This window comes from Alkalimonas sp. NCh-2, from assembly GCF_039631345.1.
Lineage (GTDB): Bacteria > Pseudomonadota > Gammaproteobacteria > Enterobacterales > Alteromonadaceae > Alkalimonas > Alkalimonas mucilaginosa.
In genome coordinates this window covers 115343-230685 of the sequence record NZ_JBDIUV010000003.1, presented here as the reverse complement: position 1 = coordinate 230685, position 115343 = coordinate 115343, and the positions used below count along the sequence as shown (strand labels likewise).

Annotated in this window: 119 protein-coding genes, 1 pseudogene and 2 riboswitches; of the genes and pseudogenes, 90 read left to right on the top strand and 30 right to left on the bottom strand. The window is 49.4% G+C overall.

The genetic code is table 11. The annotated features are described in order from the left end of the window. Nucleotides 1–26: 26 nt before the first annotated feature. A riboswitch (TPP riboswitch) is annotated at nucleotides 27–147 on the bottom strand. A gap of 44 nt (nucleotides 148–191) precedes the next feature. Further along, entirely contained in the window at nucleotides 192–1613 is a 1422-nt protein-coding gene (gene sbcB, locus ABC502_RS10185; RefSeq protein ID WP_345915828.1) for an exodeoxyribonuclease I, read from the bottom strand. 235 nt (nucleotides 1614–1848) lie between these two features. Between sbcB and ABC502_RS10180 the strand changes: the two genes are divergently transcribed. Beyond that, nucleotides 1849–3018 carry a GNAT family N-acetyltransferase gene (locus tag ABC502_RS10180; RefSeq protein ID WP_345915827.1) on the top strand — a complete coding sequence of 390 codons (1170 nt, stop codon included), beginning with the start codon at nucleotides 1849–1851 and terminating at the stop codon, nucleotides 3016–3018. On the opposite strand, the gene ABC502_RS10175 is transcribed toward ABC502_RS10180, so the two are convergent. Next, nucleotides 3015–3611, bottom strand: coding sequence for a DUF938 domain-containing protein (locus tag ABC502_RS10175; protein WP_345915826.1), 597 nt, complete (start codon nucleotides 3609–3611; stop codon nucleotides 3015–3017). The genes ABC502_RS10180 and ABC502_RS10175 overlap by 4 nt on opposite strands. 126 nt (nucleotides 3612–3737) lie before the next feature. Between ABC502_RS10175 and ABC502_RS10170 the strand changes: the two genes are divergently transcribed. The 6 genes from ABC502_RS10170 to ABC502_RS10145 all read left to right on the top strand — a co-directional run bounded on the left by ABC502_RS10170 (nucleotide 3738) and on the right by ABC502_RS10145 (nucleotide 11189). After that, nucleotides 3738–4241, top strand: a complete 504-nt coding sequence (locus ABC502_RS10170; RefSeq protein ID WP_345915825.1) for a TspO/MBR family protein — start codon at nucleotides 3738–3740, stop codon at nucleotides 4239–4241. A gap of 12 nt (nucleotides 4242–4253) precedes the next feature. Then, nucleotides 4254–5021, top strand: coding sequence for a MipA/OmpV family protein (locus ABC502_RS10165; RefSeq protein WP_345915824.1), 768 nt, complete (start codon nucleotides 4254–4256; stop codon nucleotides 5019–5021). Between the two features lie 242 nt (nucleotides 5022–5263). Next, entirely contained in the window at nucleotides 5264–6271 is a 1008-nt protein-coding gene (locus tag ABC502_RS10160; protein ID WP_330088887.1) for an isoaspartyl peptidase/L-asparaginase, read from the top strand. 104 nt (nucleotides 6272–6375) lie between these two features. Next, the gene (locus ABC502_RS10155) at nucleotides 6376–6795 is read left to right on the top strand and encodes a CBS domain-containing protein (protein ID WP_330088886.1); all 420 of its coding nucleotides are present in this window, start codon (nucleotides 6376–6378) and stop codon (nucleotides 6793–6795) included. Between the two features lie 76 nt (nucleotides 6796–6871). After that, nucleotides 6872–10777: an ATP-dependent RNA helicase HrpA gene (gene hrpA / locus ABC502_RS10150; RefSeq protein WP_345915977.1), complete on the top strand. Its 3906-nt coding sequence runs from the start codon at nucleotides 6872–6874 to the stop codon at nucleotides 10775–10777. Between the two features lie 112 nt (nucleotides 10778–10889). Further along, on the top strand, nucleotides 10890–11189 hold the full coding sequence (locus ABC502_RS10145; RefSeq protein ID WP_330088885.1) for a PilZ domain-containing protein: 300 nt from the start codon (nucleotides 10890–10892) through the stop codon (nucleotides 11187–11189). Between the two features lie 63 nt (nucleotides 11190–11252). Here the strand turns inward: ABC502_RS10145 and ABC502_RS10140 are convergent, their stop codons facing one another. Then, a complete protein-coding gene (locus ABC502_RS10140) occupies nucleotides 11253–11822 on the bottom strand; it encodes a YceI family protein (protein WP_330088884.1) in 570 nt (189 codons plus the stop codon). Nucleotides 11823–11937: 115 nt separating this feature from the next. After that, nucleotides 11938–13143: a class I SAM-dependent methyltransferase gene (locus ABC502_RS10135; protein ID WP_330088883.1), complete on the bottom strand. Its 1206-nt coding sequence runs from the start codon at nucleotides 13141–13143 to the stop codon at nucleotides 11938–11940. 223 nt (nucleotides 13144–13366) lie between these two features. Here ABC502_RS10135 and ABC502_RS10130 point away from each other — a divergent pair, with 223 nt between their 5' ends. From ABC502_RS10130 to prpF, 5 genes are all read left to right on the top strand, one after another. Further along, nucleotides 13367–14050, top strand: coding sequence for a GntR family transcriptional regulator (locus tag ABC502_RS10130; RefSeq protein ID WP_330088882.1), 684 nt, complete (start codon nucleotides 13367–13369; stop codon nucleotides 14048–14050). After that, nucleotides 14047–14931, top strand: coding sequence for a methylisocitrate lyase (gene prpB, locus ABC502_RS10125; protein ID WP_345915820.1), 885 nt, complete (start codon nucleotides 14047–14049; stop codon nucleotides 14929–14931). Before ABC502_RS10130 ends, prpB begins: the two co-directional genes overlap by 4 nt. Before the next feature lie 200 nt (nucleotides 14932–15131). After that, nucleotides 15132–16256, top strand: a complete 1125-nt coding sequence (gene prpC / locus ABC502_RS10120) for a 2-methylcitrate synthase (protein ID WP_345915818.1) — start codon at nucleotides 15132–15134, stop codon at nucleotides 16254–16256. A gap of 262 nt (nucleotides 16257–16518) precedes the next feature. Next, a complete protein-coding gene (acnD, locus tag ABC502_RS10115) occupies nucleotides 16519–19107 on the top strand; it encodes a Fe/S-dependent 2-methylisocitrate dehydratase AcnD (protein ID WP_345915817.1) in 2589 nt (862 codons plus the stop codon). A 272-nt stretch (nucleotides 19108–19379) separates the two neighbouring features. Next, nucleotides 19380–20555 (top strand): 2-methylaconitate cis-trans isomerase PrpF, encoded by a 1176-nt coding sequence (gene prpF, locus ABC502_RS10110; protein WP_345915816.1) that lies wholly within the window; start codon nucleotides 19380–19382, stop codon nucleotides 20553–20555. Nucleotides 20556–20611: 56 nt separating this feature from the next. Here prpF and ABC502_RS10105 read toward each other — a convergent pair whose 3' ends face one another. Then, entirely contained in the window at nucleotides 20612–20878 is a 267-nt protein-coding gene (locus ABC502_RS10105) for a DUF2442 domain-containing protein (protein ID WP_345915815.1), read from the bottom strand. 54 nt (nucleotides 20879–20932) lie between these two features. After that, on the bottom strand, nucleotides 20933–21898 hold the full coding sequence (locus ABC502_RS10100) for an integron integrase (protein WP_345915814.1): 966 nt from the start codon (nucleotides 21896–21898) through the stop codon (nucleotides 20933–20935). A 240-nt stretch (nucleotides 21899–22138) separates the two neighbouring features. On the opposite strand from ABC502_RS10100, the gene ABC502_RS10095 reads away from it, so the two are divergent. The 14 genes from ABC502_RS10095 (at nucleotide 22139) to ABC502_RS10030 (ending at nucleotide 31207) form a co-directional block, all read left to right on the top strand. Beyond that, a complete protein-coding gene (locus ABC502_RS10095; protein ID WP_345915813.1) occupies nucleotides 22139–22441 on the top strand; it encodes a YrhB domain-containing protein in 303 nt (100 codons plus the stop codon). Between the two features lie 78 nt (nucleotides 22442–22519). Then, nucleotides 22520–22984, top strand: a complete 465-nt coding sequence (locus tag ABC502_RS10090) for a hypothetical protein (protein WP_345915812.1) — start codon at nucleotides 22520–22522, stop codon at nucleotides 22982–22984. An 88-nt stretch (nucleotides 22985–23072) separates the two neighbouring features. Next, nucleotides 23073–23615, top strand: a complete 543-nt coding sequence (locus tag ABC502_RS10085) for a hypothetical protein (protein ID WP_345915811.1) — start codon at nucleotides 23073–23075, stop codon at nucleotides 23613–23615. A 99-nt stretch (nucleotides 23616–23714) separates the two neighbouring features. Beyond that, the gene (locus ABC502_RS10080) at nucleotides 23715–24011 is read left to right on the top strand and encodes a hypothetical protein (RefSeq protein ID WP_345915810.1); all 297 of its coding nucleotides are present in this window, start codon (nucleotides 23715–23717) and stop codon (nucleotides 24009–24011) included. 518 nt (nucleotides 24012–24529) lie between these two features. Beyond that, on the top strand, nucleotides 24530–25402 hold the full coding sequence (locus tag ABC502_RS10075; RefSeq protein ID WP_345915809.1) for a DUF4145 domain-containing protein: 873 nt from the start codon (nucleotides 24530–24532) through the stop codon (nucleotides 25400–25402). Between the two features lie 90 nt (nucleotides 25403–25492). Further along, on the top strand, nucleotides 25493–25852 hold the full coding sequence (locus tag ABC502_RS10070) for a hypothetical protein (protein ID WP_345915808.1): 360 nt from the start codon (nucleotides 25493–25495) through the stop codon (nucleotides 25850–25852). A 334-nt stretch (nucleotides 25853–26186) separates the two neighbouring features. Continuing rightward, a complete protein-coding gene (locus ABC502_RS10065) occupies nucleotides 26187–26333 on the top strand; it encodes a hypothetical protein (protein WP_345915807.1) in 147 nt (48 codons plus the stop codon). A gap of 352 nt (nucleotides 26334–26685) precedes the next feature. Next, a complete protein-coding gene (locus ABC502_RS10060; protein WP_345915806.1) occupies nucleotides 26686–27138 on the top strand; it encodes a hypothetical protein in 453 nt (150 codons plus the stop codon). 110 nt (nucleotides 27139–27248) lie between these two features. Next, on the top strand, nucleotides 27249–27554 hold the full coding sequence (locus ABC502_RS10055) for a hypothetical protein (RefSeq protein ID WP_345915805.1): 306 nt from the start codon (nucleotides 27249–27251) through the stop codon (nucleotides 27552–27554). A 91-nt stretch (nucleotides 27555–27645) separates the two neighbouring features. Next, entirely contained in the window at nucleotides 27646–28089 is a 444-nt protein-coding gene (locus ABC502_RS10050; RefSeq protein WP_345915804.1) for a HEPN domain-containing protein, read from the top strand. Between the two features lie 476 nt (nucleotides 28090–28565). Next, nucleotides 28566–29003, top strand: a complete 438-nt coding sequence (locus ABC502_RS10045) for a hypothetical protein (protein ID WP_345915803.1) — start codon at nucleotides 28566–28568, stop codon at nucleotides 29001–29003. Nucleotides 29004–29090: 87 nt separating this feature from the next. Next, on the top strand, nucleotides 29091–29354 hold the full coding sequence (locus ABC502_RS10040) for a hypothetical protein (RefSeq protein ID WP_345915802.1): 264 nt from the start codon (nucleotides 29091–29093) through the stop codon (nucleotides 29352–29354). 132 nt (nucleotides 29355–29486) lie between these two features. Then, entirely contained in the window at nucleotides 29487–30275 is a 789-nt protein-coding gene (locus tag ABC502_RS10035) for a DUF2071 domain-containing protein (protein ID WP_345915801.1), read from the top strand. Nucleotides 30276–30373: 98 nt separating this feature from the next. Next, nucleotides 30374–31207, top strand: a complete 834-nt coding sequence (locus ABC502_RS10030; RefSeq protein WP_345915800.1) for a hypothetical protein — start codon at nucleotides 30374–30376, stop codon at nucleotides 31205–31207. Here ABC502_RS10030 and ABC502_RS10025 read toward each other — a convergent pair. Further along, nucleotides 31182–31493 (bottom strand): hypothetical protein, encoded by a 312-nt coding sequence (locus ABC502_RS10025; RefSeq protein WP_345915799.1) that lies wholly within the window; start codon nucleotides 31491–31493, stop codon nucleotides 31182–31184. The two genes, ABC502_RS10030 and ABC502_RS10025, sit on opposite strands and share 26 nt — an antisense overlap. A 196-nt stretch (nucleotides 31494–31689) precedes the next feature. Between ABC502_RS10025 and ABC502_RS10020 the strand changes: the two genes are divergently transcribed. From ABC502_RS10020 to ABC502_RS09835, 38 genes and pseudogenes are all read left to right on the top strand, one after another. Next, a complete protein-coding gene (locus ABC502_RS10020; RefSeq protein WP_345915798.1) occupies nucleotides 31690–32061 on the top strand; it encodes a nuclear transport factor 2 family protein in 372 nt (123 codons plus the stop codon). 89 nt (nucleotides 32062–32150) lie between these two features. Next, complete coding sequence (locus ABC502_RS10015; RefSeq protein ID WP_345915797.1) at nucleotides 32151–32549, top strand: hypothetical protein; 399 nt, start codon at nucleotides 32151–32153, stop codon at nucleotides 32547–32549. A 130-nt stretch (nucleotides 32550–32679) separates the two neighbouring features. Next, nucleotides 32680–33849 carry a serine hydrolase domain-containing protein gene (locus tag ABC502_RS10010; RefSeq protein ID WP_345915796.1) on the top strand — a complete coding sequence of 390 codons (1170 nt, stop codon included), beginning with the start codon at nucleotides 32680–32682 and terminating at the stop codon, nucleotides 33847–33849. Between the two features lie 492 nt (nucleotides 33850–34341). Then, complete coding sequence (locus ABC502_RS10005; RefSeq protein ID WP_119701426.1) at nucleotides 34342–34608, top strand: hypothetical protein; 267 nt, start codon at nucleotides 34342–34344, stop codon at nucleotides 34606–34608. Between the two features lie 10 nt (nucleotides 34609–34618). Next, entirely contained in the window at nucleotides 34619–34894 is a 276-nt protein-coding gene (locus ABC502_RS10000) for a C2HC-type zinc finger protein (protein ID WP_345915795.1), read from the top strand. Next, entirely contained in the window at nucleotides 34884–35117 is a 234-nt protein-coding gene (locus ABC502_RS09995) for an HNH endonuclease (RefSeq protein WP_345915794.1), read from the top strand. Before ABC502_RS10000 ends, ABC502_RS09995 begins: the two co-directional genes overlap by 11 nt. A gap of 90 nt (nucleotides 35118–35207) precedes the next feature. Next, nucleotides 35208–35489, top strand: a complete 282-nt coding sequence (locus ABC502_RS09990; RefSeq protein WP_345915793.1) for a hypothetical protein — start codon at nucleotides 35208–35210, stop codon at nucleotides 35487–35489. 123 nt (nucleotides 35490–35612) lie between these two features. After that, entirely contained in the window at nucleotides 35613–35867 is a 255-nt protein-coding gene (locus ABC502_RS09985) for a hypothetical protein (RefSeq protein ID WP_345915792.1), read from the top strand. A gap of 85 nt (nucleotides 35868–35952) precedes the next feature. Next, on the top strand, nucleotides 35953–36741 hold the full coding sequence (locus ABC502_RS09980; protein ID WP_345915791.1) for a trypsin-like serine protease: 789 nt from the start codon (nucleotides 35953–35955) through the stop codon (nucleotides 36739–36741). Nucleotides 36742–36873: 132 nt separating this feature from the next. Beyond that, entirely contained in the window at nucleotides 36874–37170 is a 297-nt protein-coding gene (locus tag ABC502_RS09975) for an antibiotic biosynthesis monooxygenase (protein ID WP_345915790.1), read from the top strand. A gap of 488 nt (nucleotides 37171–37658) precedes the next feature. Beyond that, complete coding sequence (locus ABC502_RS09970; protein ID WP_345915789.1) at nucleotides 37659–37919, top strand: hypothetical protein; 261 nt, start codon at nucleotides 37659–37661, stop codon at nucleotides 37917–37919. A 114-nt stretch (nucleotides 37920–38033) separates the two neighbouring features. Continuing rightward, entirely contained in the window at nucleotides 38034–38456 is a 423-nt protein-coding gene (locus tag ABC502_RS09965) for a hypothetical protein (protein WP_345915788.1), read from the top strand. 115 nt (nucleotides 38457–38571) lie between these two features. Next, nucleotides 38572–40383, top strand: coding sequence for a DUF4209 domain-containing protein (locus tag ABC502_RS09960; protein ID WP_345915787.1), 1812 nt, complete (start codon nucleotides 38572–38574; stop codon nucleotides 40381–40383). A gap of 85 nt (nucleotides 40384–40468) precedes the next feature. Continuing rightward, on the top strand, nucleotides 40469–41035 hold the full coding sequence (locus ABC502_RS09955) for a hypothetical protein (RefSeq protein WP_345915786.1): 567 nt from the start codon (nucleotides 40469–40471) through the stop codon (nucleotides 41033–41035). 105 nt (nucleotides 41036–41140) lie between these two features. Next, nucleotides 41141–41647: a hypothetical protein gene (locus ABC502_RS09950; protein WP_345915785.1), complete on the top strand. Its 507-nt coding sequence runs from the start codon at nucleotides 41141–41143 to the stop codon at nucleotides 41645–41647. A gap of 108 nt (nucleotides 41648–41755) precedes the next feature. Continuing rightward, nucleotides 41756–42775: a restriction endonuclease gene (locus ABC502_RS09945; protein WP_345915784.1), complete on the top strand. Its 1020-nt coding sequence runs from the start codon at nucleotides 41756–41758 to the stop codon at nucleotides 42773–42775. 183 nt (nucleotides 42776–42958) lie between these two features. After that, on the top strand, nucleotides 42959–44104 hold the full coding sequence (locus ABC502_RS09940) for a serine hydrolase domain-containing protein (RefSeq protein ID WP_345915783.1): 1146 nt from the start codon (nucleotides 42959–42961) through the stop codon (nucleotides 44102–44104). A 73-nt stretch (nucleotides 44105–44177) separates the two neighbouring features. Then, complete coding sequence (locus ABC502_RS09935) at nucleotides 44178–44447, top strand: type II toxin-antitoxin system prevent-host-death family antitoxin (RefSeq protein ID WP_345915782.1); 270 nt, start codon at nucleotides 44178–44180, stop codon at nucleotides 44445–44447. Further along, nucleotides 44448–44747, top strand: a complete 300-nt coding sequence (locus ABC502_RS09930; RefSeq protein WP_345915781.1) for a type II toxin-antitoxin system RelE/ParE family toxin — start codon at nucleotides 44448–44450, stop codon at nucleotides 44745–44747. A gap of 588 nt (nucleotides 44748–45335) precedes the next feature. Next, entirely contained in the window at nucleotides 45336–45512 is a 177-nt protein-coding gene (locus ABC502_RS09925) for a hypothetical protein (RefSeq protein ID WP_345915780.1), read from the top strand. Between the two features lie 253 nt (nucleotides 45513–45765). After that, on the top strand, nucleotides 45766–46209 hold the full coding sequence (locus ABC502_RS09920) for a hypothetical protein (protein ID WP_345915779.1): 444 nt from the start codon (nucleotides 45766–45768) through the stop codon (nucleotides 46207–46209). Between the two features lie 480 nt (nucleotides 46210–46689). After that, complete coding sequence (locus tag ABC502_RS09915) at nucleotides 46690–47496, top strand: alpha/beta hydrolase (RefSeq protein WP_345915778.1); 807 nt, start codon at nucleotides 46690–46692, stop codon at nucleotides 47494–47496. 68 nt (nucleotides 47497–47564) lie between these two features. Next, the gene (locus ABC502_RS09910) at nucleotides 47565–47966 is read left to right on the top strand and encodes a hypothetical protein (protein WP_345915777.1); all 402 of its coding nucleotides are present in this window, start codon (nucleotides 47565–47567) and stop codon (nucleotides 47964–47966) included. Nucleotides 47967–48047: 81 nt separating this feature from the next. Continuing rightward, nucleotides 48048–48425, top strand: coding sequence for a hypothetical protein (locus tag ABC502_RS09905; RefSeq protein ID WP_345915776.1), 378 nt, complete (start codon nucleotides 48048–48050; stop codon nucleotides 48423–48425). Nucleotides 48426–48565: 140 nt separating this feature from the next. Further along, complete coding sequence (locus tag ABC502_RS09900; RefSeq protein ID WP_345915775.1) at nucleotides 48566–49696, top strand: alpha/beta hydrolase-fold protein; 1131 nt, start codon at nucleotides 48566–48568, stop codon at nucleotides 49694–49696. A gap of 101 nt (nucleotides 49697–49797) precedes the next feature. Continuing rightward, complete coding sequence (locus tag ABC502_RS09895) at nucleotides 49798–50262, top strand: hypothetical protein (protein ID WP_345915774.1); 465 nt, start codon at nucleotides 49798–49800, stop codon at nucleotides 50260–50262. Nucleotides 50263–50368: 106 nt separating this feature from the next. Beyond that, complete coding sequence (locus ABC502_RS09890) at nucleotides 50369–50827, top strand: DUF6174 domain-containing protein (protein WP_345915773.1); 459 nt, start codon at nucleotides 50369–50371, stop codon at nucleotides 50825–50827. Between the two features lie 33 nt (nucleotides 50828–50860). After that, nucleotides 50861–51181: a HEAT repeat domain-containing protein gene (locus ABC502_RS09885; protein ID WP_345915772.1), complete on the top strand. Its 321-nt coding sequence runs from the start codon at nucleotides 50861–50863 to the stop codon at nucleotides 51179–51181. Nucleotides 51182–51291: 110 nt separating this feature from the next. Then, on the top strand, nucleotides 51292–51624 hold the full coding sequence (locus ABC502_RS09880) for a DUF4926 domain-containing protein (protein WP_345915771.1): 333 nt from the start codon (nucleotides 51292–51294) through the stop codon (nucleotides 51622–51624). A gap of 283 nt (nucleotides 51625–51907) precedes the next feature. After that, nucleotides 51908–52297: a DUF6404 family protein gene (locus tag ABC502_RS09875; protein WP_345915770.1), complete on the top strand. Its 390-nt coding sequence runs from the start codon at nucleotides 51908–51910 to the stop codon at nucleotides 52295–52297. Between the two features lie 44 nt (nucleotides 52298–52341). Continuing rightward, nucleotides 52342–52704, top strand: coding sequence for a hypothetical protein (locus ABC502_RS09870; RefSeq protein ID WP_345915769.1), 363 nt, complete (start codon nucleotides 52342–52344; stop codon nucleotides 52702–52704). A 147-nt stretch (nucleotides 52705–52851) separates the two neighbouring features. Beyond that, the gene (locus tag ABC502_RS09865; RefSeq protein ID WP_345915768.1) at nucleotides 52852–53337 is read left to right on the top strand and encodes a hypothetical protein; all 486 of its coding nucleotides are present in this window, start codon (nucleotides 52852–52854) and stop codon (nucleotides 53335–53337) included. 156 nt (nucleotides 53338–53493) lie between these two features. Continuing rightward, the gene (locus tag ABC502_RS09860) at nucleotides 53494–54660 is read left to right on the top strand and encodes a serine hydrolase domain-containing protein (RefSeq protein WP_345915767.1); all 1167 of its coding nucleotides are present in this window, start codon (nucleotides 53494–53496) and stop codon (nucleotides 54658–54660) included. Nucleotides 54661–54728: 68 nt separating this feature from the next. Then, nucleotides 54729–55004: pseudogene (locus tag ABC502_RS09855) on the top strand (DUF6508 domain-containing protein); the annotation flags it as partial. A gap of 11 nt (nucleotides 55005–55015) precedes the next feature. Further along, on the top strand, nucleotides 55016–55630 hold the full coding sequence (locus ABC502_RS09850) for a proteophosphoglycan 5 (protein ID WP_345915766.1): 615 nt from the start codon (nucleotides 55016–55018) through the stop codon (nucleotides 55628–55630). After that, a complete protein-coding gene (locus ABC502_RS09845) occupies nucleotides 55593–56180 on the top strand; it encodes a hypothetical protein (RefSeq protein WP_345915765.1) in 588 nt (195 codons plus the stop codon). The genes ABC502_RS09850 and ABC502_RS09845 overlap by 38 nt, the downstream gene beginning before the upstream one ends. Nucleotides 56181–56286: 106 nt before the next feature. Next, nucleotides 56287–56577: a hypothetical protein gene (locus ABC502_RS09840; RefSeq protein WP_330089379.1), complete on the top strand. Its 291-nt coding sequence runs from the start codon at nucleotides 56287–56289 to the stop codon at nucleotides 56575–56577. Between the two features lie 96 nt (nucleotides 56578–56673). Beyond that, the gene (locus tag ABC502_RS09835) at nucleotides 56674–57075 is read left to right on the top strand and encodes a hypothetical protein (protein ID WP_345915764.1); all 402 of its coding nucleotides are present in this window, start codon (nucleotides 56674–56676) and stop codon (nucleotides 57073–57075) included. A gap of 38 nt (nucleotides 57076–57113) precedes the next feature. Here the strand turns inward: ABC502_RS09835 and ABC502_RS09830 are convergent, their stop codons facing one another. After that, nucleotides 57114–58028: a LysR family transcriptional regulator gene (locus ABC502_RS09830; protein ID WP_345915976.1), complete on the bottom strand. Its 915-nt coding sequence runs from the start codon at nucleotides 58026–58028 to the stop codon at nucleotides 57114–57116. 94 nt (nucleotides 58029–58122) lie between these two features. Here ABC502_RS09830 and ABC502_RS09825 point away from each other — a divergent pair, with 94 nt between their 5' ends. The 6 genes from ABC502_RS09825 to ABC502_RS09800 all read left to right on the top strand — a co-directional run bounded on the left by ABC502_RS09825 (nucleotide 58123) and on the right by ABC502_RS09800 (nucleotide 63502). Beyond that, on the top strand, nucleotides 58123–58629 hold the full coding sequence (locus ABC502_RS09825) for a DMT family transporter (protein ID WP_345915763.1): 507 nt from the start codon (nucleotides 58123–58125) through the stop codon (nucleotides 58627–58629). A gap of 508 nt (nucleotides 58630–59137) precedes the next feature. Further along, complete coding sequence (locus ABC502_RS09820; protein WP_330089381.1) at nucleotides 59138–59356, top strand: DUF6500 family protein; 219 nt, start codon at nucleotides 59138–59140, stop codon at nucleotides 59354–59356. A 574-nt stretch (nucleotides 59357–59930) separates the two neighbouring features. After that, nucleotides 59931–60809: a class A beta-lactamase gene (bla, locus tag ABC502_RS09815; protein WP_345915762.1), complete on the top strand. Its 879-nt coding sequence runs from the start codon at nucleotides 59931–59933 to the stop codon at nucleotides 60807–60809. 106 nt (nucleotides 60810–60915) lie between these two features. Next, the gene (locus tag ABC502_RS09810) at nucleotides 60916–61413 is read left to right on the top strand and encodes an ATP-binding protein (protein ID WP_345915761.1); all 498 of its coding nucleotides are present in this window, start codon (nucleotides 60916–60918) and stop codon (nucleotides 61411–61413) included. A gap of 77 nt (nucleotides 61414–61490) precedes the next feature. Next, nucleotides 61491–62504, top strand: coding sequence for a BspA family leucine-rich repeat surface protein (locus ABC502_RS09805; protein ID WP_345915760.1), 1014 nt, complete (start codon nucleotides 61491–61493; stop codon nucleotides 62502–62504). 95 nt (nucleotides 62505–62599) lie between these two features. Further along, entirely contained in the window at nucleotides 62600–63502 is a 903-nt protein-coding gene (locus tag ABC502_RS09800; protein WP_330089383.1) for a LysR substrate-binding domain-containing protein, read from the top strand. A gap of 1 nt (nucleotide 63503) precedes the next feature. Here the strand turns inward: ABC502_RS09800 and rimO are convergent, their stop codons facing one another. Further along, nucleotides 63504–64820: a 30S ribosomal protein S12 methylthiotransferase RimO gene (gene rimO, locus ABC502_RS09795; protein ID WP_330089384.1), complete on the bottom strand. Its 1317-nt coding sequence runs from the start codon at nucleotides 64818–64820 to the stop codon at nucleotides 63504–63506. A gap of 198 nt (nucleotides 64821–65018) precedes the next feature. Between rimO and ABC502_RS09790 the strand changes: the two genes are divergently transcribed. The 3 genes from ABC502_RS09790 (at nucleotide 65019) to ABC502_RS09780 (ending at nucleotide 69767) form a co-directional block, all read left to right on the top strand. After that, the gene (locus ABC502_RS09790; RefSeq protein ID WP_330089385.1) at nucleotides 65019–66674 is read left to right on the top strand and encodes a response regulator; all 1656 of its coding nucleotides are present in this window, start codon (nucleotides 65019–65021) and stop codon (nucleotides 66672–66674) included. Between the two features lie 134 nt (nucleotides 66675–66808). After that, on the top strand, nucleotides 66809–67474 hold the full coding sequence (locus ABC502_RS09785; protein ID WP_330089386.1) for a TetR family transcriptional regulator: 666 nt from the start codon (nucleotides 66809–66811) through the stop codon (nucleotides 67472–67474). A 10-nt stretch (nucleotides 67475–67484) separates the two neighbouring features. Further along, nucleotides 67485–69767: an acyl-CoA dehydrogenase gene (locus ABC502_RS09780; RefSeq protein ID WP_330089387.1), complete on the top strand. Its 2283-nt coding sequence runs from the start codon at nucleotides 67485–67487 to the stop codon at nucleotides 69765–69767. 58 nt (nucleotides 69768–69825) lie between these two features. Here ABC502_RS09780 and ABC502_RS09775 read toward each other — a convergent pair whose 3' ends face one another. Then, on the bottom strand, nucleotides 69826–70866 hold the full coding sequence (locus ABC502_RS09775) for an amino acid dehydrogenase (RefSeq protein WP_330089323.1): 1041 nt from the start codon (nucleotides 70864–70866) through the stop codon (nucleotides 69826–69828). A gap of 237 nt (nucleotides 70867–71103) precedes the next feature. Here ABC502_RS09775 and ABC502_RS09770 point away from each other — a divergent pair, with 237 nt between their 5' ends. Further along, complete coding sequence (locus ABC502_RS09770) at nucleotides 71104–71526, top strand: DUF4826 family protein (RefSeq protein ID WP_330089322.1); 423 nt, start codon at nucleotides 71104–71106, stop codon at nucleotides 71524–71526. Between the two features lie 45 nt (nucleotides 71527–71571). Here ABC502_RS09770 and ABC502_RS09765 read toward each other — a convergent pair whose 3' ends face one another. The 5 genes from ABC502_RS09765 to ABC502_RS09745 are packed head-to-tail and all read right to left on the bottom strand — an operon-like array spanning nucleotide 71572 to nucleotide 76585. Then, nucleotides 71572–72726: a cupin domain-containing protein gene (locus tag ABC502_RS09765; protein WP_330089321.1), complete on the bottom strand. Its 1155-nt coding sequence runs from the start codon at nucleotides 72724–72726 to the stop codon at nucleotides 71572–71574. Nucleotides 72727–72745: 19 nt separating this feature from the next. Further along, nucleotides 72746–74116 (bottom strand): adenylosuccinate lyase, encoded by a 1371-nt coding sequence (gene purB / locus ABC502_RS09760; protein ID WP_345915759.1) that lies wholly within the window; start codon nucleotides 74114–74116, stop codon nucleotides 72746–72748. Nucleotides 74117–74149: 33 nt separating this feature from the next. After that, nucleotides 74150–74770: a high frequency lysogenization protein HflD gene (gene hflD, locus ABC502_RS09755; RefSeq protein WP_345915758.1), complete on the bottom strand. Its 621-nt coding sequence runs from the start codon at nucleotides 74768–74770 to the stop codon at nucleotides 74150–74152. A 3-nt stretch (nucleotides 74771–74773) separates the two neighbouring features. Beyond that, complete coding sequence (gene mnmA / locus ABC502_RS09750) at nucleotides 74774–75874, bottom strand: tRNA 2-thiouridine(34) synthase MnmA (RefSeq protein ID WP_345915757.1); 1101 nt, start codon at nucleotides 75872–75874, stop codon at nucleotides 74774–74776. 42 nt (nucleotides 75875–75916) lie between these two features. Beyond that, a complete protein-coding gene (locus ABC502_RS09745) occupies nucleotides 75917–76585 on the bottom strand; it encodes a pseudouridine synthase (RefSeq protein ID WP_345915756.1) in 669 nt (222 codons plus the stop codon). 330 nt (nucleotides 76586–76915) lie between these two features. On the opposite strand from ABC502_RS09745, the gene ABC502_RS09740 reads away from it, so the two are divergent. Then, a complete protein-coding gene (locus ABC502_RS09740) occupies nucleotides 76916–79141 on the top strand; it encodes an NADP-dependent isocitrate dehydrogenase (protein WP_345915755.1) in 2226 nt (741 codons plus the stop codon). 157 nt (nucleotides 79142–79298) lie between these two features. Here the strand turns inward: ABC502_RS09740 and cspD are convergent, their stop codons facing one another. Beyond that, nucleotides 79299–79523 carry a cold shock domain-containing protein CspD gene (cspD, locus tag ABC502_RS09735; protein ID WP_330089315.1) on the bottom strand — a complete coding sequence of 75 codons (225 nt, stop codon included), beginning with the start codon at nucleotides 79521–79523 and terminating at the stop codon, nucleotides 79299–79301. Nucleotides 79524–79714: 191 nt separating this feature from the next. Here cspD and clpS point away from each other — a divergent pair, with 191 nt between their 5' ends. Together clpS and clpA are read left to right on the top strand one after the other, a co-directional pair. Further along, nucleotides 79715–80035 (top strand): ATP-dependent Clp protease adapter ClpS, encoded by a 321-nt coding sequence (gene clpS / locus ABC502_RS09730; RefSeq protein ID WP_330089314.1) that lies wholly within the window; start codon nucleotides 79715–79717, stop codon nucleotides 80033–80035. A 51-nt stretch (nucleotides 80036–80086) separates the two neighbouring features. Continuing rightward, a complete protein-coding gene (gene clpA / locus ABC502_RS09725) occupies nucleotides 80087–82345 on the top strand; it encodes an ATP-dependent Clp protease ATP-binding subunit ClpA (RefSeq protein ID WP_345915754.1) in 2259 nt (752 codons plus the stop codon). A gap of 65 nt (nucleotides 82346–82410) precedes the next feature. On the opposite strand, the gene infA is transcribed toward clpA, so the two are convergent. The 4 genes from infA to trxB all read right to left on the bottom strand — a co-directional run bounded on the left by infA (nucleotide 82411) and on the right by trxB (nucleotide 85091). After that, nucleotides 82411–82629: a translation initiation factor IF-1 gene (gene infA, locus ABC502_RS09720; RefSeq protein WP_091341339.1), complete on the bottom strand. Its 219-nt coding sequence runs from the start codon at nucleotides 82627–82629 to the stop codon at nucleotides 82411–82413. An 88-nt stretch (nucleotides 82630–82717) separates the two neighbouring features. Next, nucleotides 82718–83416, bottom strand: a complete 699-nt coding sequence (locus ABC502_RS09715) for an arginyltransferase (RefSeq protein WP_330089312.1) — start codon at nucleotides 83414–83416, stop codon at nucleotides 82718–82720. After that, nucleotides 83409–84125 carry a leucyl/phenylalanyl-tRNA--protein transferase gene (aat, locus tag ABC502_RS09710; RefSeq protein WP_345915753.1) on the bottom strand — a complete coding sequence of 239 codons (717 nt, stop codon included), beginning with the start codon at nucleotides 84123–84125 and terminating at the stop codon, nucleotides 83409–83411. Before aat ends, ABC502_RS09715 begins: the two co-directional genes overlap by 8 nt. Before the next feature lie 12 nt (nucleotides 84126–84137). Continuing rightward, nucleotides 84138–85091, bottom strand: coding sequence for a thioredoxin-disulfide reductase (trxB, locus tag ABC502_RS09705; protein ID WP_330089310.1), 954 nt, complete (start codon nucleotides 85089–85091; stop codon nucleotides 84138–84140). Between the two features lie 197 nt (nucleotides 85092–85288). Between trxB and ABC502_RS09700 the strand changes: the two genes are divergently transcribed. Further along, nucleotides 85289–88543: a two-component regulator propeller domain-containing protein gene (locus ABC502_RS09700; RefSeq protein WP_345915751.1), complete on the top strand. Its 3255-nt coding sequence runs from the start codon at nucleotides 85289–85291 to the stop codon at nucleotides 88541–88543. 160 nt (nucleotides 88544–88703) lie between these two features. Continuing rightward, complete coding sequence (locus tag ABC502_RS09695) at nucleotides 88704–90332, top strand: S8 family serine peptidase (RefSeq protein ID WP_330089308.1); 1629 nt, start codon at nucleotides 88704–88706, stop codon at nucleotides 90330–90332. Nucleotides 90333–90408: 76 nt separating this feature from the next. On the opposite strand, the gene ABC502_RS09690 is transcribed toward ABC502_RS09695, so the two are convergent. Continuing rightward, nucleotides 90409–90756 (bottom strand): hypothetical protein, encoded by a 348-nt coding sequence (locus ABC502_RS09690; protein ID WP_345915750.1) that lies wholly within the window; start codon nucleotides 90754–90756, stop codon nucleotides 90409–90411. Between the two features lie 128 nt (nucleotides 90757–90884). Between ABC502_RS09690 and ABC502_RS09685 the strand changes: the two genes are divergently transcribed. After that, nucleotides 90885–91649 (top strand): Nif3-like dinuclear metal center hexameric protein, encoded by a 765-nt coding sequence (locus ABC502_RS09685; RefSeq protein WP_345915749.1) that lies wholly within the window; start codon nucleotides 90885–90887, stop codon nucleotides 91647–91649. On the opposite strand, the gene ABC502_RS09680 is transcribed toward ABC502_RS09685, so the two are convergent. After that, nucleotides 91646–92404, bottom strand: a complete 759-nt coding sequence (locus ABC502_RS09680) for an ElyC/SanA/YdcF family protein (protein ID WP_345915748.1) — start codon at nucleotides 92402–92404, stop codon at nucleotides 91646–91648. The genes ABC502_RS09685 and ABC502_RS09680 overlap by 4 nt on opposite strands. A 10-nt stretch (nucleotides 92405–92414) precedes the next feature. On the opposite strand from ABC502_RS09680, the gene ABC502_RS09675 reads away from it, so the two are divergent. Continuing rightward, a complete protein-coding gene (locus ABC502_RS09675; RefSeq protein ID WP_345915747.1) occupies nucleotides 92415–93182 on the top strand; it encodes a methyltransferase domain-containing protein in 768 nt (255 codons plus the stop codon). Nucleotides 93183–93184: 2 nt separating this feature from the next. On the opposite strand, the gene ABC502_RS09670 is transcribed toward ABC502_RS09675, so the two are convergent. Next, nucleotides 93185–96904, bottom strand: coding sequence for a translocation/assembly module TamB domain-containing protein (locus tag ABC502_RS09670; protein ID WP_345915746.1), 3720 nt, complete (start codon nucleotides 96902–96904; stop codon nucleotides 93185–93187). Beyond that, complete coding sequence (locus tag ABC502_RS09665) at nucleotides 96901–98640, bottom strand: autotransporter assembly complex family protein (RefSeq protein WP_345915745.1); 1740 nt, start codon at nucleotides 98638–98640, stop codon at nucleotides 96901–96903. The genes ABC502_RS09670 and ABC502_RS09665 overlap by 4 nt, the downstream gene beginning before the upstream one ends. Nucleotides 98641–98860: 220 nt before the next feature. After that, nucleotides 98861–99031, top strand: a riboswitch (Lysine riboswitch). Nucleotides 99032–99130: 99 nt separating this feature from the next. Between ABC502_RS09665 and lysC the strand changes: the two genes are divergently transcribed. Continuing rightward, a complete protein-coding gene (gene lysC / locus ABC502_RS09660) occupies nucleotides 99131–100477 on the top strand; it encodes a lysine-sensitive aspartokinase 3 (RefSeq protein ID WP_330089301.1) in 1347 nt (448 codons plus the stop codon). Between the two features lie 37 nt (nucleotides 100478–100514). Here lysC and ytfE read toward each other — a convergent pair whose 3' ends face one another. After that, the gene (gene ytfE / locus ABC502_RS09655; RefSeq protein WP_345915744.1) at nucleotides 100515–101195 is read right to left on the bottom strand and encodes an iron-sulfur cluster repair protein YtfE; all 681 of its coding nucleotides are present in this window, start codon (nucleotides 101193–101195) and stop codon (nucleotides 100515–100517) included. Nucleotides 101196–101356: 161 nt separating this feature from the next. Between ytfE and norR the strand changes: the two genes are divergently transcribed. The 3 genes from norR to moeB are packed head-to-tail and all read left to right on the top strand — an operon-like array spanning nucleotide 101357 to nucleotide 104164. Then, complete coding sequence (gene norR, locus ABC502_RS09650) at nucleotides 101357–102970, top strand: nitric oxide reductase transcriptional regulator NorR (protein WP_345915743.1); 1614 nt, start codon at nucleotides 101357–101359, stop codon at nucleotides 102968–102970. Continuing rightward, complete coding sequence (locus ABC502_RS09645) at nucleotides 102967–103392, top strand: YbaN family protein (RefSeq protein ID WP_345915742.1); 426 nt, start codon at nucleotides 102967–102969, stop codon at nucleotides 103390–103392. Before norR ends, ABC502_RS09645 begins: the two co-directional genes overlap by 4 nt. Then, a complete protein-coding gene (gene moeB, locus ABC502_RS09640; protein WP_345915741.1) occupies nucleotides 103376–104164 on the top strand; it encodes a molybdopterin-synthase adenylyltransferase MoeB in 789 nt (262 codons plus the stop codon). Before ABC502_RS09645 ends, moeB begins: the two co-directional genes overlap by 17 nt. Before the next feature lie 20 nt (nucleotides 104165–104184). Here moeB and ABC502_RS09635 read toward each other — a convergent pair whose 3' ends face one another. The 3 genes from ABC502_RS09635 to ABC502_RS09625 all read right to left on the bottom strand — a co-directional run bounded on the left by ABC502_RS09635 (nucleotide 104185) and on the right by ABC502_RS09625 (nucleotide 107175). Beyond that, nucleotides 104185–104583 (bottom strand): putative zinc-binding protein, encoded by a 399-nt coding sequence (locus ABC502_RS09635; protein WP_345915740.1) that lies wholly within the window; start codon nucleotides 104581–104583, stop codon nucleotides 104185–104187. Between the two features lie 122 nt (nucleotides 104584–104705). After that, the gene (locus tag ABC502_RS09630; RefSeq protein WP_345915739.1) at nucleotides 104706–105905 is read right to left on the bottom strand and encodes an NnrS family protein; all 1200 of its coding nucleotides are present in this window, start codon (nucleotides 105903–105905) and stop codon (nucleotides 104706–104708) included. Next, a complete protein-coding gene (locus ABC502_RS09625; RefSeq protein WP_345915738.1) occupies nucleotides 105892–107175 on the bottom strand; it encodes an MFS transporter in 1284 nt (427 codons plus the stop codon). The genes ABC502_RS09630 and ABC502_RS09625 overlap by 14 nt, the downstream gene beginning before the upstream one ends. Nucleotides 107176–107494: 319 nt before the next feature. Here ABC502_RS09625 and ABC502_RS09620 point away from each other — a divergent pair, with 319 nt between their 5' ends. The 5 genes from ABC502_RS09620 (at nucleotide 107495) to ABC502_RS09600 (ending at nucleotide 114308) form a co-directional block, all read left to right on the top strand. Further along, nucleotides 107495–108976, top strand: coding sequence for a NarK family nitrate/nitrite MFS transporter (locus ABC502_RS09620; protein WP_345915737.1), 1482 nt, complete (start codon nucleotides 107495–107497; stop codon nucleotides 108974–108976). 11 nt (nucleotides 108977–108987) lie between these two features. Continuing rightward, a complete protein-coding gene (locus ABC502_RS09615; protein WP_345915736.1) occupies nucleotides 108988–110718 on the top strand; it encodes a protein kinase in 1731 nt (576 codons plus the stop codon). Between the two features lie 761 nt (nucleotides 110719–111479). Then, nucleotides 111480–112301 (top strand): haloacid dehalogenase-like hydrolase, encoded by an 822-nt coding sequence (locus tag ABC502_RS09610; protein ID WP_345915735.1) that lies wholly within the window; start codon nucleotides 111480–111482, stop codon nucleotides 112299–112301. A gap of 317 nt (nucleotides 112302–112618) precedes the next feature. After that, on the top strand, nucleotides 112619–113596 hold the full coding sequence (locus ABC502_RS09605) for a transposase (protein ID WP_345915734.1): 978 nt from the start codon (nucleotides 112619–112621) through the stop codon (nucleotides 113594–113596). A 256-nt stretch (nucleotides 113597–113852) separates the two neighbouring features. Next, a complete protein-coding gene (locus ABC502_RS09600; RefSeq protein ID WP_345915733.1) occupies nucleotides 113853–114308 on the top strand; it encodes a hypothetical protein in 456 nt (151 codons plus the stop codon). Nucleotides 114309–114694: 386 nt separating this feature from the next. Here ABC502_RS09600 and ABC502_RS09595 read toward each other — a convergent pair whose 3' ends face one another. Both ABC502_RS09595 and ABC502_RS09590 read right to left on the bottom strand, forming a co-directional pair. Continuing rightward, entirely contained in the window at nucleotides 114695–114967 is a 273-nt protein-coding gene (locus tag ABC502_RS09595) for a Txe/YoeB family addiction module toxin (protein WP_345915732.1), read from the bottom strand. After that, complete coding sequence (locus ABC502_RS09590; protein WP_345915731.1) at nucleotides 114948–115220, bottom strand: type II toxin-antitoxin system Phd/YefM family antitoxin; 273 nt, start codon at nucleotides 115218–115220, stop codon at nucleotides 114948–114950. Before ABC502_RS09590 ends, ABC502_RS09595 begins: the two co-directional genes overlap by 20 nt. Nucleotides 115221–115343 lie beyond the last annotated feature (123 nt).

Below are 115343 nucleotides of genomic sequence, written 5' to 3'. Positions count from 1 at the left end.
GCAGCAGGGATCCCAACAAGCAGGATGGTGCAGTGCATCTTGTTCCCTTCGCAGGTATTAGCCTGAATCAGGTTCCACGGATCTCGCATCAGCGATCTCAGCTCCTTTGGTTGTAATACAACCAGTGGAGCACTCCGACAAGTTGGCTTCAGTATACGGACTTCATAATCGAAAGCAAGAGCCGCTCGTGCTCAGAGCTGCTCGGCATAATGGTACAGCGCTTTCAGGATACGCATTGCCCGCTCATCGTGTTGATGTTGCTGCGCCGCCAGCTCCAGTTGCTGATGAAAAGCCTCCAGTGTCAGTGGCGGATCATCCAGCCCATCGGTTAAGCGATCCACGCAATACTGTTGCCATTTGAGCATGTCCTGTTCATTCAAACTAGCGGGGTAGTTACGTGCCCGGTAGCGAAACAGCAGTTGATTCAAACGTTCGTCACTAAAAACTGGCGTCTGCACTTCCAACTGCTGCGGGCTGAGCTGGTGCAACGCCATCATTTTTTGCTTATCGCCATCGGCCAAAAATCCCTGATAGAGCTGATAATCCGGGTTGGTTTCTACTGGGAATGCTTCGGCTTGGGCAAACACCTGCTGTGCTTGTTGCTGCACCTCCGGGTTGGCCAGCAACCAATTTAAATGTGCCCGGCATTTGCTGCGATCAATACCCAGAGCATCGGCCCGCTGTTCCGATAAGGTTTTCGCCGGTGCCAGCACCGGGCATTTGTTCAGGTGAATTAGTTTCAGGCCCAGCCGCTCTTCGCCTTCGGCTAAATCAGCGCTTTTGGTATAAAGCTTCTCGCGCAATTGGTCGATATCAAGCGCCAGTAAAGGCGTTGGGTCGGCCTGCAGGTTCCAGACAATCAGTGCATTCTTGTTGGTTGGATGAAACGCCAATGGCACCACCCAACTGACACAGCCCTGACTGGCCGGGAATTTACCGGACACATGCACCAAAGGGGTTTGATTGGCCAGATTGATGTATTTGCTAAGGGCCTGTTTTTTTCGGTGCTCAAACAAGAACTGAAACAAACGCGGCTGTTTGTCACGCACAAGTTTTGCCAGCGCTATGGTGGCATAGACGTCGGACAGCGCATCGTGCGCCTGTTCATGGGCCAGCTGATTGGCTTTGGCCAAGTCTTCCAGTTTAAAGCTGGGCGTACCGTCGTCTTTTAACGGCCACTCAATACCCTCCGGGCGGAGTGCATAACAGGCCCGCACCACATCCAGCAAATCCCAGCGGCTGTTGCCCTGTTGCCACTCACGGCCATAAGGCTCATAAAAATTGCGGTACAGACTGTGACGGGTCACTTCATCATCAAAGCGAATGCTGTTGTAACCAAGCACGCAGCTATCCGGCTCACTGAAACGTTCCAGGATTTTACCGATAAACTCGGTTTCCGGCAGTCCGCGTTGTTGGCACAGCTGCGGGGTCAGGCCGGTGATCAGGGCTGCTTGTGGGTGCGGCAGGTAGTCGGGAGCCAACTGGCAATACCAGACATCCGGTTTGCCAACAATAGTGAGCTCGTCATCGGTGCGAATACCGGCAAACTGGGCCGGGCGGTCACGTTTGGGATCGGCACCCCAGGTTTCAAAATCGTAGAAATAAAAAGACATAAGCAATCATGGCTCTTGGCTGGCAGCTTTGGGCTGGCGATTTTTTTCTGCTGCTAGTGTAACAGCATGACAGACCGATAGACAAAAGCGGATGCAAAGCCAGACCTGTTTTTTGCTGCTTGACCGAAGCGCCAGACTGCGCCAGTATGGCAAAAATACTGCGCATTAAAGTTACGCATAACCTACTCGGGCTGGTCGTTACGCCAGCTGTGGCAGGCTTTGCAGAGGATAGCCAATGACCGCCAGTAGACGGATTGAATGGATCGACTCCTTGCAATCGGTATCAGCCGATAGCTGGAATGCTTTGTTTTCAACGGATTACCCCTTTACCCGGTATGATTTTTTGCAGGCGCTGGAAAGTGGCGGCAGTGTTGGGCCAGGTACTGGCTGGCAGGCCAGTCATCTGACCATCTGGCAAGGTGAGCAATTAGTTGCAGCCGTGCCGGCCTATCTGAAGCAACACTCCTATGGCGAATACCTGTTTGACTGGGCCATTGTTGAAGCCTATCAGCGCTATGGCCTGGATTTTTTCCCCAAGCTGGTGCTGGCCATTCCTTTTACCCCGGCCGAAGGGCCGCGTTTTGGTGTGTTAGCGGGTGAAGATGAGGCCGAGCTGATGACGCTGATGCTGGATGCCTTGCAGCAGCGCATGAAAAAACAGCGCCTGAGCAGCATTCAGTGTTTGTACCCCAATGAAGCGCAGCGCGAGCACCTAACGGCTGCCGGCTACTGGCCACGGCAGGATGTGCAGTTTGAATGGCGTAATTATGGTTACGCGTTTTTTGATGATTTTCTGGCAAGTTTAAGCTCACGCAAGCGCAAACAAATTCGTAAGGAGCGTCAGCGGGTGCAAGACGCCGGTGTTGCTCTTAGTGTGGTGCATGGCTGCGATGCCGATGCGGCGCTCTGGCAGCAATTGTATCACTTTTATCAACGCACCTACTTAAAGCGCTCTGGCCATGCCGGTTATCTGACCGAAGCTACCTTTCACGAATGGGGCCAGCAACTGGCCGATAGCATCGTGATTTTTGCCGCCTACCAGCAGCAGCAACTGATAGCCGCTTCCTTGTGTTTCCGCTCAGCGGACACCCTGTATGGCCGTTACTGGGGCTGTGAAGCCGAATGGGATTTTCTGCACTTTGAAGCCTGCTATTATGCCGGCATTGCCTATTGCATCGAGCAGGGTTTACAGCGCTTTGATGCTGGTGCTCAGGGTGAACACAAGCTGCAACGCGGCTTTGAGCCGGTTACGCGTTATGGTTGCTATCACTTTCGGGATAGCCCGCTAAAAGATGCGATAGGCCGCTATTTTGAAGGCGAAGAGGATATGCTGGCACTTTATCAACGCCAGGCGCAGGCGCGTTTACCATTTCGCCAGCCGGCACACTCAGAGCCTTTGTCTTAACGCTGAAAGTGCAGCAAGCGGTTATTGGCCGGCATCGCATGATCTGCTTGCAACACAAAACCGGCCTGAGCGGCCAATGCAAGCACGGCTTCCTGATCACGAATGCCCATGACAGGGTCGCGTAGTCGCAGGCTTTGATCAAAGGCCTGATTGCTGGCACTGGTAAATTGGCCCTGGTAATTAAAGGGGCCATAAATGCAGAGGCTGGCAGCTGGCAGGCAGAACTCATCCAGCCGGGCAAACAACCGCTGCACCACAGCCCAGCTCATAATGTGCAGCGTATTGGCACTAAAGATCGCATCCACTTTGGCATAAGGCCAGCTGTTTTCCCGAATATCCAGTGCAACTGCCGAAGGCAGATTAGGACGTTTCACCTGCTGCAAGCGCCGATTCAGATCCGGTAAATAGGCCGGTTGATCGCTGCACTGCCAATGCAAGTGCGGCAGCTCATGGGCAAAGTATTCGGCGTGTTGCCCGGTACCACTGCCAATCTCCAACACCTGCTGGCGATGGGCAAAGGCATGGCGCAGGATCTGTAGAATAGGCCCCTTGTTGTTTTCACAGGCCTGTGAAAAGGGTAAAGCTGTTTGCATAACGCACTCGCTATCGATTACCAGAGTCATAGCATAACGGAAAGCTGCAGTACGATGAAGTGATCGAACTGCGATTCTGAGCGTAACGCTATGATGAAACAATAACTTAAATACCATGGTGTGGTGATGGTCCGACAATCTCCTTACACAAAGTTACAGCAATGCAGTGGCTTGCTGGCTATCCTGCTGATTACTTTTTTGGCCGCAGCGCTGGGAAGCCTGGGCTCTATCAATGCGCCAGCGTTTTACCTGCAACTGGAGCTGCCGAGCTGGGCACCACCCGGCTGGTTATTTGGTCCTGTCTGGACGGTGCTGTACACCCTGATGGCGCTGGCTGCCTGGCTGGTTTGGCGCAGTGACCGTATCGCCATCACGGGTAGAGCATTGCAGTTGTATGGTATTCAGCTGGTGCTGAATGCGCTCTGGAGCTGGCTGTTTTTTGCCTGGTACCTGGGAGCAGCAGCACTGGCTGAGATTGTATTGCTTTGGCTGGCGATCCTGCTCACTCTGCTATGGTTTAAACGGCACAGCAATCTGGCGGCTCTGCTTTTGGTACCCTATTTGTGTTGGGTAAGTTTTGCAACGGTACTTACCTGGAGCATCTGGCAATTCAACCCGACTGTGCTGTAACGAGAGGCGTTTATGAGATACCGCTACACCCTTTGCACTACCTTCATCGCTGTGAGCTTGTTTTGGCAGCCATCTGCCAATGCTGATAACGAGACGGTCCGGCCTGAGCCGCGAGGTTTTATTTACGGAGTTGGCGTTGGAGTTAATCAGGAGCTGTATCAGGATTACCGCAGGCGGACAGTACCTATACCGGTGGTTGGCTACCGGGGCGATCGCTTATCGGTGTATGGGCCTTTTATCAGTTATGAGTTGCTGCAGCAGGACGGTTTGACACTAACGGCGCGGCTGGCCCCACGCTTTGCCGGTACCGATGCTTCAAAAAGCCCGGTCTTTGAAGGCATGCAAAAACGCAAAACCTCAATGGATGCGGGTGTTGGCCTGCGGTATGACTGGCAGAATATCCGGCTGGAAACATCCTGGCTGCACGATGTGCTTGGTAACTCCGATGGCTATGAAGTGCGCAATCGCATTGGTTACCAGCATCGCTTTGGCCCGGTTTTTGTTGAGCCGCATCTCAGTTTGGATTACAGCAACGCCCGGCTGGTGAATTATTACTATGGCGTCCGGCCGGAGGAAGTTACCAGCAACCGGCCGGCTTACCAGGCGGGCAGTGCCTGGAACCCCGGGGCTGGTGTGTCGGTAGCCACTCCCATTTTTTGGGGAGGCATGACCCGGTTAGGTCTGGATCATCGCTGGTACGATGATGCGATAGCCGACAGCCCATTGACGGATCGGCGCCGCGGTTTTCAGTTGTTTTTTAGTTTCAGCCGCTTTTTTTAATGATTGTGTTGCTGTTTTGCTTGGCTGACAGACAAAAAAAAGCGCCGGCAAGCGGCGCTAAAAATGTCAGCAGACAAGGTTGGTGTCTGGGTGTTACAAGGAACAAAGCCATGGTAGCGCTTTGGTGCATGCAAGAAGTTGATCTACCGCAAATCAGTTGCCGACAACCGCACAAATTTGTCAGCCTGGGCCAGATAGGTTACAAGTAAAGCACAAGATCCCATTTCAACAGGACATCCAAGATGCGCAAGACATTGTTAGCCGCTGTAACTACCGGATTAGTTGCCACAGTTGCAGTCGGGGCAGAATCTCCGATTGGTTTAGTGATCCACGGTGGGGCCGGCACCATAGAGCGGGCGAACTTATCGCCCGAGCAGGAACAAGCCTATCATGACGGCCTGCGACTGGCGCTGGAGCAGGGCTATGCTATTTTGCAAGCCGGTGGCTCCAGCCTAGATGCTGCCATCAAGGCGGTCACTATTTTAGAAGACAATCCGTTATTCAATGCTGGCAAAGGGGCTGTCTATACCTGGGATGAACGCCACGAACTGGATGCGTCCATTATGGATGGGGCCACCTTGAATGCCGGTGCGGTGGCTGGGGTCAGTACCGTCAAGAACCCTATTTTGCTGGCACACAAGGTGATGACGGAGTCGGTGCATGTGATGTTATCCGGCGCCGGTGCCGAGCAGTTTGCTGCAGAGAAGGGCCTGGAGCAGGTCGATAACAGTTACTTTAACACCGAGTTTCGCCATGAAGCGCTCAAGCGCATGAAAGCGGCTGAAGGCGCGGTGCCGCACCAGGCTAACGTGGTGCGTGATCCGAACTGGCAAATGGGCACGGTTGGCGCTGTGGCTATTGATCGCCAGGGCAATCTGGCCGCGGCGACCTCGACCGGTGGCATGACCGGCAAACGTTATGGCCGGATCGGCGACTCGCCCATTATTGGTGCTGGCAACTACGCCGACAACAGCAGCTGCGCCGTTTCTGCCACCGGTCATGGTGAGTACTTTATTCGTTATCAAGTCGCTTCCGATATCTGTGCCCGGGTGAAGTATCAGGGCGTTTCGGCTAAAACCGCAGCTGATGCGGTAATTCAGGATGTATTGCTGCCAGTCGGTGGCACCGGTGGTGTTATTGTGGTGGATGCCAAAGGAGAGCTTAGCTGGTCTTTTAATACCCCCGGCATGTACCGCGGCAAGATTGGCAGCAATCAACCGGCCTTGACGGCTATTTTTGCCGACGAGTAACTGGCTAAAAAGTCAGCAGTCAGTGGTTTTTTGCTGACTAAAATCCGGCAGTTTTGCCAGTTTCAGCTAGGCTTAAAGCAAGCAATATGTCTTCAGGAGGAAACATGGACTTACTGAAAGTAGGCGATTACATGAACAACCATCCGGTAACCTTTACCGCAGATATGACGGTGGAGCTGGCAGCCGATCGGCTCACCATCAGCAATCAGACCGGTGGCCCTGTGGTGGACGAACACAATAAAGTGATTGGCTTTTTATCCGAGCAGGATTGCCTGGCTTTGATGCTAAAATCCACCTACCACGACCAGCAGGTGGCGCATGTGCGCGATATTATGCAAACCGAGGTGTTGTCGGTCAAAGCGTACGATGGCATCATCGATTTGGCGCAAACCATGCTAAAGCTAAAACCCAAGTTGTATCCGGTGGTGGACGACAACAACCAGTTGCTTGGGATCATCAGCCGCAGCCATGTGCTGGCCGCCATCGATAAGGAAATGAATTCCCATTATCGCAAAGCCGTTTGATTGCAGCGCTTTGCGCTTCTTGCTAGCATAACGCCCTTATTCTGCTGAGGGCGTTTTTTTGTCTGAACCCAAGTCCATACCGAATCCACAGTCGCTCCACGAGTTGCAGCGACAGCTTTGTCTCGCCATGCAAAGAGATCAGTTCCGTTTGCAAAAGCGCCTGCATGGCCTGAAAAAAATCAGCGATGAGGCAAAGCGTAATAAAGCTCTCGCCACGATAGCACAGGATCTTGAGCGCTCGGTTGCCCTGCGCCAGCAACGAGCCAGCCAGGCCTTGCAACTGAACTATCCGGCCGAGCTGCCGGTGGTGGCAAAAAAAGACGACATCAAAGCGGCCATTGCTAAGCACCAGTTGGTGGTGATTGCCGGTGAAACCGGCTCGGGCAAGACCACCCAGTTGCCGAAAATTTGCCTGGAGCTGGGGCGCGGTGTTGCCGGCATGATTGGCCACACCCAACCACGGCGTTTGGCTGCACGCAGCGTTAGCAATCGCATTGCTGAAGAGCTGGGGGTAGAGCCTGGTAAAGAAGTCGGTTTTAAAATTCGTTTTGGCGATCATACTTCCGAGCAGACCCGGATTAAACTGATGACCGATGGGGTGCTGTTGGCAGAAATGCAGCAGGACCGTTTCTTAAATCAGTACGATACGCTGATTATTGATGAGGCGCACGAACGCAGCCTGAACATCGATTTTTTGCTGGGGTACCTGAAACAGTTGTTGCCAAAACGGCCGGATTTGAAGGTGATTATTACGTCGGCCACCATCGATCCGCAGCGTTTCTCCAAACACTTTAACGATGCGCCGGTGATTGAAGTCTCGGGCCGCACCTATCCGGTGGAAGTGCGTTACCGGCCTTTCGATGAAACGGCCGAGCAGAACGATAAAGATCGCGATCAGCTGCAAAACCTGTTCGATGCGGTGGAGGAGCTGTACCGCGAGCCGCCGGGCGATATTCTGGTGTTTTTAAATGGCGAGCGGGAAATTCGTGATATCGCCGATGCGCTGGAAAAGCTGAAATTGCCGCATACCGAAATCCTGCCGCTGTATTCGCGTTTAAGCGCCAGCGAACAAAACCGGGTGTTTCAATCGCACCCGGGCCGGCGCATTGTGCTGGCCACCAATGTGGCCGAAACCTCGTTAACGGTGCCGGGGATCCGCTATGTGATTGATCCCGGTACCGCCCGTATTTCCCGTTACAGTTACCGCTCTAAAGTGCAGCAGCTGCCGATTGAGCCAATCAGCCAGGCCAGCGCCAATCAGCGCAAGGGCCGTTGTGGTCGGGTTGCGGCTGGTATTTGCATTCGGCTCTACAGCGAAGAGGACTTTTTAAACCGGCCGGAGTACACGGATCCGGAGATCCTGCGCACCAACTTAGCGTCGGTTATTTTGCAGATGTTGTCCTTACGCCTTGGCAGCATCGAGGCCTTCCCGTTTTTGCAGCGGCCCGACAGCCGTTTTGTCACCGATGGCATCAAATTGCTGGAAGAGCTGGGGGCGGTTGAAACCAAACGCAAAGCCGGTCAGTTGCAAATGACCGAGCTTGGCCGTCAGTTGGCACGGTTGCCGATTGATCCCCGGCTTGGCCGCATGCTGCTCGAAGCGCCAAAACAGCAGGCGCTGAGTGAAGTGGTGGTGATCGTAGCAGCGCTTTCGATTCAGGACCCGCGTGAGCGGCCGCTGGATAAACAGCAAAAAGCCGATGAGCTGCACAGCCGCTTTGCCGATCAGGACTCGGACTTTGTCAGTTACCTCAAGCTCTGGCAGTACCTGCAACAGCAGCAGGAGGAATTGAGCAACAATCAGTTTCGCAAACTGTGCAAAACCGAGTTGCTGAACTACCTGCGGGTGCGGGAGTGGCAGGACCTGGTGTATCAGCTGACGCAACTGATGCAGGAGCTTGGTTTTCGCGCCAATCAGGCCACAGCAGGCTATGCCGAAATTCACCGCAGTCTGCTTAGTGGTTTGCTCGGCCAGATTGGCTGCAAAGATGCTGAAGCCGATTATCTGGGGCCGCGGCAAACCCGTTTTTACGCCTTTCCAGGCAGTCATTTATTTAAGCGCAAACCCAAATGGGTGATGGCGTCCGAATGGGTGGAAACCTCCAAACTCTATGCCCGCAGCCTGGCAAAAATAGAGCCGGACTGGGTGGAGCCGCTGGCCGAACACCTGGTTAGCCGCAGCTACAGCGAGCCGCACTGGCAGAAGAAGCGCGGGGCTGTTATTGCTTTTGAGCAAGTCAGTTTGTATGGCGTGATCATTGTCGGCAAACGGCCAGTGCTGTACAGCAACATCGATGCTGCGACCTGCCACCAGATCTTTATTCGTGAAGCCCTGGTGCATGAAGAGCTGGGACAGCAGGAAGCTTTTTTGGCGCACAATCGCAAGCTGCTGGATGAAGTGATCGCGCTGGAAGATAAAAGCCGGCGCCGTGATATTCTGGTGGATGAAGAAGATTTGGTGCAGTTTTACGCCAGTCGGGTGCCGCTGGAAGCCAATAACCGCGTTGATTTCAGTAAATGGTGGCAGCAAAAACGCAAAGATGACAAACGCTTTTTGCACTTTGACCCCGAAGCCTTGAAAAAACGCGCTGCCGATGACATCGGCGAAGGACAGTTCCCGGATGTATGGAGCCAGGGCAATCTGAAGCTGCCGCTAAGCTATCACTTTGCACCGGGCGAGCCGGACGATGGGGTTAGTCTGGTGATCCCGCTGGCGCTGCTGAATCAAATCAAGGATCAAGGCTTTGACTGGCTGATCCCGGGCCTGTTGCATGAGTTGCTGGTGGCGCTCATTAAATCCTTGCCGAAAAATTACCGCCGCCAATTTGTACCGGCACCCAATTACGCCGATGCTCTGTTGCAGGTGCTGCAACCTGGTCAGGGCAAGCTGCTGGAGGCGGTGACCGCACAGTTACGGCGGATGTCCGGCACCACCATCCCGGAGGATGCCTGGGACCTGGCCAGTTTGCCGGCTCATTTGCAGATGAATTTTAAAGTGGTTGATGCCAGCGGCAAGCTGATGGTGCAGGGACGTTCGCTGGCCTTGTTAAAACAGCAATTGCAGGGCGATGTGCAGCAAACCTTGAGCGAGGTGGCAGAGCCGGATATCGAGCAGCAACAGCTGACCGACTGGAGCTTTGGTCAGTTGCCCAGTGAGTATGTGCAGCTGCAGGCGGGTTACGAGATCAAGGCCTATCCGGCGCTGGTGGATGAGGGCGACTCAGTCGCCATTAAGCTGCTGGACCATGCCGCTTTGGCCAGGCAAACCAGCTTGCTTGGTCTACGCCGCTTGATATTGCTGAATATTCCGTCGCCGGTGAAATACCTGCAAGAGTCATTGCCGAACAAGGCCAAGCTTGGGCTTTATTTTAATCCTTTTGGCAAGGTGCTGGAGCTGATAGACGACTGTATTGCGGCGGCGGTGGATGCCATGCTGGCAGAGCAGGACTTTCCACACAACCAGGCGCAATTTACAACCATCAAAGAGCAGGTGCGGGCCGAGCTGAACGAGCGGGTGTTGGCCATCGCCTTGCAGGTGGAGCAAATTTTGTCGCTCGGTCACCAGATCCAAAAGCGCTTAAAGGGCAAGGTGGATTTAGCCCATGTTCAGGCGCAGGGGGAAGTCAAACAGCATCTGGCTAGCTTGCTGTTTAAAGGCTTTGTCAGCCAGCATGGCGCAGCCAGATTGGCGGATATACTGCGCTATTTAAAAGCGATGGAAAAACGACTGGAGAAACTACCGATAGATCCGCACCGTGACCGGTTGATGATGCACGATTACCAGCGCGCCGAAGAAGCTTATCAGGCCTTGCTGGGCCATTACAAAACCCTTGCTGTGTTGCCTGAGCCTGTGGCGGAGATCCGCTGGATGATAGAGGAGTTAAAAGTATCACTGTTCGCGCAAACCCTGGGCACGGCGTATCCAATTTCGCTCAAGCGGGTGCTCAACGCCATCAGTGACGCGAAGTCGTCGGCAGCCTGACGCCTAAATCTACCACCGTTTTCAATCCTGCCTTTACAGGCATGGGGGAAAGCTATATAACTAGTACGTCAGGTACAAACACATTAAGCAAGGACAAGCTGGGGGAGTAGTGATGTTAAACCAAAGTGATAAGCGCCATTTTTACCGTATGATGGTTAATGCCGATGTGCAACTGCTGATCAATGATCCGGAAGCAGGCCGAACCATTGATGGTATTTGCCGGGATTTAAGCGCTTCCGGCATGTCGGTCGATATTAATGAACCACTGGAAATGGGTACCATAATTCGAGTGCGTTTAGAATCAGCCAACAACAGCATACCGCCACTGGATGCGACCGCTAAAGTGATGCGCTGTGGCCAGGAAAGCGGGGATGGTTACCAGCTGGGACTGGCTTTTATCGATATGAATTAGCGTGTAACCAGGCAGCCAGGTATGATCCGGGCTGCACTGTTGTTGCGCTCGTTTTATTCGCAGTTACTTTTCAAACCGTACGGTAAAGGTCACAGGCACCATCGGGTTGATATTTTGCAGCCCGGCCAGATCGCGCAGCCGGTTTAAACCTTCCGTTAAACCAAATTGATCCCCGTTCACCATAATAGGCGCCTGGGTGTTTACTTGCAGGCTGTTTTCAGCCAACCGGGTAACCAGCACTTCGCTTTGCACCCGCTGTGTTTGACCAACGATGGTCAGTTGCAAGGGTACCCGCACCGTTTTGCTGCTGCCAATGGCTAAGTCGGCGATGGCATCCGGGCTGACAGTACCGGTAGCGGTAATCAGTGGGTAATCATCCAGTTTCAACAAATATTGCCACATGCGATCATCGCGGATTGGGATATGGGTTTGCAGGCTTGAGACGGCAATCTCGATCTGCAAGCTGCCATCAGCTTGCCAGCTGCCGCTAAGCTGCGAGAATTGATGGACTTCAGCGGCCACATCATTTTTTAACGAAACAAAATCCAACCGCGACGTACTGTTATCCAGCTGCCAGTTGGCACTGGCGCCAAGGCTGGTCGCAAGCAGCAAAGAGCAAAGCATTGTTTTCATGCAAATACCTATCTGTGTATGAACGGAAAAACTGTTGGCAGCATACCAAAAGGCTATGGCAACAAACACCCGCCGTTTGTGTGGAATTAGCGGGTGTTGGTGTTCAGTTACGCAGTTAAGGCAGGTAGCAGATCAATCCTTTTAAGTAATGACCTTCCGGGTAGAAGCTGGCGACCGGGTGATCGGCATCTTGCTGCATCCGCTCCACAAACAGGCAGTCGCGGCCGGCGTCCAGCGCTGCATCGGCCACCACTTTCTGGAACAAGCTGTCTTCCATCAGGCCAGAGCAGGAGAAGGTCAGCAGCAAGCCGCCTGGTTTTACCAATTGCATTGCCACCCGGTTGATGTCTTTGTAACCACGACAGGCGCCCATCAACTGGCCTTTGTTGTCGGCAAATTTCGGCGGGTCCAGAATCAGCAGATCAAACTGCTTGCCTTCTTCTTTGTACTGGCGCAGCAGCTTAAACACATCCTGTTTCACATGGCTGGCTTGCTCTGGCTGCAGGCCATTTAATGCTAATTGACGCTCAGACAAGGCGAGGGCGCTTTCAGAGGCATCGACGTTGATTACCTCTGTGGCACCACCAAGCAGAGCTGCTACACCAAAAGTACCGGTGTAGCTAAAGCAGTTCAGCACGGTTTTGCCGGCCGCCAGTTGGCGCAGGCGCAGGCGATTGGCACGCTGATCGAGGTAAAAACCGGTTTTATGGCCCTCGGCCACATCCACCAATATCTGCATGCCATGCTCACGAATGGTCACTTCGGTGCTTGCCAGTGGCTGATGCAGCCAGCCGGATTTGAGTTCCAGCCCTTCTTTTTTGCGCACCTCAACATCGGAGCGATCGTAGATGCTGCAACTGGGGTAGAGCGCTTTGAGCGCAGCCAGCAGATGCTTGCGATTGGCCTCGGCACCAGCCGACAGCAACTGACAGACCAGCACATCGGCAAAACGGTCAATAATAATGCCTGGCAGGTCATCGGACTCGGCCGCCACCAGCCGGTAGCCAGTGGTATCCTGACCGGCAAACCAGAGGCTTCTCAGGCCCTGCGCTCGCTGAATGCGTTTTTCAAAAAATGCCTGGTCAATGGCTTCACTCTGTTGCTCTGTCCAGACCCGTAAGCGGATTTGCGACTTTGGCGAATAGGCCGCCCGGCACAGCCATTTCTGATCAAAACTGACCACATCGACGGTATCACCGGCATTGGGGGTGCCTTTGACTGCATGCACGGCTTTGGAAAAGATCCACGGATGACGGCGTTTTAATGCTTTTTCCCGGCCAGCAGCCAGGGTGACGATGGGGTAGGTTTTTGCATTGGACATGGTGCGGTTCGCCAAAGAGTAAAGGGCGGTTATTGTACTTGAAACGGATGGCGGGATCATCTGTCAGCAGCAGAAAGCTGAAACTGGCATGATCTGGCTACAACTTTGGTGTTATTGTCGACAATCTTTGTGTTGCTTTGCTTGACAATCGGTCCAATAGCCACTAAAACTGCATTATCGTTTTTATCTGTCGACAATTTAGCGCGAGTGGTGTGGCAATTTGATGACAATGCAAAGTCCAATCTGGCGGATGCCGGTGACAGCAGCCGACCGTGTGCTGCTGGAAATACAGCGTGCCATTGTGGAAGGGGATATCCCGGCCGGCAGCAAAATAAGCGAGCCTGAACTGGCGCGGCGCTTTGATTTAAGCCGGGCACCACTGCGCGAAGCCCTGGCGCGACTGGAGCGCTGCCATCTGATTGAGCGCATCCCCAATGCCGGTGCCAGGGTCGTGACGCTATCGAAAGAAGGGCTGATTTCGCTCTATCAATTGCGTGAAGAGCTGGAAGGCCTGGCCTGCCGCCTTGCCGCCGAGCAAATGACCGATGCCGAAATTGCCGAAGTGCGCGCCTTGCTCGACCAGCACCTCAGCACACAGCGGGTGCGCGAAGGGGAAAGCTACTACCAGGAAGCGGGCGATCTGGATTTTCATTACCGCATTATTCTTGGCAGCAAAAATCCATACTTAATCAACATTTTATGTGATGAGCTATACTTTCTGGTCCGGATGTACCGGGTGCAGTTAGGCATGAACGGGCCGCGGGTGTCGCGGGCCTTTGATGAACACAAAGCCATCATCCATGCCATTGCCAACCGCGATGGTGAACTGGCCGATTTACTGATGCGCCGCCACATAGGCGCGTCACGGCGAAACATTGAATTGCAACTAACGGGGAATCAAGCATGAGCACTCATTTTAGCGCCGGAGCCCGGCTGCGTCAGGCCATTGTCGACCATCAACCTTTGCAACTGGTCGGCACCATCAATGCCTACACCGCCATGATGGCCGAGCGGGTGGGTCATAAAGCCTTGTATTTATCCGGTGCCGGTGTCGCCAATGCCTCCTTTGGCTTGCCGGATTTGGGCATGACTTCCCTGAACGATGTCTGTGAAGACATCCGCCGCATCACCGGCGCGACCGAAGTGCCACTCCTGGTCGATGCCGATACCGGCTGGGGCGGCGCTTTTAACATTGCCCGTACCGTGAAAGAAATGACCCGTGCCGGCGCTGCTGGTTTTCATATTGAAGATCAGGTGGCGCAAAAGCGCTGTGGCCACCGGCCGAACAAAGAAATCGTGTCGCTGGACGAAATGGTCGACCGGGTCAAAGCCGCGGTCGATGCCCGTACTGATGAACACTTCTTTATTATGGCGCGCACCGATGCGTTAGCGCAGCAAGGCGTGGATGCGGCCATTGAGCGGGCCCTGGCCTGCCAGGCCGCCGGTGCCGATGCCATCTTTGCCGAAGCCGTGCATACGCTGGAGCAGTACCAGGCCTTTACCAAGGCGCTGGATGTGCCGGTGCTGGCCAACATTACCGAGTTTGGCCAAACGCCCTTGTTCAACAAAGACGAGCTGGCCAGTGTTGGCGTGGCCATGGTGCTGTATCCACTGAGTGCCTTTAGGGCCATGAACAAGGCAGCATTAAAAGTGTACGAGAACATTTTGCAGCAGGGCGATCAGAAAGCGGTGATCGACGACATGCAAACCCGGATGGAGCTGTACGATTTTCTGAATTACCACAGCTTTGAAGAAAAGCTGGATCAGTTGTTTAGCCAGAAGAAGTAGTTGCCGGGTTATTGGCCGTCTGCCAATCTCTGTTGTGCTCGCCATAGCAACTCCTTCGCGCGAGCGCTCAGTCAGACATCCTCTGGCTGTGCCAACAGAATTGCCAGCCGGCCTTGTCGAGCTATCTTGACTAGCTTAGATAGTGCAGCAACTAAAAAAGCAGAACCTTATTAAATCAACAGAACAAGAGGACAACAATCATGGTCGATAAAGCTTTAGGTGGCGCAGGTCTGCGCGGACAAGTCGCAGGACAAACCGCACTTTGTACAGTCGGTCAATCCGGCTCTGGTTTAACCTACTATGGCTACGATATCTCTGAGCTGGCTGCTGTGGCCGAGTTTGAGGAAGTGGCGTACCTGCTGGCCCATGGCGAGTTGCCAAATGCAGGCCAACTGGCCGAATACAAAGCCCGGTTGAAGCAACTGCGTAAGCTGCCACAGGCATTAAAAGACGTGCTGGAGCGCATTCCGGCCAGCGCCCACCCGATGGATGTGATGCGTACCGGCTGCTCTATGCTGGGCAACCTGGAAACCGAAGCGGACTTTGGCGAGGCCGATCAGCACATCGAGCGGATGCTGGCGTTGTTCCCAGCCATCGTGGTGTACTGGTACCGCTTCAGCCACGATGGCGTGCGGGTAGAAACCGACACCGACGACGACTCCATCGGCGCTCACTTCCTGCATATGCTGCACGATAAAAAGCCAAGCCCGCTGCATGAAAAAGTGATGCATGCCTCGTTGATTCTGTACGCCGAGCACGAGTTCAATGCCTCGACCTTTACCGCTCGTGTTTGTGCCTCGACCTTGTCGGACATTCATTCCTGCGTCACCGGCGCCATTGGCTCTTTGCGCGGCCCACTGCACGGCGGTGCCAACGAAGCGGCGATGGAACTGATTGAAACCATGCGAAATCCGGACGAAGCCGAGCAAACCCTGCTGGGCATGCTGGAGCGCAAAGAAAAAATCATGGGCTTTGGCCATGCGGTCTACCGTGAAAAAGATCCGCGCAATGCCATCATCAAGCAGTGGTCGGAAAAACTGGCGGCTGAGTTTGGCGACAGCCGTCTGTACGATGTGTCGGTGCGCTGCGAAGAAGTGATGTGGCGTGAGAAGAAATTGTTCTGCAACGCCGATTTCTTCCATGCCTCGGCCTATCATTTTATGGGCATCCCGACCAAGCTGTTTACCCCGATTTTTGTGATGTCACGGGTCAGCGGCTGGACGGCGCATGTAAAAGAGCAACGTGCCAACAACCGTATTATTCGCCCAAGCGCCGATTACACCGGCCCGGCACCACGGCCGGTACCGCCGATTGCTGAGCGTTAACTAAAGGCAATAAACATTGAAGCAAACCACAGCGAAGGGGAAGGACCAGGACAAGGACAGCCCCTTCGCTGGCTAGTGCCCGTCCAGAAAGGCGGGTACTAGCGCAGCGCAGGGATGCGCTGCCATTTTCATTGCGTGATAACGCATTGAAAATGTGAGACAAATGAAAATCGCAATTTTCATTTGTCGTTCCAGAATAAGGGCAGGAGCCCGTTTCTGGATGAAAACTAGCTAATTTCACCCACTACGACCGGGCATGCTGATGAATACCAATTACCGTAAACCACTGCCAGGCACCCAACTGGACTACTTCGACGCCCGAGCGGCGGTTGAAGCCATTCAGCCCGGTGCCTACGATACCCTGCCATACACCTCGCGGGTGTTGGCAGAAAACCTGGTGCGCCGCTGCGATCCGGCCATGCTGACCGATGCGCTGCGCCAGTTGATTGAACGGAAAAAAGAGCTGGATTTCCCCTGGTTTCCGGCCCGGGTGGTCTGCCACGATATCTTAGGTCAGACTGCGCTGGTCGATTTGGCCGGCCTGCGCGATGCCATTGCCGAGCAAGGCGGCGATCCGGCCAAAGTAAACCCTGTGGTGCCAACCCAGTTGATCGTCGATCACTCGCTGGCCGTCGAGCACGCCGGTTTTGATAAAGACGCTTTTGCCAAAAACCGCGCCATTGAAGATCGGCGCAACGACGATCGCTTCCACTTTATCAACTGGACCAAAAAAGCCTTTAAAAACGTCGATGTAATTCCGCCAGGCAACGGCATTATGCACCAGATCAATCTGGAGCGGATGTCGCCGGTGGTGCACGCCAAAGACGGCGTGGCTTTCCCGGATACGCTGGTCGGTACCGACAGCCATACTCCTCATGTCGATGCGCTTGGCGTCATTGCCATTGGTGTGGGTGGTCTCGAAGCCGAAAGCGTGATGCTGGGCCGGGCCTCCTGGATGCGGCTGCCGGATATTATTGGCGTCGAGCTGGTGGGCAAAGCCCAGCCTGGCGTGATGGCGACCGATCTGGTGCTGGCACTGACCGAGTTTTTGCGCAAAGAAAAAGTGGTCTCCAGCTACCTGGAATTCTTTGGCGAAGGGGCCGACAGTCTGAGTCTGGGCGACAGGGCTACCATTTCCAATATGACGCCGGAGTACGGTGCTACCGCGGCGATGTTCTCCATCGATCAGCAAACGCTGGATTACCTGACGCTGACCGGCCGTGAGCCGGAGCAAGTCAAGCTGGTCGAAACCTACGCCAAAGCCACAGGCCTTTGGTCCGACAGTTTAAAAACCGCTCAGTACGAGCGGGTGCTGCGCTTTGATTTATCCAGCGTCGGCCGCACCATGGCCGGGCCTTCCAACCCGCATGCCCGTTTGAACACCAGCGATCTGGCGGCGCGTGGCATTGCAGCTAGCTATCAGCTGGAAGAAGGCAAGATGCCGGATGGCGCTGTGATTATTGCCGCCATTACCAGCTGCACCAACACCAGCAACCCGCGCAATGTGATTGCCGCCGGCTTGCTGGCCCGCAATGCGAACCAAAAAGGCTTAAGCCGCAAGCCCTGGGTTAAAACCTCGCTGGCTCCTGGCTCCAAAGCGGTGCAGCTGTACTTAGAAGAAGCCGGCTTGCTACCCGAGCTGGAGCAGCAGGGCTTTGGCATTGTTGGCTTTGCCTGCACCACCTGCAACGGCATGAGTGGCGCTTTAGATCCTGTGATCCAGCAAGAAGTGATCGAGCGCGATCTGTACGCCACCGCCGTGCTGTCGGGCAACCGCAACTTCGATGGCCGGATTCACCCTTACGCCAAGCAGGCGTTTTTGGCATCACCACCTCTGGTAGTAGCTTACGCCATTGCCGGTACCATTCGGTTTGATATTGAAAAAGACGTGCTGGGCCATGACAGCGAAGGCAAGCCGGTGACGCTAAAAGACATCTGGCCAAGCGATGCCGAGATTGATGCTGCGGTCAAAGCGGCGGTCAAACCCGAGCAGTTCCGCAAAGTCTATGAGCCGATGTTTGATGTGAGTGTCGATTACGGCGAGCAAATCAGCCCCTTGTACGACTGGCGGCCGCAAAGTACCTACATTCGCCGCCCACCGTATTGGGAAGGGGCGCTGGCAGGTGAGCGCAGCTTATCCGGCATGCGGCCTTTGGCGGTGCTGGGCGATAACATCACCACCGATCATTTGTCGCCATCGAACGCCATTATGCTCGACAGCGCTGCTGGTGAGTACCTGGCCAAGATGGGGGTGCCGGAGGAGGACTTTAACTCTTACGCCACCCACCGCGGCGATCACCTGACCGCTCAGCGTGCGACCTTTGCCAACCCCAAGTTGTTTAACGAAATGGTAGTGGAAGACGGCAAGGTGAAGCAGGGCTCACTGGCGCGGATTGAGCCGGAAGGCAAAGTCACCCGGATGTGGGAAGCCATTGAGACCTACATGGAGCGTAAGCAGCCGCTGATCATCATTGCCGGTGCCGATTACGGCCAGGGCTCGTCGCGTGACTGGGCTGCCAAAGGTGTGCGGTTGGCTGGGGTGGAAGCCATTGCTGCCGAAGGCTTTGAGCGCATTCACCGTACCAATTTGATTGGTATGGGCGTGCTGCCGCTGGAGTTTGAGCCAGGCACGACCCGCAACACCCTTGAAATTGACGGCACCGAGACCTTTGATGTGCGCGGTGAGCGCACGCCAGGGGCGACGCTAACGCTGGTGATCCACCGCACCAATGGCGACAGGGTTGACGTACCGGTGCGTTGCCGGTTGGATACCGCTGAAGAAGTGTCGATTTACGAGGCCGGTGGGGTGTTGCAGCGTTTTGCTAAGGACTTTTTGGAAGGAACTGCGTAACAGTATACCGGGGCCTTGGTTGGGCTCCGGTTGCAATGCCACGAAAAGCTCGCCACAGCAACTCAGTCGCTGCAGGCGCGCTCCTTCAGACATTCTGTGTCGACTTTTCATGGCATTCCAACCTACGTGAACAGTCCAGTGTTTCGTTAGATCAACTGTGAGTACAAATGATGACAGCGCCACAAATTAAAATTCCAGCCACCTACATGCGTGGCGCTAGTTCCCTCTACCGCTGAGGTTCCGCCCGGTAGTTCAGTTTTATGGAGACAACCATGTTTCAACCACAGATCCGTATACCAGCCACCTATATGCGTGGCGGAACCTCGAAAGGGGTATTTTTTAAGCTGGACGATTTGCCAGAGCAGGCGAGGGTGCCTGGCCCGGCGCGGGATGCACTGCTGCTGCGCGTGATTGGCAGCCCGGACCCGTACGGCAAACACACCGATGGCATGGGTGGGGCCACCTCCAGCACCAGCAAAACGGTGATTTTAAGCAAAAGCAGCCAGCCGGAGCATGATGTCGATTATCTGTTTGGTCAGGTCGCCATCGACAAGGCCTTTGTCGACTGGAGCGGCAACTGCGGCAACTTAACGGCAGCGGTTGGCTCTTTTGCCATCAGCAATGGCTTGGTCGATGCCAGCCGTATTCCGCACAATGGTCTGTGCACGGTGCGGATTTGGCAAGCCAATATTGGCAAAACCATTATTGCCCATGTGCCAATCACCAACGGTGAGGTGCAGGAAACCGGCGACTTTGAACTCGATGGGGTGACCTTTCCGGCGGCAGAAGTGGTGATCGACTTTATGGATCCGGCCGATGCCACCGGCGCTATGTTCCCAACTGGCAATCTGGTTGATACGTTGGACGTCCCCGGGGTAGGCAGTTTCCCCGCCACCTTTATCAACGCCGGCATCCCGACCATCTTTTTAAATGCCGCCGATCTGGGCTTTGATGGCACCGAGTTGCAAGATGCCATTAATGGCAGCGCTGAAATATTACAGCGCTTTGAAACCATTCGGGCTTATGGCGCACGGCAGATGGGGCTTATCAGCGATATAGCCGAAGCCGCCAGCCGCCAGCATACGCCGAAAATTGCCTTTGTTGCGCCGCCAAAAAGCTACAGCGCATCCAGTGGCAAGGCGGTAGCAGCTGCGGATATCGATTTGCTAGTACGGGCGCTTTCTATGGGCAAACTGCACCATGCCATGATGGGCACCGCGGCTGTTGCCATTGGCACGGCCGCTGCGATACCAGGCACTTTGGTCAACCTGGCTGCCGGGGGCGGTAAGCTCGATGCAGTGCGCTTTGGCCATCCCTCCGGGACGCTTAGGGTAGGGGCCGCAGCCGAGCAGCAAAACGGTGATTGGGTGGTGACCAAAGCCAGCATGAGTCGAAGCGCCCGGGTGCTGATGGAAGGCTGGGTGCGGGTGCCTGGGGATTGTTTTTAAAACAGAGCATTCAAATAACTAAAGGCGCTACGGCGCCTTTTTGAGTTATAAAAAGATCAGCTGTTTGCAGTCAGCTTTGGCTGAGCATCCGTCCGTTGGCACTTGCTATAGACAAATTCCGGATCAAGATCGACACCACACTGCCATTCGATGGTGTCAAAGGATACGAATACTTGCTGAAATGCGCCAAGCTCGTTAAGACGTTTGAACACACCAAAGTCAAGGTAGGGTTGCATATCCAAGGTACCATGCTCGCCATTGGAAAACTCGACAGAAAGCTGGAAGTTTTCAAGTGGCGTAACCTTTTTGACCGATGGCTGCATGCTTATTCCTCTAACTTCAGTGGCTGAATTATAGCGAACTTTGGCTGTTTTAAGCTACAGCAACTGCGACAACGGGCTTTTCACGCCGCTGGCACCACGATTGAGCACATGGGTATAAATTTGAGTGGTGCGTACATCGGTATGGCCCAGCTGCTCTTGCACGGTACGGATATCGGCACCGGATTCTAGCAAGTGGGTGGCGAATGAATGGCGTAGGGTGTGGCAGGTGACATTTTTACGAATTTCCGCTTTGCGGGCGGCGATTTTGATTTCACGCCGTACACAGGATTCATCCAGATGATGCCGACGAATGCTTTTTGATTCTGGATCCAGGCTGAGTTCTATCGACGGAAACAAGTAATGCCAGCCTAGCTGCTTGGGAGCGCTCGGGTTTTTGCGTGCTAGTGCAAAGGGAAGCCAGACCCCGGCATACACAGGGTTCGCCAGATCTGCCTGAAAATACTGCATCACATGCTGAGTTTGTTGCTTCAAGCTTGTAACCAATTCGGGCGCAAGTGTAACCCGGCGGTTTTTGTTGCCTTTCCCCTGCCAGACCATCACCGACAGGTAATCGTAATCAATGTCCTGCACCCGCAGCCGAACAGCTTCCATTAAACGCAAACCACTGCCATACATCAGTTGCGCAATTAATTTGTACTTTGGATCGATCAATCGTAAAAGTGCAGCAACCTCAGGCCGGGTTAGCACCACCGGAAGCTTAGGGCTCACCTGAGAGCGGTTAAACTGAAGGTTAAGCGACAGTGGCTTTTGCAGTACCTTGCTGTACAAAAAACTAAGTGCATTTAAAGCCGTTGCCTGTGTACGAGGCGCTACATGGCGCTGATTGGCTAAATAGTTTAAAAACAGCTCGACATCAGCATCACCCAGCTTGGCAGGGTGCTGTTTTTTACTAAACAGGATGTAAAAGCGGATCCAATAAATGTAAGTATCCACCGTTCGCCTGGCATAACGACGAACCGTCATAAACTCTGCTACGTGATCAAGAAATGGTGAAGCCATTGCACGAACCTCAAAAACAAGCATGTATAAATAAACAGTGGTCAGTAAATTTATTGTAAGCAAGTCGCTTGCAGGGGATATCCCTGCTTTTTGCAAAAAAAATTTACACCTTCGTTATGAAGTTGTTGATTTGGCGCAGGTAGTTCGCTAGATTGATGAAATCGAAAAAAGATAGAAGGGAAAATCCCGCGGGGAAAGAAGGGATTTTCCAAACTACTAAGCTGTTAAGCAGTCATAGCCATGATCACTAGAGAGCAAGCTGAAGAGTTGGTATCCAGGCAGGTATGTGGCCCACATGAATGGTTACCCACTGATGATGAGATTGTACTCGTCCATAGTGCAACTATTGAAAAGCACTGGGGCTGGGTGTTTTTTTACACATCCAAAAAATGGATCGAAACCCAGGACACACAATATGCCTTGGCTGGAAGTGCGCCCGTTATAGTGGAGCGCGATACGGCGAAATTAATACAAACCGGCACAGCTCATAGTCCAGAGCATTACATCGAACGCTATGAGCTGACAGGTAATCCGCATGCTTAACAAACGCAGGCACTGGGACAAAATTCCGCTGCGCTACAATTTTGCCCGTGCTGCGGGCGTTAGCTTTCAGGAGAGCCTATGGATTGGTTGACGTTTTGGGCTGAGGCAATAAAAGCGCTAAGTTGGCCCGTTTCTATTGTTATAGTGGCCGCAATATTTAAAAAGGAACTCCCAGCCATGCTTCGAAATATAAAGCGGATTAAGGCTGGAGGTGTTGAGATTGAAAGGCTAGAAAAAGTTGCGGAAGCAGTCGAGAGTAAGCTGGATGAAGGTGATGACAATGAGGAAGGCGATCAACCTGAAGATTCCGTTCAGCTGACCCAAACCGAGCAAAAAGTCTTATCTGCAATTATTGAAAGCCGTTTTGCTATGCGCTCCGTTACAGGTGTCTCGAAGGAAACAGGCCTAAACAGGGCCACTGTCAATCGGACATACTCGGAACTTATTGCTAAGGGTTTACTTGAGCAAACACGGAATAGTGAGGGCAAGTTACGCTGGTATCCCACAAATTTGGGGCGTAAGTTGCTGGCCCACACAAGCTAACAATCACAGGCACTGCGACGGCTTTTCCGTTGCGGCTTCGCCTTCACTACAAAGCCGCGCGTGCTGCGGGCGTTAGCTGGATGAAAGTATGGCCATCGACTACATAGGTACCTTTTTTACAGACGAAGGCTTCGACTTCACTGGGCTACTGAATGCAGACTTTTTTGAGCCAATTCGCATTCTTTTCCGCGCAGAGCATTATGTTTCAGCTACCAAGCTTTTAGTAGTTGCGATCGATTCTGTCGCTTACGTCGAATTCGGCGATGGAGAGCGCAATCCATTTGTGGCCTGGCTGTACCGGTATGCGAACCTCGGTCCTATCGGAGTTACCCCTGAAGAGCTTTGGGAGCAACGGAACTCATTGCTTCATATGAGTAACCTCGACTCAAGAAAGGTTAAGAAAGGAGAAATCAGGCGGCTTGTTGCTTATGTCGGTGGGTCACCTTTAGATGCACCGCGAAGCAGTGAGACCATGGGCTACTTCAATCTACAACACTTGATAGTAGAGTTTGGACATGCCTGTGGCAGGTGGTGCGACACATATGATAAAGATCGAGCTAAGATTGATCAGTTCGTAGAGAGATACGATCTAATCGCATCAGATGCACGAATGATGAAGGTCCATGTATGAGTTCACCAGCTAACAATGCCAAGCACAGCGACAACTTTTTCGTTGCGGCTTCGCCTTACTAAAAAGCTGCGCGTGTTGGCAGCGTTATGCAGGCCGTACATGAATAGAGCTTTAAGTATCTCATTACTGGTTCAACTGCTATTGATCGCGGGATTCCTGGGGCTCGCATGGCAAGCGGATCAAGTAATGGATAAATCCGGTATCGGGGATGTAGAAGCTTGGCGTCGCTTTAGTGCTTTCGCCGGTATCGCTTTCTATGGCTTCGCATTTTTATGGTTGGCCACGATTATTCTGTCGCTTGCTGGTCGAGTCTTCCGAACATCAAAGGCCCAGCTTGCGATTGGGTTGCCGCCGTTAGCTCTGGCTACGGGCTGGTGCCTTTCGTGGGTGATCTAGCAATGCATAACAATCGCAGGCACAGCGACGGCTTTTTCATTGCGGCGGCGCCTCCATTGCAAAGCCGCGCGTGCTGCGGGCGTTAAGTGTCTATGAGATCAGAGCACGAAATTAAGTTAATGCTACATGCCCAAAGTGCGCTACTTGGTGAGGTGGCGCCATCATTTAGGGCAGTATCTTTCGAACTATCTCCCGACGGAGAAGACTTAGTTGCACGCTTTATTTTCGATGGTGAGCCAAGTGCCGATGCTAAAGAAGTCGCGAGTGTTGCACTTACCAATCTGCTCTCAAATTACCCCAAGAATCATCGGAGTTATAAGGAAGAAATGCTAGCCGTTCCATATCCCGAAGAAATGGAGCATCTATCTTTGTTAGTGTATTTAAGGAACGAGGACGAGTGGAATTCATGGTCAAAGTTATACAAAAACACTTAACAAACAAAGTCAAAGCGACGCGTACCGCGCGCTTGCTTTGAGCGTTAGCTATTTTGTCGCATATCCTCGAATAAGGTTCTAAAAATGACAAAAATCAGAAGTTATTGCAGAAACTGTGAGCAAGTGACAAACCACAGTGTACTGGCTGAAAAAACTGAATCCTCTCGGGGGGATTATGACTTTGATCAGGCTTACCAAATCGTCGAATGCCTTGGGTGTGATACAAAGTCATTTAGAGATGTTTTCGAAGAGGTTGAGCACGCTTATCAAGTTTCTGAGGATGAATGGGAGGTTCCAACAACAATTACGGTCTATCCAAGGTTTATAAACGGGCATCGCAGCCTGAATGGTGACTACTATTTGCCCAGCTTGGTAGGCAGAATTTATAAAGAAGTATTACTAGCGCTCCAAGAAGATGCACTAATTCTCGCTGGTTTAGGGCTTAGGGGGACAGTTGAAGCTGTATGCAATGATCTAAACATTAGCGGCAGAAACTTAGAGGCTCGCATATCAAAGTTGGCAGCTGCTGGATACATCTCAAGAAGAGATGCTGAACGGCTTCATGGCATTAGGTTCATGGGGAATGATGCTGCGCATGAAATAAAAAAACCAAAATCTGAACAACTTTCCGTCGCACTTAAAATTGTGGAACATTTGTTATCTAGCGTGTATATCCTCGAACAAGAGGTTCAAGGAAAAATTGAAACGCTAATAACGGAACTCCCAGGTTTTGTATGCATTATCAAAGAGAAAGTTAAACATTTATCGAAGGGAGATGAGCTCCCAATTATAGGGCTTCTTGGTCGAGATATTAGGCGTGTTAAGGACTCTCTTCCAAACTTAGAACCTGAATTAATTTTAAAAATTGATGGCGGAGAAATCCCATTTCTTACGAAAGGGAAAGTCGACAAATATGAAAATTCAAAGCATGACCTTCAGCATTATGTCGTGCAATGAGCTAACAAATTACTGCACCGGAAAAATAACTCGCTCGCGCTCGTCATTTTCTGGTGAGTAAAGCGTTAAATGCTGATCGGAGCAGCACAGATGACAAAATTGAATCGAAGTGCGGATTGTGGTAATTCACCCAAAAACAAGATGGTGGAAGACATAGGTATCGCGTTAGAACGGCGTGACGCTGAGTTTGTTTCCTCTATCCTTGATTATGAAGCTGTATGGGGTTATACCGGCAGCATAACGACTACGGCGGAGAAAATTCTTAATACTCTTAGTGGCTTGGATAAACCGGCTGCCTTGACCATAGATCACGTAATGTCCCACGGAAAAGTCGGTGCTGTGAATGGCTTTTCCGAACGCGGCAAAGGTAAGCAGCGCTTTTGCCACATCATCGAGTTTACGTCGACGAAATGCAGTCGAGTCAAGCGGATTGAGTCGTATGGTGGTTGAGGCAGAGTGCGCATCTAACAAGCACATTATGTCGCCACTACGTGGCTCGGACGGCTTACGTTTCGCTCGTTCCTCGCTACATTTCAGCCGCCGCATATGTGTGCGTTAGCAGCTTTCGGGGTGTTTAGGGGCGTAACGGTTTTTTGTAATGGCATTGCTCGCGTTTCGTTTTTTAAGCGGGTAAGCCAAAAGGTTAAGCCCGCCAGTTTGTGGGGTAGTTGCTGGCGGCGAGAGCGGTAGCGTTGTTCCTTTGGCTTATTGGCTCCGCTTGTTGCAAGTTTTAAGGTTCCAGTTATGTCGTTGTATCGCACTTGGCTGGTAAGGTTTTTAATTTATGAGTGCAGTGGTTTCGGTCAGCATCGCGTGGCGGCAAAGCCGCGAAAGTGAGGTGTTTGCTGCTAACGCATTGCTCACCGGAAAATTACTCGCTGGCGCTCCCAATTTTCCGGTGAGCAATGCGTTAGCAGCTTTCAAAATGTAAAGGTTAGTACGTGTTTTAATTCTGGCTTTGCTCGCGTCTGGTTTTCTTAGCGGCAAAGCCAAAACGTAAAGCCCGCCAGTTCGTAGGTTAGTCGCTGGCGGCGTGGGCGGTAGCGTTGTTCCTTTGGTTCATTTGCTCCGCTTGCAGCAAGTTTTAAGGTTCCAGCCTTTTCGCTGTATCGCACTTGGCTGGTTAGGTTTTTAATTTGTGGGTGCAGTAGCTTCGGTAAGCATCGAATGGCGGCAAAGCCGCGAAAGTTTGGTGTTTGCTGCTAACAAGTTACTGCACCGGAAAAATAACTCGCTGGCGCTCGTCATTTTCCGGTGAGCAATGCGTTAGAGCATAATAATTCATGAACATAACCATAAAAGAAATTATATTAGTGACTATGACAGGCTGTATTCCTGCATTGCTAATTCAGCACAATGAAGGCTTTGACAAGCTCAAAGAGTTTGTGTCTGGCGCTACGGTACCAAATTATTTGTTCTACTATTTCTTATCATTTTTCTTGCTGCACCTATTGTTAACTTCTTTTTGTTGGCTATACGGTTATCGGTTTAGTCCTGATAAGCAAAGAGAAGCGAAGCAAAAAATCATATATATCGGTGAAGTTGGTGATAGCACTTTGGGCATTTATCGTCTTGCGTCAGGTCTTTTATTTGCAATTCCAATAATATGGAAATGGGTAGAACCTGATACATTGACCAATCTCCAGTTTTTTGGTTTAACCTCTTATGCCATATTGTTTTTGGTAGGTGTGATATCAATTTCAAACATTAATTCATGGGCTAGAAAAAAGCTCTAACAAGCGGCTGCACCGGACAAATTTCCGCTGTCACTTTTTGTGCAAAAAGATGCACAAAAGCCGCCATCAAAAATTTGCTCGGTGAGCCGAGCGTTATGTGACTCGATAAGATGAAACTACCGACAAGAATTGAAGTAATTATAGGGTTTGTATTTATCTCCGTTGGTGTTTTGACGCTGAGTTTACTTCCATCGTTTGCAACATCCGGCTGGTATGCGATTTTTTTTGGTGTAGGCTATTTTCTTTTTCCTGGGCCTCAACTTAGAGCAAGGTATAAATACACAGAGGAAACAAAAGAGCGTTGGCGGGAGAGTGCCAAAGCTTCAAGTTCAAAAAGCTTAAGTTGGTGGGCATCGCCATTTCCGTGGGCTTTATTAATCTGTTTTGTGGTGCTTGCTTTTGCAATCGTCACATAACAAGCAAATATTATCGCCAGCAAAAAGCGCTGGCTGCGACGTCAACCCGCTGCGCGGCTTTCCGCGCTAAATTTGGGCGTTAGGAAATCATATGCAAGATTTAAGGTTACATTTAGCCCAGATACATGCAAGCCAGCTTCAAGCAGCTTTTGAACGTTGTTGGAATACCCCATCAAGGGATTTTGATCTTTTAACTGATGTCAGTTTAGGTATTCCAGCTTTAATATGCGCATCACAATCTGTTGAAATTGGACTAAAAGCGATCCTAAGACAATGTGGTATAGAACCAAAACGTGAGCATGATTTAGCTGTACTCTTAGCAAAATTACCTCCGGACATTTATTCTCAAATAAAAGCAGAAACCTCAAAGAGTTTCCCTGATTTTGACGTTCAGTTAGAAAATGCGAAAAAGGCTTTTGTTGATTGGCGATATTTTTATGAGGCCGAAAAAGATATGCACATCAACATTCTTTTTGTTGGCGCTCTGGGGGCCGCAGTACAAAAAACTATTGGGCTTAGGTGGGTTGTTTCCTAACAATCGCCATCAAAAACGCGCCCTTTGGGCGCTCGACTCGCAACAAGTTGCTCGCGTTTGTGGCGGGCGTTAGCCGGCTGTCGAGAGGTTGTGGTTTCAAAATCTGTTTTACTTTTCGGCATTGCTTGCGTTAAGTTGTATCTTAGTTGTTAATTTATTCCGTCGGGCTCACCAGTTTGTTGGCAAGGTGCAATCTCTGATGGTGCGGTAGCGTTGTTCCTTTTGGCACTTTTGCTCCGCTTGCAATAGGTTTTTAAGTTCCAGTCATTTCGCTGTATCGCACTTGGCTGGTTACGTTTTTAATTTTGCACAGGGTTGCCGTTGTTCGGCATCGCTTGGCGGCAGTGCCGCGTAGGTTGTGTGTTTGTCGCCGCTAACAATGCGCACCATTCGCTCCCTTCGGTCGCTGGGACGCCACCCGCGTTGCGGTCGTCGCCCGTGTGCTAAGCGTTATATGACAAACTAGGTTCGCCAGTATGCTACCAAGTAATGAGAATTTTCGGGATGCCGTCCTACTAGAGTTTAGGTTTCTGGAAAACGATTTCCGCCTAAAAAATGCCTCGAGCGACCAAGAAAGCGAACAATTTATTGTTTGTTACAAAAGCGATACTGTTCAAGTTATCGTTGAAGGGATAAATTGGGGGGAGAACGCCCGAGTTGCAGTTGGTAGTTGTATAGGCTTCCAGAATTTCGATCTCTACGATTTAGTGAAAGCTAAAACTGGTGAATATCCAGCAACAGAGAGCATCTCTACTCTTAACCAAATAGCGCAATTGCCGCTGTTGGCTACGTTGTTAAAAGAACATGGTGAGCAGGTTTTAAATGGTGATTTCACAATATTTCCGGCAATAACGGAAATTGTAAAGGCAAGAGTAGCCAGCTTCGATGATGGTATTGAGCGAATTGTCATATAACAATCGCCATCAAAAACGCGCCCGTTGGGCGCTCGACTCGCAACAAGTTGCTCGCGTTTGTGGCGGGCGTTAGGTAAGGAATAGGTCGTGGAAATCATTATCGAAGGACCAATGTTTTACGCTCAGGAGGACGAAGACCTGTTCTTTTCCTGTATTTATGGTCTTCCTGGTTTTGAGCACGTTCAGGGGCAAGGAACTCTGTTGAAAATTGAAATTTCGGAGCCTGTTACCGATGAAGCAATCGTGAAGCTAGTAATTTTATGTCGGCGGTGGTCCATCGACATAGCTCCGTTGCTTGGCCTACGGCGAAAATCAAATCAGGCCCTTCCGCTCTGGGAGGCGGGATTCTAATGCCATCGTCACAAGTAAACCTAACAATCACATTATGTCGCCACTGCGTGGCTGGGACGGCTTACACTACGCTCGTTCCTCGCTACGTTTCAGCCGCCCCATATGTGTGGCGTTAAATTTCAAGGAAACATCGTGCAAGAGTCGAGGAAGCTAGAAGACTATCTGGTACAGAGGCCGAAGCCGAAGGGTATAGACGTGCTCTGTGGTCTGAAGCATTTCGCTATCATAACCTACGCTGTTCCAGCGGATAGGTTCAAAGGGATATTCCCAGACCGATTTCGACTCGATGTTGTAGAAATAGACGGCCAAGATATGGGGTTAATATCAGTAGTGCCTTTTATTGATGTTGATTTCACTTCAGCCGTGTTCCCCTTCCCGAAATTCACAATGGGGCAAACAAACTATCGTATTTATATAATCGATACTGAAACTGGTGAGCGTTGCGTATGGTTCCTTGGCACAACGCTTGATTCGTGGACTTTGATGGTTCCTAGATACCTATGGAATTTGCCATGGCATGCAGGAAGGATAAGCTTTGATTGCTCCCTGAACGAATCAACCGGATTGTATGAAAAGTACCGGATGGAAACATCATCCAGTTGGGCTGAGGCTTCAGTTGAATTGATACAATCAGAATCTGACGAACTAGATTTTCCTGGATTCCCTGATGTTGAGTCAGCATTAGTTTATCTTACACACCCTCTTGCTGGCTTTTATTATCGAAGAGACAACAAGCTAGGTACATATCGGGTGTGGCACAAAGAGCTGGAGGTTAAACCAGCCAAACTAAAGTCGGCTAATTTCAGGCTTTTGTCTGATTTGGGTATAGTTAAAGAACTAGAGCAAAGCGCCCCTTATAGCGTGTTAATAGAGCCAATAAATGAATTTACCATCTATTTGCCACCTACCGTTATAGGGTGAAAATTTAACAAGGCCAGGCACGGCGACGTCTTTTTCGTTGCGGCTTCGCCTTCACTACAAAGCCGCGCGTGCTGGCGGCGTTATGCCTAAGGACGACTATGCAGATTGTTGGAGCCGGAGATAAAACTTATATATTGCTTAGTGGAATTGAGGTTCCTACAGATATTAGTCTATCTGAAAACGTGAAGCTCATTCCTGCGAATACGTCGCACCTTGATTTTAATACTGCTGTATCCATTTGCTCTCGGCCTGATGATATAGCAGTTGTTGCAGCTTTTATACCGCGGATTACAGCTCAATTTGAAATCGTTGCCTCCACACCAAAAGAACTGGCAGCTCATGCCTGGAATTCATCTTGGGACGCCTTGCTTCTTAGTGCGATTTTCCATACAGAAGTAAGCTTTAATCTTCAGTCCGACACTGAAGCAAGTTCAATATCTTCTCAAACAAATCTGAGAGCTACGAATCTTCACTTTCAAGGTTTAACTCAAGCATCTCCAAAGAAATTGAGCGATGAGGAAGTGTCTTGGATTAATACGCATTTCAGCGATGCCAGAGCTCTACTAGATAAAGAAAAATTTCAAACAGCAGTTCATTGCTTAGCATCTTACCGTTGGCACTCTATGCCAAGAATAAAAATGGCAGTGCTTTGGGCTGGAATAGAGGGAATGTTCGGTGCAAGCACTGAAATTAGATTTCGATTAAGCCTTTGCATAGCTCGCTTTCTTCACCCAGATAATGCCGATACTAGAAAACAAAAATTTGAGTTGGTAAAAAAACTTTATAACTCAAGATCATCTGCCGTGCATGGTGCAAAAGTTAAAGGTGACATTAAGCAGTCAGTTGAGGCCTCTGCGGAGCTTCTAAAGGAACTTATACATCAGAGCATCATTGATAGGGCTATGCCTAATGAAGAAGATCTTGTTCCTTAATACATGGCATAACAAAACCAGCCAGAGGGACAGTCAAAACGCTACGCGCTTTTCCTGCCCCTGCTGGTGGCGTTAGCTTTTTAGGGAGTGTAGAGTAAATGGATAATTTTTCGTTTTTAAACGCACAATTTTTTGTATTGGTAGTAATAGTTGCACTTCTTGTCATACAAATGTTGGCGTTCAAGAAAGGATATTTTGTAAAGGTAGAATATTCAAAGCCACGTAAACTTTTCTGGGCGATTTTCATTTCGTCAATTGTGGCAGTAAATAGCTTTGTCTTTGGCAATCTGTATTTCTTGCTATTAGCAGTGGCGCTTGGTGTATATCTATATTTTTTTAAACAGTATTATGTATTTAAACGCAATCAAAGCTAACAAGGCGCATCATTCGCTCCCTTCGGTCGCTGGGATGCCAACCGCGATGCGGTCGTCACCCATGTGCTTTGCGTTAGGCATGCAGCATAGACATCGGAGTCAAATCGAATGGATGATAATGTAGCTTTGGTTCAACGTCAGTTGGACGCATACAACGCTAAGGATTTAGACGGTTGGCTCAGCACTTATGCTGACGACGCCAAACAGTTCAACTTACACGGTGAATGTCTGGCTACCGGTCATGAAGAAATGCGCAAACGCATAGCTGTCCGATTTGAGGAACCAGATTTAAATGCTCGTCTTTTAAGTCGCATTGCTATGGAAAATATCGTAGTCGATCACGAAGTGATTACTCGTAACTTTCCAGAGGGCAGAGGCGAGATTGAAATGCTGTGTGTTTATGAAATAGCGAGCGGCTTAATCCAAAAAGCGTCTTTTTCAGTTGGCCAACCAAAAGTGTATGGTTCAAAAAATGCCTAACAATTTGCTAAATTTCGTTCCGGCCACAAACGGCGTGGCCTCCACGGGACTGCCTACGCTGCGCTGCGGCAGCCCATTAGCAACGCGTTATGCATCAATTGGAAAATAATCACATGAAGCTACCAATCGAATATCGCTGGTTAAAAGCGCATGGATTTAAAGGCTTTCTTCCTTGGTGGTTTATCGAAGATCTTGGACAGGAAGGTTTGAGAATTGAGTATCAAAAGGAAACTGGTGAAGATTTTTATCCGTTTGCAAGGCGGCAAGACTGTGATGATGTGGCAGGCTTCAAGTTGGTGAACGGAGAAATACAAAAGGAAGTCGTATCCGTGCACTTAACTTGGGCCGGAAAGAGAGAAGTTGAAGGCTTTCCTGCTAAAGCTGAATATAGCGATATTTTCGCGTGGCTTGCTCAGGAGGTGCTTCCAGAAACTGCCGACTGGGTTACCGAAGAAGACTTGGCAGACCTTGAAGAAGAAAATACATAACAATCGGCTCCACGCAGACGTCCAAACCTACGCAGTTTTTGTGGTTTCGCTGCGCTACACTTTAACACAAAAACAGCTCCGGCTTGGCCGCTGGTGAGCCGGGCGTTAGCCAATACAAGGATAGGTAATTGTGAAAACAACTTGGGTAAGACTTAAATTTCGCATGGCTTTTGCCGGTATATTGACGCTACTAGTAGCTTTACCGCTGGCGGCGGCAGAGTCTTTGCAGCATTGGGAGCAAAAGCTCAAGCAATCCGCGTTTTCCGGAACGGTGCTTGTTGCAAACTCAGATGCCATTATTTTTCATCAAAGCTTTGGTTTGGCAGACAGAGAAAATCAACGCGCTTTTGATGAGCACACCGTTTTTGATATTGGCTCAGTGACCAAACAATTTACCGCAACGGCCATTATGTTGCTGGTAGAGCAAGGGAAGCTATCCCTCTCCGATACCATCAATAACTTCTTTCCCAATGTGCCTGTTGATAAGAAGAATATTACGATCCATCATTTACTAAGCAACTCATCTGGATTGCCGGTAAACCCACCACGCCTAAGGGGATATGAAATTGTAGACATTGACGCTTATATCGCTCAAGTACTTAAACTGAAGTTAGTCTCCACCCCAGGCGAAGCCTATCATTATTCGAATATTGGCTTTAGCTTGTTGGCTCAGCTGATTGAAATTGCCTCAGGTCAAGATTGGGAGACTTACATTCAGCAACATATCCTGTTGCCGGCGGGATTAACAGAAACAGGGTATCGTCTGTTATTAGATGTACCGCAAGAACGACTTGCGATAAATTACGGCGCTGACCAAAACTGGTTTCAATGGCTGTTTAGGATAGAGGCGGCAAGTCGAAGTGTGGGCGATCCGTTGCAACACCTACGTGAAAAAACCGGTAGGCGCTGGGGTGAAGGCTCCGGGTACTTTCTATCTACTGCTCAAGACATGCATGCGTGGTACCAGGTTCTTCGTTCAGGACAGATTTTAAGTAAAGAGTCGTGGTCACAAATGCTTCATCCACACATTGCAGAAGACCCTAGTGAAATCCATTACTACGGTTACGGCTGGGTTATTTCAAACCCACCTGAAGAGTTTCCAAGTATTTGGCACGATGGCTCGAATGGCTACTCCTTTACAACTTTCCACTATTACCCGGACATTGACTTGTTCATACTGACTGCATCAAATGATTATGATAATTATCCTCACACTTTGATGAGGGAAATGAAGGTATCGATGCAGCAAATGGTGGCTAACAAATCAATACAACCGACCACTAACGTGTCGGCTGATTGAAGCGTTAACTGGCAATAAAATTACCCATCTTTTTTTGTTGAATTTTAAGTCATTGATTTATATTAATAATAAATCGAGTTGAAAATAAAAGGTTATTTTGAGAAATTTGATGTAATTACTTTTATTAACAATAGGTTACTGATACAGTTTCATAGTTCACTGCCGCACAGGCAGCTTAGAAAGTGATTTGAAAGTGTATCGTATCGTTATTACCGTTCACTGCTGCACAGGCAGCTTAGAAAGTGATTTGAAAGTGTATCGTATCGTTATTACCGTTCACTGCTGCACAGGCAGCTTAAAAAATGGGTAATTTTGGCATTTGGGATCGGCCAGTTAACAAAGCGTTCAAGAGGGATTCGCAACGCGTAGCACTTTCGTTATGCTTTGATTTTATTAGTTTTCAGTGCAATGCGGTGAGTTGGCAGTTGCGTTGCTCACCCCTTAACGCGGCGTTACATGCATCAAATTAAAATAACCAGTCGAGGTTGAGTTATGGCAAATGAAGTTGAAGTTGAAATTAAGATCCTCAAAGAAGGCGATGAGATTATAGGCCTTTGGGAGAACAGAATACTAGTAAGACATAAAGATGGGAGTGCGGAGTTCTTTATTCTAGATATAGATGAAAATGGCTATCCTCGACTGAGCAATAAAACATGGAAAATAACGAAAGGTGACGGTGAGATTCATATCAGCAAAAAGGTAGAAAAGGAAAAGAAAGGATCTAAAGGTAGTAATCCGCCAAAAGTAATTACATTTTAAGGCGGTCGTTATGGCATGTTCTAAGTGTGGTAAAACTGGGCATAATGCTAGGTCTTGTCCAAATGGCCCGAGTGAAGAAAAGTCTATTGTAGGTGGACGAGATCGCATGATCATTGCGATTGACAACACAGATGAAGAAAGTCTACATGAAATAGCCGCGGCAGTTATGAAGGCGAAGCGGAAAATTGCTCCAAATGCCCGTGGAACGATAGTTATTGGCGATGAGAGATCACTTCCTCATAAGGTACTTCAGCTTTTAGAAAATAAAGAGGCGGATGATGAGTAAGAAAAGACCGCCGGGTCATGTCAAAGCTCAGAAAGAAGTTAAAGAACGAGAAGGCTATATGTGTTTACGCTGTGGTGGTGTTTACAAAGATGCTCATGGGCATCACCTGCTTTACTATAGCGAGGGAGGTCCTGCTAACTATCACACCATGGCAACGAAATGTCCTGAATGCCACAGAAAGTATCATGCTAAAAAAGCAAACATAGACATAATTCGCTTCTAGCATGTAACAAGTTGCTGCACGCGGAAAAATTACTCGCTACGCTCCCAATTTTCCGGTGAGCAAAGCGTTATACATTTAGGAGAGTTTAAAGTGTTTTCTGCTGAGCCAAATCAAAATATTGTCGTTGCAGCTATCTGGTTCTCGATTGGGCTTGCTGTTGCTTCATCTGCAATTATTGTCCTGTTTGGTAAAGCACCATTCTTGTCGCCTGCATTACTAATGATGTCAGCACTGCTGTTTATGTTAAGCGCACAACGGACTCAACGTTATGCCATAGAGCCAGCTAAATTTAAAAAACGCATGCAATTTGTGGCTTTTTCTACAGCAATTCTTAGCAGTCTTTCAATTGTGTTTAATTCGGTGGTGCAGTAAATGTATAACAAGGCGCTATTGTCGCCACTATCGTGGCTGGGACGGCTTACGCTGCGCTCCAGCCGCCCCAAAGCTTTGCGTTAGATGTAACTCAAGCAAGACCCCTTTACATAGGTATAAACTGTGAAATTTCAAAAACCATTTTTTGTTAAACTACCCGACGACTTTTCAGTTGAAGTTTTTAGTTATAACAAAGAAAAAATATTGATTGAGCCCAGTGGAATTCATATGACATATGATCACTCGAATGTATATATACAATATGCAGGTGAGGATGCCGATAAATCTTATGCAAGAATAGAAGTCCCTACTGATCCAAAATTCCTTCGTAAACTTTCTCGCCAGATCAATAAAATGGCAAAAGAAATGGAAAGCTAGAAGTCATCTAACAAGCAAAGGCAGCGGACGCTTAAAGCGCCGCTGCTTTGGTCGTTAGCTACCCTTCAATGAACATGGATGCAATATGAAAATTTGGCCTTTCTTTTTCTTGATATTATTTTCTCTCGGCGCCAATGCTGTTATAAAAAGGCATGATGTTCCTCCCGAAAATTATGTTGTAGAAAATGCCCCTGAATACCTTATTGATATGCCGCATGAGGGGCATGGCGTTCTAATCGACCCGCAATGGGTTTTGACGGTCGCACATACTATTTTTTATGATTATGTTGGTAAACATTTAATAATCGGCTCACAGACCTACCAGATTGAAATGGTTCATGTGCACCCTGATTACATCGAGCCAGGCAAACATCTATTGGAGGGTGATTTAGCACCTTTAATGAGCTTTTTTAAGTCAAGAAGTGATATTGCTCTAATTAAATTAACCTCACCTGTTAACGATGTAAAACCAATCAGCATATATACGGGTGAAAATGAAGTCGGCGAGATAATTACGGTATATGGTCGCGGTGCGACAGGTAACGGGTTAGCAGGCGAGGACCTTAATACAAAGTCTCTTCGTGTACTGCACCACTTTCAAAATATTGTTGAAAGCGCAGAAGGCAACTGGATAACATTCACATTCGATGAACCAGAAAAAGCATTAGCACTCGAAGGTATGCATGGCTCAGGAGATAGTGGAGGGGCCTCCGTTATATTTAAAGAAGGCACTCCATTTCTAGTAGGTTTATCAAGTTGGCAATTGGGGCATGGCGAAATCTCTACTTTTAAAGCTGGTCTGTATGGTACTACTGCTTATCAAGTGAGAGTGTCAAGTTATCTTGACTGGATATCAAGTGTGTTGGGTAGCTAACAAGTCGCTCAAATCCGTTCCGGCCGCAAAAAGCGCGGCCTCCACCGGACTCGCTATCGCTCGCCGTTTAGCGAAGCGTTATGTGCCTAATAGTTTTCAACGTCTACATTAGTTATATTACAAGGAAATCATATGTTTAGAGTCATATATGAGTGGCGAGTGCCAACTAATAAAATGGACGATTTTCAAAAGGTTTGGAGTTCTACAACTGACTCTATTCATCATACAGTCGAGGGTGCTCTCGGCAGTTTCATGCTTCATTCCTTTGATAAACCTGAAAAGGTACTAACGATTGCTAAGTGGCGCTCTCGACAAGATTGGGAGTTATTTTGGGAAAATAGTAATCCTGAAAAAATGCAGAAAATGCGTGAAATCGCTGAACGAATTTCGGTGGAATCGTTCGACGAAATAGAAGATCGGAGTAAATAATGACCCCGGCACATAACAAACAATTCAAGCAGACCCTCAACGCGTGGCACTTTTGTTTTGCGTTGAGTTTGGTGATTACGGTGTTGTGCGGGAAGTTGGCAGTAGCGTTTCGGGCTACTTAATTGGGCGTTAAGGCTGTCTATATGAAAAAGCTCATCTGTGCCATTTTCTTCGTAACAAGTGCAGTTGCTTTAGTCTTATTCTTTAGCGTGGACAGTTGTTTGGATGCGGGTGGTTCTTCGAGCAAATTCGGTTTTGTTTGCACCGGTGTTGGTAGTGACTTTATACCGTTATACCAGCGTGTAGCCCCGTTGTTTTGGTTGTCGGTATTTATCATATCGAGTACCGTAGCATTTTGTGTACATAAGGTGTTGCCAAGTGCAAAGCCTTAACAAGGCGCTATTGTCGCCGCTACCGCGGCTGGGACGGCTTACGCTTCGCTCCAGCCGCCCCAAAGCTTTGCGTTAAAACTCATAGGATCGAAGCCCATGACCGAAGATATAACAACAAGTGTTGAGAAGAAAATGGAATGGTATGAGCACCTCGCTTGTGGGTGGCCTCTTATATTAATTTTTATTGGCGGCGCGCTAGGTGGCTTGTGCGGTGGAGCTGCATATGCTGTTAATGCCAAAGTGTTTGGAAGAGATATATCAAACACAAAAAAATATGTTTATGCAATTCTAATTGGAGTAAGTGCATTTCTTACATATTTCGTTGCAGTTGTGATTCTGGCAATGATATTCCCATGATTGTTTGCAGAGTGAAAGTTTTAACAAGGCCAGCCACAATCGCCCCTTCTGGGCTGGACCTATGCACTGCGTGCTCCGGCCTGTGCTGGCGGCGTTAGCAATATGGAGGTAAGTTTGGATCAGGATTACATGCTGCAGGTTGGAAAAGAAATCGGAATAGTAAAAGATAATCCGCGCCTGCTCGTGATCGTATCCCATTCATTTGTCGAGATGATGGTAAAAACTTTGTTAGATCATCACTTACCAGAGGCTAAACTCAAGAATCACTATCAGCGACTAGAAATGCTTAAAAAAGAGTCAATTATTGATGAATTCCAATTTGAGCTATATGACTGGTTCCGTGAGTTAAGAAATAATGCTGTCCATACTCCAATATTTCGCCTAAAAGATTCAGATTTTTATGTATTACATGGTCTGGTAAAAAAGGAACAACTTGGTGTTGATAATTTTCACAGCTTTTCGTTAACGCTAATCGCCGAACTTTGGAATAAAAACTTAGATGCTCTAGGAGATGCGTATCTTAGTAAATATCGCTAACAAGTTACTTAATTTCGTTCCGGCCACAAAAAGCGTGGCCTCCACGGGACTGCCTAAGCCGCGCTGCGGCAGCACATTTGTTATGCATTAGCTACAATCTACACACGGAGGTTATATGTCCATTCAAGAAATTGAAGTAACACTGGAGGAATTGCAATCACTAGATCAAGTTCAAATACTCAGGTCATGCAGAAAACCTTTGTATTATGAATTAGAGTCATCTTTGAGAAGTGTTGAAGGCTCTAATGCCGCAAAACTGTTATCTGCCGCTTGCTCGATGCACCTAAAGCCTGAAAATCCGAAAGCGCCATTTTCACCTAAGTTTATAATGCAAGACCGCAGAGGTCTTATTGCCAATGATTTTTCTAAAGAGTCTTTGAATGCGATTTCTCAATTTTGCGACTCTGTGACAATACCAGAGTTACAAGCACGGTTAGCAGATATTTCTTGGGTTACTAAAGCTGGAAGTGTTGATCATGCTTATATGGCAATAGAGGCATATCTTGAATCAGCAAAACAATTATTAGCACTAGGTGAATCATGGATATACCCAGCAGAGAGAATAGAGCGTGCCTTAAGGCTAAGCTGCATGTTCAAAAGAGACACACAACGACCTGATTTGTTTGAAAAATTAGCAGGCTTTATTAAATCTGAGATAGATAGTAAAAAATTAGATAATCCACCTTTTTATGCATTGCGTTTATTGACGTTATCATATGAATGTGGCGTTGGTGATGATGACTGGATTCTTAATACAGCGGAGGAAATTGCTCAGACTCGTTTTGAATTAGGTGATACTAGAACAGCGATAAGTGGATGGGAGTGCGCACTAAACTCTGCCAACTCAACTCGAAATAAAAGTAAACAGCAAGAAATCTGGAGAGAAATAGCAACTTGCCACGTCAAAGACTCAGAGCTTCAAGATGGTGGACTGATAGCTGCAGGATGCATACTTAAAGCAATTGATGCGTTGTCTAAAGTCCCCAACACTAGACAAGAAAGACTTGAATTATATGAAACAATGAGAGATCACCAGATTGAATCTCTACATCAACTTCATGAGTTTTCAACACCAGCACAGGACATTAGTGAAATTGTTCATCAAGCAAAAATTCACGTCCAAGGTAAAGATTTCTTCGATATGCTTTTTAGGCTTGGTGTTCTGGTTTCAAGACCTACAGATATTAACAAGCTGAGAGAGCAAGCAGTCGAACAGATGCAAAGTAGCATTGCATGGATGTTTGGTGGAACGCACATAGATCACGAAGGTATCACAGTTGCAACGGTTCCTGCTGGTATGGGACTAAATGAAAGTCAAGATGGTCCTGTCACTTGGGCTACAATGATGAGAAACATTGGAATTGATCATCAATTAGCTGTCCAGGGACAGATAAGACCTGCCCTAAATGAGCTAATGACTCAGCACCACGTTTCTGAATATGCTCTAGAATCGATTTTAAAAAATAGTCCGTTCATACCATACGGGCACGAATATTTTTATATTAAAGGGATTATGTTCGGCCTTGAAGGGGACTTCCTAAGTGCGTGTCATATTCTTATTCCACAGATTGAAAATTCACTTAGGTACGTGGCAAGAAGTCAAGGAGAGGAACCAACAACATTGCACGGTGATGGTTCTCAAGAAAGAAGTGGCCTGAAATATTTATTAGATCATCCAGTTATTCTTGAAGTTTTAGGTCAAGACATTGTCGGAAATCTTCAAGCGATTTTAATAGATAAGATATATGGGGACTTAAGAAACCAAATGTCTCATGGCTATATGCCGGCTGGTCACTTTTATGGTGTTGCACCGGTTTTTCTTTGGTGGTTAGTTTTACACATTTTAATGTTGCCTTTAGGTAGTCACTGGAAAAAGTACTACAAACCAGAAAATGTAGCTAACAAAGCCATTAAGCCGGATTCGTAACAGTTGGCTCGGTTCCGCTTCGCTACACATTTTAGCCAACTGTTACTCACCGCTTTTGGCGGCGTTAGGGCTTTGAGGAGACCAAATGTACTACCGATTATTTGCCATTTTGATTTTTTTGACTGGTTGTACTTCACAGGTTTGGCAGGCTCCAAGCTACGATGAACACATCACAGGCTTCTATGGTGTAGCTGACGAAGACTTGCTCATTGTCACTGGTAAGAAATATAGCTATATCTTTGAAGCAAGTGATAAATTTAAAAATATTTTAGCGTTAAGCCGGTCAATGGATTTTACGCCTGTTTACAGCACATTTAAGCTTGATAAAGAAAACAATGTCGCTGGTGAGTTTACCTTGGTAGCTGTACAACCGTCGAATGTCACTGAGCTTCGGGCACTTGGATTCGTTGATCGAAAGTACCGTCCTGGAAATATGGAGATCATATTCCCGATGACAGGAAAGCGATATGTTGTAGATGGGGATTATCCTTTTGAACAATTGGCAGGCCACCATTATGTACTGGTTGAAATGCCTGTTGGTGGTGCTGATAAAGCAGGAAAAATAATAGCAACCCCTGCTGCGATAGTTGTCGATGCAGTTGTTGCAATTCCTGTCATGTCAATTTTTGCAATCGGCGCATTAATTAATTAGCGAATTTTTGATGCACCTAACAAACGCCACCAAAACGCGCCCGTTGGGCGCTCGACTCGCAACAAGTTGCTCGCGTTTGTGGCGGGCGTTAGGTACCTTTGAAGAATGATTCGAATTTGTTTTGCTTTACTAGTTTTATTGGTATCTGCTTGTGCTCCCAAAGATAATGGCGGCATTGTCTTATCTGTTTCTGATGGTGAGTATCAGGCGTTGACTTGGAGTGATTATTACGAAGCTGGGAAAGAATCGTTCACTCTCGAGCTATTGGATTTAAAGCAAGGTTCCGTGTGGGCACCAGGAGCAGCGTGTGGATTAGAGAGTGACTCTAATGATTTAGACGGGATTCAGGTATATCTTTTCCATGAAATGAAAGAATCAAGCACACTAAAGTTAATTGTTCGACACATTAAAGATGGACAGCCTAAATCAGAGAGTCTATTAAAAAATGGAATCGAGTTAGACTCGAGAATCAGCTTTGATGTAACTTGGCACAGCGGTATCGTAGACATTACATTCGATGATACCACGGAAAAAATAGATACAGATTTTCGCAACTTGAAGCCTTTTTGTTCGGTAAGCTCTGGAACCGCAAAGTTTGTAATCGGTAACTAACAAGTTGCTTAATTCCGTTCCGGCCACAAAAAGCGTGGCCTCCACTGGACTGCCTTCGCTGCGCTGCGGCAGCCAATTAGCAAAGCGTTAGGACGAAAGGACGTGACTATGAGATTCACGCTAGATCACCTTAGCGATACAGAATTCGAGGAGTTTTGTTTCGATCTTCTGAAAAGTCTTGATTTTGTCAATCTCAGCTGGAGAAAGGGAACAGGCCTCGCTTCTAGCCCGTCTGATCAAGGAAGAGACATTCAAGGGTTGCTGCTTAGAAATGATATAGACGGAAGCCAGCACCATGAGCAGTGGTTTGTAGAGTGTAAGCACTATGTAAAGGGTGTGCCGCCCGAGAAAATTCAAGGGGCAATTTCATGGGCGAATGCAAAGCGTCCAGACGTTCTGCTGATTATTGTCTCTAATTTTCTTTCGAACCCGACCAAAAGTCACATTGAAGAACACCAGAAGGAAAATAAGCCGCCGTACCGGATAAAGGTGTGGGAACTGAAAGACCTAGACAGTCTCACTTCTGGAAAAAATGACCTTCGACGTAAGTATAGGCTGCCTTCTGAGTTAAATTTTCTATCAGTCCTAAATAATTATCATATCGCCTACGCCATGAAGCCACAGCTTAATACCATCGAGTATTTTATTGAGCTGATGGACTCACTGAATGCCGAGAAACGCGACGAAGCCTTTGCGATGACGTACTTTGATATAGTGCGGCCACGATTTCTCGAACCAATCTCCGGTGATGAAACGATGGGGGATTTGAAGCTTGATCGGGATGATTACCGGGCTTTTCGGGATAAGTGCTTGAGTATGACTTCGGACGCCTCGCCCACCTTTGTTCATATGACGGTAACCTCAGGATTGTCGTGGCTATTTAATATGGCGGACAAGTCAGCTCTTAAAGAAATGGAGGATACACAAAAATTCCTAATCGAGCGTTTAGAGGAAGAAATCGCGGAAGAGACTGATGGAGACAAAAAAGCAATGCTCGAAAATATGCTTGAATTGCCGCAGCGGTCACTTCGTGAACTTCCTGGCAGGGTCGAGCGTTTATACGACATTTACACCTATGTATGTGAGGAGCTTGTGAGAAAGTTATTGGCGGAAAAACCGAATATTTGATCTCAGCGACTCTTAGACTAGGGGATGTTGCTGTTTAAGTTAGCAGATGGAGTGCAGGCATCGGCCTCATACCTTGACCTAGGTTTCGATATCGAGGTCCTAACAAGTTGCTGCACGCGGAAAAATTACTCGCTGCGCTCTAAATTTTCCGGTGAGCAAAGCGTTAGGTAACTTATAAATACCATGAACCGTCTAACCATTTTTTTATTTGCCTTAGCACTTTCAAGTTGTAGTGCGGTATCTGACCATCGCAATGTGTTTTCAATTGTTCAGTCAGATAAAGAGGTAATCGCTAGTTTGGCTTATGAACTTCATCAAGAACATATGGCGGGCACTTTTGATGGGCTTGTTCTAGTTTCTCAGAATGACGTTGTTTTATTTAAGAGTGCTTATGGCTTTGCTGACAGGGATGGTTCTGTGAAAAATAGTGCTGCAGCTATTTTTGATATGGGGTCAATTGCAAAAACATTTACAGCAGCCGCAGTGCTACAACTTGTCCAGAATAAAAAGTTGCAACTTTCCGATACTATTGGGGCTTTTTATCCAATAGCGCCTGATGAATTGAAGTCGATTACAATTATGCAGCTCTTGGGGCACACGAGTGGCCTGGATAACTTTCACAATGAGTCTGACTTTGAGTTAATGGATAAATCTACGGCTGAGAAAAGAATCTTAGCTATGCCGCTAATTGCAAAGCCGGGTGAGAAAATCGCATATTCCAACGCGGCCTACACGTTGTTGGCGGCTATCGTCGAGAAAGTGAGTGATAAATCATTTCAGGATTATGTCCACGACAACTTATTGACTCCATTAAATTTAAGTAACACCGGTTTCTATAAAGATCAACGAGTATCTTCAAGCCACCTCGCTCGTGGCTACGGGGGAGATGACCAAGGCCGTACCACTTTTGAAAAAGGCTTAAGCTGGGCGCTCATTGGGGCCGGTGGTATGGTTACGTCAATTGATGATTTGGCTATTTGGTCTGATGCACTTAAAAACGGAGCGATGTTCCTCGTCGGGGCGTCAAACTTAGCTTTTTCTAAAGCAAATGAACGGTGGTTGCTGGGGAGTTTAGCGCAGGTCGAAATTAGTGGTGAACCCATCGTTCAGATGGGCGGAAGTACTGACTATGGTTACACCGCTCTGATTCAATTTGTTCCGAATCGAAATCTCTTGATCGTTTTGTTGTTAAATGCACATGACAGTAAATATAAAAATACCACGCACCATCGTCTAAGCAGAAATCATATACTGCCAATATTGCTTGGTGAGGGCGTAGAGTTACCTAACAATTCAATGCAGCCGACCGCTAACGTGTCGGCTGAGTGAAGCGTTATGTTTCTTGACCGCACCTGTTAACTGGTGCTATTAATAGCACTAAATTGTTGGCTAGGTAACCACTATGCAAGTGAAATTTTCCGAGGATGTCATTCCTCTATCAGACCTGAAGATCAATCCCGGAAAGGTGGTTGGTCGAGCACAGGACACGCATCGCCCAATCCTGCTTACAAGCCGTGGCCGCGGCGTAGCGGTTGTGCAGGGGCTCGAGGATTATGAGAGAAGCGCAGAGGAGTTGCGGTTTGTAAAGGCGGTGGTGCGGGGGCTTATGGATGTTCGCGAGGGCAACACCGTATCGTTGGAAGACGCTAGGAAAACATTGGGTATCAAGTAAATGGAGTTACGCATCGCACAGTCCGCTCTTGAGGACTTGCAGGCTATTCAGGAGTATTACAAAGAGCAGGATGTGCCACATATCGGTGATGATTTCGGGGCTGCTATCCTGGAGCACTGTGAAATGCTTCAAACCCACTCTGATGCTGGCCGAATTGTTCCTGAATTCAACATGGATCATATTCGCGAATTGATTCACGCGCCGTTTCGAGTTGTCTATCTCAGGCAGGCTAAAGAGGTTGTGCTCATACGAGTCTGGCGGAGTGAGAGGCAGCTCGAATTACCAGCAAACGAAACATAACCAAGCCATGCACCGGATGCCAACCCTTCGCTTCGCTGCGGCTTTGTCACCGGTGATGGTGGTGTTAGGCTACTAATCAGGAAGATAATGATGTCACTTTGGGTTTTAGTTTTGCTTTCATTTGTTCATATTGGTGTAGGAGGAGCAGTTGGTTTTGGTTTGATTTTCGCGGCTTGTGCTGAACGTGGGGCTACACTGTCGAAGTTAAGTAATGATGTTTGTGTAGCTTTATGGTTTGCATATGTTATCTCGTTGTTTTTAAGTGCTTTCTCCGTTATTTGCTTTTACCTAATAAATAGTGGGGGCTCTTACTATTGGTGGTATGCGATGCCATGGGTGTTATTGCTTATACTTATAACTTATTGGAGAGCGTCACTCGTAAAAATAGCCTAGTACATATGAGCCTACCCGGAGTCAATAGCTAAAACCGCTCTTTTGGGCGCGTGAGCAGCCAGGCCTTTGTCCATCAGCAAGATAGACTGCTTTATCTGTCTTGGCATAACAAACAAATTTTATCGCCAGTAAAAAGCGCTGGCTGCGACGCGCAAACCCTAATAAGCAAGTATCATTAAGGATTAATTTATTGATATGAAAAGCATTATATTTTTCGGTATTGGTGCTGGATTAGGATCCGCAATTTATCAGGCATTTGTTCACGGGATTAGCGAAACAGATTGGTATAGAGCTGTAATAGTTGCTTTGTTCACAATGCTGTTTTATGGCCTTTATGCTGGCTTTAAACGTTGGGCTTCAAAAGAAGATTAACTAGGCGGCAAGGGTTTGTTTTAACAGATGTAGATGAACGAATTTGCTAGAAGTTGCATCGAATTGAAGCAACTGCAACCTGGCAATTGTCGTCAATTAATGATCTTTTCCACAACAATGGCAAACACCCCATGCAACCTCCACTGATGTGCTGACTGATTTGAGCCTTTAGTAAATACTCTGGAATGGTGGCTAACAAATCAATACAGCCGACTACTAAGGTGTCGGCTGATTAATCGTTGGATATAATTTAATGATTGCCAAAACATCTGCGCAGTCCCCCCATCAATATCGTAGCAAAGTCTTCGTTGTCACGTTTGCTCTGCTGGCGTTCGCCAACGCTTTGTCCACAACTATTGGGTGGTTCTACAGCGTTGACGTTAAGGGGTGGTGGCCACTGAGCTTGGGCGTCGGCCTTTTAGTTTCGTTAGTTTATGCTGCCTTGCTTTGCCTGCTCAAGTCATTGACTTTTATGCGCGCGGTCTTGATCAGTACGGCTCTGGCGGTCGCTCATGTTGTTCATGCTGGCCTGTACTACCTTTATCCGCCGAACTGGCTCGCCGTCAACAACGCTCAGGCGGTGCTGACTTCTATCCAGGCAGTCGTGTTCAGCGACTATACCTTCTATGCGCTATATGGTTTGTTTCTTGGTCTTGCGGTCGTTTTAGCTCATGTATCACGTTCGTCGCACGGCTAACCAGTTGCAAGGGGGGGCACCAAAATGTTGCGCATTTTGGTGCCTTCTGCAGAGCAGCGAAGCTGGTTACGTCCAGCGTTAGTCGGCTGTAGAGACGTTATAGTTTCAAAATCTATTTTACTTTTCAGCTCTGCTTGCGTTAAGTTGTATCTCGGCTGTTAAATTATTCCGTTAGGTTCGCTAGTTTGTTGGTCAGGTGCAATCTCTGATGGGGCGGTAGCGTTGTTGCTTTTAGTACTTTTGCTCCGCTGGCTTTAATGTTTTTAAGTTCCAGCTATTTCTCAGTATCGCACCTCGCTGGTTTATTTATTAATTTGCACATGGGTGCTGTTGGTTGGCATCGCGTGACGGCAGTGCCGCGAGGGTAGTGTGGTTGTCGCCGCTAACAAGGCGCACCATTCCTTCCCTTCGGTCGCTGGGGAGCCAACCGCTGCGCGGTCGTCGCCCATGTGCTTTGCGTTATGTGTTTCAGGAGTAATTTTGAAGTTAATCTCATTAATTGATATCGCATTATCTTTTACTGTTTCTGCTCAGCCGGCACTTATCAATGTCCATGAGTTTGAGCTTGAGTATGAAATAGCAGGTAATGGAAAGCATATAGTTCTTTTGGAGGCTGGTGGCAGTGCAGGTATGTCTGACTGGGAGCCAGTTTTTGATCAAATAGCTGAGCACGCCACAGTTATTCGTTATTCTAGAGTTGGAAATGGCAACTCCACAGCGATTAAGAGACATTTTACATCGCGTGACTACGCAGACTACGCCAGCGAGCTTTTAGTGGCATTGGATGTTAACCAGCCGGTAATTTTAGTTGCTCATTCGTATGGCGGTAACGTTGCGAGAGATTTTGCCGCAGCTTATCCAAGACAAATACAAGCACTGTTAATGTTAGACCCGTCCTCCGAGCATGACGTTGATATAGTGCGCGCCATTGATTTAGATAAAGGTAATCGAGAAATTGCGCAGATCAAACTGGATGACATGGCCGATGGTATGTCGAACCAATATCTGGACTTCTGGAGTAAAAGGCCACTACCTGACTATCCACAGATCCAAGATATGCCCGTAACGGTGATTGCTTCTGTAAAAAAAGTGGAGAGCCCGTCCAATTTGTTTTTCACCGATCAGGGCAGGCAAATGTGGGGTGAGTTGTGGCATGGATGGGCTAGTGCTTTTCCACAGGGGAGAGCTGTGCTAACTGAGAAAAGCGGTCACTATGTTCAGTTTGATGAACCAGAATTGGTAGTAAATGAGCTTTTAGAATTGATACAAAAACTGGGTAAACATTAACAAGCAAAGTCAACCGTCGCCTAACAGCTGCGTGGTTGCTTTGGGCGTTATATGTCACAAGGATAGACATGAGAATAATCACACTGTGTTTTGCCGTGCTTCTTTCTTGTGCCGTCACTGCAAATCAGCAAGCATTTGAAATATGGTCTGAAAATATGACGCAATGCACTCTGGGGTTTGATGCTGAACCAAAAGTACATTGGGATGGTAAGTCAGCGTTGCCTATAAGTTTTAAACAAATTCAAGCCATTTTTAGCTCTTGGGCAGAGAACAACCTTACTGCGACAGAGGTCGCCCATGTTACAAGTTATGAGTTAGCGTCTGTTGCTGCCAAAGGCTTAGAAATGAATCACTGGGTGTTTAAAATAAAATATGTTGTTTTCGAAAGCGATGTACCCTCAGTGAGTTTCAACCGGAAAATCGCAGTAGACTTAACTGGGCAAATAATCGAGGCAGAGTGTGGCAGATAACAAGCGCTACCTAAACGCCGCTTCGCGGCTCGACTCGCAACAAGTTGCTCGCATTTGTTGCGGGCGTTAATCGAGGTAAAAATGGAATATCAGAAGGAAACAATCGTATATTCAGCTGTATTATCGGTTACTGCGCTTCTTTTCATATTGTTACCAGTCATAAAAGGTAATCTTGCTATTGGCGCTATAAGCATAGCGATTACTTTAGCAATTTATTTCTTGGTAGGCTTTGTTGGGTTCTGGCTTGGTCAAAAAATATCGGGTCAAAAACTTGTATTAAAGTCGGTATATTGGGCTGCGCCGTTCTGCTTTGTAGTGCCTTTTCAAATTTCAAAGTTTACTGGTTTAAACGAAGCGTTTCCTGGCGCACATTTTCTTTTAGTAGTTGCCTTTGCATCTCTAGTTGGCTTTCGTATGAATCAGGTAACCATCGATAAAGATAAGAAGTCTCAGAGCTAAAAAGCAAATTTTATCGCCGGCAAGCAGTGCTGGCTGCGATGTCAAACCGCTGCGCTGCTTTTCGCATTAAATTTGGGCGCTAGCGCTACAATCGTTCCGCATTCTAATTGCGGGTAGCGTTTTAAAATTAAGGAAGAACAATGAAAAAGATAGTATATGGATTACTGCTACTCATACTGGGAAGCCACTGCAGTAGTTGGGCTGAAGCCCGCCTGCCTGTATTACAAGAACGGGTGATTGACAGTGCTGTGCTTGACGAAAAGCGTGAGCTGATGATTTATCTGCCAGCCGGCTATCAAAATAGTCAGGACCGTTATCCGGTATTATACCTGACCGATGGCGACATTCAGGGCCCACATACGGCTGGAACGGTAGATTATTTAGCAAAATTCGAGCAGATGCCGCCGATGATTGTGGTTGGCATAGTTAACCCGCGGGAAACTCGCGTTAGAGACCTGACTATAACTGCTTCTGATAAACAAAACCCTAACCAACAGGAAAATGCAGACAGATTTTTAGCTTTTGTTGAGAGCGAAGTAATTCCTTTTGTGAAACAACAGTACCGTACCCTGGATTATCAAGTACTGTCAGGTACGTCGCATGGTGGTCAGTTTGCTATCAATGCCTTGGTAAAACGTCCAGGCTTGTTTGATAGTGTTATCGCCATCAGTCCGTCTTTATATTGGAATAACCAGCAGTTGCTTGAGTTAGCTGAGCAAGCTTTAAAAAGCGATCAGTTGGAAGGGTACTTGTATGTGTCGATAGCCAATGAAGAAGCAACCATGACAGAGCCGTATCAACGTTTTGTTGAATTGCTGGCTCGTTATCCAACTGACAGATTGGTCGTTGGGTCCCAGACTTTTAGCGACGAAACTCACAATACTACCGTTTTGCAAGGGCAGTACTTCGGTCTAAAGCATTTGTTTTCAGGTTGGTCCATTCCTGAAACGCCTCAAACCCTAGCGGATTTGCAAGCTATCTTTGAGCGACGTTCGAAGCTACTGAATATTCCCATGGTTATTCCTGAGGACAGAGCTGCTGGCTATGGTCAGTGGTTGCAATTCTTAAACCGGCAAGATGATGCGTTGGCGCTGTTGCAGTGGAGTCGAGAAACTTATCCTCAATCGTTGAACGCTCACATCTCCTTGATAAGGGCTTATTTACATTTTAGTTTGGCGGAAGATGCTAGAGCAGCACTTGAAGTTGCATTAAAGACGTTAAATGAACTCAGTCCTGAACAAAAGGCACAGCTTGAGGCTTTGTTCACTTAGTATGCTTGAGTTCAGCTGTGCTAACAAACGCCAGCACCACGCGCCTTTGGCGCTCGACTCGCAACAAGTTGCTCGCGTTTTTGGCGGGCGTTGGTGAGCTAATGAAAAACATCGTTGTATGGTTCTTGTTATTGTTTTCGTATCCAGTAACTGCTGCTTGGGGTGCATTTTATGTTGTCACACTTAAAAATATTGAAGATAAAGAGTTTACGTTTTATGTTAAGTCTATTGATCGTCAACATGTTGTGTTCTGTCTTTCAGATGAAAATATAGGGAATGATCGTGATTTAGGCTTTTTTAAATCTGCATGGCTTGTAAAATCTTTACTTGAATTGGGATCTGAAGACCTGAACTTTGAGCAACACTTGGGTAAAGTAACTAATAGTCCCCATATTGAGTCATCATCCCTGATCTCCACTGATATTAAAGAGGATAGTGATTGCAAGATAAGCATTAACGTAGATATCAGAGAGATAAACCGCTCATATATTTATGTTGGATATGATGAGCCATTAATAGACGGTGGGTTGCGATATATAATCATATTGAGTTCATTTGTGAAATGACACATAAAAATTTGCTAAATTTCGTTCCGGCCACAAAAGGTGCAGCATCCACGACACTGCCTACACTTCGCTGCGGCAGCCAACTAGCAAAGCGTTAGAGCTCATTATGAATCTTTTTGATCTGCGGAATCCATTTGTGGTTCTTATTGTTTTGGGTAGCTTGATTATCCTGATTTATTCATCTTGGGGTATTTATGCGGTTTCTGAGAGAAGCAGGGAGCTTAATCAATATGAGCAGTACCGTGATTATTGGCAATCTTTGAATCTTCGAGACTACGCTTATGTTATCGAAGAAGGATGTATGTTTGGTTCAATAACATCAGCTACAGTTAGCAGCGGCGAACACAATTTCGTAAAATATGAGAATCAACTTTTTGGTGGAAGTACGACAATCGATGATTTATTTGACCAGGCAGAGCAAGCAATCAAGGAGTCGCACAAACTGGAGCTAAGATTTAATAAAGACTTTAGATTTCCAGAGAAAATGCGTGTCGATTGGTCAAAAGATATTATAGATGATGAGTGTTTTTATGAGGTTACGGAATTCAGGCCAAATGAGCTCTAACAAACGCCTTAAGCATCGCGGCCTTCGGCAAGCATGAAATCATCAAATCTCAGTCGATGGATAAAAGCAATTATCAACACCGATGCTATGACATTTGAAGACGCGTACTGGGGCACCAGGCCTTCCGCCAGCGAAGCGGTGCCAGAGATAATTAAATTGTTGGATAAGCATAAAGACCCATATACACGCAGCAAATTGATAGAGCTCCTTGGTGAGTGTGAGGATAAATCGGTAATTCCATTTCTTGTAAATGAATTGCAGAATCCAGATGAAGGCATCAGAAACTGGGCAAAGGGCTCAATCGAAGCTCTAGAAAGAGGCGAGAAATGGCAAAAGAATCTGAAATACTTATGAACCATTCACCTAACAAGGCCATTAAAAATCGCGCGTTGCACGCGCTGGACTTGCAACAAGTTGCTCGACTGTTTAGCGGGCGTCATCAGGTCTATGTGTAAGTAGAGCTCATGGCATATACCAAGTGTTCTAGATGCGGTGAAGAGTTTCATTTGAGAATAGCCTCAGATGATTCACTCAAAGAGCTCAGGTTTAAAGAACAGCGAAATGAAGTGCTATGTTTGGGCTGCTTCAAAAGCATCAAAGAGTATGATGTTGTAAAAGTAATTTCAGAAAATTCAAGTGTCCCTGAGGCAAGAGTTGGAGACTTAGGCGCGGTTGTTTTGGTTCACGGTGATGGCGCTGCCTTCGAAGTAGAGTGTGTCCTCGATAATGGTAGTACCAAATGGATAGGCACATTCAAAAAAGGGCAAGTGAAATGGCTGCAATCACCTACCAATTAACACACATAACAAATTTGCCCAGCCGACGTTTTGGTCTTCGCTCCTTTTTGTGCGTAACCTACGGCCATTTCTGCACAAAAATCCATTACAACCAAAACGCGGCTGACAAAGGCATTAAAAGGCGGTAAAACTTGAAGCTGGGACTATTCCCTGGAGTGGATGGAACCGGAATCTTGTTTGGGCGGCTTGTGCCGAATATCCAAGATTTGGAGGTGTTGGTCTTACCATTGCCAAATGAAGGGCCGCAGGACCTATCCTGATTAGGCAAGTCTAAGGAGTTAAGGTGTCATTTGAAAAGAGAAAGGAGGCTGCGATGCAGGAGCTTAAAGAGTCCGGCATCTGGAAGTCGAATAGCATACCACCGGCATTGATCATGCTCTGGAAGCTGGGTGTCAGGGCTAGACCTCCCCATTACAACAGCTTTCTGAAGAACGCACTTTTAATGGGGCTATGGTTTGCTGCTGCGTGGGGAGCCCTAATGTGGCTTTTCCAATGGCGGTCCGTGGGTTTACCCGCATCTGGCGCCATAGCCTCCGCGTTAGTCGCAGGCATCTTCTTCGGCGTTGCTATGGCCGTGTACTACAAGTCGTCTGCTCGGAAGCATCAGCTTTCTAATTGGTTAGATTTACCCTCGAAAGAAGGGGATGCCAAACCAAGCCAAGCTGGCGGATAATTTAAAGCGCTGTTCGCGGCGTTAGGCAAAAATAAGGACATTAGATGGATTTTCTAAATCGTCACGTTTGGCTAAAAAGAGCACTGATGCTCTTAGCTATTTTAGTAGCAACACCATTTGCCGGTTACCTGCTGCTTTTTGTAGAGGTAGCAGGTTTGGAGATGGCATTCTCATGCTTGCTGCTCGCACTTAAACCTTTTTTTACCTGGGTGCGGTATCAGTGGGAAATAATCACATCAACGTTTCAGGCTATTGCGAATAACTTTCATAAGCACCTTGCCAGTCGTCCAACAGTTTATTTTTCACATGCTGCTGGTAGCGCAGCATTTTTTGCCATTACGGGTGTTATGTTTTTATCGGTTGCTGTTTGGTTGCCGTTATTCATGGTTGCTGCGCAGTATGTCTAACAATACGCGATTGTCGCTGTTATCGCGGCTGGGACGGCAGCCACCGGGACAGGCAAAAGCCTGTCTTGTATAGATATTCATTACTCGCGGCTCTCCATCTGCGGTGGTCTCGAAAACTACAATCATCTAAATTTAAAAGGAATTAGAATGAAGCCGCATCACTATCTTGCCATTGGCCTGCGTATTTTCGCAATTTTACTTTTCGTTTATGTGTTCAGGCAGTCAATGCAGCAGTTTACTCTTTTAACTTCAGGCAGCCTACATGTGGCAAATATTCTGATAATGCCCCTATTAGTGACGCTGTTATCGCTTATCGCAGCAATAGCGTGTTGGCTGTTTCCAATTACAATCGCAAAAAATGTTATTAAACCAGAGTTAGATAAAGAAATTCAGCCTCTAAATTATACCTCGTTTCTGACAGTAGTTATTTTAGCTATTGGCCTGTTTTTAACTTTTAAAGCTATCTCAGATATCGTGTACTGGTTAACTTATTTAAATATTGTTCCAAGTGGCGCGCATGATTCTGAAGCAAAAGCTCTGATGTTGGCGACAGTTGTTGAAACTGTTGTAGCATTTGCATTAATTGGCAGGGCGAGAACTATCGCACATTATTTATTAAGGATTACGAAATGATGCTTTACAGCAGCCACCGCTAAAGCGTCGGCTGATTGTAGCGTTAGTAAACACACTGGAATGTTTGGTTACAAATTCTGGTTTTCTTTTAAGCATGCTGTGCGTTAAGTTGGCACAACAGAGCTCAAGCATTCACCTGAAACAGGGAAGGTACTTTTGAAAGCAACAATGGGTAGGTTTAAACTTTTCTCTGCAATTGCTACTGTATTCACGCTATTCGCCGTTTTACCAGCATTAGCTGCAGAGCCATTGCTGCATTGGCAGCAGAAACTCGAGCAATCCACGTTTTCCGGAACGGTATTGGTGGCAAACTCAGATGCCATTATTTTTCAACAAAGCTTTGGCTTCGCGGACAGAGAAAATCAGCGCGCTTTTGATGAGCACACCGTGTTTGATATTGGCTCAGTGACCAAGCAATTTACCGCAACGGCCATTATGTTGTTGGTAGAGCAAGGGAAGTTATCCCTCTCCGATACCATAGATAACTTCTTTCCCAATGTGCCTGCTGATAAAAAAAATATTACGATCCATCATTTACTTACCAATTCATCTGGATTGCCGAGTGAACTTCCTCGGGGCAGATACCATGATGTTATAGATGTTGATGTTCATATTTCTCAACTACTTAAACAGAAATTAGTCGCCCCTCCAGGCGAAGCCTATCATTATGCCAATAGTGGCTTTCGCTTGTTGGCACAGCTGATTGAGATTGTCTCAGGCCTAAACTGGGAGGCTTATATTCGGCAACATATCCTGTTGCCGGCTGGCTTAACAGAAACTGGGTATCGTCTGCTGGATGTACCGCAAGAGCGACTTGCCATAAATTACGGCGCAGACCAAAACTGGCTGCAATGGCTGTTCAGGATAGAGGCGGCAAGTCGAAGTGTGGGCGATCCGTTGCAACATCTACGTGACGAACCCGGAAGACGACGGTTTGAAGGCAGCGGTGGCTTGCTATCCACTGCACAAGATATGCACGCGTGGTACCAGGCTCTTCGATCAAGACAGATTTTAAGTGAGGATTCGTGGGCGCAAATGCTTCATCCACATATTGCTGAAACCCCTAGCAAGATAGATTACTACGGTTACGGCTGGGTTATTTCAAACCCACCTGAAGAGTTTACAACTATTTGGCATGATGGCTCAAATGGCTACTCCTTTACAACTTTCCACTATTATCCTGACATTGAGTTGTTCATACTGACGGCATCAAATGATCGTGATAATTATCCTCACACTTTGATGAGGGAAATGAAGATATCGATGCAGCAAATGGTGGCTAACAAATCAATACAGCCGACCACTAACGTGTCGGCTGATTGAAGCGTTAGCCCTTAATAGGAATATCATGTGAAATATTTTCAAAAAGGTAAGAAGACAGAAATGGTGCCTTCACTATGCCATGGCCAGAGTGTGAGGAAAACGTAAAAAAGTTTTTTAAGCTAGCGTCCCAAGAGCTATGGTGCGACTACGGGGATAGTCCAAAAGAAGCACAAAAGATGATCGAAGATAAAAAATTAATCGCATCTTCTGGTCTTGATGAAATCAGGACTATGCTGACCTTCTGTGTTCGTGGTGAACGGTTTTGTGGTGGCCACATGGGCGCTATGATTCGTGAGGGTAAGATAGTATTAATTCTCAAGCGGTTAAATGAATTATTAAAATAGGGAAATATTTTATGTCACTAATTGAAATGAACATACCTTCACCAAAAAATCTGCGCGGAGGCTGGGCTGCTTTAGCAGCCGTTTATGCAGCAAGAGGCTGGGGCAGTGATGTTTACGCAACAGAAAATCAATGGTGCTACCATGATGGTGGTGGCAATTGGATTTGTTTGCGTTTTAAAAATCAGGAGCAGTGCATTCTGATTGGACATGATCACGAGTACACAGAAACCTATTATGGTAAGGCGGCAGAGTATTTTGGTGAGCAAGAGACCAATATTTTAGAGGGTGCGCCTGACTGGTGGTCTTTTGATTTAAGTTTACCACTATTCGGAGAATGGATTGGATTTGTTTATGGGTGGGATGGAGAAAAATGGCAAAGAGTGAATTACAGCGTCAATGATGGTTATGAAGATATTGACCTGCTTGAAGTCTGCTCTATAAACGCGACTGAACTTTTAAGCGAGTATGCTTCAGATGCTCCTGGTTTAGGTGGTCAACCACCTTCAGCACAAGCGCTTGCTGCACTGGTGGCTGCTGATGGCGAAATAACCCCCGCGCTTCTTGAGGCTGTTGTTCCTGGCTGGGATATTGAAGCTGGCGTGGCTGCTGCAAGAAAATTCATCTAGCCGCCTGAGTGATTTACTTATGAGATCTCCAACTATTTTCGTAATTTTATTTTTTTTCACATTTGCTGTAAAAGCTGAATGTGATTCGCTGTTGATCAATGGATTAAACAATGATCTAAAACTATCTTATGAAAAGTTTGATCAAACCCCAGGTAATGGCTGGCGGGTGTTAACTGCTAATAAATGCTTTAGAGAAGCCGCAATTCTGATAGACAAATATATTCTTGAAAACAATGCAAACCAAATATCACTTAAATGGCATTTGTTGCAAATGTATGCTTTTTCAAATCAAAATGATAAGGCACTTGAACTTGTCTCAGACGTTCTGCTGACCGAAGACCAACAAAGTAATTCCCCGTTTCTCTGGAATGATTATGTGCTGGCGACCGCAGGTTTTTTAGAAAACGATCTGCTCAAATTAAAGCTTTATAGAGATAACCTTGCCAAATATGGTAAAGGTTTTAAACCTAATGAAATGAACTTGGCAACTCTGGACAGGTTAATTGAAAACTTTGGTCAAAGATACCAAATTGCGTACATCGGCGGCTAGGTGCTAACAGAGTCACCACCAAAATGCCGCTTCGCGGCCCAACCCTCCAACTCGGAGGCACTTTGTGGGGAGTCACTATGTTTATGTTTTTTAAGGAGTAGATGGTTTGGTTGAGTATTTTGGATTTTTAGCTCCCGTTTTGGTTGCTTTAGGATTATATCTCTACTTGCTCCTTGAAGAGTATCGGAAGAAAATTCGATTCCTAGAGGTCAAAATAGATGCTCTTATCAAGCACACTGGTATTGAGTTTGACGATACTACTCTCGTCCCAGTTGAAGTGAGTAAGGCTATAAAAGCAGGTCATAGGCTAAAAGCAATCAGGCTTTATCGTAAAATCACTGGTGCAAGTTTAAAAGAAGCCTCTGAGATAGTTGATGCTTTGGTTAAAAACACATAATAAGGCGTTGTCACCGCTTGCGCGGCTGGGGCGCCTTACGCTGCGCTGCAGCCGTGCCAAAGCTTTGCGTTACGTAGCTTATAAAGGATTTTGGTTGTGAAAAATGAAAAAATTGGTAGGTATGCTGCCATTGTCGCTGTTTTGTTATTGTTAATATTACCAATTGGCCTTGCTAGTACCGCATTCTCAATGTATTCGGACTTTCAAGCAATATCGCTTTTTGAGACAAAAGAAACACAGGTGACTTCAGATGAACGCTCAATAGGCAGTATGCTTACAATCTTGGGAATAGGCTTAATTGTTCCTGGAATCGCTTTATTAATTATAGCCATTGCCGGGCTGCAGTATCGAACCAGATGGATTTTTTGGTTCTCTATAATGGTTTCAGGTTTTGCTATATTTATCTTTCCAATAGGAACATTTCTTAGTGCTGCATTACTTACCACTCTTTTCTTAACGAGGAACAAATCTAGCTCAGCTGAAACAGTAAGTCATTGAGTATTCTGCGTGCGGTCGTGGTCAGTCTTGCCTCATGCTCAATAAGTGCTAGTTGCTGGCATCTCAATGATCGTTTGCCTAAGCCAATTATGGCCGGCATCGCTCTCCCGTCGGCAGTGCCATACCATGTTGAACGCAAAAGGATCAATTGGAAAGGGCGGTGCGAAGAGTTGCAGCGGTGAGTCCTGTTGAAATAGATCGAAGCTGCGTCGAGCGGCTGTCAAGATCAAATCTGTGTTGGCCACCACACGACTGGCTACGCCCCAATGAGGCAGGGTTATTGCAACCCGACGGTTGACACCTGCTTGCAGCAGTGCGTTTTCTATCTCATTGCTTTCGCTGCCTTGCATGCTGACGAGTACGTGGGGACGCGAGAGCCACTCTGTTTTCTCAAGGCGGCCCGTTTGGGGCAGGGTGTTTTTATCTGCAGCGCTGACGAAGTGCTCGATGAAGAGCGTATGGGTGCGTAGATCATCCGAAAGAGGTGACTGAAATACGCCAAACGCCATATCGATCTCCCCATCAGAAACTCCTGCCAACATCGCGGCACGGCTGCCTTGAGAAACTTGCAGCTCGATCCCAGGAGCCTCTGAACGCAATCGCCGAACCAAACCAGGAAGCACCACACGGGCTCCATAGTCTGACATCGCAAGCCGAAATACCCGTTTTGCCTGGGAGGCGTCGAAAGCAGGCAGGTCAATGAGTGCGCCGAGCTGATGCAGTGCTTCTGTTAAGAGCGGTAGCAATTCGCTGGCGCGGGAAGTGAGCTCCAGCTTGCCTGTTCGTCGCACCAGCAGAGGGTCGTCAAAGATGGCTCGCAAACTGGCGAGTGAATGGCTGACGGCTGGTTGGCTTTTATGTAAGCGCTGTGCCGCCCGTGACACATGCTTTTCTACCAATAGCGCATGCAGGGTAACCAGTAAGTTGAGATCGATACGCCTTAAATTATTCATAGTTCGAATATAAAAAAATAAAAAATAGAATTTCAATTCTTGATATGGATTATACAAGATACAAGGCTCTTTCCTATGCATCAGGAGTTTTTTCATGAATTCATCTTTCTCACTAGTAGCGCTTGCGGCTTTGGCAGTGATTGCAGGTGCTTTGGTACCTCTTCAAGCCGGCAGCAACGCAGAATTGGGCCGGGCATTGGGCCACCCCATTTGGGCGACACTGATCTCACTGCTTATCAGTATGCTCGTCGTGATACCCATCTTGTTTGCTATACAGACACCTTTTCCTGCCCTAGGGGCCATCAAGCACCTACCGGTTTGGGCATGGCTGGGAGGTGTGGCCGGAGCCATCTACATTTCGTCTGCGTTGATACTGGTACCTCGTGTCGGGGCGACCAGCTTCATTGTGTGTGTTATCGCAGGGCAATTGATCAGCTCACTGTTAGTGGACTATCACGGCTGGCTGAATTTACCCGTCAGAGAGATAAGCATTGGGCGTGTGTTAGGGGTTATACTGGTGCTGGCGGGGGTGGTCACGGTGCAGTGGTTCTCACCAACTGTTGTGGTGTCACAACAGAGCGCTGCACAGGTAGCGACGTGAGGAAGCTTTGAAGTGGGGGAGCCCAGATTCCTGGTAAAGGGCGGCAGCACGATACGAATGGACTGGAAGCCAAACGAGCGTGGCTTTATTAAGGTGTATTTTCACTGTCTGTCAGACTAGCTTGATCTAGACTTTCAAGGAAATATACCCGGATGAATTCCTGTTCGAGGGTAAAAGAGCCATCGTAATTCCACTAGATGCTTTTTGAAATCAGGCCGCTGCGGCATTGCTTGCAGATGGCATTGAAGTACCACCGGCTAAAGCATCTCCCGTTACTTGGCGCTTAAAGTGGAAAAACATGTAACAAAGCCATTAAACTCGCTCGCTGCGGTACGCGCTTTTGCCCACTTTGCGAGCATGCTCTGTACACGATAAGCAAGGAGCTGTGGGGCTACATGCTTCCAAGTAGCGCGTTTATTGCGCTAGCTGGCTGCAAACCTCTATCACGTTGCTGGTCCTCGTGTTAAATTTGGACTTGATGTGAGCAACCTGGTAGAGGGCTACAGCATTGCGAAAAGAGCTTAGGGAAAAGATGGTCGAAGTTTGTGATCTGAAAATTGAGCAAAAGGGCGCGACGGTAGGCCTGTCGTTTTATGCATTTTTTAAGAACAAAAACGATCAACCGGAGCTTCTGATGGAAGCGGCCCGGTGGTGGATAGAAACACACAAGCTGGATCACTTTGAAAAAGCGGTAAAGATCAAAGAAATGGTTCTGGCCGGTGTATAGCTTAGTCAAGCTAGCGTCTCTGAAGGTAATGGTTTTATTTTGGCCGCAGGGACCTTTAACTGCGGTGGTAGGTCAGGACGTTGGTGAAGGTTGATGAGATACAGTTGTGACATTGAGTTTCTAGAGCGGCGGTTGAAGTTGCTCAAATGGCTTAACTATGGTTTTCTTATCCCTTGTCTAATAGCTTTATATTACAAACCTTCAATTTTCGTTGTAAATAACTCTCTTACAACAGGTCTAATGATCTGTGCAGTTATTCTGGCTGTCTTGAGGCTAATCTATCAGTATTACGGTAATGCTTTATATAAGCATTGTAGTGATATGCTCATTGTAACTAAAACTGGACTTGAATTCTGTAACCACGACTCAGGTTATAAATTTCAGCGAAACTACGAAGATATTGTGTCAGTGAAGTACACTAGGCTCTTTGGTGCACCAAAAGTGAAAATCCGATTTATAAATAATGAGTTGTACAACTTTATTTGGTTCAAGGACGCTCACGGTCTTTACACTGAGCTAAAAAATAATGTGCTGCGTGGCGTGACGGAGTTCAAAAAATAGGGCCTGAAAATCTATGAAAAAACATCCAATGGCAGCAGTGCTTGTTTTTCTTGTTGCATGGCTGCCTCCCGTTGCACTCAGTGAAATTAATGATCCTGTGGTTGCTGCTTTAGATAAGATTGCCGAATCACTGGATGCCCGGGTGGGCTTTTCTGCTTACGATTTGGAGACGGGGCAGCGCTGGGCATATCAGGCTGATCAGAGATTTCCACTGCTGAGCACCTTTAAAACTCTGGCATGTGCCGAGTTATTGCACCGAGCCGACAAAGGGGAGCTGCAACTAAGCAGGGAAGTTTTCTTTTCGAGCGCAGATTTAGTCACCTACTCTCCGGTAACTGCAGAGTTTGCCGACCGTCAGGCCATGACGCTTTTTGAGTTGTGTGAAGCAACACTGACCACAAGCGACAACACGGCTGCAAATTTGATTCTGCAGGTTCTGGGTGGGCCTGAATCGGTGACGAGGTTCGTTAAACTGCTGGGAGATGATACAACACGTCTTGACCGGTGGGAAACAGAGCTTAATGAGGCGCGGCCAGGTGACGTCAGGGATACAACAACACCAAATGCGATGGTGAGTACTATGCAGGGATTGCTGTTAGGCGACCTGTTATCTGTAGAGTCTAAGGCGCAGCTTCGCAATTGGCTGGAGAGAAATCGGGTGGCTGATGGGCTTTTCCGGGCGGCTGTGCCCAAAGGCTGGGTTGTCGCAGATAGAACCGGCTCCGGCGAGTTCGGTTCAAGGTCAATCACTGCTATAATATGGCCACCAGAGCGCCAGCCTATCGTTGTTGCACTTTATATCACAGAGACAGGATCTTCCCTTTCAGAGCGAAATCAAGCGATTGCAGATGTCGGTGCAGCACTGGTCATGGCCATTCATCAGGGAAATTAAGCCATTGCAGGTAATGAAATACTGATCTCTAGTGGCACAGGCAAGGCAACACCAGCACCACGCTGGGGCGGCTCTTTGCGACATGGGATACCGAGCGGAGTAGGTTATGAATATTGGGAAACTAACGTTTTTCTGTGGGAAAATGGGCGCAGGAAAAACCACCAAGTCCCGAGAAGTGTCTTGTCACCAAAACGCGGTATTGCTTGTAGAAGATGAGTGGCTCGCATCAGCTTATCCAGATAGTATCAAGACCTTAGACGATTATATTGAATACTCTGGCCGGCTTAAGCCTCAAATGAAAGTATTGGTACAATCAATCCTGACATCTGGAGCAAATGTGGTTATGGACTTTCCAGCCAATACCTTGGCACAACGGGCATGGTTTAAAAGCATATTTTCTGAAATTCAGGCGCCACATGAGCTGATTTACATCGATCAGCCGAATGAGGTTTGTTTGAGGCAAATAGCAAAAAGGCTGGTAGAACAACCGCAAAGAGCAGCAACGGATACGGCAGCGATGTTTGAGCTGGTGACAAAGTACTTTGTTGCACCCACAGCGGATGAAGGCTTCACTACCACTACCATAACACCGGCAGAGCGGTAATTGCAGAGTTTAGCCAACATGACCTGTACCCCAAGCTGCAAATACTCTGGAAAAGACAGCAAAGCGAGAAATTAAACATGCATAGCACCACCAATAATTTCTGTTTGAAAGGCCGCATTTGGGCAATTGCTGGTGGCGTAGGTCTTATAGGTTCTGCACTGCTCTGGCTGAATTGGCCCTGGTGGTCTCAATCGCACTATTTAACCGTCACTGAAGCCCAATTGCGCGCAGCGGTTGCTGATGGCAGTTTTGCCATTCAATCGGCAGGCATTGTTTATACCTTTGGCGATTCTGAATACAACCTGGATACGTCACAGGTAACCGATATGTCTTCCCTGTTTTATGCGCCTCAGGCCAGGGAGTTTAATGAGGATATCGGTTATTGGGATCTATCAAATGTCACGGATACCAGTTGGATGTTTCGTTCAGCTACGGCATTTAATCAACCCATAGGCCGCTGGGATCTTTCTAATGTCAGGGATATGAGAGGCATGTTCTTTGATGCTCGCTCCTTCAATCAACCCATTGGTCGTTGGAATCTTGCTAAGGTCACTGATATGAGTGAGATGTTCACTTTTGCTGAGCGCTTTAACCAACCACTAGCACGATGGCGGGTTTCCGAGGTGACCACCATGAATGGTATGTTTGCCAGGGCTGCCGCTTTTAATCAGCCTATAGGCCGCTGGGATGTCTCCAATGTCACCGATATGATTAATATGTTTGGTAATGCGACTTCTTTTAATCAGCCTATAGGTGGCTGGGATGTTTCTGGTGTACGCAAGATGGTGTATATGTTTGAAGGCGCCCGTTCATTCAATCAACCACTTGGCGACTGGAATGTTGCTAATGTTTATAACATGGCTCAGATGTTTGCAAGAGCGGCCTCCTTCAATCAGCCCATAGGCCAGTGGCAGGTTTCTCAGGTGAGGAATATGGATAGTATGTTCGATGGTGCTGACGCCTTTTATCAAGATTTAAGCCGTTGGAACTTGCCGGAAATATTTCGCCAGCCGAGTCACTTTGTACGGCAGGATTACCCAATGGAGTGGCGGCCGAGCTGGGGGAATGAACTTTCTCCAACCACATATTAATTTGGACGTCTAGATGTTGATATGTCTACCCTCGCCGATTATGATGACGCTTGCAAATGAAACTAATGGCCAGTACAGGTTGAAGACACTTCATTATGATTGAGTTAAAACATTTAAAAGCTATCGAAGCATTGCGGGAAACGGGCTCGGTGAGCGAGGCGGCCAGTTTGCTTTGCCTGACGCAGTCGGCGTTATCGCATCAGTTGAAAGAGCTGGAGCATCGGTTGGAGCAAGCTTTATTTGAACGCAAAACAGATCCTTTGCAGTTTTTGCCGGCCGGTACTTTGCTGTTGCAACTAGCTGAGCAGGTACTACCTGCTGTACGTGCTGCGGAGCAAACCCTGAAGCAGGGCAAGAGCAACCTAAAGGCGGCGATCCGGTTTTGTGTGGAATGCCACGCCTGTTATCACTGGCTTTTACCCTCGATCAAAGCATTTTTGCAGCAAGAAACCGATGTAGAGCTGGATTTATCGGCCAGCATTCAGCATCAGGCCATTGAAGCTTTACTGCAAGAGGAACTGGATCTGGTGGTCACCAGTGATCAGCGCCTGTTGCAGCATGTGCATTATCATTATCTGTATCCGATGGAGCTGCGCTTGCTGGTGAGTCCTGAACATCCGCTGGCCAGCCAGAGCTGGCTGAAACCCGAACAACTGTTGCAGGAAACCCTGCTGAGCTACCCGGTGCCACCACAGCGTCAGGATGTGTTCCGGTTTTTCCTGCAGGGGCACAATTTTCAGGGCAGGGTAAAGCCCATTGCCCAAGGCAGTCAGATGATTCAGCAGGTGGCTGCCAACCAGGGGGTGGCCGTATTACCAGGCTGGATGGCAGAGCCTTATGTGCAACAGGGCTTGATTGCATCACTGGCGCTGGGGGAAGAAGGGCTATGGCGACCTATGTATCTGGCCTGGCGGCAACAGGATAGGCTGGAGCCTGCTTATCAGCGCCTGGCCGAGCTGTTGCAGCAGCAGTTGCCGCAACAGGCTACACCAGGCTGAATTATGCCAGGCGCTCGGCCCATAAATCGTAAGCATCGGTGCGGGTGACCAGCACCTGCACCAACATGCCAGGAGCTAGCCCGCTGCTGTCATCCAGATAGACAACACCATCAATTTCTGGGGCATCAGCGGCGCTGCGGCCTATAGCGCCATCAGCTGTCACTTCATCGATAAGAATAGTCAGTTGCTGGCCCACTTTACGCTCTAACCGTGCGGCACTGATGGCTTGCTGCGTTTGCATGAAGCGGTGATAACGCTCTTCTTTTACTTCTTCCGGTACCGGCTCTGCCAGCTCATTGGCTTTGGCGCCTTCCACCGGGCTGTATTTAAAGCAACCAACCCGATCCAGTTGTGCTTCTTGCAACCAGTCCAGCAACAACTGGAAGTCTTCTTCTGTCTCGCCAGGGAAACCCACGATGAAAGTGGAGCGAATGGTTAACTCCGGGCAGATAGCCCGCCATTTTTTAATGCGCTCCAGCGTACGCTCAGCCTGGCCTGGCCGTTTCATTAGCTTTAAAATACGTGGGCTGGCATGCTGAAATGGAATATCCAGATAAGGCAGTAGCTTACCTTCTGCCATTAGTGGGATCACCTGGTCCACATGTGGGTAAGGGTAGACATAGTGTAGCCGTACCCAGATGCCCATCCCGGTCAGCGCCTGGCATAGTGCCAGCATGTCCGTTTTTACTGGTTGTCCATTCCAGAACCCGGTGCGGTGTTTAACATCAACCCCATAAGCACTGGTATCCTGAGATATTACCAGCAATTCTTTCACGCCGGCATTTTTCAGCCGTTGTGCTTCATCCAGTACTTCGCCAATGGGACGACTGACCAGATCTCCGCGCATCGATGGGATAATGCAAAAGGTGCAACGGTGGTTGCAGCCTTCGGAGATTTTCAAATAGGCGTAATGGCGTGGGGTCAGCTTAACTCCCTGATCAGGCACCAGCATGGTAAAAGGATCATACTTCGGCTTGGGGATAATGCTGTGAACCTGCTGCAGTACGTTCTCATAAGCGTGGGGTCCGGTAATACCCAACACATTAGGATGTACCTGGCGGATTTCATCTTCGCGAGCACCCAGGCAGCCCGTCACGATCACCTTGCCATTTTCTGCCAAGGCTTCCCCTATGGTGTCCAGAGACTCCTGCACGGCGCTGTCGATAAAGCCGCAGGTATTGACGATCACCAGTTCCGCATCGTCGTAGGTCGGAACGATCTGATACCCATCGCTTTTTAGTTGCGTCAGAATACGCTCTGAATCCACCAGATTCTTTGGGCATCCTAAACTAACAAATCCGACTTTAGGCTGTGACATACTGGAACACCGTGCTGATAAAAGGGCGCGTATTTTACTTGAATGTCCAGCTAAACACCAGCTATGTTACGGATGTGGTTCAGTCAGTATTGTCTGGCAATTCCAGACCATTTTGCATGGCGGTCATTTTGTCGGACGCTATACTCATTGAATAAATTAAGATTTAGCTGCCTCAGCAAACTGAAAGGATCCTGGTGTATGGATAAAGCGGACTTAAGCAACCTTGATGCGTTGAAGGTATTGATAGTGGATGACCAATACCTGGTGCATAACTTGCTAAAAGAAGCCTTCGATGAATTGGGGATCCGGCAGATTAAATACGCTGAAAATGCCTACTATGCCTTACGCCTTTGTGAGCAGCATCGCTTTCATATTGTGATTTGTGCTTTTAATGTCAAAAGCGATAAAGACGGTTTTCACCTGCTCGAAGAAATGAAATTTAAAGGCTATGTGTCGAAGCGTACGGTGCTTATTTTTCTAAGTGCAGAAACGGATGAAAGCCTGGTCAATAGCATTGTGGAGTTGCAGCCAGATGATTTCTGGGTAAAACCGCTGGACAGAGGCCGGGTAAAACTTCGCTTGCCTCAGGTATTGAACATTAAGCGTACTCTGTTTGATGTGTACGAAGCCATTGATGTAAAAAATTACAGCAAAGCCATTTATCTGGTTGAGAGACATTTGCTGAATCCAAAGTTAGTCCGTTTTCATTTGCAGCTGCAAAGAATGAAAGGGGAGGCATTGCTGAAGTTGCAGGAGTACGAAGAAGCAGAGCGCTTTTATGTGGCCTTGATGCAAAAGCATCAGATGTCCTGGGTTCACCTGGGGTACGTCAATGCTCTGTTAAAACAAGATAAAATGGCTCAGATAGAGGCATTGTTAAGCGAGATGACGGATAGGGTGGACACCCGTTTTGCCACTTATGATTTATTGGCACAGTATTATATTGAGCGGCAGGACTTTGATCGCGCCTACGATGAAATAAAGAAAGCGGTGGCGATAGCGCCGCGAAATATTGAACGCAACAAGAAAGTATGGGATTTGGCCCGGTTGACACACGATTTTGAAGGGCAGTACCTGGCGACTCAGGCGATGGCAAAGCATGCAAAAAACTCGCTGCATGATTCACCGGTACTGGCTTTAAATGTGATCCGCGCCGGTTTGGATTTAGCACAAACGCTGAATAACGAGCGCTCAAAAAAAATATTGCAACAAACCGACCGCCAGATCCAGGCATTGGAAAAAGACTACAAAGATGCAGCTTTATTCAAAGAGCAGCTTACTATTGCCAAAGCTCGTTTGCTGCTGGCCAATGACGAGCGAAAAAAAGCGGAACATCTGATTGATTTGCATGTGTCCGTACGGCCTATTGTTTCACTGGATGATAACCTGGATAAAGCCAAAGTGTTCCATGAACTAGGACGACGTGAAGAAGCCGCACTGATTATGGATGCGGTGAAAAAACAAATTTCATCCGATAACCTGTCTGGGCTGGTAGTAAAAAAATACGTGGAACAGGAGTGCGACGAACAGGAACGGGTGCATTTTACGCCAAAACAACTGCAGAATATGGCGGTTGAATTTTTTAAGAAAAAGAAGTTTAGCGCCGCGCTTTCAGCCCTGGAGCAAGCGATGGAGTTAACACCAAACAATCATAAGATCCCCATCAGTGTGCTGAAGGTGCTGGTTGTGATGTGCGATGACAGCGGCTTATCGGCAAGCCAGAAAGAGTTGGCACTGCACATGGTCAGAGTGCTGGAAAAACATCCTCTGACGGATGAAGAATTGCAAACCGTTGCCGGCTACAAAGACCGCCTGAGTGCTGTATTGGCTGAGGCCATTTTGTCTATCCATTAAAAGCGCACCGCTTTGGCCCTGCAGTGCAGGGCGCTCTGACAGTACTGCAGGGTTTATTTAACTCATCGGATTAGTGCTTGACAGTTTTTTGATTCAAACGTACATTTCAAACAAGCGTTTGAAATGGAGTCCGCATGAGCCGAGAACAGACTCAACAGAAAATCCTGGATGCAGCCGAAAGCCTGTTTGCTGAGAGTGGCTTTAACGATACCTCACTGCGTCAGATCACCAGCAATGCTGAAGTGAACTTAGCCGCAGTAAACTACCACTTTGGCTCTAAAAAAGCTTTGATTCAGGCGGTGTTGCAACGCTATCTGCAAGTTGTGATGCCAAGGTTGGAACTGCAGTTTGAACTGCTGCTGGCACGGCAAAAAGCAACCCGGTTACCAGAAGTGCTTGCTGTCTTTGTGCAACCTTTGCTGGATCTGGAGCAGGTGAAACCAAAAGGGACCACCTTGTTTTTGCAATTGCTGGGGCGGGGCTATACTGATGTACAAGGACATTTGCGAAAGTTTATCAGTCATCATTATGGTTCTGTGCTGAATAAGTTTGTTTTGCTGGTGCAACAATCTTGCCCGGCATTAGATGCAGCGGAGATTTTTTGGCGTTTGCACTTTTCACTGGGAACAGTGGTATTTACCATGGCTTCCAGTGAAGCATTATTTGACATTGCCGCTGCGGATTACCAGCAAGAATCTGATATTGAAAGTGTGATTCGGCGGTTATTACCTTATCTGGCTGCAGGTATCGCCGCACCTGTGAACCACCCATTTGATTCTATGGCGCAAGCCACACTCTAAGGACACAACCATGACTTTGTTACTTATCCTTGTAATTACACTAGCGGTATTGATTGGGGTTACCCCCATTCGCCGTGCCTTAATTTCAGCCCCGGTGTTTAAGGTATTTAAAAAAATCCTGCCGCCTTTGTCGGAAACTGAACAGCAAGCGATGGAAGCCGGGGATGTGTGGTGGGATGGTGAATTATTCAAAGGCAAACCAGATTGGCAGCAATTGCACCAATACCCGAAGCCTAAACTGAATGAGGATGAGCAGGCTTTTATGGATGAGCAGGTGGAAACCCTGCTTGCCATGCTGGATGACTACGACATTGTGCAGAATAAACGTGATCTGCCGGAGCAGGTATGGGATTACCTGAAGCAGGAAGGCTTCTTTGCCATGATCATTCCAAAGAGCTACGGTGGCCGTGGTTTTTCTGCGATTGCTAATTCGACCATTGTTTCACGCATTGCCAGCCGCAGCCTGACTGCTGCGGTAACGGTGATGGTGCCTAACTCCTTAGGCCCGGGCGAATTGCTGATGCACTACGGTACGGATCAGCAAAAAGATTACTGGCTGCCCCGTCTGGCCGATGGCCGTGATGTACCTTGCTTTGCGTTGACTGGTCCTGAAGCCGGTTCGGATGCCGGCGGTATTCCGGATACGGGTGTGATTTGCCGAGGTGAGTTTGAAGGCAAAGAGGTGATAGGGATCCGTTTGAACTGGGATAAACGTTACATTACTTTATCACCGGTTGCGACGGTGCTGGGTCTGGCCTTTAAGATGTTTGATCCGGATGCTTTACTGGGCGATAAGAAAGAGATTGGCATTACCTGTGCGTTGATCCCGACGTCGCACCCGGGTGTTGAGATTGGTGACCGCCATTTCCCAATGGGGATGGCCTTTATGAATGGCACCACCTACGGTAAGGATGTATTCATTCCTTTAGATTGGATCATTGGTGGGCCAGATTATGCCGGTCGTGGCTGGCGTATGCTGGTCGAGTGTTTATCAGCAGGCCGAGGTATTTCCTTGCCGGCACTGGCTACCGCCACAGGCCATCTGGCCAGTCGGATGACCGGGGCATACAGCTATGTGCGTCAGCAATTTGGCCTGTCCATTGGTAAGTTTGAAGGAGTCCAGGAAGCCTTTGCCCGTATTGGCGGCCTTACTTATGGTCTGGAAGCTATGCGGGTGATGACAGCAGGAGCCATTGACTTAAAACTGAGCCCTGGTGTGGTAACGGCTATTGCCAAATATCATATGACCGAAATGTCGCGCACCGTGTTAAATGATGCCTTTGATATTCATGCCGGTCGCGCTATTCAATTGGGGCCCAAAAACTATCTGGCACACGGCTACATGGGAGTGCCGATATCCATTACCGTAGAAGGTGCCAATATATTAACCCGTAACCTGATGATTTTTGGTCAGGGTGCGACCCGTTGCCATCCCTATGTGTTGGCGGAGCTGCAAGCGGCAGCGAATCCTGATACGGATGAGGGTTTAAAGCAATTTGATGGCTTGTTGCTGCGTCATGTTGGCTTTGCGCTTGGCAATACCTTTAGTTGTTTGTGGCAAGGACTGACGGCTGCTGCCTTTAATAAAAGCCCGATGGCTGGCGAAACAGCACGGTATTACAAACAACTTAGCCGTATGAGCCGCGCCCTGGCACTGACCGCGGATATCTCCATGCTGATGCTGGGTGGTGATTTAAAACGCAAAGAAATGCTGTCGGCCCGGTTAGGTGATGTGCTCAGCCATCTGTATATGGCATCTGCCGTATTAAAATTCTATGAAGACAATGGTCGTCAACAAGCGGATCTGCCTTTCGTGCATTACAATTTGCAGCGTTCGCTGGCAGAGATTGGCCGTGCTTTTGATGGTTTCTTTGCCAACTTCCCAGCCAGAGCCGTGGCGGTGGTATTGAAGCGATTGATTTTCCCATTTGGTATTGGTTACAAAATGCCAGCCGACGATATCTGCATGGACATTTGCGACGCATTATCCAAGCCAGGTGTGATCCGAGATCGCTTAACGCACCTTTGTTACCTTGGCAAGGGCGAGCAGGATCCAACCGGTTTAATGGAGCAGGCTTTTGTCGAGATGCATCAGGCGCAACCGCAATTAAAAGCTATTCTACTGGCACAACGCGATGGCAAAATCAGCCGCAAAGTACCGATGGAGCAAGCCATTACAGAGGCAGAGGCCGCTGGTATTGTCACCGCTGAACAAGCGGAGCAGTTGCATCATATGAACAAATTGCGTTTTGAAGCCATCAGCGTGGATAGCTTTAAGCCCGGTCAACTTTAAACCAGACCAGCACTAAAAAAAGGACCCTAGGGTCCTTTTTTTAGTGCTAACAAAAAGATTAACGGCCTTTAGCGATAATCTCCTGGGCCATAATATCGGCGACCAGGTGGGTAGATTTTTGCTCGCTGTCGGCGCGTTGGAAAATTTGCAGTAGGGTATCGTAAATTTGCTTTACCTTAGCGGTAGCGTCATCGGCATTGTAACCTTCCGGCCGCATTTCCATGTACACATTGATGATGCCACCAGCGTTGATAACATAATCCGGTGCGTACAGAATACCGCGTTCGCGCAACATGTCGCCATGACGGGCCTGTTGCAGCTGGTTGTTGGCGCAACCGGCCACTACTTTGGCATTCAGTTGTGGAATGGTGTCATCATTGAGGGTAGCACCTAAGGCACAAGGGGCGTAAATGTCGACATCCTGGGCATAGATTTCATCCAGAGCCACTGCAGTGGCCCCAAATTGCTGCACAGCGCGCTCAACTGCTTGTGGGTTGATATCGGTGACGAAAAGTTCTGCACCTTCTTTATGCAGATGCTCGCACAGATAAAAGCCAACACTGCCAAGGCCCTGAATAGCTACTTTCAGACCTTTTAGGGAATCCACCCCAAATTGATGTTTGGCAGCAGCACGAATGCCCTGGTAAGTACCGATGGCGGTGAAAGGCCCTGGATTGCCACTTTTGCCTTCCAGTCCTGCTACATAAGGGGTTTCCTTATTCACCATCATGATATCGCCAGTGGTGATATTGACATCTTCGGCACTGTAATAGCTACCGCCCAACCGGTGCAGGTGGCGGCCAAAAGCGCGGAACAGGGCTTCGGATTTAATGGTTTTGGCATCGCCGATGATAACGGACTTGCCACCACCGATCGGTAGGCCAGCCATGGCATTTTTGTAAGTCATGCCTTTCGATAAACGCAGTACATCACGAATGGCTTCTTCGTCATTGGCGTAGTTCCATAAACGACAACCACCCACTGCTGGTCCCAGAGCGGTGCTGTGAACCGCAATAATGGCTTTTAAACCGGTTTCCTGATCACTGCAAAAGACAACTTGTTCGTGCTGATCAAACTCTGTGTGATTGAATACGGCCACTTTGACTCTCCGCTGGCATAAAAGTAATGGGTCCGTACAGCCTAATAAGGCTGAACAGACCGTATTTTGCGCTGCGCAATGTATCATTTCAGACCGGGTTTCGCCAGTAGCTGACAGATTTATTGACTGCTCGGACCTGGCTAATTGTCGACAATCATGAACAAGCCCAAACAGACTTGATTGTCGGCTGGAGCTGGCATAGAGTAGCCTCATGGTTTAATGAAGTAGATAGTAAGCATGAATGAACAACTAACAGAGCAGCAACAAAGTGAGTGGGTGCGCAAGCAATTCCAAAAAGGCAATGAGTATCTGGCTGCCAAAGGCATCCTTCCTGATCAGGTAGTGGTGCAAGATTCACGTTATTTAGTGCCACTGATCGCGGTATGGCGGATAAAAAGCCAGGATCGCAAAGAGTACTGGGTGTTGACCGGAGATTTGCCAACGGATCATATGGCACTTAGTGCGGCGGCTGATGCAAAAGACGCTATTCGGGCCTTTTCATTGCATTGGCAACTAAAAGCGCAGCAGATATTGAATGCTAATCAGGGCGATAAAACGCAACTCGATTTCGCGGAACTCTTGATTAGCCGGGCACATAGCCTGTATGAGCTGTTTGACAATGATGCCATTTGGCAGAATCAACCATCGGAAACAGTGTAAAGATAACATGACATAGCCACTGTCAGCTGGCTATGTCATCAAGCCTTATTCCACAAAATACCAATAACCTTGATTGATCAATTGGGTGATAAAGGCCAAGCGCTCAGGGGTTTGACTGAAGTGGCGGCTTTGCTGTTCGTTTAATTGGATCTGATCGGTGAGCAAGCGGGCACTATCGAGCTCACTGGGTGGCAAAGGGAAGCGATCACCGTTAATAAATAACTGCACATCCGCATCGGCATCGGTTTGCTGGTAACAGCAGCGCAAGCCACCAAGACGGCCAAGCACTGAGCCTTCTGTCAAATACTCGGCAATTTCTTCAAGCTGATAATGCGGCTCTGGCTCTTGCAGATCCAGTTCGCGCTTGGCTTGGCTGATGTAGCTGCCAAACCAGTGGCTTAGCAAATCATCATCTGCCAGCAGTTGCTGCATTAGTTGCCTTACCTGTGCCAGATCGCGGCTGCTGATTTCACCCGGTGACTGGCAGCGCAACCTGCCAGGATCATTGAAGCGCTTTCCTTCCATTTGAAAGTCGAGCAGGTAATCGGCCAGGCCGCCTACCAGATCCTTTTGTGCCGGAGCGCGAAAACCAACCGAGTAATTCAGGCTGGGCTCAAGCGAGATACCATCGTGCGGACAGCCTGGTGGAATGTAGAGAATATCACCAGGCTCCATCACTTCGTCGATACAGGCGGTAAAATCACTGACCTGCAACAGACGTGGGTGAGGGCAGAATTGCTCCAGACTGGCATCGGGCATGCCAACGCGCCAGCGTCGTTTGCCTGTTCCCTGAATGATAAACACATCGTACTGGTCCAGGTGTGGGCCAACACCACCTCCGGGCACAGAGAAACTGACCATCAGGTCGTCAATCCGCCAGTTGGGAATAAACCGAAAGGGCTCCAGCAGTCTGGCAGCATCCGGTTGCCAGTAATCGACGGCTTGCACCAATAAGGTCCAGTTTTGTTCTCCGTATTTATCAAAGCTGTCAAAAGGGCCCTCATCCAGCAGCCACTGGTTACCCTCTTTTTGGATCAGACGGCCATCGACCTGCTCATCCAAAGCCAGCCCAGCCAGTTCATCGGCTGAAATAGGATCCTGAAAGTTGGCAAAACCGCCCTTGATAAGCAGTGGTTTTTGCTGCCAATATTCGGCCAAAAATTGTTCAACGCTGAGCGTGCCGAGGTGTAAGCTGTACATAATCTTTGCTCCAAAGCCATTAAGGCAAGCGATCAACCAGGGCGATGGCGTCCCCAATGTAACCTGCAGGGGTAAACTGCTGCATCATGGCTTTGCCTTCTGCCGGCATGTCTAATTGCTCAATAAAAGCATGTAAATCTGCCGGAGTTATCCGCTTACCGCGGGTGAGCTCTTTTAGTTTTTCATAAGGCTTTTCAATGCCAAACTTACGCATCACGGTTTGAACCGGCTCGGCCAGTAGTTCCCAGTTGGCATCCAGTTCGGCCAGCAGGCTGGCCTCGTTGACTTCCAGTTTGCTGATGCCTTTTAAAGTTGCCTGATAAGCAATCAGGCTGTAGCCGATGCCAACACCCAGGTTGCGCAATACCGTGGAGTCGGTCAGATCACGCTGCCAGCGGGAAACGGGTAATTTGGCAGCCAAGTGATCAAAAATTGCATTGGCCAGCCCAAGGTTGCCTTCCGAGTTTTCGAAGTCTATCGGGTTTACTTTATGCGGCATGGTGGATGAGCCAATTTCACCGGCGACTGTTTTTTGTTTGAAATGGCCCAGTGCAATGTAGCCCCAGATATCACGATCAAAGTCGATCAGGATTGTATTAAAGCGGGCGATGGCATCAAACAACTCGGCGATGTAATCGTGCGGTTCAATCTGGGTGGTATAGGGGTTCCAGCTTAAGCCCAGACTGGTAACAAACTGCTCGGAAATCTGGTGCCAGTCAAGCTTTGGGTAAGCCGACAAATGGGCATTGTAATTACCAACGGCACCATTAAATTTACCCAGCAGGCTAATAGCGGCAATTTGATCACGTTGCCGCTTGAGTCGCATATAAACGTTGGCCATTTCTTTGCCCATGGTCGTGGGGGATGCTGGTTGGCCATGGGTACGTGCCATCATGGGGATGCTTTTGTAATCGACAGCCAATTGGCGGATGGCATTTAGCAACTGATCGCAGTAGGGCAGGATCACTTGTTCGCGGGCATCTTTAAGCATCAGGCCATGCGATAAATTGTTGATGTCTTCCGAGGTACAGGCAAAGTGAATAAACTCCGTCACGGCATGCAGTTCGCTATTGGTTGCGACCTTTTCTTTGAGTAAGTATTCCACCGCTTTCACATCGTGGTTGGTGGTGCGCTCTATCTCTTTGACCCGTGCAGCATCGGCCAGGCTGAAATCTGCCACTATAGCGTCCAGCACGGCATTGGCCTGGTTGCTTAGAGCTGGTACTTCAGAGATACCAGCAATGCTGGCCATCTGCTGCAACCAGCGCACTTCCACAGTAACCCGGTATTTAATCAGGCCAAACTCGCTGAAAAAGTCGCGTAGTTCCGTGGTTTTACTGCCATAACGGCCATCCACCGGCGATAAAGCGGTCAGTGCGTTCAGTTCCATGGTGCTTCCTCTAAAGCTAAAAATAAAATTCGGTTAGTCTTGCAACGCTTTACGCGCCTCTTGGACCAAATGCTTGCGTTTAAACAGCAGGTGCCAACGGCTGCCTCCAGCCTGTCGCCATAGCACAGCAGCACGAACTGCTGCTAACAGCAAAGCGCGTACCTTATGTTGCACCTGAGTTTGCTTGAGTAGCTCAGGCTGGCCTGCCACCTGAATGCGTGTACCAAGGGTGCTAATGCATTCAATGTAAATATCCGCCATGTTTGCCAATAAGGTATCATCGGTAATGCTGAAATGCTCCAGTTGGCGTGCCAACTGCTGCAAGCGTTTGCCAAGGGCTGCCATATTGGAGCCGCTTTTTGTCAGGCGTCGCTCCAGTGCCAGCACAGCGACCACATAACGGGTAATTTCAACATCTTTGTTCGGGTTATCCCCCAGTTGTTGCAGCAACACTTGATAGCCGCTGCGCAAATGCCTTTGCTCGCCGCCATAAATATCCAGGGGGGTATCGGCATCCAGTATGGCGACACTGTTCAGCATCAACTCCAGCTCGGTTGGATCGACTTCTTTGGTTTTGGCGACAGCTTTCACCAAACTGAGTGCCTGGCACAAGGCCGCCAGGGCCATTACTTGGGTAGAAAAACTTGCTTGCATAGGTTAATTCAGTGCCTTATCAATAATGCCACCACCAAGACAGACTTCATCCAGATAAAAGACCGCCGACTGGCCAGGTGTTACGGCTTTTTGTGGGCTATCGAATTCGACAGCCATGGAGCCATTGGCTAATGGGGTAAGGGTACAAGGAATGTCGTGCTGGCGGTAGCGGGTTTTTACAGTACAGCGCAGTACTTGCGTGGGACCGGTACGATCTACCCAGTGCAATTGGCTGGCTATCAGGCCTTTTGCAAACAGGCTTGGATGCTCTGCGCCCTGAACCACCAGCAGGCGATTATTGGTTAAGTCTTTTCCTGCTACGTACCAGGGATCGTCGCCGCTGTTTTTCAGGCCACCGATGCCAAGCCCTTTGCGCTGGCCTAGCGTGTGGTACATCAGACCTTCGTGCCGGCCTATGACGTCACCGTCTGGCGTGACGATATCACCGGGTTGGGCTGGCAGATACTGCTGCAAAAAATCTTTGAACTTGCGTTCACCAATAAAGCAAATGCCGGTGCTGTCTTTTTTGTCGTGGGTAATAAAGCCTTGCTGCTCAGCAATGGTTCGTACTTCATGCTTTTCCAGCTCACCAACCGGGAACAGGGTTTGCGCGATATGCTCTTCCCCTAGGGTGTACAAAAAATAGCTCTGATCTTTGTTTTGATCGAGGCCACGCAGTAATTGCCATTGGTTATTGAGCCTGCGGCGGCGGACATAATGGCCGGTTGCAATGTAATCCGCCTGCAGCGCCTCTGCAGCAAACTCAAGGAATGCTTTAAATTTAATTTCCTTGTTGCACATGATATCCGGGTTGGGGGTACGGCCTGCTTTGTATTCAGCCAGGAAGTACTCAAACACCTGGTCCCAGTACTCGGCGGCAAAATTCACTTTATGCAGTTTAATGCCCAGTTGGTCGCAAACCTGCTGCGCATCCGCCATATCTTCAGCAGCAGCACAGTATTCATCGTTGTCGTCTTCTTCCCAGTTTTTCATAAACAGGCCTTCGACCTGGTAGCCTTGCTGCAACAGCAAATAGGCGGAAACGGATGAATCGACACCGCCGGACATGCCGACGATGACTTTCTTTGGCGTGGAAGCTGACATGAGGCCCTTACAACTCGGAAAAAATTGGGCCGGATTATACCATTATTTTTTGCCCTTCACACCCGAAAAGCGCCGGGGTTTTGCCGGATAGGACAGGTCCGACACTGTGGTTTTGCCAAGGAAGCCTGCCGGGATACTCAGCTCACGGTGCTCCCCGGGGGCCAGGTTCTGCAAGTGCCAATCACCTATCGCTACCCGAATAAGACGTAAAGTAGGGAAGCCAACGGCGGCAGTCATACGCCGTACCTGACGGTTACGACCTTCGGTAATGGTGAGCTCAAGCCAACTGGTGGGGATCTGTTTACGTTGTCGGATCGGTGGCTGCCGTGGCCAGACCTCTGGACTGCTAAGCAGTCTGGCTTTGGCGGGCCTGGTTGGGCCGTCATTCAGCTCAACGCCCTGTTCCAGTAGCTGCAGAGCTTCTGCTGTGATACTGCCTTCGAGCTGTACCCAATAGGTTTTTGCCAGTTTGTGCTGGGGGTTGGCAATGCGGTGTTGCAGGGGGCCATGATTGGTTAATAACAACAAGCCTTCGCTGTCGTAATCCAGACGGCCAGCTGCATACAGATCCGGATAGGGGATGAAGTCTTTCAGCGTTTGCCGTTGCTTTGGGCTTTGATCGGTAAACTGACAAAGCACTTGATAGGGTTTGTTTAAAGCGATCAATCGGTAAGGTTCGACCTTGGTCGGATTGTGTTTTTTCGGCTTCACTGTAGGGTTCTGTGTACAAAAAGCGGTTGCGATGGCTGACAGGCTAGCATAAAAAACCATTTGGTTCAGGTTTGAAACTGTCAGCTGCTTTTTTTGCGCTTACTAGGCGTGGCTTAGGGGAGCTGTTATAATCCCGGCGTTTTTCTACTTATCCGGCTGCAGCTGAGTGTGTGGTGCATGCTGCCAGCTGCAGCCGGATAGGTAGCATGCTGTCAGGTTGTTAGTGCTTGCAGTACGCAGGGCTTTGTGTTTAAAACAACGCCGGGCCTGAGGGAACACACTGCAATTCCGGGCCCTTATCATGGGGAAGCCATTTCAATAGGAATCATTATGTCGACTGAAAACTCAAAAATTATCTACACTGAAACCGATGAAGCGCCAGCGCTGGCGACCTACTCCTTATTGCCAATTATCCAGGCTTTTACCAAAGCAGCCGGGGTTTCAGTTGAAACACGCGACATCTCATTATCTGGCCGGATTATTGCCAATTTCCCGGAGTTTTTAACGGCAGAGCAGCGCCAGTCCGATGCACTGGCTGAGCTGGGTGAACTGGCAAAAACGCCGGCAGCCAACATTATTAAGTTGCCGAATATTAGTGCCTCGGTCCCGCAATTAAACGCTGCTATTAAAGAGTTGCAACAGCAGGGGTATGCACTGCCAGATTACCCGGCTGAGCCAAAGACTGAACAAGAGAAAGACATCAAAGCCCGTTACGACAAAATCAAAGGCAGTGCAGTGAACCCTGTGCTGCGTGAAGGCAACTCTGATCGTCGTGCACCGGCATCGGTGAAAAACTACGCGAAAAAACACCCCCATAAAATGGGTGTCTGGAGCAAAGAATCCAAGTCGCATGTCGCTCATATGCAAGATGGTGATTTTTTTGGTTCAGAGCAATCCACTACTTTTGCGGCTGCCGATGATTTGCAGATCCTGCTCAATAGCAATGGACAGCAGCAAGTACTGAAAGCCAGTGTGCCAGTACAGGCCGGCGAAGTAGTCGATGCGGCTGTAATGAGCAAAAGCGCATTGTGTGCTTTTTTCGAAAAAGAAACAGCGGCAGCTAAAGCGGAAGATGTGTTGTTGTCGCTGCACTTAAAAGCCACCATGATGAAAGTATCCGATCCCATTATGTTTGGCCATGCCGTCCGTGTTTATTTCCAGGCTCTGTTTGCCAAACACGCCGACACCTTCAAACAACTGGATGTGGACCCCAGCAATGGATTTGGTGATGTAGTTGCAAAAATTGCCCGGTTAGACGATGCCAAACGGGCAGAAATTGAAGCCGATATTCAAGCTGTCTATCAGCAGCAACCAGCGCTGGCTATGGTTAATTCTGATAAAGGAATTACCAACTTGCACGTACCGAGCGACATCATTATTGACGCCTCCATGCCGGCGATGATCCGTGAGTCTGGCCAAATGTGGGGACCGGATGGCAAGTTAAAAGATACCAAGGCGCTGATCCCGGATCGTTGCTACGCAGGTGTCTATCAGGAAACCATCGCCTTTTGTAAAGAGCATGGTGCTTTTGATCCGTCCAGCATGGGCACAGTGCCAAATGTTGGCCTGATGGCGCAAAAAGCAGAAGAATATGGCTCACATGACAAAACGTTTGAAATTCCAGCCGATGGTACTGTTCAGGTTGTGAACAAAGCTGGCGAAGTGGTGTTTGAACATAAGGTAGAGCAAGGTGATATCTGGCGCATGTGCCAGGTAAAAGACGCTCCAATTCGGGATTGGGTCAAGCTGGCGGTGAACCGTGCCCGTTTGAGCAATACCCCGGCGGTATTCTGGTTGGATAGCGAGCGTGCTCATGACAGCGAGCTGATTGCGAAGGTGGAAAGCTATCTGCAAGAGCATGATACCGATGGTTTGGAGCTGCACATTATGGCTCCGGTGGATGCAACCCGTTTTACCCTGCAACGGGTCAAAGCAGGTCAGGACACCATTTCGGTTACCGGCAACGTCTTGCGTGATTACCTGACTGATTTGTTCCCAATCCTTGAGCTTGGTACCAGTGCCAAGATGTTGTCCATTGTGCCATTGATGAATGGCGGTGGTTTATTTGAAACCGGTGCTGGTGGCTCTGCACCCAAGCATGTGCAGCAACTTGAAGCGGAAAACCACTTGCGCTGGGATTCCCTGGGCGAGTTCCTGGCATTGGCCGCGTCACTGGAGCACTTAAGCCAGGTAACCGACAATGCCCGTGCACAGGTGCTGGCGGATACGCTGGATCAGGCTACCGCCAAGTTTCTGGATACCAACAAATCACCTTCACGTAAGGTCAAAGAGCTGGACAACCGCGGCAGCCATTTCTATCTGGCACTTTACTGGGCAGAGGCTCTGGCCGCACAAAGCAAAGACAGTGAGCTGCAACAGCGCTTCACTAAGCTGGCAGAGCAATTGACTGCCAATGAAGCGCAGATAGTGCGTGAGCTAAATGAGGTGCAGGGAGTCGCTGTTGATCTGGGGGGCTACTATCGCCCATCCGCAGAGCTGGCCAGCAAAGTGATGCGCCCAAGCGCAACCTTTAATCAGGCACTAAGCAGCCTGTAAGCCAGTGAAAATAGCCCCGGCCATAACATGGATGTTGTGGCGTGGCCGTTGGTTTGGTTGCGCCTTGGCTGACTAAGGGCAAAAATAAGCAATAAAAACCCAGGCACTGCATGCAGTGCCTGTTTGTTTGTACAGGAAAGTCGCTGCTGAACGGTGTTCAGATGTCGGACTTTTCCTCTCCAGGCAGTACGATATTGACGGCGTGCAGCCCTTTAGGGCCTTCCGCCAAATCAAACTGGACATCCTGCCCGGCTTTCAGGGTACGGTAACCATCCATCGAAATGGTGGAGTAGTGTGCAAAAATGTCTTCATCTCTGCCATCTTCCCGGATAAATCCAAAGCCTTTGGCATTGTTGAACCATTTTACTTTACCGGTAGCCATACTACTTACATCCTTCTTTGAGTGAGCTAAATTCTGTGTGCAGGTATAATAATTTCAGGGCAAATAGGTTACCCTAGTACTTAATGTAGATAATTCGCGCAAACAGTCAAGTTTTTTGCAATTAAATCTCCAGTTTTTTACGAAATGTTAATCTACAAAGGGCTTAAACTTGGAAGGTATGGCAATAGTCTATGAGTTGGTTTAAAGAGCTAGGTATAGAACACGAAGGTCTGGAGCAGTTAACCAGACAAAAAGTAGAGCCACCGGCCATGTACCGGGTAATTCTGCACAACGATGATTACACCCCAATGGATTTTGTGATTGATGTGCTGATCCGCTTTTTCAATATGCAATACGAGCAAGCGAGTGAGGTGATGTTACAGGTCCACCACAAAGGCAGTGCCACCTGTGGGGTTTTTACCGCCGAAATTGCTGAAACCAAAGTGCTGCAGGTGACCGAATATGCAAAATCCCACGAACATCCATTGCTTTGTTCGATGGAACGAGCTTAACTTAAGGTAACAGCATAAGCACCAACCTAAGATGCAGTCAGGAGTACATCTATGTTGAATAAAGATCTCGAGTTGACACTAAATCTGGCATTTCGTTTTGCCAGAGAACGTCGCCATGAGTACATGACTGTAGAGCATTTGCTGCTGGCATTGTTGGATAACCCTGCTGCCGGGGATGCACTGAAATCCTGTGGCGCTAATATTGAAAAACTGCGCCTTGAGTTGGCTACCTTTATTGATTCGACAACACCATTGCTGCCTGAAGGGGATGCTGAACGTGATACTCAGCCAACCCTTGGTTTTCAGCGAGTGCTGCAACGGGCTGTTTTCCATGTGCAATCATCAGGGAAAACCGAAGTAACAGGTGCCAATGTACTGGTGGCTATTTTTAGTGAGCAAGAATCGCAGGCTGTGTATTTACTGAAAAAAGTCGATATCAGCAGGCTGGATGTGGTGAATTACATCTCTCATGGTGTCATCAAAACAGAAAAGTTAGAGCAACACGAAGAAAGCAGTCAGGATGATTTAGCAGAAGCCCCTGCCGAAGAGGCCCGCTCGCTGGATAATTATACTGCCAACTTAAATGCACTGGCCAGGCAGGGCCAGATTGATCCGCTGATAGGGCGGGACGCCGAATTAGAGCGTGCTATTCAGGTGCTGTGCCGCCGAAAGAAAAACAACCCACTGTTGGTTGGCGAAGCGGGGGTCGGCAAAACAGCCATCGCTGAAGGTCTGGCTTTTCGCATTGTGAACAAGCAAGTCCCTGAAGTGATAGAAAATGGCACTATTTATTCTTTGGATATGGGGGCCTTGCTGGCTGGCACCAAATACCGTGGCGATTTTGAAAAACGCCTGAAGTCCTTGCTAAAAGAGCTGGAGAAAGAAGAAGGCGCCATTCTGTTTATTGATGAAATCCATACGGTGATTGGTGCCGGGGCTGCCTCTGGCGGAGTAATGGATGCTTCAAACCTGATCAAACCATTGTTGTCCAGTGGCCGGTTGCGCTGCATTGGTTCTACCACGTATCAGGAGTTCAAAAACATCTTTGAAAAAGACACCGCTTTGGTGCGTCGCTTTCAGAAAATTGATGTTACAGAGCCAAGTGTGGAAGATACCACTCGTATTTTGCAAGGATTGAAAGAGCGTTACGAAAAGCATCACAGTGTTCGCTATACCCAAAAAGCATTGCGTGCAGCTGCGGAGTTATCGGCAAAATACATCAATGAGCGCCATCTACCAGATAAAGCCATTGATGTCATTGATGAGGCCGGTGCCAGTCAGCGCTTGTTGCCAGAGTCGCGGCGTAAAAAAGTGATCAATGTACCGGATATCGAACATGTGATCGCCAAAATGGCCCGTATTCCGGAAAAGTCTGTGTCTGCTTCGGATCGTGATGTGCTGAGCAACCTCGACCGAAACCTGAAGCTGGTTGTATTTGGCCAGGATGCAGCAATTGACGCTTTGACGGCTGCTATTCGCTTGTCTCGCTCTGGTCTTGGCAGTGAAGAAAAGCCGATCGGCAGCTTTTTGTTTGCAGGTCCGACTGGTGTGGGTAAAACCGAAGTCACCAAGCAACTGGCCCGGGTGATGGGGGTAGAGTTGTTACGCTTTGATATGTCAGAGTACGTCGAGCGCCACGCTATTAGTCGCTTAATTGGTGCTCCTCCTGGTTATGTTGGTTTTGAGCAGGGGGGCTTGTTGACCGACGCGGTCTCGAAACATCCTTACGCGGTGGTGTTGCTGGATGAAATTGAAAAAGCGCACAGTGATATTTACAATATTCTGCTGCAAGTGATGGATCACGGCACTTTAACTGATAACAATGGCCGTAAAATCGACTTCCGGAATGTGGTACTGGTCATGACCACCAATGCGGGGGTGCAGGAAACAGTTCGGAAATCCATTGGCTTCCAGCAACAGGATCACAGCCATGATGCGATGGCCGAAATAAACCGGACTTTTACCCCGGAGTTTCGTAACCGGTTGGATAGCATTATCTGGTTCGAGCACTTAACCACAACCATTATTTTGCAGGTCGTGGATAAGTTTATTTGTGAGTTGCAAGCACAGTTGGATAAAAAGCAAGTGTCGTTGGAGCTATCGGCCGAGGCCAGAGCCTGGTTGGCAGAAAAAGGCTACGATCGTGCTATGGGTGCCCGTCCTATGGCCCGGTTAATTCAGGAACAGCTTAAAAAGCCGCTGGCCAACGAAATTCTGTTTGGTCGCTTGCTACAAGGTGGAGATGTGCGGGTAGAACTACTGGAAGATAAGCTATGCTTCCAGTTTCAGGAAGAGGCAGAACCTGCTTAATCCTAAGCACACAAAAAACCCGCAGTGCGGGTTTTTTGTTGTCAGCTACCGCTGAAAAAACGGTTTTAGCGCTGGCGGAATACGATACGGCCTTTGCTCAGATCGTAAGGTGTCAGTTCAACAGTGACTTTGTCGCCAGTCAGGATCCGAATGTAGTGCTTGCGCATTTTGCCGGAAATATGAGCTATGACCACATGGCCATTCTCCAGCTCAACTTTAAACATAGTGTTTGGCAAGGTATCTAAAATGGTGCCTTGCATTTCAATTACATCTTCTTTCGCCATTCAGCGTACTCGCCTCTGATAGTGTGAAAATTAAAACAGCGCAGATTGTGCCGAAATCCAGCAGCCTTGTAAAGCAAGACTGGCTTTTTTAAGCAATTGTCTGCCACTTTTCAGCAGAAAAGCGTTGTTGTGGCTGAAATTCTGCTTTGTAGGCCATTTTAGCACAGTCGGCAACGTAATAGCCGAGATACAGATAAGCTTTTTGTTTCTGTTGTGCTTGCTCAATCAAGCCAAGTATTGCCAGCACACCAGGAGAGTAGTGCTGATAATCCGGGTGATAAAAGGTATAGACGGCGGAAAGGGCCTTGTCCAGCACATCAACGACGGTTACGGCGATCAGTTGCTGCTGATGATAAATCTCCAGTACTTTGACAGGGAGCCAATTGCAGTGCAATAAAGAGTCGAGTTGCTCCGGGCTAGGTGGATACATGGCTCCATCGGCATGCCTGGCATTAATATAACGCTGGTACAGCGGGTAATAGTTTGACGATGGAGCAACCAGCCTGGTATGAAAGTGTGCCCGCTTTGCCCGTTGCAGGATACGCCGCTGACGCCGGTTTGGTGCAAAGTTACTGACAGTGAGTCGAACCGATTGGCATTGCTGGCAAGCAGGGCAGTGCGGCCGGTATACATCATTGCCAGAGCGTCGGAAGTTATGTTGCAGTAGCTGTTGGTATAATTGGGCATCTATCGGATGGTCAGGCAATAAAAATACTACCTGCTCTTGTTGCCCAGGCAGATAGCTGCAGCGTTCTGGTGCAGTCAAACCAAAGGTCAGCTCAGTCATCGGTTCGCAACTGCAAAGGCTGTACCTGCCAGCAAGCAGGGTGAATGGAGCCTGTAGCTAAGGGTTGCAACAATCGCAGGTAATGAGCCCGGGGCATATGCAGCACGCCCAGGCTATTAAGGTAGTCATTGGGTAGCTGGCAATCAATCCAGCCCCCGCCATGCTGTTGCAGCTGTTGTTGCAATGCAATCAATGCCAAACGGGCGGTACCAGGTTGCCGGTTAAACATCGATTCACCACAAAACAGTTGCCCTATGCAAACACCATAAAGACCACCGACCAGGCTATCCTGTTGCCAGACTTCAATGCTGTGAGCATGTCCCTGCAGATGCAGTTGATAATAAGCTTGCTGCATCTGCGGCACTATCCAGGTATCACTTTGTCTGGCCCGGGGAGCTGCACAGCCTGCGACAACGCGTTGAAACGCCTGGTTTACACTGAACTGGTAGCCCATGCGGCGGCACTGCTTGCGCAAGGTGCGGTTTAACTGCAATTGATTGGGTTCAAACAGCGCCCGCACGGAGGGGCTCCACCACAGAATGGGATCGCCCTGGCAGAACCAGGGGAAGATACCTTGGTGATAGGCTGCGAGCAAACGGGCGGGGGATAAATCCCCCCCCATGGCCAATAAGCCGTCTGGCTCATGCAAGGCCTGGCTTAGTGGTGGAAAACTAAGCTGTTGTGTAAGTTCAGGCAGGAACACCGCCACAAAGCCACCAGGTTACTTTAATGCGTCCAGATAGCGCTCTGCATCCAGCGCTGCCATGCAGCCGCTACCCGCAGAGGTAATGGCCTGACGATAGATATGATCCATCACGTCACCTGCGGCAAAAACCCCTTCAATGCTGGTTTGGGTGGCATTGCCCTCAGTGCCGGATTGCACTTTTAAGTAGCCATTGTGCATCTCCAACTGGCCTGCAAAAATATCGGTGTTGGGCTTATGGCCGATGGCAATAAACACACCCTGCACATCCAGTTGTTCTGGTGCTTCACCCTTGGTGGATTTTAACCGTACACCAGTGACACCCATATCATCACCCAACACTTCATCCAGTTCACGATGCAGGTGCAAAATAATGTTGCCACTTTCTACTTTTTTCATTAAACGGTCGATCAGAATTTTCTCTGAACGAAAGCTGTCACGCCGGTGTACCAGATGTACTTCAGCAGCGATGTTGGATAAATACAGGGCTTCTTCAACCGCAGTATTACCACCACCTACTACCACCACTTTCTGGTTGCGGTAAAAGAAACCATCGCAGGTAGCACACGCAGAAACACCTCGTCCACTAAAAGCTTGCTCAGACTCCAATCCGAGATACTTGGCGGATGCTCCGGTGCAAATAATCAGTGCATCGCAACTGTATGTGCCGTTATCACCTTGCAGGGTAAAGGGGCGCTGTGTCAGATTCACGGTGTGAATATGATCAAAAACAATTTCAGTATCAAAGGTTTCTGCATGTTCTTTCATGCGATCCATCAAAGCAGGGCCAGTCAGGCCGTGTGGATCTCCTGGCCAGTTTTCTACTTCAGTGGTGGTGGTGAGCTGGCCGCCTTGCTGCATACCGGTAATCAATACAGGTTTTAAATTGGCCCTGGCAGCGTAGACTGCAGCTGTGTAGCCGGCGGGGCCTGAGCCAAGAATAAGTAGTTGACTGTGTTTGATCTCTGACATCAGAGTACTCCATGGTTTTCGTTCTTAAGCATATGGGGCTGATTCTACGGAAAGGCAAGCATAAGCGAAAGCTTTCAGTTGCAAAATGCCGTTCTGGGTTAAAAGAGCAAAGCACAACCATGGACTAGGAAAATTTTGACGGCACTGGCGCTTCCATTTAAAGTGAGGGATATGCCAACCCGAATGGATTCCAGCCCTTGTTCAAACCCCTGGTTGCTCTGATCGCTCTGTTGTTCAGCCTGATGCCGCAAGTGGTTGACGCCAATATTTATCGTATAGGTATAGATGATGGTTTACCCAACACCACTATTTTTGCCATCTTGCAAGACAAGCAAGGGTTTATCTGGCTGGGTACGACCGACTCGGGCTTACTGCGCTACGATGGGTATCAGTTTATTCAGGTACCTGTGCTTGATATGCAGCATGCGGCAGATGAGGACTTTACCGATGTTGGGGTTTTGCTGCTGGATAATCAGCAAAATCTATGGGCCGGTACCTGGGGGCAGGGGGTAAGCCGTCTGGCGGCCGATGGTTCGTCATTAACCCGATTTTTAAGCGATGGTTTTCAGGTGCAATCTATACTGCAGGCTGAGGATGGGGCTATTTGGGTTGGGACCACCAGTGGTTTGTTTCGGATTGATCAAGCTGATCAGATTGAGCAAGTGGGTGCCAGCGACAGTGCTGTACCGCTATTGCATCAGCGGGTCTGGAGTATGGCGGCCGGTCAGAATGGCGAGATTTGGATTGGGACCAGCCAAGGGGTGCACCGTTGGAGCCCCACTGATGGCCTGGATGCTGGCCGGCTGCTTTTTCCTGAAGCTACCAGCGCTGGCAGACAAAATGAAACCAGAGCACTTTATTACAACAAAAATCAACTATGGGTTGGCTCCCGCACAGGTTTACTGGTGTTCGACACGGATAGCTGGCAGCGGGAAGTCTTTGCTGTGCCAGGTGAGGGGGAGTATGATTTCCCGCCAATCCTCAATACGATGTATGCCATATCCGATGACACTCTGCTACTGGGCAGTTACGAAGGGTTGTTTCAATTCGATCTAACCAGTAAAAGCTACCAACTGTTTCGGGAGCAAAGTGCTTTGCTGCCGAGCTTAAATATTCGCTCGGTGTTGCTTGATCAAAGTGGTGTGCTGTGGATGGGAACCCGGGATGGCGGCCTGTACCATACCCGTTTCGCCCGTAGTGCTTTCAGTGATATTGCGCTTAACAGTCTGCGTGAGTGGCAGCGGCGTTATGAGCTTTCGGTCAGCAGTATTGATGCGAGCCATCCTGATGCTCTCTGGTTTGGCACTTCGGAGCGGTTGTACCGGCTCGAGCATGCCTCCGGTGCGATACGCAGCTTCGAAACTTCGGCCCGGGTGAACCGCATTCTTACATCCCATGACGGGATAACCTACATAGCGACGGATGCCGGTTTGTTTCGCTATCAACCAGAGCAAGATGTGCTTGAACCCTACCTGACACCTTTTGCCAGTTTTGCCGCCAAACCCATTATTCGAGACATGCTGTTATTACCTGATGGCAGTTTCTGGTTTGGTCTTTGGGGGCAAGGGGTGTTGTATTATCAGAGCTCGAGCGGTAAGAGCCGGCATTTTATGCAAGATTTCCAACAGCAGCGGGCCAATGAAGTCGTACAGGTACTGCAAGCTATGCCGGATGGAAGGGTTTGGGCAGGCACCCGCTACGGCGGCCTGTATTTGCTGGATGCAACTGAAGGCGTGATGCAGCATGTATCAGTCAGCAACAATAGCTGGTTACCCTCGAATACCATTCAGTGTTTGGGGCAAGATAACCAGCATCGACTCATTATTTGTACCAACAGAGGCACACTGTTGTGGCATCAACCCTCAGATACACACAAGGTGCTGTATGCCAGTGATGGTCTGGCCAGCGATCACATGCATGGAACCTTGCATCTTGATGATCGTACCTGGTTGCTCAGTGCTCAAGGTTTAAGCCTGATCACCCCAGAGCTTGAACAAATCGTTACGTTTACCCGAAAAGATGGCCTCACCGCTACTGAAATCAATGCCGGTGCTATTTCTGCTGCACCCGATGGCACCTTGTATCTGGGAACCTTGACGGGGATCAGCAAAGTAGAGCCAGGGCAGATTTGGGTCAACCAGCATATACCAACGCCCATCGTAACAGCATACCGGCTCAACCATGGCGAGGTGGTGCCTTTGCATTTTGCCGAAGAACAGCCGGCTATTCAGCTTTATCCCGGGCAAAACAGTTTGGAATTGCAGTTTTCGGCCATGGACTTTCATGATGTTGGGCGGAATCGTTACCGCTACCGCCTGCAAGGCTTTGATGAACAGTGGGTCTATGCTGCTGAGCGGTCCAGCGCATTTTATGCCAATCTGGCACCCGGCCGGTATCAGTTTCAACTGATGGCGATCAATAGCCATGGCCTGATGTCGCCGGTAGTGGATGCGATGCTGATTGAGGTTTTGCCGCGCTGGTGGCAAAAAACCTGGTATCAGTTGTTACTGATCGCTTTGGTGTTGTTGCTTGGCTTCGGATTGCACTGGTACCGGTTGCAACATATTCGTGAGATGAACCGTTTGCTGCGGCAATCTGTTGATGAAAAAGCGGAAGCCCAACAGTTGCTCGAAAGCAAAGTGACGGAACGTACGAAAGCACTGGAGCAAAGTTCAACAGCCTTATCACTGCGCAGCCGGCAACTGGAGAAAAGCATGCAGCAGTTATCACGGTCCAATGCAAGATTGGCAGAGCTAAACCAGTTGAAAGACGAGTTTATTTCTACGGTAAGCCATGAGTTACGTACCCCATTAACGTCGATTCGTGGGGCTTTGGCATTGATTGATAGTCAGGTCATTTCACCGGAGCAAGACGGCTATCAGGAGCTGGTGAAAACAGCACTGCAAAACAGTGAGCGGCTGTCCGCACTGATCAATGATTTGTTGGATGTTCAAAAATTTGAAGCTGGAAAACTGAGCCTGAACAAACAAAAGCTTTCTCTTTCATTATTGATTGAGCAGGCGATTCAAGGCATTGCTGAGTATGGCAGCCGTTATCAGGTTGCTATCCGGTTAGAGCCATACGAGGGTGATTATGAAATCCATGCCGATGAGTTAAGGTTACGGCAAGTCATGGATAATCTGTTGTCAAATGCGATTAAATTTTCCCCTGCCGAGAGTTGTGTGCAGGTGCGCGTAGAACGAAAGGAGCATCTTGTCAGAGTATGGGTAATCGATCAGGGCAAAGGTATTGCTGAGTCCTTCCAAAAAAGAGTGTTCGAAAAATTCTCTCAGGCCGATGCGTCGGACAGTAAGCTGGTGCAAGGTACCGGCTTGGGTTTAGTGATTTGCAAAAACATCATCGAAGGCCATGGAGGCCGTATTGGCTTTTTCTCTAAGCTTGATAGTGGCAGTCAATTTTGGTTTGAACTGCCCGCCACCCAACGGAAATGACATCTGGTAACAAAATCAAACAGGAATAGGGACAATATAGCTTTTTTATCATAAATTTGTAGTTGGATTGGTGTTTTTTTTGGCCTTGCTTCAAGGTATGTTCTGCAGCGAGGGACACACAGTGACAAGGAGGTGAACCATAATCAATCCAGGAACTACAATGAAAACGACAAAAACAACCAAGTTAGCATTGGCAATCGCTAGCACTTTTACTCTTTCGACCCTTCCTTTTGCTGTATCCGCAGACAACCTGTTTGGTTTACCAAGCTATGATGGCGAGATATCCTTGCCAGGTGGTGTACCGACTTTGCGGCCTGATACTGAAAAAGCTCAGCGCTACATTATCAAGTTTAAAGCGTTAGAGTTGATGCACCATGCTGGTATTCAGCCCGCAGCTGATTTTGAGCGTTTGCCTGCAGCTGATGCTTTCTCTGTCCAGGCAGCAGAGTCGCTGCTTTCTCAGGTTCAGGCTGAGGCCATTATGCATTTGGATTTTGTGCAGGCCAGTGTTGCCACCTTAAGCCCTCAGCAACTGCGTGAGTTATCAAAACACCCAGCGGTAGAGTATATCGAGTTGGATCCGAAGCGTTACCTTGCTGATGTGGTCCAACCGATGGCGCAAACGACACCCTATGGTATCAACATGGTGCAGGCCAATCAGGTCAGCGATGCCAATGCTACCAATATGAATGTGTGTGTGATCGACACAGGCTATCAGCTTGGACACCCAGACTTACCCTCTGCAGGGGTTACAGGTTCAACCTTTTCTGGTCATGGAGCCTGGTCAACCGATGGCAATGGTCACGGTACTCATGTTGCAGGCACCATTGTCGCTCTGAATAACAACATTGGTGTGGTTGGGGTGCTGCCATCTGGTCTGGTAGGATTACACAATGTAAAAATATTTAATAACTCCGGCAACTGGACCAATGCATCCAATCTGATTCAGGCCATTCAATCCTGTCAGAATGCCGGCTCCAAAGTGGTGAATATGAGCTTGGGTGGCGGCAGCTCCAGCACCACGGAGCGCAATGCGATGAACAGCTTTAACAATAGCGGTATGTTGCTGGTTGCAGCTGCTGGCAATGCCGGCAATACCAGTTTCTCGTATCCGGCCTCTTATGATGCGGTAGTTTCGGTTGCGGCTGTCGACTCGAGCAAAAACCTGGCCAGCTTCTCGCAGCGTAATTCTCAGGTCGAAATTTCCGGACCTGGTGTGAATGTCAACTCTACCTGGAACAATGGTGGTTATCGCAGCATCAGTGGTACTTCGATGGCTTCACCGCATGTGGCCGGTGTCGCTGCCTTGGTGTGGAGTAATCATCCACAATGCACCAATACGCAAATCCGTAATGTATTAAACCAGACCGCAGAGCGGCGGGGTAGCACAGGCCGTAATAACTCCTATGGTTGGGGTATTGTTCGGGCCAAAGTGGCGCACGACTGGATCACCAACAATGGGTGTGATGGTAGTGGCAATGGCGGTAATCCTGGGGGGGGGCAAACCTTCCACAACTTGTCTGGTTCTGCCGGTCAGTGGCTGCGTGGCAGTTACAACATTCCTGCCGGTGTTAGCCAGCTTACGTTCAGCATTACCGGTGGCACTGGTGATGCCGACTTATACATTCGCTATGGCAATGCACCCACTGAGCAAGTATGGGATTGCCGGCCGTACAGAAACGGCAATGAAGAAGTTTGTACCTTCAATAATCCACAGGCAGGTACCTGGCATGTTGGCATTCGGGGCTATACGGCTTTTTCAGGTTTGACGTTTAGTTACCAGTATTAATATCTGAGCAAATAAAAAAGCTTGCCGGTTATGCCGGCAAGCTTTTTTTATATGAAGCGGCCTGTGAGACTTCGGCTTAGCGAGCTCCGCGTGGCATACGTTGATCCATGCCTATTTTATCCGCCCAGATCTTGGCGGCAGCTTGCTGCGCTAAAGGTCGGGCACTGGTTGTCTGGCTAGCTGCTGCTTTTTTCTTCGCTGCAGTTTTAGCCGCCGGCTTAGCTACCGCTTTAGCTGGTTTGGCTGGGGCTTTGGCTGTGCCATAACTCTGTGCCAGCTCTGCCAGCTCTGCCAGGCGAATATTTTTACCGCCATCGACACTGAACCAGCCTGGCTTTTGCTCCAACTGTGGCGCTTTACCAAAAGCAGCCTGATAAGCAGCAGTGAACTCAGCGATGACTTGGTCTTTATCCAGTTTACTCATTGACTCTTCCTGTTGTTTATAGAATAGGGTGCTGATTAGTTATACAACATTCACTGCTTTCTGACAAATTTGCTCCTTTGTCGGCTCAGTCGGGGCTGTTAGAATAGGTTGGATTAAAGGAGGACGTTATGGTGACCATTCATCGTCAGCAGCTGCTGTCATTACTAAGCAGCAAGTTGGCCCCGCAGCTGGTACAAGATTACTGCCCAAATGGGTTGCAAGTAGAAGGGAAAGCCGAGATTGGTAAAATTGTAACCGGTGTAACGGCTTCTCAAGCCTTGATTGATGCTGCGATAGCCGCTGGCGCAGATGCTATTCTGGTACATCATGGCTATTTCTGGAAAGGGGAAGCTGCCTGCATTACCGGGATGAAAAAAAGACGCATGCAATCTTTGTTACAGCATGATATTAATCTCTTTGCTTATCATTTGCCGCTGGATGTGCACCCGGAGCTTGGCAACAACGCACAACTGGCAGCGTTGCTTGGCATTGAGAAAGCGCAGGCTCTGCTCAGTGTTCAGCCTGAAGGCATCGTTATGCAGGGGCGTTACCCGACAGCAAGGCCCTTGAGTGAGATTGTTGCAGCGTTGCAAGATGCGTTGGGACGAACTGTACTGAGTCATAGTGCCGGCCCGCACCTGGTTCAGCAAGTTGCATGGTGCAGTGGCGGGGGGCAGGGCTACATTGATGCAGCGGCTGCTGACGGAGCTGAGCTTTTTATCAGTGGTGAAGTCTCGGAGCAAACCATTCATAGTTCACGCGAGCAAGGTATTCACTTTATTGCTGCGGGCCATCATGCAACCGAGCGCTATGGTGTGAAAGCGTTGGGGCAGTGGCTGGCTAATGAAACCAAGGTGGCCGTCGAGTTTATTGATATACCGAATCCGGCTTAAGGATCTTCCGGATCCCACCACAGCTTAAAGCTTTGTTGCCAAAGGCCCAGGTATTCATACTGAGCTAATGTCAGGGTGCGGATACCATGAGGGGACGGCAGATAACCAGTGATGCCGTGTTCTCCGGCTGCGCGTCGCACCTGGTAATGGGTTGGTGCGGCTGTCACTTCAGCACCATAGTAGTCAAACCAACGCATTGAACGGGGCATATGCATGGCGGATGTAACCAGCACATTCTGTTGATCGACGATGTAAGGTGCAATGGCGGCTGCTTCTTGCTGGGTATTGGTTGGCTCTGTTAAGCGCAGAATTTTTCGGGCATCCACACCCAAAGCAACTGCTAACTCTGCCGAAATCTGCGTATGGCTTTTGCGATGGGCAGGCAACTGACCACTGAGTATTAAACGTGCCTGTGGCTGCTGATGCCAGAGGACCAATGCCTCTGTTAATCGGCCCAGTGAGCAATCGGCAAGCTGGCTGCTCAGTGGCAATGCACTGAAATCACTGTGGTAGCATCCAAGTACAATGATATTATCGATGGCCGCCGTTGATTGATAGGCAGGATAGCGCATTTCCAGTTGAGCGGCCAGACGCTCAGTGATGGCACTGCTGCTGCCAAGCCAAAGACTAAGAATGGCTGGTAAAAGAAGCCAGAGACCGGCTTTTTTCTTGCGTATACAAAGGATGGCAGCGCACACCAACCAAAGCATCAGTAAAGGTAAGGGCATTAACAAGGTTTTCAGCAAAGGATCCATCAGGCCGTCCATGAAGAAAAATAGCGATCGTAATTTTGACAGCATTGCGGATAAATTCCAACGCAACATTTATCAGACCAGTAAGGGGCAGTTGCGGCAGCAGGTGTTGTTGCGGGATTTGTTGGAGCTGCCTGAGATGCAGCAACCACAGCAACTGCTGGATGTTGGTGCCGGGCAAGGCCAGTTGGCATTGACGCTGGCCAGCCATGGTCATCAGTTGTTGCTAACCGATATTTCCGCTGAGATGCTGGCTGTGGCCGAAAAAAATGCGCAAGAGCTGGGAGTGGCTGCCCAGATCCAATGCCAACAAAGCAGCTTGCAGCAGTTGTCTGAGCACAGTCAAACCTATGCGGTTGTGTTGTGCCATGCCATGCTGGAGTGGTTGGCAGAGCCCCAGCAGGCTATCAGCTGTTTAAAGCAGTTGGTTGCTCCGGGCGGTATTTTGTCGTTAATGTTTTACAATCTGGATGCCAAACGTTTTGGCAACCTGATTTATGGCAACTTTGATTATGTGGTGGCAGGGCTTAAACAGCGGAAAACAGTGTCGCTTAGCCCACAGCACCCGCTGGTGCCGGCGGATGTGCTGGCCTGGTGCGAAGCTGCAGGGTTTCAGTTACTCAGCAAAACCGGGGTCCGCTGTTTTCATGACTATTTGCGCCAGCCTGCCATGCAGCAAAGCCACTATCAGCAGCTGCTGGAGCTTGAGCTTGCGTACAACCGGCAGGAGCCTTATGCCTCACTGGGCAAGTACATACACCTGTTGCTGCGGGCAGTCTAAGTTTAGTTAAACTCAAAGCGATACAGCAAATCGACCGACTGCTCCAGTCCGGTAACACTTTCCAGGTACAGATTGCGCATCAGTCGGTAACGCAGGGTAAATTCACCGAAAGGTTCAAAAATACCCACGCCATATTTGACCTGCAGATTGCGGGTGAGATAACCACTAACCGTGACTTGCGATTGATCACCGCTGCCTGCGGTATCCAATGCCAGATCCTGCACGCCGAATGCTTCACCTATACTGCCAACTAATTTAGAGCTGGAGGCAAGGCCAAGCCCTATCAGGCTGGTGGTGACCGGGTTGGCACCACTGCCGGATTCGCTATCCAGGTTTCGGCCAAGCAGCAGATACGAGGTGGCATTGGCCTGCGCCATCGCTGGCTCGGAAAAGATCTGCAAGTTTGGTTCATCTGCCGGTCCATTTACTCGGATGCCGGCAATGACATCGTCTTCAATGTTGTCTGGGTTACGAATGGCTTCCAGGTTTAGAAAGGGCTGGTCGGCTGGCCCATTAAACAAGATCTGGCCACGCCGGATCTGCAGATCCTGCCCATACGAGCGAAAAGTACCATCAACCAGATTGAGCTCACCATAGAGCCGCGGCTGATTGCTTTCCTGTCGTACCTGCAGATTGCCCCGAATATGGCTACGTAAACCGAAAGCGGCGAAGCGTACTTCATCTCCAAAGCGGATACGGATATCACTGTGAATTGGAAAGGGGCGGCTATCACTGCTGTCTGTCAGGGGCTCAAAGTGTTCATTGACCATGACTTCATCACGGGAGACGCTGACAGCAGCATCAGGCAAGCTGTCAATCACCAGACGCGCCCATGGGATATCAATAGCACCAGTCAGTAAAGCGCGCTCCGGGGTGGCGGTTAATTGCAAATCTGGCTGCAGTCGCATACGGCCAAGAGGCATCTGCACCGACAAGGGATCGCCTTGCACCTTTAATGTCGCTTGCCAGGCTGCAAGATCGGCCCACTGGCTATCGCCTTGCATCCGAAGCTGTCCCTGAGGCGTCTGGATAAAGCCTTGCAGCACAGCACTGTCGTTTTTAAACTGAATAGCGACCTCACCGCGCTCTACGTCAATAGGTGAAAGCTGGCCCCGTACAGACAAGTCTCCAATGGTCAGATGGCCGGTAACTTCAGGTTGCAGCAAAGGCCCTTGTATCTGGATATGGCTGTTGAGCATAGCGGTTAATTGGCTGTACTCATCCAGTAAGGGTTGTAAAAACTCAAAGCTGAATTGATCTATATGCAATTCCGCCATTAGTTGGCGATCATTGCCAGATAGTTCTGTTAATTGCAATTGGCCGTGCATGGCACCTTGCTCTGTCACTGCTAGCTGCCAGTCCAACTCGAGTAAATCTTGCTGCAGGCGAGCTTGCAACTGAAGGTTGCTCCAGGGTAATTGAATGGGATGATCCAAGTGATAACCGGCGATACCCTGCGCACTGGAGACTTGTACTTCCGCTTGCAGGGGGCTGTCGGCACGCCAGTTAATATGGCTTTCTGCCTGAAGCTGGCCACTTAGTTCTGCATAAAGTGGTAGCCAGGGTTCCAGCCAACTGAGCTCAAATGCATGGAGTGCTAAACTGATATCAGCCCGCTCTGCCGTCAGCTCACTGTCTTCTTGCAAGCAAAGGCTGGCATCTTGCCGAAGCCAGCAGTGGGCACCAATCAACAGTTGTTGCTCCATCGGTTGCAGTTGCAATGCCATGGCATGCTGCAACTGCCATGAACCAAGCTCAGTATCCAGACGGGCAGATTGCCAAAATCCTGACCAGCTTAGCTGCTCACGATCAAAACGTCCGCTTAAGTGCATCTGGGCGCTCAGGGGCTTGCCAGCCAGTGTCAGCTGCAAGTGGTGATCGAGTTCATTACCCTCAAGTTGCAAGCTGGCACTATCCAGCGAGAACTGATCAAAGGATGCTTGTGCCAGCTCAAGCTGCAAGCTGGACTGGATGGGTTCACCGGCATCGATACTGCCACTAAGCTGAGCTAACCCCAGCTGAAACTCATTTTGCCAGCGGATATCGGTTGCTGTCAGCTCAAGCTCTGCTACCGGAGCCATGCGTGGGCCGGATAACAGGATGTGACTGTGAATTTGTCCCTCGGCATCAGGTAAGGAGTCAGCTAAATCATCGATCATCAACTGGGCAGTCATTTGCCATTGCTCAGTTAAGCGGCCCTGAAGTTCCAGCCGGTTTTGACCATGATGAACACGAAGTGGCAAAGCGCTTAGTTCGATAGCACCAGAGCCATCAAGATCTTGCAGTTGCAACTGACCATCCAGTCGCAAGGGGAATTGCCGCAACCAACCCGACAGTTGCATATCCGGGATGCGCAATTGCCAGCCTTGCTCTGCTGTGAGCTGACCTTCAATACGGCTGCTGCCAAACAACAGCCCCTGGTAGTCTGGCCAATGCTGTCCCGGGTCCAACTGTTCAAATTGCCACTGACTTTGCCAGTTGAGTAAGGATGCAAAATTTAGCTCACCACTGCCATGGATTTTGCCACCGAGGGTGCCAAGCGTTAAACGTTCAATGCGCAGTTGCTCTTTGTCGAGCTCGGCAGTCAGTGCCAGGCTGGCATCCGGTATGTCCTGGCCGGTCAGCATGGTTGTGAGCTGAGTTGTTAGCTGTTGCAGGTTACCATCTGCATCCAATCGGCTGTTACTGAGTTGATACTGCGCAGCTGCATTCAGCGGCCATTGCAAATGTTCGCTGCGCAGCTGCAAAGATAATGGCATATGTTCTTGCATAAGGTTGAGTTCAGCACTGGCAACGGCGGTCAGGGCCCCATCGACAGCTGCTTGTATCTGCAAAGAGCTTAGGTCCCCGGTTATGGCAAGGGTTGCTTGTGTCGCACTTTGCACTATATCGTGATGATACAGACGCAGGCTGGCATCCAGCGGATACTGATGTTGTGGTTGTACGGTCAGTTGAGCATTGAGTTCCAATGCGTCATGCTGCAGAGTAAGATCAATCAGTTGTAGCTGGCGCCTGTCAACCAGTAAGCCAAACTGAAGGTGTTGCAACAGCAGCTCCTGGTTCAGCGACAGTTGATGCAGTTGAAACTCAACCATATCCAGTTGCAGAGGAAACTGGACAGCCGGAAGCTGTAAGCCAGCCCAGTGAAGCGCCTGGTCTGCTTCAGGATCTTCTTGCGTCTCACTGACAATAGCCAGGCCATGCAGTTGTGTGGGCTGGATAACCAGGCGGTTGCCCCAAAAGTCAAAACCGCTTTGAAAATGCTCCAGCCGCAGATGAAGCTCTGGCATGTGCAGCTCGACAGCATGGAGCTGTAAGTCCCGAATGCCTACCGGTAATGGGTTCCAAATAGCCGGAAAGTTTAAATCCAGCGTTTCGTTGCCTGGCTCGGCTTCACTGGTGGCCAGCTCAATACGAACACCGTCTAACTGTAACTGGTTGACACAGAGGCTAAGGCTGAACAGGCAGGGGATATGATTGTCCAGGCTTAGCTGCTCAATCTCGATAGAAAACTGCTCTTGTTCGAACTGTAGTTGATGCAGGGTGAAGCCATTCAACAGGTTGCCCTGCACACTTGCAATACGCAGTTCAGGCACCAGATATTCAATCAGCCAAATATTAAAACGTAGTCCCGGCTGGCTAAAAGCCAATACAGCAGTTAACAGTACAAACAGCAAGATGCTGTACCAGAAGCCTTTATTTAAGCGGAGTAACCATTTCATAGCTCAGGGCCCAAAGAAAAGTGCAGTTGGAACTGCCGTGATTTATCTGAATCATGATCCAGGCCCCAGGCAAAATCCAGCCGCACCGGGCCGACAGGGGAGGCCCAGCGCACCCCAAAACCAATACCTCGTTTCCAGTCAGGATCTCGGCTCCAGGAGCTGCCATAGTCTGCAAAGGTCGCCAGCCACCAGTTCCCGCTTACCCGGTACTGGTATTCGGCGCTGCCGGTGACCATATAACGGCCTCCCAGCAAGCGGTCTTCATCATCCAGCGGCGCTACGCGCTCATAGCCATAGCCACGGATACTGCCGTCGCCACCCGCAAAAAAGCGCAGGCTGGGGGGCAGGGCCGTGGCCTCTTCCAGCAAGATGGCACCGGCATCCAGCCGGGTTACTATGCGGTGATCTGTGCCAAAGCTGTTGATGTAATTGGCTCTGCTGCGTAAACGAATAAAGCGGCTGTCCGAGCCCCAGGCTCTGTCGGACGTTTCTACTGAAAACAACAGCCTGTCACCTCGGGTTGGCATCATGCCGCCCTGGCTACGGCTGCGGGTAAAGCTGATACCAGGCATCCAGAGATTACTGCGGTCTTCTTGCTCTGCCTGGGTAAACTCAGAATAGAGCCAGCGAATGGACAGGGTGCGGTACCATTGATTGCTTAGCAGCCAGTGTCGCTCAGCGGCCAGCGTATAATCCTGTCCCTTGCCATCTCTGTTGTCAAAATTCTTAATACCGGTTTGAAACTGATAAAAGTCCTGCGCCACGTTGCGCAGTGGGAGGCGGTAAGACGACTCCAGGCTCTGTTCAACCCTTGATACCGCCAGTCGATTATTCAGGCTATGACCCCGGTCATTGAGCCAGGGCCTGTCCCAGTTGGCTTTTAAGCGCGCTCCCTGTACGTCCGCGTAACCCACCCCCAGCTCTACATTGTTACGGGTTCTGGGCTCCAATTGCACATGCAAAGGCACAATGCCTTCCCCGCGCTCAAGCGATTCGCTATCAGGCTCAATCAAAATGGAGCCAAACCAGTTGGTATTGGCAATGGCCTGGTTAAATTCGCCAAGCTGGCTGGCAAGGTAGGGATCGCCGCTTTGGAACGGGATAAGCGAATAGAGGCGTTGCTCCTGTATCTGCGAACCACTAAAGCGAACATCACCAAAGCGGTAGCGTGGGCCACTGTCAAAGTGTAGTTGCAATTGGGCTTGCTTGAGTGCTTCAGATACAGCCAGTTGAGTTCGGGTAAAATCGGCGTCAAAATAGCCCTTACGCAGACTTAGGTTGGCCAGGTTTGTTTTCAGTTGCTCGTATTGGCCATGATGAACGGCATCACCGCTATTAGGTGCTAACCGTTGTTTAAGACGGATAAAGTCCGGGTCATCCGCGGCTTCCCCTATGATTTGCACGTCCACCTTTTGGTAACTGGTAACCGGGCCTTGTGCAATGGTCATCACCAAAATACTGCCGCGCGCCTGCCGCTGCACGGTAAAATCAATGCTGGGGTGATAGTAACCAAGCGCCCTTAATGCGGTTCTTGCCTCTTGCTCCAGCCGGGCTTGAAAGCGCAGCGACGTTGAAACATCGCCATTGGCATAGTTTGCCAGGTAGAGCTCCACATTGTCTTTGACCGCTCCGGATATTCCCTGAATTTGCAGGCGGGTTTGGTCTGCGAAGGCTGAGACCGGCAGCAGCATGAGCAGTAAGATGGCAAGGGCGAATTGTCGAATCAAAGGGATCACAAAAAAGTAGTTCCTACACAAAAAAGAAAACCCAAAGCTGCACTTGCTTTGTGTGTGTCATGGCTATTATGGCCTATGCGACTGCTCACTGTATAGTGACGTGGTTGAATGGGGTATGAATAAAGCCGATGAGGATTATCATGGCTCCTGCTCAGACGGCCAGATAGCTATTGATTTTTAGAGATGATCTGGGTAGAGTAGCGCCGTCCATCGAATTCGATAGACCAGAAGAGGCGCGTTGTTCAGGTAGCCTGTGTCAGATGTCTGTTCATCGCAGCACAGGGGAGGGGAACATCGCCGAGGAGCGTACGGTACAGAACGTATGGCTTCGGTTGCCAGGGCTGAATCCCTGGGACTGTCACCTGAACCCTGGTGGAGAGCTTCTGGCCTTTGTGTACTGCTAAACAGCGCGCTTGTTTTTGCTGCCTGCCTGTTTCCGTTGTTATCAAATGCCGTGCTCTGCTTATTGTTGCTGCATAAGGAGAGATCCATGTCTGAACTCATCGTTGCTAAATTTGGTGGCACCAGTGTCGCCGACTTCCCGGCCATGTCCCGTTGTGCCGATATTGTGCTGGCCGATCCCCGTATTCGGGTGGTGGTGGTCAGTGCCAGTGCGGGTGTTACCAATCAACTCGTCGCCATTGCCCAACAAACCGAATTGCATGCCCGTTTTACGGCCTACACCGATATCGAGCGCATTACCATGGCGGTGTTGCAGGCGCTGCAGCACCCGGAAGCAGTGGCAGCACAAATTGATTTGCTGTTATCCGAGCTGCGCCAGCTGATTGAACAAGCCGGCCCGGTTTTTAGTGTACAGCAAAAAGACGAGTTGCTGTCCTTTGGCGAGCGGTTAAGTTCGGTGTTGTTCACTCAGGTATTGGCCGAGCGTGATGCGGCTGTGGCCTGTTTCGACAGCCGGCTGGTGATGCGGACCGACAGTCACTTTGGTAAAGCGGAGCCCCAGGTTGAGGCCATCCGTGCCTTGTGTCAGCAGCAGCTTCAACCGCTGTTGGCCAGCGAGCGACTGGTGATGCAGGGTTTTATTGGTGCCGATGCTCAGGGGCAAACCACAACGCTGGGACGGGGCGGCTCCGATTACAGCGCCGCTTTGCTGGGCGAAGCCCTGGATGCGACTGTGGTGCAAATCTGGACTGATGTGGTCGGGATTTTTACCACTGATCCCCGATTAACCGAGCAAGCGCGTTGCATCCGCGAAATCAGCTTCGATGAAGCTGCGGAAATGGCGACCTTTGGTGCCAAAGTGCTGCACCCGGCTACCTTGTTGCCCGCTGTGCGGCAGAATATCCGGGTTTTTGTTGGCTCCAGCCGTGAACCGCAAGCCGGTGGTACCTGGATTGCCCGTGAGGTTACTGAGCGTCCGGCTTACCGCGCCATTGCTCTGCGTAAATCACAAACGCTGATCACGGTGAAAAGCCCGGCCATGTTGCATGCCGCAGGCTTTTTAACCCGGGTGTTTGATGTGCTAAGCCGTCATCATATTTCGGTGGATTTGGTCACCACTTCAGAAATCAGTGTGGCCCTTACTTTGGATGAAGCCCCAGGCAGTGCCTTTGACAGCTTAACGGAAACCGCCATTGAGGAGCTGCGCCAGTTGGGGGATGTTCAAGTGGAGCATGGCTTGAGTCTGGTGGCCGTGATTGGCAATCATTTGCACAGCAGCCGCGGCATTACCGGTGAGTTGTTCCAGGCGCTGGAAGGGGTGAATATGCGGATGGTTTGCCACGGTGCCTCCAAGCACAATCTGTGCTTTTTGGTGCAGGATGCCGATGCCAGTCCGGTGGTGAAACAATTGCATCAGAGCCTATTTGCGGTTTAACGCTAACTCAGGGAGCCGAAGGCTCCCTGAGTGCTGATTATTGGCAACTGCCACAACAGATGCCGTCACCATGGGCTGGCTGAATAAATAAGATCTCGTTCTCCAGCAAAATGTGCTCCATCAGATCCTCTTTTAACTCGCGCAGCCCCAGATACAGGGCGGTCCAGGTGTTGCAGGCGCCTTGCGGCAAACAAATGCCATCGGTGAGCTGATCCAGTTTTTCCAGCTCGTCACCGTGCTGTAAATGCTCTTGTTGCATCACATAAATGGGGCCTGCCGGGTAGATGCCCTGACGCAGCATCGGAAACAGGATTTGCTCTTCTTTTTGCATATGGCTTTCCAGCTCCTGCAGCATCGCATTCAGATGATCGGCCAGGCCAGTCGGGCAGTCCGGGCTGTCGCCATGTACGTGTTCAACCCGGCGCGCCAGCCGGATCAACTCCGGCAACTGCTGGCGGTGTTTGTCGTGGTAGCGCTGCAAAATGTAGTCAATCAACTCATGGGCCGGGGCCTGCCGCCAGTCTTTTGCCAGTGGCTTTTGCTGCAGCGCCTCCAAAGCTGCCAGCACCGGGCCTGTTTCCAGCCCCCGCTTTTGCAGGGCTTCGGCCAGGCTTAGCTGTCCGCCGCAGCAAAAATCCAGTTTGTACTGATGAAACACCCGGGTGGCACCACTGATTTGGGTGGCCAGTTTGCCAAGAGGTTGGGTTAGTAATTGCATGGGTACTCCTGCTATCGATTGGGTTGTCAGCTTGTTACTTGCTACTTGCTAAGAGCAAGGGCCATGCCAGCAACTACCACCTTTGATTCCTATAGCTTTTTCGGGCTGCATGGTATATTGCACCCTAAAGCAAATGGTGAAATTAACCCTGAGTGGTGAAAATGACGGTATTACCAACCATCATACTGGCCGATCTGGTGACCGAGTTGCCGGCACCGGTCCGGCTGCAGCGGCTGGTCAGCAATCTGATGGCTGAGTTTGGCTGCGGCGCTGTGGTGTTGCTCCAAAAGCAGCAGGATTATTTAAAGCCGGTTGCGATGCAAGGGCTGGCTCGCGAAGCGCTGGGCCGGCACTTTGTGGTGGCGCATCATCCAAGGTTAGCGACCATTATGGCCAGCCGGCAACCGGTTCGGTTTGCACCGGACTCCAGCCTGGCCGATCCCTACGATGGCTTGCTGGATGCTCAGCCGGAGCAGCCCTTGGCGGTGCATGATTGCATGGGCATGAGTTTGTTTGTGGAAGGCGAATGCTGGGGCGCCATTACCCTGGATGCGCTACAAGCCGGCACCTTTGATGCGGCCAGTGAAGCGCGCTTGCAGCACTACAGCTTTTTAATCGAGGCCATTATCCGGGTCTGTCGGCTGGAGCGGGACAACCGGGTGCTGCGGCAAAGCCGCAGCGACAGCGAGCCCCGACTTGTCGCCAGCCAGGCAGATAGCGGTATCATTGGTCAGAGCAAAGCCCTGCAGCAGGTGTTGCGACAGCTCGATGTGGTGGCCGACTCCGAGCTGCCGGTACTGCTGCTCGGCGAAACCGGTACCGGCAAAGAGCTCTTTGCCAGACGCTTGCACCAGTTATCTCCCCGCAGCAAAAAGCCGCTGGTGTACATCAACTGCGCGGCCTTGCCGGAAACCCTGGCCGAAAGTGAGCTGTTTGGTCATGTCAAAGGGGCGTTTTCCGGTGCCGGCCAGGACAGGGCCGGGCGTTTTGAGGCTGCCGATGGTGGTACCTTGTTTTTGGATGAAGTGGGTGAGTTGCCACTATCCATTCAGGCCAAACTGCTGCGGGTGCTGCAAAACGGCGAAGTGCAGCGCCTTGGCACCGACAAGCCCTGCCAGGTCAATGTCCGTATTGTCGCGGCCACCAACCGTCAACTGGCCGAGCGGGTGCAACAGGGTGAGTTTCGGGCCGACTTGTACCACCGGCTGTCGGTTTATCCACTGCCTATTCCGCCGCTGCGCGAGCGTGAGCTGGATATTTTGCTGTTGGCTGGTCATTTTCTGGAGCAAAACCGGGTGCGGCTGGGATTTCGTAGCCTGCGTTTTGCGCCGGAGGCGGAGCAATTACTGCTGCAGTACCACTGGCCGGGCAATGTGCGCGAGCTGGAGCATGTACTGAGCCGGGCAGCCATTCAGGCGCTTAGTCAGGGCGCCAGCCGACAAGACATTGTGACGCTGCAGGCCGACTGGCTGGGGCTGGCTGATGCTCAGCAACCCGCCGTCACGGCGACAACAGAGGCGGCAGCTACAGCCGACTTGAACGGTTTAACACTAAAACAAACAGTCTTGAACGGTTTGACGATGAAACAAACAGTCTTGAACGGTTTAACGATGAAACAAGCCGTACAATGCACCCAGCGCCAACTGATCCAGGAAGCTTTGCAGCAACATCAGCAGTGCTGGGCCGATGCGGCCCGTAGCTTAGGGGTGGATGCCAGCAATTTGCACAAACTGGCGCAAAAGCTGGGCCTGAAAGCGAGCCGGGGGCACCCATGAGTACTGTTAAGGCCTGGCACTGGTTAAAGGTATTGCTTTGGCGCTTGCTGGCTATTAAAGCCTTGCTGCTGGGGCTGCTTGGGATCCCATTGCCAGGCCTGCCCACCGTGCCTTTTTTATTGCTGTCGGCCTGGGCTGCGGGCAAAGGCTGGCCGACGCTGGAGCTGTGGTTGCTGCAGCACCCGCGTTATGGCCCGCCTATTTTAGCCTGGCGTCAGCACGGCGCTGTATCACGCCGTGCCAAATGGCTGGCCAGTCTGATGATGACTGGCTCGGTGCTGCTGATGTGGTTTTCGGCGGCCCCTGTGCTGTTAAAAATTATTCTGCCACCCTTTTTAGCCGCTGTAGCCACCTGGTTATGGCTGCGTCCAGAGCCGGTATCGGTCAATCCGATGGAGAAACCCCATGACCAAAGCACGTAGAGAAGCGCTTAAAGAACTGACCACCGCACAAAGCCTGCGCTACAGCCGCCATCTGATGCTGCCGGCGATGGATTTTGCCGGCCAGGAGGCCTTACTGGCCTCGCGGGTTTTGCAAATTGGTGTCGGTGGTCTTGGCTGCGCAGCGGCACCTTATCTGGTTGCCAGCGGCATCGGCGCTTTAACCCTGGTGGATGATGATACGATTGATAGCAGCAATCTGCAGCGGCAGATCCTATTTCGTGAAAGTGATTTGGGCCAGTCTAAAGCCGAGGTGGCGCTGCGTCATCTAAGCGGTATGAACCCGGATACTCAGCTGAGTGCTCTTACCCGGCGATTCGAGCAACAGGAGCTGCAGACGATGCTGGCCGATTACGATTTGGTGCTTGATTGCAGCGACAACCTGGCCACCCGCAATGCCATCAATGCAGCCTGCTTTGCTACGGGCACGCCGCTGGTATCCGGTGCGGCCATCCGGCTGGAAGGCCAGGTGATCAGTTTCCCGATGGATGGCAAGCACGCCTGCTATCAGTGCTTAAGCCAGTTGTTTGGCGAGCAGCAACTCAGCTGCATGGAATCGGGCGTGTTATCGCCTTTGGTGGGCGTGATTGGCAGCATGCAGGCGCTGGAAGCCATTAAAATTGTGGCCGGCGTGGGCGAACCCGGCTATGGCCGGCTGCACTTGTTTGATGCGCTGCAAGGACAATGGCAGTCGTTTCAGCTACCGGCAGATCCCCATTGCGCGGTCTGTGGCCAGGGGGCTGGTGCCAGTTAGGGCTAAGCTGCTGGCCCGGATCAGGCTTTAGCATGAACAGCCAGCTGAGGCAGCACTTCGGTTTGCACCTGATGCAGCAAGCGGTAGGCGTCGCTGATGCTGCAATCCTGATGATCCTGTTTTTTGTAGCCGAGACTGGTTAGCTCCAGATGGTAGGTCGGTACTATGTCGTGCTGCGCCAGGGTTTGACGCACACAATTGAGTGGGCAACCATCAATGGCCAGGATTGGCCGGCCGGATTGCGCTACTTTGAGCAACTGTTTGACATGGCCGCCCACCCCGGCAATGCAGGACATCTGGGCCAGCCCCTGGCGATCCAGTACTACGGCCAAATCATTGGCCAACTGGGCGACATTGGAGCAGCCGGAACAGGCATAGACCAGGGGTTGTTGTGTTAAGTCGAGTTCTGTTGTTGCCATGCGTGGTGTTCCCATTTTTTTAGTCGGAAACTTCAGTGTAGGCAGCCACAGCAGCAAAAGTTTGATGTGCATCAAAGATGCGAAGCCCTTACCCCATCAGAGGTAAGGGCTCCGTGGTGTACTTACCCCGGCCGGCCATCGGCTCTTGGCGTAGTGAGTACCGGCCAGTACACTAGGCAGTAACAGCCAAACGCCAGCACCCAGCCGCCAATGGCCAGTTGGTACCAATACAGCGCAAAACCCGGCAGCCACTGCGCCAGTACCCGCAGCAGAACGGCAGCAATCAGCAGCACAAAAGCCGCCGCCATCACCGGCTTGGGTTGCAGCATACGGCCGGTATGGCCCAGTGAGACCCGCGCTATCATCGCCAGGATCATCACCCCCATGGCACCCGCCGTCAGCGCATGAATGGCGGTGCTTTGGCTAACCGCCAGACCAGCGGCTTTGGCAGCGAACAGCGCCAGCCCAACAGGAATAAAGTAACAGGCGATATGCAGCGACCAGAGCAAGGGCACCCGAAAGGTCAGCCAGATTTTGACCCGCAGCAGTCGCCACAAGCAGAGCAAAGAGGCCGTTGCATACAGCAGCGCCATCAGGTTGGCCGGTAGCCAGCTGACCAGCAGCACAAAGTGCAGCGCAAAGATCAGCCAGAGTGCGCCAAGGGCGGCGTTATCCAGCCAGGGTTTGGCTTCGATGCGCGGTGTTTGGGTGCCATTGGCGGTAAACATCGGCAGCACCCGGCCAGAGACGATGGCCATCACCAGGGTAATCAACCAGATGGTATTCAGCATGCCGTGTTGGCTGTACAGCGGCTGGTCCAAAATGACCCCTGCGTGCATCAGCGCATTGCAGGCGGTCAGTAGCAGCAGTACCGGCACAAAAAACAGATTACGGCTTTGGCCGGCTTTCAGCAGGATGCGGCCAAACAGCAGCGCCGCCAGAGGTAAAAAAGCCAGATCAACCGCCGCCACCAGCACGCCGGGCAGTGAACCACCCAACAGCATCAGGGCCCTGGCGGCCAGCCATACCAGGGTAAGCCAGAGCAGGGGACCGCCATGGGTAGCACGCAGGCCGGTCCAGTTTTGTACCGCGGTCAGCAAAAAGCCGACAATAATAGCGGCGACAAAACCAAACAGCATTTCGTGCTGGTGCCAGAACAGTAAATCGCCATAAGGCTGCAGGGTAATTAGACCGCTGAGCGCCAGCCCCCACAGCAGCATGGCCAGCAAGCTAAACAGGGCACCGAATAAAAACAGTGGCCGAAAGGCCTGGCGCAGCAGGGGTTTTAACGCTTCTTCCTGCTGTACATCAGTGATTTGCATCGTCGTTGTCCTCAAAAAAGTTACTGGCAAGAGCTGCCTGCAGTTGTTTTTGCACTTGCTCGCTGCGAATGGCAAAAAACATCATGGTCATGCACAGTGCCAATACGGCGTACAGCACCATAAAGCTGGCACTGGCAATGCCAAGCGCATCCTGAGCGGCACCAAAGGCAATCGGCAGGGTGCAGCCACCCAAAGCGCCAATGGTGGCGATAATGCCACCGACCGAGCCCATCTGCTGCGGGTAATGATCGTGGGTAATTTTCAGCACACTGGCGCGGCCAAAGCCCTGGGCCACGCCGATGACAAAAATCAGCGCGGTAAAAAGCCAGAGATTGATTTCAATGGTCAGCTCGACATCACGTTCCAGCCCATGAATGGTCATGGTGGTGGGCGGGTAGCTCAAGAAGAACAGGCAGACCAAGCAGACCCAGAACACGCTCCAGTTGACGGCGCGGCCACCGTAGCGATCGGCAAACCAGCCGCCCAGTGCCCGGGCCATGCTGGAGGTGGTGACAAAAAACAGCGTAAAAGCCATCGCCTGCTGCAGATCGAGCTGGTAGGCCTGCATGTAGTACTGCGGTAGCCAGAGGATCAGCGCCAAAAAACTGCCAAACACAAAATAATAATAGAGGCCAAACCGCCAGACCTGGGAGTGACGCAGCGGCTTGAGCTGTTCGCGCCAGGGGGGCTGATAGCTTTGCACATAGGCTGGCAACCTGGGAGCAAAACCAGCAAACAGCAACAGCATAAACAGCAAGCCAGCGGCATAGGCCGGCCCGGTCCAGCTCCAGCCCTGCCAGTACACCAACAAGGGCAGTAGAATCAGCGAAATAGCAGCACCGGCATTGCCAGCACCAAAAATACCCAGCGCCAGGCCCTGCTGCTCGCGACTAAACCAGTCGGTGACATAGCGAATGCCAAAGGTAAAAGACACGCCACTGACGCCAATCCAGAGCCCAAGCCAGAGAAAGCCCTGAAAACTGCCAATCAACGGCAGCAGCAACAGCGCCGGTATCGTCAGCGCCATTTGCCACAGCCACAAAGTGCGGGCGCTTTGGTACTCCGACAGAATACCCAGCGGAAAGCGCAGCAAAGCGCCGGACAAGATCGGAGCCGACAGCAAAATACCCAGCTCGGTACCGGTTAAGTCCAGCTTGTCCTGAAAATCGATGGCCAGCACCGCATACAGGGTCCAGACCGAGAAATTGGCAGCAAAGGCCAGGGTCGCCATGGTCAGGGCGCGCCAGGCATGGGGCAAGGTCGCATTCATAGCATAAGGCTCATCTGGCTGTGGTTCCCGCGTTGGGTGATCCTTGTCATGATACCCGGCTTTTATCCGGCTTGCCCGGCTCCCAGGGAATACCCCGAAGAAGCTTTGACCGATGCGCGGCCAGCTGCGGCTACTCCGTTGGGGGTAGGGGGTTCAGTGGTGAGCGGTGCTGGCGCTTGCGTGCCGTTATCACCAAGGGGGTAACCCGGCTTTTCCTTGTAATTTCAATGGTTTTTCCTGTTGATGCAGATCAAGTTATGCTCTGGCAAAGGCGCAGACACTGGCGCCAGGAATTGTCCTTTCACACCCGAGGTGAGTTATGTCTGACACTGGCAGTCTGAATCTGCTGCGATTCAGCGACCCGAAAATTAAAACTTTGCACCTGACCTGGTTTGCGTTCTTTTTAACCTTTGCGGTCTGGTTTGCCCATGCGCCTTTGCTGTCGTCGATCCAGGCCAGTTTAAGCCTGACCGATGCGCAAATTCGCGCTCTGTTGATTTTAAACGTGGCCATCACCATACCGGCGCGAATTGTTGTGGGGATGCTGGTTGATAAATATGGCCCGCGTATTATCTATTCCGGCTTGCTGATTATCTCGGCCTTTTTGTGTATTGGCTTTGCCTTTGCCAACACCTACACCAGTCTGGCAATTTTTCGTTTCTTGCTGGGGTTTGTCGGTGCTGGTTTTGTGATTGGTATTCGCCTGGTCAGTGAATGGTTTCCGGCCCATCAGGTGGGCACGGCAGAAGGCATTTACGGAGGCTGGGGCAACTTTGGCTCGGCCGCTGCGGCCATGCTGCTGCCCACCATTGCTTTGATGTATGGTGGCGACGATGGCTGGCGCTACGCCATTGCCAGTGTCGGTGTGGTGTGTGGCCTCTACGGCCTGGTGTTTTACAAGTACGCCCGCAATACCCCCAAGGGCTCGATTTACTTCAAGCCAAAGAAAACCGGGGCGATGGAAGTCACTAGCTGGGGCGATCTCTGGTTGTTGATTGCGATGAACATCCCGATGTACCTGGCACTCGGGATCCTGGCCTGGCGCTTATCGCCGGCCGGTGTGAACCTGTTTGATGAGAGCTGGATGTATATTTTCCTCGGCGTCCTGGTGGTGCTCTTTATCTTCCAGACCCAGCAAACCTGGCGCATCAATGCCGAGCATTTGCGCGAAGGGGTGCCGGAAATGCAGAAGTACTCCTTTAAACAAGTTGGTATTTTGAATGTGGCTTATTTTGCTACCTTCGGCTCGGAGCTGGCGGTGGTGTCAATGCTGCCGCTGTTTTTCCTGCAAACCTTTGAAGGTTTAACGCCGGTGACAGCGGGCTTATTGGCATCTGGCTTTGCCTTTATGAACCTGGTATCGCGGCCAATGGGCGGTTGGTTCTCGGATAAATTCGGCCGTCGTCGCAGCATGCTGGTGTTGATTGCCGGTTTGGCGGTGGGGTATTTCCTGATGGGGCTGATTGACAGCTACTGGTGGATCCCGTTGGCGGTGCTGGTGACCATGGCCTGTTCGTTCTTTGTACAGGCCGGTGAGGGCGCAGTTTTTTCGATGATCCCGCTGATCAAACGCAGCATGACTGGCCAGATCGCCGGTATGGCCGGCGCTTACGGCAATGTTGGCGCTGTGGTCTATTTGACCGTGCTCAGCTTTGTTAGCTACAGTACCTTCTTCTTTGTGATTGCGGCTTCGGCGCTGGTGGGGCTGGTGGCGATTCTGTTCCTGGACAATCCGAAAGGCCATATCACCGAAGTGCTGCCGGATGGTACCGTTCACACCATCGACGTTGGCCATAAATAACGGGGATTGTATTGAGCGCACCGCTGCTGCAACTGACCATCGCCGCCAGCTCGGAAGCTGGCGGCAAAACCGGCAACGAGGATGCGGTCTGCTGGCAGCTGCCGGACGATCCTTACCTGCGTACCTACAAAGGGGCGGTGCTGGCACTGGCCGATGGGGTCAGCAGTGCTGAAGCCGGTCGCGAGGCCAGCCAGACTGCCGTCACTTCTTTTGTGCAGGATTACCTCAATACCCCCGATACCTGGTCGGTGCGCCAAAGCGCCGAGCAGGTGCTATCCACCATCAACTTGCGGCTGTACCGCCGCAGCCATGCCTTTGCCAATGAGCTGAAAGGCCATTTGTGTACTTTCAGTGCCCTGGTACTGAAATCCCATACCGCGTATTTTTTTCATGTTGGTGACAGCCGCATCTGGCACTGCCGAGGCAGCCAGCTCAGCCAGCTTAGCACCGATCACAGCACGGTATTGCAGGACAAACGGCAGTTTCTGGCGCGCGCGCTTGGCATGAGCAACCAGTTGCAACTGGACGCAGGCCGTCAGCAGCTGCAGCCAGGGGATTGGTTTGTGCTGAGCAGCGATGGCCTGCACGACTTTGTGACTGAGCAGCAATTGCTGGAGCAACTGCTTAGCGACAGCAGTGCCGAGCAAAAAGTGCAGGCACTGACTGAGCTGGCGCTTCGCCAGGGCTCGGATGACAATATTTCCATTGTATTGGCCCGGGTAGAGGCACTGCCCGCCGAGAGCATCGACGATTACAACGAGCGCTTAACCCGGCTGCCGTTTCCGCCGGTGCTGGCCCCCGGGATGAAAGTGGATGGCTACCGCATCGAGCGCGAGCTCTATGCCAGTGAGCGCAGCCATCTGTATCTGGTAACCGATACTGACACGGAAAAGAGCCTGATTTTAAAATGCCCGTCGGTCAACTACAGCGACGATCCCAATTACATTGACCGCTTTATCCGCGAGGAGTGGATTGGTAGCCGTATTCAAAGCCCGTATGTGGTCAAAGTGATCCGGCAAAGCCGGCCGCGCAGTTTTTTGTACTATCTGATGGAATACGTGCAGGGCCAGAGCCTGGAGCAGTGGCTTACGCAGCAGCAGCCGGTCAAACCCGGCCGGGCCATCAAGCTGGTAGAACAAATCGCCAAAGGCTTACAGGCATTTCATGATTGCGAGGCCATTCATCAGGATCTGAAGCCGGGCAATATCCTGGTGACGGCCGATGATCAGGTCAAAATCGTCGATTTTGGCTCGGTCTTTGTTGCCGGGGTGGCCGAGATTTTTGTGCCGCTGGAGCACGAAGCCGCGCTTGGCACCGCCAGTTATTCCGATCCTTTGTACCTGCAAGGCCACAATTCCGGCATTCAGGGCGATGTCTATTCGCTGGCCACCATCTGCTACGAGCTTTTTACCGGCCAGTTGCCTTATGGCAGTAAAATCGAAGATTGCCGCACCGCCAGTGACTTTGATCGCCTGCGCTATATCCCGGCCCGCGAGCACAACCCACGCATTCCGCTGTGGTTCGACCGGGCGCTGGAAAAAGGTGTGGCTTTTGACCTGCAGCAGCGTTACACCACACTGCAGAGCCTGCTGCGCGATTTAAAACAGCCCAACCCGGACTTTTTACGCGAAGAAGTCAAACGCAACACCCGCACCAGCAGCCTGCTGTTCTGGCAGCTGCTGTCCGGCTTTTGGTTTATTACCTTGCTGCTGGTGATTTGGTTGTTTTTGTTGCAGCGTTAAGGTGGCAGTTCCTACCTAAAAGCGCCACCAGCCAGAGCACTCCCAAAATGAACTGTATGAGTAACCAGGTGTTGTATCTGAGTTTTATTTCAACAACTCGCGGGTTTATTTCTTGTATTTTGCTGTAACAAAAAACATGGCAGAAAAAATCCCTTGATTTACATTTAGATGCAGGCTTAGACTGGAAAGATTGAACAACTCAAAGGACGTTTTGGCTGCAACTTGCGGGTTCTTGTCCTTTGAATAAGCTGTTATGCATCAGGACGAGTATGAGCACTAAGCCAATTCTCGAGAGTGATTTCTACCACGACGGAAGAGGCCCTGAGCTTCAAAGAGTTGTATGGAAACTAAGGGGGACGGTCCTCGTCGGCTTCGAGTATTTCAATCCTGACGATAAATATGTCCCTGACAACTTGAGGCACCTGGTGTTAGAAGGTGTTGAGGCATATAGCATGGCCTCGGAAGAGGTGCATGGTAGTATCCTAGCCACTGGAGAAAGCCGAGCAGCGATATTTGAAGTTGTGAATTCCACGTGGTTGGCCTCACTAAATCAATCGCACCTTTCTGAGTGCAAGCACTATCAGGTGATGTTCTACGACGAAGTCTTCGATTTGGTATGTAGGGGCATAAAGTCAGGCGCGGGGCCTATCAATGCATAACAATCGCAGGCACGGCGACGCCTTTTCCATTGCGGCTTCGCCTCCATTCCAAAGCCGCGCATGCTGCGGGCGTTATATTTTTTAGAAAGTATGAGGGAACATATGAAATGTGCATTAATTTATGATTTTGATGGTACTTTAGCTGAAGGAGACTGTGCGCAACATGGTTTAATGACGTCGCTAGGCATCAATGATGTTGCATCTTTTTGGAAGGAAGTGAAGAGTAGAGCTCAAAATGATGATGGTGATGAGATTCTTGCTTATCTTGGCTTGTTAGCCGAAAAAGCAAATCAATTAGCGTCGGATGAATTGAGTAACGATAACTTAATAAAGCATGGTAAATGCATCCCACTCTTCCCTGGTGTCGATACTTGGTTTGACAGAATTAATGAGTATGGAAAACTACATGGGTTAGATATTGAGCATTACATTATTTCAAGCGGTTTAGATGCAATGATTCAGGGTACAGTAATTGGTTCAAAATTTCGTAAAATATACGCCTGTAAATATCATTATTCTATAGATGGTCAGAAAGCAATTTGGCCAGCGCAAGCAATTAATTACACTACAAAGACTCAGTTTTTGTTTCGAATAAATAAAGGGATCGACAACTCTTGGGATAATGCAGCTGTTAATAAATTTGTCGAACCAAATGAACGAACTATACCATTTCAGAAAATGATATATTTTGGTGATGGTGATACTGACATTCCATCAATGAAAATGGTTAGATATCAAGGTGGATTCTCATTGGCTGTGTTTGACCAAAAGAAATGGAGTGATTCTAGCACTCAAATTAAAGTAGAAAAGCTCATTGCTGAGGAGCGAGCAAATTATGTTGTACCAGCTGTTTACGAAGAGGGTAGCCAACTTGATGTAACAGTAAAAGGCCTATTACAACTATTTAAGCGAAAAAAAATATAACACATATGAGCCCACTCGGAGTCAATATGAGTGATGGGGGTCAAATCTTGACTATTGAGTGATGAAGTGATGGGGGTCAAATCTAGTGAGTGATGGGGGTCAAATCTTGACTATTGCGAAGTCGCTTTGGCTGGTCTAAATTTTTACCATGACAAGACCGCTGCGAATTGAATACGACAATGCTTACTACCATGTGATGAACCGTGGCAGAGGGCGACAATGGATACCAATGAGTGCCTGCTGATTTCTGGTGATGAAGGTGATGGGGTCAAATCTTGACTATTGCGAAGTTACTTTGGCTGGTCTAAATTTTTACCATGACAAGACCGCTGCGAATTGAATACGACAATGCTTACTACCATGTGATGAACCGTGGCAGGGGGCGGCAATGGATATTTCACGATAGCCGTTACTATCATGCATTTCTGGAATGCCTCGAGCAGGCGTGCCGACGATTTAAAGTTGAAATCCATGCTTATTGCCTGATGGGGAATCATTATCACCTCCTTATCAAGACACCCAAAGGCAATCTGAGTCGAGCGATGCGCCATATTAATGGCGTTTACACGCAAAAGTACAATTACCTTAAGAGAACCGACGGTGCGTTATTTCGTGGGCGCTATAAAGCAATTTTGATTGAGGCTTCCAGCTATTTACTCGAAGTCAGTCGCTATATTCATCGTAACCCGGTAGAGAGCAAAAAGCCTTTGGTGGCAGATTTGCTGGACTATCCGTGGTCCAGCTATCCGGCCTATTTGAACAAAGCACCTTGTCCGGAGTGGTTGGTAAAAGACACGGTATTCGGCGACTTGGGTGCTAAACCTTCCGAGCCAGCCTATCAAGGGTTTGTGGAGCAAGGGCTGGATGAGGAGACTCGTAAGTTCTATGACAAAGGCCATTGGCCCGCTGTGCGTGGTAGTGGCGAATTTGTTGAAGCCGCGTATGCTCAAGCTTTGAGTTATGGTCTGGAAATTGAGAAGCATCCGCTGAAAGATTATCTTTCTATGGATACTATTGTCCAAATCGTAGCCGAATATTACCAGATCACGCCACAAAGCCTGTTAAAAGCCAAGCGAGGCATCAAATCAAAAAACCTTCCCCGCTGGATAGCGATGAAATTGTGCCAGGATCTGTCAGGAGAGCGATTGCCAGCGATTGCTAAGTACTTCAATGTTGATCATTACAGTACGGTTTCAAGAACGGTGCGACGATTGAACGATGAGCTTGAAGTGAATGGAGCTTTGGTTGGGGAATTTGATGAGTTAAATAGTAAAAGTCAAGATTTGACCCCCTAGATACTTGACCCCCTAGATACTAGTCTTCTTAGACTTGACCCGCTCCTTTTTATCGGTACGGGTAGCAATCTATCGTTGTTAGCGGCAACTTTTTTCCGATCTATAGCCTGCCAGGCAGATGGCATTATTTGTCCATTAGCACGCCTCTAATCGGCATGGCTATGATTTGATAAGGAAATAACCCTCTTTTCCCAATACCTAAGATGCTGGCACATGCTTTGCGTATAAACACATAAGTTAGAGTAGGGTGACTACAATGAAAATTGACGCGGGAAATAACTACTTTCTTAACAGCCAGCAGACTAACTCGCTTGCTACCACCAATAATACTGCAGCACGTGCAGCCACACTAAATATCAGCAACACATCCAGCTCGGAAGTTGCTGAGACTATGCGGGTCGATTTCAGTAACATGACAATTCAGCAGATGCGGAGCTGGGTTAACGATCAAATCCGTAACGGGGAAATATCTCTTGATGACAGTAGGGCTTTTATGGCGATGGGCATCAGAATCCCAGTTAACCTTGGTGCTAATCATGAGCTGCTTGCAACGAATGATAGTGAGCGCTTTAACTTTATACAAAAAGCCCATGACGGAGTGCAGGCAGCACTTTCCCGCAACGATAATGAAACGCTCAAGATGCTGGAATCAGCGATATTGATCATGGATAAACATCAAGGAAAAACAATGGGTATTGATGCCCGTGCATAACAAAGGCCGGAGTGCCGGCCTTACGAAGTCACATTTGATGTGCAGAGCAAAGTATTACACAGATATGGCGTTCCACTTGAGTGGAAAAACGGCAGGCCGTTACACGTTAACCATCTGGCCAAAAAAAACGAAGATGCGTTGGCTGATTTTGAGCACTCTCAGGAGCTGTCAGCAAATGGCTCAGAAGATAGCAACAGGAGAGCAAGAATCCCCCATGAGCAACTTGCAAGTAATTCTAGAATCGCTCGCTAAGTGTGTTAGGCAGCATGGCGCTTAACTGAAACAATGCCATGCTTGCTGGTTTGAACCTTTGCGAAATCAGGGTTTGGTTAGGCTAACTTTTTGGGTCTCATAGGCCGCAGGATGCCTCGTGTGAAAAGTCTGCATCAGGGCTGATCGTAGTGCCCCCCAATAGCGAAAATATAAATGGACTTGTCGTCAAACCGATAAATCAAACGATCTTTTTGTGATATCCGCTTGGACCAAAGACCTGTGAGGTTGTGTTTAAGTGGTTCTGGCTTCCCTAAACCTGAAGCAGGGTTGTTTGAGCGCAGCATTTCTTTCAGTAATTTACATAAAGCCTTGTGCAATGCTTTGTCCTTCTGGCGCATGGCTTCGTACGCTTCCCAGGTATTGCCTTCAAATACCAGTGATCTCATCCATTTGCTCTGCAGTTGGTGTATAACCTTGGCAACCGTTGTGGGTTTCAAGAGAAGCTGCAATCTGTTGCATCAGGCTCTGGCTTTGAAGCACATGAAGCGTTTCTTGTTCGCGCTCCCAGTCGTCGGCGCTCATCACAACAAAGGCCTCTCCGGCTCGTCGAGTCACCTTGAGCGGTTCATGCCGGTCAATCACTTGCTCGACAACGCTCTTTAGGTTGTCTCTGAATTTGTTTACACTGATTGTATCCACAACGGCACCTTGATGTACGGATTTTCCGTACAAGTATACGTCAAGTTCCCTAGCAAGACCAATCACAGCGATAGCTTTTTCGTAGCTTCGCTGTCAATTTAAAGCTGTGCGTTGACAGGTTTT

Coding starts and splice junctions, on each gene's coding strand:
- bla (WP_345915762.1), top strand. CDS start 59,931: ATGAAAAAACATCCAATGGCAGCAGTGCTTGTTTTTCTTGTTGCATGG.
- ABC502_RS09880 (WP_345915771.1), top strand. CDS start 51,292: ATGGCATATACCAAGTGTTCTAGATGCGGTGAAGAGTTTCATTTGAGA.
- ABC502_RS10065 (WP_345915807.1), top strand. CDS start 26,187: ATGAGTGCAGTGGTTTCGGTCAGCATCGCGTGGCGGCAAAGCCGCGAA.
- clpA (WP_345915754.1), top strand. CDS start 80,087: ATGTTGAATAAAGATCTCGAGTTGACACTAAATCTGGCATTTCGTTTT.
- ABC502_RS10095 (WP_345915813.1), top strand. CDS start 22,139: ATGATCACTAGAGAGCAAGCTGAAGAGTTGGTATCCAGGCAGGTATGT.
- ABC502_RS10085 (WP_345915811.1), top strand. CDS start 23,073: ATGGCCATCGACTACATAGGTACCTTTTTTACAGACGAAGGCTTCGAC.
- lysC (WP_330089301.1), top strand. CDS start 99,131: ATGTCTGAACTCATCGTTGCTAAATTTGGTGGCACCAGTGTCGCCGAC.
- ABC502_RS10175 (WP_345915826.1), bottom strand. CDS start 3,611: ATGCAAACAGCTTTACCCTTTTCACAGGCCTGTGAAAACAACAAGGGG.
- ABC502_RS10030 (WP_345915800.1), top strand. CDS start 30,374: ATGCAGATTGTTGGAGCCGGAGATAAAACTTATATATTGCTTAGTGGA.
- ABC502_RS09620 (WP_345915737.1), top strand. CDS start 107,495: ATGTCTGACACTGGCAGTCTGAATCTGCTGCGATTCAGCGACCCGAAA.
- prpF (WP_345915816.1), top strand. CDS start 19,380: ATGTTTCAACCACAGATCCGTATACCAGCCACCTATATGCGTGGCGGA.
- prpC (WP_345915818.1), top strand. CDS start 15,132: ATGGTCGATAAAGCTTTAGGTGGCGCAGGTCTGCGCGGACAAGTCGCA.
- cspD (WP_330089315.1), bottom strand. CDS start 79,523: ATGGCTACCGGTAAAGTAAAATGGTTCAACAATGCCAAAGGCTTTGGA.
- ABC502_RS10000 (WP_345915795.1), top strand. CDS start 34,619: ATGGCATGTTCTAAGTGTGGTAAAACTGGGCATAATGCTAGGTCTTGT.
- ABC502_RS09690 (WP_345915750.1), bottom strand. CDS start 90,756: ATGAGTAAACTGGATAAAGACCAAGTCATCGCTGAGTTCACTGCTGCT.
- trxB (WP_330089310.1), bottom strand. CDS start 85,091: ATGTCAGAGATCAAACACAGTCAACTACTTATTCTTGGCTCAGGCCCC.
- norR (WP_345915743.1), top strand. CDS start 101,357: ATGACGGTATTACCAACCATCATACTGGCCGATCTGGTGACCGAGTTG.
- ABC502_RS09865 (WP_345915768.1), top strand. CDS start 52,852: ATGAAGCCGCATCACTATCTTGCCATTGGCCTGCGTATTTTCGCAATT.
- ABC502_RS09925 (WP_345915780.1), top strand. CDS start 45,336: ATGAAAAGCATTATATTTTTCGGTATTGGTGCTGGATTAGGATCCGCA.
- ABC502_RS10105 (WP_345915815.1), bottom strand. CDS start 20,878: ATGCAGCCATCGGTCAAAAAGGTTACGCCACTTGAAAACTTCCAGCTT.
- ABC502_RS09605 (WP_345915734.1), top strand. CDS start 112,619: ATGACAAGACCGCTGCGAATTGAATACGACAATGCTTACTACCATGTG.
- ABC502_RS09850 (WP_345915766.1), top strand. CDS start 55,016: ATGTCACTAATTGAAATGAACATACCTTCACCAAAAAATCTGCGCGGA.
- ABC502_RS10075 (WP_345915809.1), top strand. CDS start 24,530: ATGACAAAAATCAGAAGTTATTGCAGAAACTGTGAGCAAGTGACAAAC.
- ABC502_RS09950 (WP_345915785.1), top strand. CDS start 41,141: ATGATTCGAATTTGTTTTGCTTTACTAGTTTTATTGGTATCTGCTTGT.
- ABC502_RS09870 (WP_345915769.1), top strand. CDS start 52,342: ATGGATTTTCTAAATCGTCACGTTTGGCTAAAAAGAGCACTGATGCTC.
- ABC502_RS09910 (WP_345915777.1), top strand. CDS start 47,565: ATGAGAATAATCACACTGTGTTTTGCCGTGCTTCTTTCTTGTGCCGTC.
- ABC502_RS09975 (WP_345915790.1), top strand. CDS start 36,874: ATGTTTAGAGTCATATATGAGTGGCGAGTGCCAACTAATAAAATGGAC.
- ABC502_RS09995 (WP_345915794.1), top strand. CDS start 34,884: ATGATGAGTAAGAAAAGACCGCCGGGTCATGTCAAAGCTCAGAAAGAA.
- ABC502_RS09895 (WP_345915774.1), top strand. CDS start 49,798: ATGAAAAACATCGTTGTATGGTTCTTGTTATTGTTTTCGTATCCAGTA.
- ABC502_RS09645 (WP_345915742.1), top strand. CDS start 102,967: ATGAGTACTGTTAAGGCCTGGCACTGGTTAAAGGTATTGCTTTGGCGC.
- ABC502_RS10140 (WP_330088884.1), bottom strand. CDS start 11,822: ATGAAAACAATGCTTTGCTCTTTGCTGCTTGCGACCAGCCTTGGCGCC.
- ABC502_RS10180 (WP_345915827.1), top strand. CDS start 1,849: ATGACCGCCAGTAGACGGATTGAATGGATCGACTCCTTGCAATCGGTA.
- ABC502_RS09685 (WP_345915749.1), top strand. CDS start 90,885: ATGGTGACCATTCATCGTCAGCAGCTGCTGTCATTACTAAGCAGCAAG.
- ABC502_RS09765 (WP_330089321.1), bottom strand. CDS start 72,726: ATGTACAGCTTACACCTCGGCACGCTCAGCGTTGAACAATTTTTGGCC.
- ABC502_RS10055 (WP_345915805.1), top strand. CDS start 27,249: ATGAAACTACCGACAAGAATTGAAGTAATTATAGGGTTTGTATTTATC.
- ABC502_RS09935 (WP_345915782.1), top strand. CDS start 44,178: ATGCAAGTGAAATTTTCCGAGGATGTCATTCCTCTATCAGACCTGAAG.
- ABC502_RS10005 (WP_119701426.1), top strand. CDS start 34,342: ATGGCAAATGAAGTTGAAGTTGAAATTAAGATCCTCAAAGAAGGCGAT.
- ABC502_RS10045 (WP_345915803.1), top strand. CDS start 28,566: ATGCTACCAAGTAATGAGAATTTTCGGGATGCCGTCCTACTAGAGTTT.
- ABC502_RS09610 (WP_345915735.1), top strand. CDS start 111,480: ATGAAATGTGCATTAATTTATGATTTTGATGGTACTTTAGCTGAAGGA.
- ABC502_RS10020 (WP_345915798.1), top strand. CDS start 31,690: ATGGATGATAATGTAGCTTTGGTTCAACGTCAGTTGGACGCATACAAC.
- ABC502_RS10135 (WP_330088883.1), bottom strand. CDS start 13,143: ATGTCCAATGCAAAAACCTACCCCATCGTCACCCTGGCTGCTGGCCGG.
- ABC502_RS10170 (WP_345915825.1), top strand. CDS start 3,738: ATGGTCCGACAATCTCCTTACACAAAGTTACAGCAATGCAGTGGCTTG.
- ABC502_RS09785 (WP_330089386.1), top strand. CDS start 66,809: ATGAGCCGAGAACAGACTCAACAGAAAATCCTGGATGCAGCCGAAAGC.
- rimO (WP_330089384.1), bottom strand. CDS start 64,820: ATGTCACAGCCTAAAGTCGGATTTGTTAGTTTAGGATGCCCAAAGAAT.
- mnmA (WP_345915757.1), bottom strand. CDS start 75,874: ATGTCAGCTTCCACGCCAAAGAAAGTCATCGTCGGCATGTCCGGCGGT.
- ABC502_RS09970 (WP_345915789.1), top strand. CDS start 37,659: ATGACCGAAGATATAACAACAAGTGTTGAGAAGAAAATGGAATGGTAT.
- ABC502_RS09600 (WP_345915733.1), top strand. CDS start 113,853: ATGAAAATTGACGCGGGAAATAACTACTTTCTTAACAGCCAGCAGACT.
- ABC502_RS10165 (WP_345915824.1), top strand. CDS start 4,254: ATGAGATACCGCTACACCCTTTGCACTACCTTCATCGCTGTGAGCTTG.
- ABC502_RS09955 (WP_345915786.1), top strand. CDS start 40,469: ATGTACTACCGATTATTTGCCATTTTGATTTTTTTGACTGGTTGTACT.
- ABC502_RS09780 (WP_330089387.1), top strand. CDS start 67,485: ATGACTTTGTTACTTATCCTTGTAATTACACTAGCGGTATTGATTGGG.
- moeB (WP_345915741.1), top strand. CDS start 103,376: ATGACCAAAGCACGTAGAGAAGCGCTTAAAGAACTGACCACCGCACAA.
- ABC502_RS09930 (WP_345915781.1), top strand. CDS start 44,448: ATGGAGTTACGCATCGCACAGTCCGCTCTTGAGGACTTGCAGGCTATT.
- ABC502_RS09940 (WP_345915783.1), top strand. CDS start 42,959: ATGAACCGTCTAACCATTTTTTTATTTGCCTTAGCACTTTCAAGTTGT.
- ytfE (WP_345915744.1), bottom strand. CDS start 101,195: ATGCAATTACTAACCCAACCTCTTGGCAAACTGGCCACCCAAATCAGT.
- ABC502_RS09945 (WP_345915784.1), top strand. CDS start 41,756: ATGAGATTCACGCTAGATCACCTTAGCGATACAGAATTCGAGGAGTTT.
- ABC502_RS10100 (WP_345915814.1), bottom strand. CDS start 21,898: ATGGCTTCACCATTTCTTGATCACGTAGCAGAGTTTATGACGGTTCGT.
- ABC502_RS09980 (WP_345915791.1), top strand. CDS start 35,953: ATGAAAATTTGGCCTTTCTTTTTCTTGATATTATTTTCTCTCGGCGCC.
- ABC502_RS09740 (WP_345915755.1), top strand. CDS start 76,916: ATGTCGACTGAAAACTCAAAAATTATCTACACTGAAACCGATGAAGCG.
- ABC502_RS10080 (WP_345915810.1), top strand. CDS start 23,715: ATGAATAGAGCTTTAAGTATCTCATTACTGGTTCAACTGCTATTGATC.
- hflD (WP_345915758.1), bottom strand. CDS start 74,770: ATGCAAGCAAGTTTTTCTACCCAAGTAATGGCCCTGGCGGCCTTGTGC.
- ABC502_RS09805 (WP_345915760.1), top strand. CDS start 61,491: ATGCATAGCACCACCAATAATTTCTGTTTGAAAGGCCGCATTTGGGCA.
- ABC502_RS09960 (WP_345915787.1), top strand. CDS start 38,572: ATGTCCATTCAAGAAATTGAAGTAACACTGGAGGAATTGCAATCACTA.
- ABC502_RS09885 (WP_345915772.1), top strand. CDS start 50,861: ATGAAATCATCAAATCTCAGTCGATGGATAAAAGCAATTATCAACACC.
- ABC502_RS09810 (WP_345915761.1), top strand. CDS start 60,916: ATGAATATTGGGAAACTAACGTTTTTCTGTGGGAAAATGGGCGCAGGA.
- ABC502_RS09595 (WP_345915732.1), bottom strand. CDS start 114,967: ATGAGATCACTGGTATTTGAAGGCAATACCTGGGAAGCGTACGAAGCC.
- ABC502_RS09625 (WP_345915738.1), bottom strand. CDS start 107,175: ATGAATGCGACCTTGCCCCATGCCTGGCGCGCCCTGACCATGGCGACC.
- infA (WP_091341339.1), bottom strand. CDS start 82,629: ATGGCGAAAGAAGATGTAATTGAAATGCAAGGCACCATTTTAGATACC.
- ABC502_RS09905 (WP_345915776.1), top strand. CDS start 48,048: ATGGAATATCAGAAGGAAACAATCGTATATTCAGCTGTATTATCGGTT.
- ABC502_RS10160 (WP_330088887.1), top strand. CDS start 5,264: ATGCGCAAGACATTGTTAGCCGCTGTAACTACCGGATTAGTTGCCACA.
- ABC502_RS09790 (WP_330089385.1), top strand. CDS start 65,019: ATGGATAAAGCGGACTTAAGCAACCTTGATGCGTTGAAGGTATTGATA.
- clpS (WP_330089314.1), top strand. CDS start 79,715: ATGAGTTGGTTTAAAGAGCTAGGTATAGAACACGAAGGTCTGGAGCAG.
- ABC502_RS09675 (WP_345915747.1), top strand. CDS start 92,415: ATGAAGAAAAATAGCGATCGTAATTTTGACAGCATTGCGGATAAATTC.
- ABC502_RS09670 (WP_345915746.1), bottom strand. CDS start 96,904: ATGAAATGGTTACTCCGCTTAAATAAAGGCTTCTGGTACAGCATCTTG.
- ABC502_RS09630 (WP_345915739.1), bottom strand. CDS start 105,905: ATGCAAATCACTGATGTACAGCAGGAAGAAGCGTTAAAACCCCTGCTG.
- ABC502_RS10090 (WP_345915812.1), top strand. CDS start 22,520: ATGGATTGGTTGACGTTTTGGGCTGAGGCAATAAAAGCGCTAAGTTGG.
- ABC502_RS10050 (WP_345915804.1), top strand. CDS start 27,646: ATGCAAGATTTAAGGTTACATTTAGCCCAGATACATGCAAGCCAGCTT.
- ABC502_RS09920 (WP_345915779.1), top strand. CDS start 45,766: ATGATTGCCAAAACATCTGCGCAGTCCCCCCATCAATATCGTAGCAAA.
- ABC502_RS10015 (WP_345915797.1), top strand. CDS start 32,151: ATGCATCAATTGGAAAATAATCACATGAAGCTACCAATCGAATATCGC.
- ABC502_RS09635 (WP_345915740.1), bottom strand. CDS start 104,583: ATGGCAACAACAGAACTCGACTTAACACAACAACCCCTGGTCTATGCC.
- ABC502_RS10155 (WP_330088886.1), top strand. CDS start 6,376: ATGGACTTACTGAAAGTAGGCGATTACATGAACAACCATCCGGTAACC.
- purB (WP_345915759.1), bottom strand. CDS start 74,116: ATGGAACTGAACGCACTGACCGCTTTATCGCCGGTGGATGGCCGTTAT.
- ABC502_RS09800 (WP_330089383.1), top strand. CDS start 62,600: ATGATTGAGTTAAAACATTTAAAAGCTATCGAAGCATTGCGGGAAACG.
- ABC502_RS09900 (WP_345915775.1), top strand. CDS start 48,566: ATGAAAAAGATAGTATATGGATTACTGCTACTCATACTGGGAAGCCAC.
- ABC502_RS10145 (WP_330088885.1), top strand. CDS start 10,890: ATGTTAAACCAAAGTGATAAGCGCCATTTTTACCGTATGATGGTTAAT.
- ABC502_RS09770 (WP_330089322.1), top strand. CDS start 71,104: ATGAATGAACAACTAACAGAGCAGCAACAAAGTGAGTGGGTGCGCAAG.
- ABC502_RS09715 (WP_330089312.1), bottom strand. CDS start 83,416: ATGACTGAGCTGACCTTTGGTTTGACTGCACCAGAACGCTGCAGCTAT.
- ABC502_RS09890 (WP_345915773.1), top strand. CDS start 50,369: ATGAATCTTTTTGATCTGCGGAATCCATTTGTGGTTCTTATTGTTTTG.
- ABC502_RS10060 (WP_345915806.1), top strand. CDS start 26,686: ATGAACATAACCATAAAAGAAATTATATTAGTGACTATGACAGGCTGT.
- sbcB (WP_345915828.1), bottom strand. CDS start 1,613: ATGTCTTTTTATTTCTACGATTTTGAAACCTGGGGTGCCGATCCCAAA.
- ABC502_RS10070 (WP_345915808.1), top strand. CDS start 25,493: ATGACAAAATTGAATCGAAGTGCGGATTGTGGTAATTCACCCAAAAAC.
- ABC502_RS09825 (WP_345915763.1), top strand. CDS start 58,123: ATGAATTCATCTTTCTCACTAGTAGCGCTTGCGGCTTTGGCAGTGATT.
- prpB (WP_345915820.1), top strand. CDS start 14,047: ATGAGCACTCATTTTAGCGCCGGAGCCCGGCTGCGTCAGGCCATTGTC.
- ABC502_RS09830 (WP_345915976.1), bottom strand. CDS start 58,028: ATGAATAATTTAAGGCGTATCGATCTCAACTTACTGGTTACCCTGCAT.
- ABC502_RS09695 (WP_330089308.1), top strand. CDS start 88,704: ATGAAAACGACAAAAACAACCAAGTTAGCATTGGCAATCGCTAGCACT.
- ABC502_RS09680 (WP_345915748.1), bottom strand. CDS start 92,404: ATGGATCCTTTGCTGAAAACCTTGTTAATGCCCTTACCTTTACTGATG.
- acnD (WP_345915817.1), top strand. CDS start 16,519: ATGAATACCAATTACCGTAAACCACTGCCAGGCACCCAACTGGACTAC.
- ABC502_RS10130 (WP_330088882.1), top strand. CDS start 13,367: ATGACAATGCAAAGTCCAATCTGGCGGATGCCGGTGACAGCAGCCGAC.